The organism is Paraprevotella xylaniphila YIT 11841 (genome assembly GCF_900683745.1).
In the GTDB taxonomy this organism is placed as follows: domain Bacteria; phylum Bacteroidota; class Bacteroidia; order Bacteroidales; family Bacteroidaceae; genus Paraprevotella; species Paraprevotella xylaniphila.
Genome location: NZ_LR215980.1, coordinates 3,298,770 through 3,414,112, shown reverse-complemented (window position 1 = coordinate 3,414,112; position 115,343 = coordinate 3,298,770). Strand labels below are relative to the sequence as shown.

101 protein-coding genes and 2 tRNA genes (2 of these 103 cut by a window edge) are annotated in these 115,343 nt (G+C 46.9%); 30 read left to right on the top strand and 73 right to left on the bottom strand.

The features are described 5' to 3' along the window. The 53 genes from E0E47_RS14275 to E0E47_RS13995 form a co-directional block, all read right to left on the bottom strand. Positions 1-1,036, bottom strand: partial view of an ATP-binding protein gene (locus E0E47_RS14275; RefSeq protein ID WP_004328517.1) — the 5' portion only. Its footprint begins 44 nt before the window's first position; 1,036 of the gene's 1,080 nt are visible here — the first part of the coding sequence; its start codon is at positions 1,034-1,036; its stop codon lies beyond the left edge, outside the window. Between the two features lie 14 nt (positions 1,037-1,050). Then, positions 1,051-2,526, bottom strand: coding sequence for a DUF5691 domain-containing protein (locus tag E0E47_RS14270; protein ID WP_118435298.1), 1,476 nt, complete (start codon positions 2,524-2,526; stop codon positions 1,051-1,053). Beyond that, the gene (locus E0E47_RS14265; RefSeq protein WP_130894021.1) at positions 2,513-3,844 is read right to left on the bottom strand and encodes an SWIM zinc finger family protein; all 1,332 of its coding nucleotides are present in this window, start codon (positions 3,842-3,844) and stop codon (positions 2,513-2,515) included. Before E0E47_RS14265 ends, E0E47_RS14270 begins: the two co-directional genes overlap by 14 nt. Positions 3,845-3,873: 29 nt before the next feature. Continuing rightward, positions 3,874-4,749: a DUF4261 domain-containing protein gene (locus E0E47_RS14260; protein ID WP_117722009.1), complete on the bottom strand. Its 876-nt coding sequence runs from the start codon at positions 4,747-4,749 to the stop codon at positions 3,874-3,876. A 32-nt stretch (positions 4,750-4,781) separates the two neighbouring features. Continuing rightward, positions 4,782-7,154, bottom strand: a complete 2,373-nt coding sequence (locus E0E47_RS14255) for a DUF4253 domain-containing protein (protein ID WP_232038459.1) — start codon at positions 7,152-7,154, stop codon at positions 4,782-4,784. 25 nt (positions 7,155-7,179) lie between these two features. After that, entirely contained in the window at positions 7,180-12,501 is a 5,322-nt protein-coding gene (locus E0E47_RS17450; RefSeq protein ID WP_197730279.1) for an immunity protein Imm33 domain-containing protein, read from the bottom strand. A gap of 270 nt (positions 12,502-12,771) precedes the next feature. After that, positions 12,772-13,452 (bottom strand): DUF2625 family protein, encoded by a 681-nt coding sequence (locus E0E47_RS14230; RefSeq protein WP_229065968.1) that lies wholly within the window; start codon positions 13,450-13,452, stop codon positions 12,772-12,774. Between the two features lie 47 nt (positions 13,453-13,499). Next, entirely contained in the window at positions 13,500-14,327 is an 828-nt protein-coding gene (locus E0E47_RS14225; RefSeq protein WP_117722010.1) for a hypothetical protein, read from the bottom strand. After that, positions 14,324-14,767, bottom strand: a complete 444-nt coding sequence (locus E0E47_RS14220; RefSeq protein WP_229034977.1) for a hypothetical protein — start codon at positions 14,765-14,767, stop codon at positions 14,324-14,326. The genes E0E47_RS14225 and E0E47_RS14220 overlap by 4 nt, the downstream gene beginning before the upstream one ends. A gap of 239 nt (positions 14,768-15,006) precedes the next feature. Further along, the gene (locus E0E47_RS14215; RefSeq protein WP_117722012.1) at positions 15,007-15,318 is read right to left on the bottom strand and encodes a hypothetical protein; all 312 of its coding nucleotides are present in this window, start codon (positions 15,316-15,318) and stop codon (positions 15,007-15,009) included. Between the two features lie 23 nt (positions 15,319-15,341). Beyond that, entirely contained in the window at positions 15,342-15,932 is a 591-nt protein-coding gene (locus E0E47_RS14210) for a DUF4948 family protein (protein ID WP_117515209.1), read from the bottom strand. A gap of 37 nt (positions 15,933-15,969) precedes the next feature. Further along, complete coding sequence (locus tag E0E47_RS14205; protein ID WP_117515211.1) at positions 15,970-16,608, bottom strand: hypothetical protein; 639 nt, start codon at positions 16,606-16,608, stop codon at positions 15,970-15,972. A gap of 61 nt (positions 16,609-16,669) precedes the next feature. Next, positions 16,670-16,876, bottom strand: a complete 207-nt coding sequence (locus E0E47_RS14200; protein ID WP_004328531.1) for a hypothetical protein — start codon at positions 16,874-16,876, stop codon at positions 16,670-16,672. Between the two features lie 102 nt (positions 16,877-16,978). Then, positions 16,979-17,437, bottom strand: coding sequence for a hypothetical protein (locus tag E0E47_RS14195; RefSeq protein ID WP_004328532.1), 459 nt, complete (start codon positions 17,435-17,437; stop codon positions 16,979-16,981). A gap of 77 nt (positions 17,438-17,514) precedes the next feature. Then, positions 17,515-17,889 (bottom strand): hypothetical protein, encoded by a 375-nt coding sequence (locus E0E47_RS14190; RefSeq protein WP_130894020.1) that lies wholly within the window; start codon positions 17,887-17,889, stop codon positions 17,515-17,517. Between the two features lie 44 nt (positions 17,890-17,933). Then, positions 17,934-18,284: a hypothetical protein gene (locus E0E47_RS14185; protein ID WP_048317449.1), complete on the bottom strand. Its 351-nt coding sequence runs from the start codon at positions 18,282-18,284 to the stop codon at positions 17,934-17,936. An 80-nt stretch (positions 18,285-18,364) separates the two neighbouring features. Continuing rightward, complete coding sequence (locus E0E47_RS14180) at positions 18,365-18,946, bottom strand: SMI1/KNR4 family protein (protein WP_007662660.1); 582 nt, start codon at positions 18,944-18,946, stop codon at positions 18,365-18,367. A gap of 85 nt (positions 18,947-19,031) precedes the next feature. After that, on the bottom strand, positions 19,032-20,027 hold the full coding sequence (locus E0E47_RS14175) for an SMI1/KNR4 family protein (protein ID WP_007558975.1): 996 nt from the start codon (positions 20,025-20,027) through the stop codon (positions 19,032-19,034). 73 nt (positions 20,028-20,100) lie between these two features. Further along, the gene (locus E0E47_RS14170) at positions 20,101-20,682 is read right to left on the bottom strand and encodes an SMI1/KNR4 family protein (RefSeq protein ID WP_007662660.1); all 582 of its coding nucleotides are present in this window, start codon (positions 20,680-20,682) and stop codon (positions 20,101-20,103) included. A 78-nt stretch (positions 20,683-20,760) separates the two neighbouring features. Continuing rightward, positions 20,761-21,435, bottom strand: coding sequence for a hypothetical protein (locus E0E47_RS14165; RefSeq protein ID WP_007662658.1), 675 nt, complete (start codon positions 21,433-21,435; stop codon positions 20,761-20,763). A gap of 285 nt (positions 21,436-21,720) precedes the next feature. After that, positions 21,721-22,941, bottom strand: coding sequence for an IS91 family transposase (locus E0E47_RS14160; RefSeq protein ID WP_008620106.1), 1,221 nt, complete (start codon positions 22,939-22,941; stop codon positions 21,721-21,723). Between the two features lie 126 nt (positions 22,942-23,067). Continuing rightward, entirely contained in the window at positions 23,068-23,637 is a 570-nt protein-coding gene (locus tag E0E47_RS14155) for an SMI1/KNR4 family protein (protein ID WP_129734458.1), read from the bottom strand. A 45-nt stretch (positions 23,638-23,682) separates the two neighbouring features. Next, a complete protein-coding gene (imm9, locus tag E0E47_RS14150) occupies positions 23,683-24,174 on the bottom strand; it encodes an Imm9 family immunity protein (protein ID WP_007558984.1) in 492 nt (163 codons plus the stop codon). 290 nt (positions 24,175-24,464) lie between these two features. Continuing rightward, a complete protein-coding gene (locus tag E0E47_RS14145) occupies positions 24,465-25,685 on the bottom strand; it encodes an IS91 family transposase (protein ID WP_008620106.1) in 1,221 nt (406 codons plus the stop codon). Positions 25,686-25,811: 126 nt separating this feature from the next. After that, complete coding sequence (locus E0E47_RS14140) at positions 25,812-26,381, bottom strand: SMI1/KNR4 family protein (protein ID WP_129734458.1); 570 nt, start codon at positions 26,379-26,381, stop codon at positions 25,812-25,814. A 45-nt stretch (positions 26,382-26,426) separates the two neighbouring features. After that, positions 26,427-26,918 (bottom strand): Imm9 family immunity protein, encoded by a 492-nt coding sequence (imm9, locus tag E0E47_RS14135; protein WP_007558984.1) that lies wholly within the window; start codon positions 26,916-26,918, stop codon positions 26,427-26,429. A gap of 290 nt (positions 26,919-27,208) precedes the next feature. Then, a complete protein-coding gene (locus tag E0E47_RS14130; RefSeq protein WP_008620106.1) occupies positions 27,209-28,429 on the bottom strand; it encodes an IS91 family transposase in 1,221 nt (406 codons plus the stop codon). Positions 28,430-28,555: 126 nt separating this feature from the next. Continuing rightward, positions 28,556-29,125 (bottom strand): SMI1/KNR4 family protein, encoded by a 570-nt coding sequence (locus E0E47_RS14125; protein WP_129734458.1) that lies wholly within the window; start codon positions 29,123-29,125, stop codon positions 28,556-28,558. A gap of 45 nt (positions 29,126-29,170) precedes the next feature. Continuing rightward, complete coding sequence (gene imm9, locus E0E47_RS14120; RefSeq protein WP_007558984.1) at positions 29,171-29,662, bottom strand: Imm9 family immunity protein; 492 nt, start codon at positions 29,660-29,662, stop codon at positions 29,171-29,173. Positions 29,663-29,952: 290 nt separating this feature from the next. Beyond that, positions 29,953-31,173, bottom strand: a complete 1,221-nt coding sequence (locus tag E0E47_RS14115) for an IS91 family transposase (protein ID WP_008620106.1) — start codon at positions 31,171-31,173, stop codon at positions 29,953-29,955. A 126-nt stretch (positions 31,174-31,299) separates the two neighbouring features. Further along, positions 31,300-31,869: an SMI1/KNR4 family protein gene (locus tag E0E47_RS14110; RefSeq protein WP_129734458.1), complete on the bottom strand. Its 570-nt coding sequence runs from the start codon at positions 31,867-31,869 to the stop codon at positions 31,300-31,302. Between the two features lie 45 nt (positions 31,870-31,914). Then, the gene (gene imm9 / locus E0E47_RS14105) at positions 31,915-32,406 is read right to left on the bottom strand and encodes an Imm9 family immunity protein (protein ID WP_007558984.1); all 492 of its coding nucleotides are present in this window, start codon (positions 32,404-32,406) and stop codon (positions 31,915-31,917) included. A gap of 290 nt (positions 32,407-32,696) precedes the next feature. Next, positions 32,697-33,917, bottom strand: coding sequence for an IS91 family transposase (locus E0E47_RS14100; protein ID WP_008620106.1), 1,221 nt, complete (start codon positions 33,915-33,917; stop codon positions 32,697-32,699). Between the two features lie 126 nt (positions 33,918-34,043). Beyond that, on the bottom strand, positions 34,044-34,613 hold the full coding sequence (locus E0E47_RS14095) for an SMI1/KNR4 family protein (protein ID WP_129734458.1): 570 nt from the start codon (positions 34,611-34,613) through the stop codon (positions 34,044-34,046). Between the two features lie 45 nt (positions 34,614-34,658). Beyond that, complete coding sequence (gene imm9 / locus E0E47_RS14090) at positions 34,659-35,150, bottom strand: Imm9 family immunity protein (protein WP_007558984.1); 492 nt, start codon at positions 35,148-35,150, stop codon at positions 34,659-34,661. Between the two features lie 290 nt (positions 35,151-35,440). Continuing rightward, positions 35,441-36,661 (bottom strand): IS91 family transposase, encoded by a 1,221-nt coding sequence (locus E0E47_RS14085; protein WP_008620106.1) that lies wholly within the window; start codon positions 36,659-36,661, stop codon positions 35,441-35,443. A gap of 116 nt (positions 36,662-36,777) precedes the next feature. Beyond that, positions 36,778-37,896: a tyrosine-type recombinase/integrase gene (locus E0E47_RS14080; protein ID WP_117722014.1), complete on the bottom strand. Its 1,119-nt coding sequence runs from the start codon at positions 37,894-37,896 to the stop codon at positions 36,778-36,780. Positions 37,897-37,908: 12 nt separating this feature from the next. Then, positions 37,909-38,733, bottom strand: a complete 825-nt coding sequence (locus tag E0E47_RS14075) for a toxin-antitoxin system YwqK family antitoxin (protein WP_009316591.1) — start codon at positions 38,731-38,733, stop codon at positions 37,909-37,911. Continuing rightward, entirely contained in the window at positions 38,730-39,485 is a 756-nt protein-coding gene (locus E0E47_RS14070) for a DUF4261 domain-containing protein (protein ID WP_118494620.1), read from the bottom strand. Before E0E47_RS14070 ends, E0E47_RS14075 begins: the two co-directional genes overlap by 4 nt. A gap of 145 nt (positions 39,486-39,630) precedes the next feature. After that, on the bottom strand, positions 39,631-40,551 hold the full coding sequence (locus E0E47_RS14065) for a hypothetical protein (protein WP_004328541.1): 921 nt from the start codon (positions 40,549-40,551) through the stop codon (positions 39,631-39,633). A 50-nt stretch (positions 40,552-40,601) separates the two neighbouring features. Beyond that, positions 40,602-40,868 (bottom strand): immunity 17 family protein, encoded by a 267-nt coding sequence (locus E0E47_RS14060; protein ID WP_004328542.1) that lies wholly within the window; start codon positions 40,866-40,868, stop codon positions 40,602-40,604. An 11-nt stretch (positions 40,869-40,879) separates the two neighbouring features. Further along, positions 40,880-41,338: a hypothetical protein gene (locus E0E47_RS14055; protein WP_009316593.1), complete on the bottom strand. Its 459-nt coding sequence runs from the start codon at positions 41,336-41,338 to the stop codon at positions 40,880-40,882. 35 nt (positions 41,339-41,373) lie between these two features. After that, positions 41,374-42,027 carry a hypothetical protein gene (locus E0E47_RS14050; protein WP_122139595.1) on the bottom strand — a complete coding sequence of 218 codons (654 nt, stop codon included), beginning with the start codon at positions 42,025-42,027 and terminating at the stop codon, positions 41,374-41,376. Positions 42,028-42,064: 37 nt separating this feature from the next. Beyond that, a complete protein-coding gene (locus E0E47_RS14045) occupies positions 42,065-43,093 on the bottom strand; it encodes a DUF3137 domain-containing protein (RefSeq protein ID WP_004328545.1) in 1,029 nt (342 codons plus the stop codon). A gap of 3 nt (positions 43,094-43,096) precedes the next feature. Then, positions 43,097-43,657, bottom strand: a complete 561-nt coding sequence (locus E0E47_RS14040) for a LemA family protein (RefSeq protein ID WP_004328546.1) — start codon at positions 43,655-43,657, stop codon at positions 43,097-43,099. A 14-nt stretch (positions 43,658-43,671) separates the two neighbouring features. Beyond that, the gene (locus E0E47_RS14035; protein ID WP_004328547.1) at positions 43,672-44,379 is read right to left on the bottom strand and encodes a hypothetical protein; all 708 of its coding nucleotides are present in this window, start codon (positions 44,377-44,379) and stop codon (positions 43,672-43,674) included. A 46-nt stretch (positions 44,380-44,425) separates the two neighbouring features. Continuing rightward, positions 44,426-45,454: a DUF1266 domain-containing protein gene (locus E0E47_RS14030; protein WP_087381354.1), complete on the bottom strand. Its 1,029-nt coding sequence runs from the start codon at positions 45,452-45,454 to the stop codon at positions 44,426-44,428. A 41-nt stretch (positions 45,455-45,495) separates the two neighbouring features. Continuing rightward, positions 45,496-46,467: an ankyrin repeat domain-containing protein gene (locus E0E47_RS14025; RefSeq protein ID WP_087381353.1), complete on the bottom strand. Its 972-nt coding sequence runs from the start codon at positions 46,465-46,467 to the stop codon at positions 45,496-45,498. Between the two features lie 10 nt (positions 46,468-46,477). Then, positions 46,478-48,037, bottom strand: a complete 1,560-nt coding sequence (locus E0E47_RS14020; RefSeq protein WP_087381352.1) for an ankyrin repeat domain-containing protein — start codon at positions 48,035-48,037, stop codon at positions 46,478-46,480. After that, a complete protein-coding gene (locus tag E0E47_RS14015) occupies positions 48,034-48,483 on the bottom strand; it encodes a hypothetical protein (RefSeq protein ID WP_040293443.1) in 450 nt (149 codons plus the stop codon). Before E0E47_RS14015 ends, E0E47_RS14020 begins: the two co-directional genes overlap by 4 nt. Positions 48,484-49,505: 1,022 nt before the next feature. After that, positions 49,506-50,525 carry a hypothetical protein gene (locus E0E47_RS14005; protein ID WP_004328553.1) on the bottom strand — a complete coding sequence of 340 codons (1,020 nt, stop codon included), beginning with the start codon at positions 50,523-50,525 and terminating at the stop codon, positions 49,506-49,508. A gap of 15 nt (positions 50,526-50,540) precedes the next feature. Next, entirely contained in the window at positions 50,541-52,130 is a 1,590-nt protein-coding gene (locus E0E47_RS14000; protein ID WP_004303996.1) for a phage terminase large subunit, read from the bottom strand. Between the two features lie 5 nt (positions 52,131-52,135). Then, complete coding sequence (locus E0E47_RS13995; protein WP_004293512.1) at positions 52,136-52,570, bottom strand: DUF5675 family protein; 435 nt, start codon at positions 52,568-52,570, stop codon at positions 52,136-52,138. A gap of 136 nt (positions 52,571-52,706) precedes the next feature. On the opposite strand from E0E47_RS13995, the gene E0E47_RS13990 reads away from it, so the two are divergent. After that, positions 52,707-52,988, top strand: coding sequence for an HU family DNA-binding protein (locus E0E47_RS13990; RefSeq protein ID WP_004293511.1), 282 nt, complete (start codon positions 52,707-52,709; stop codon positions 52,986-52,988). A gap of 23 nt (positions 52,989-53,011) precedes the next feature. On the opposite strand, the gene E0E47_RS13985 is transcribed toward E0E47_RS13990, so the two are convergent. From E0E47_RS13985 to E0E47_RS13975, 3 genes are all read right to left on the bottom strand, one after another. Then, a complete protein-coding gene (locus tag E0E47_RS13985; RefSeq protein ID WP_004293510.1) occupies positions 53,012-53,248 on the bottom strand; it encodes a hypothetical protein in 237 nt (78 codons plus the stop codon). A gap of 296 nt (positions 53,249-53,544) precedes the next feature. Beyond that, positions 53,545-53,721 (bottom strand): histone H1, encoded by a 177-nt coding sequence (locus E0E47_RS13980; RefSeq protein ID WP_004293509.1) that lies wholly within the window; start codon positions 53,719-53,721, stop codon positions 53,545-53,547. A 178-nt stretch (positions 53,722-53,899) separates the two neighbouring features. Continuing rightward, complete coding sequence (locus tag E0E47_RS13975) at positions 53,900-55,177, bottom strand: phage integrase SAM-like domain-containing protein (protein WP_004293508.1); 1,278 nt, start codon at positions 55,175-55,177, stop codon at positions 53,900-53,902. A 312-nt stretch (positions 55,178-55,489) separates the two neighbouring features. On the opposite strand from E0E47_RS13975, the gene E0E47_RS13970 reads away from it, so the two are divergent. From E0E47_RS13970 to E0E47_RS13925, 9 genes are all read left to right on the top strand, one after another. Next, the gene (locus E0E47_RS13970) at positions 55,490-56,845 is read left to right on the top strand and encodes an O-antigen ligase family protein (protein ID WP_477623109.1); all 1,356 of its coding nucleotides are present in this window, start codon (positions 55,490-55,492) and stop codon (positions 56,843-56,845) included. Between the two features lie 14 nt (positions 56,846-56,859). Continuing rightward, complete coding sequence (locus E0E47_RS13965; RefSeq protein WP_130894019.1) at positions 56,860-57,240, top strand: hypothetical protein; 381 nt, start codon at positions 56,860-56,862, stop codon at positions 57,238-57,240. Positions 57,241-57,258: 18 nt separating this feature from the next. Next, on the top strand, positions 57,259-58,305 hold the full coding sequence (locus E0E47_RS13960; protein ID WP_130894018.1) for a hypothetical protein: 1,047 nt from the start codon (positions 57,259-57,261) through the stop codon (positions 58,303-58,305). Then, on the top strand, positions 58,302-59,615 hold the full coding sequence (locus E0E47_RS13955) for a hypothetical protein (protein WP_130894017.1): 1,314 nt from the start codon (positions 58,302-58,304) through the stop codon (positions 59,613-59,615). The genes E0E47_RS13960 and E0E47_RS13955 overlap by 4 nt, the downstream gene beginning before the upstream one ends. A gap of 308 nt (positions 59,616-59,923) precedes the next feature. Next, the gene (locus E0E47_RS13950; RefSeq protein ID WP_008629730.1) at positions 59,924-60,622 is read left to right on the top strand and encodes a hypothetical protein; all 699 of its coding nucleotides are present in this window, start codon (positions 59,924-59,926) and stop codon (positions 60,620-60,622) included. After that, positions 60,591-63,377, top strand: a complete 2,787-nt coding sequence (locus tag E0E47_RS13945) for a hypothetical protein (RefSeq protein ID WP_008629728.1) — start codon at positions 60,591-60,593, stop codon at positions 63,375-63,377. The genes E0E47_RS13950 and E0E47_RS13945 overlap by 32 nt, the downstream gene beginning before the upstream one ends. A gap of 53 nt (positions 63,378-63,430) precedes the next feature. Beyond that, positions 63,431-66,370 (top strand): hypothetical protein, encoded by a 2,940-nt coding sequence (locus E0E47_RS13940; protein ID WP_232038457.1) that lies wholly within the window; start codon positions 63,431-63,433, stop codon positions 66,368-66,370. Between the two features lie 345 nt (positions 66,371-66,715). Then, a complete protein-coding gene (locus tag E0E47_RS13930; RefSeq protein WP_130894015.1) occupies positions 66,716-67,369 on the top strand; it encodes a hypothetical protein in 654 nt (217 codons plus the stop codon). A gap of 17 nt (positions 67,370-67,386) precedes the next feature. After that, on the top strand, positions 67,387-69,324 hold the full coding sequence (locus E0E47_RS13925; RefSeq protein WP_130894014.1) for a transglutaminase domain-containing protein: 1,938 nt from the start codon (positions 67,387-67,389) through the stop codon (positions 69,322-69,324). A gap of 445 nt (positions 69,325-69,769) precedes the next feature. Here E0E47_RS13925 and E0E47_RS13910 read toward each other — a convergent pair. Further along, positions 69,770-69,844 (bottom strand) — tRNA-Pro (locus E0E47_RS13910). 88 nt (positions 69,845-69,932) lie between these two features. Between E0E47_RS13910 and E0E47_RS13905 the strand changes: the two genes are divergently transcribed. Genes E0E47_RS13905 through tsaE form a run of 6 tightly spaced genes read left to right on the top strand, consistent with a single transcriptional unit; the run spans position 69,933 to position 77,367 of the window. Then, entirely contained in the window at positions 69,933-71,180 is a 1,248-nt protein-coding gene (locus tag E0E47_RS13905; protein WP_130894013.1) for a 3-phosphoshikimate 1-carboxyvinyltransferase, read from the top strand. Beyond that, positions 71,177-71,608: a phospholipase gene (locus tag E0E47_RS13900; protein WP_130894012.1), complete on the top strand. Its 432-nt coding sequence runs from the start codon at positions 71,177-71,179 to the stop codon at positions 71,606-71,608. The genes E0E47_RS13905 and E0E47_RS13900 overlap by 4 nt, the downstream gene beginning before the upstream one ends. Beyond that, a complete protein-coding gene (locus E0E47_RS13895; protein WP_130894011.1) occupies positions 71,605-72,420 on the top strand; it encodes a metal ABC transporter permease in 816 nt (271 codons plus the stop codon). Before E0E47_RS13900 ends, E0E47_RS13895 begins: the two co-directional genes overlap by 4 nt. Before the next feature lie 40 nt (positions 72,421-72,460). Then, positions 72,461-75,370 (top strand): type IX secretion system periplasmic lipoprotein PorW/SprE, encoded by a 2,910-nt coding sequence (gene porW / locus E0E47_RS13890; RefSeq protein ID WP_232038456.1) that lies wholly within the window; start codon positions 72,461-72,463, stop codon positions 75,368-75,370. A 20-nt stretch (positions 75,371-75,390) separates the two neighbouring features. After that, a complete protein-coding gene (gene porX / locus E0E47_RS13885) occupies positions 75,391-76,944 on the top strand; it encodes a T9SS response regulator signal transducer PorX (protein ID WP_172604778.1) in 1,554 nt (517 codons plus the stop codon). 12 nt (positions 76,945-76,956) lie between these two features. Next, positions 76,957-77,367, top strand: coding sequence for a tRNA (adenosine(37)-N6)-threonylcarbamoyltransferase complex ATPase subunit type 1 TsaE (tsaE, locus tag E0E47_RS13880; RefSeq protein WP_008629712.1), 411 nt, complete (start codon positions 76,957-76,959; stop codon positions 77,365-77,367). 433 nt (positions 77,368-77,800) lie between these two features. Here the strand turns inward: tsaE and E0E47_RS13875 are convergent, their stop codons facing one another. Genes E0E47_RS13875 through dnaE form a run of 3 tightly spaced genes read right to left on the bottom strand, consistent with a single transcriptional unit; the run spans position 77,801 to position 82,458 of the window. Further along, the gene (locus E0E47_RS13875) at positions 77,801-78,139 is read right to left on the bottom strand and encodes a hypothetical protein (RefSeq protein WP_008629709.1); all 339 of its coding nucleotides are present in this window, start codon (positions 78,137-78,139) and stop codon (positions 77,801-77,803) included. Positions 78,140-78,150: 11 nt separating this feature from the next. Further along, positions 78,151-78,465, bottom strand: coding sequence for a thioredoxin (gene trxA, locus E0E47_RS13870; RefSeq protein WP_008621241.1), 315 nt, complete (start codon positions 78,463-78,465; stop codon positions 78,151-78,153). A gap of 42 nt (positions 78,466-78,507) precedes the next feature. Then, positions 78,508-82,458: a DNA polymerase III subunit alpha gene (gene dnaE / locus E0E47_RS13865; protein ID WP_130894010.1), complete on the bottom strand. Its 3,951-nt coding sequence runs from the start codon at positions 82,456-82,458 to the stop codon at positions 78,508-78,510. Positions 82,459-82,649: 191 nt separating this feature from the next. On the opposite strand from dnaE, the gene E0E47_RS13860 reads away from it, so the two are divergent. The 3 genes from E0E47_RS13860 to E0E47_RS13850 are packed head-to-tail and all read left to right on the top strand — an operon-like array spanning position 82,650 to position 84,377. Next, on the top strand, positions 82,650-83,336 hold the full coding sequence (locus E0E47_RS13860) for a phosphatidylserine decarboxylase family protein (protein ID WP_130894009.1): 687 nt from the start codon (positions 82,650-82,652) through the stop codon (positions 83,334-83,336). Positions 83,337-83,347: 11 nt separating this feature from the next. Continuing rightward, positions 83,348-84,061, top strand: a complete 714-nt coding sequence (gene pssA / locus E0E47_RS13855; RefSeq protein WP_087944127.1) for a CDP-diacylglycerol--serine O-phosphatidyltransferase — start codon at positions 83,348-83,350, stop codon at positions 84,059-84,061. A 55-nt stretch (positions 84,062-84,116) separates the two neighbouring features. Further along, entirely contained in the window at positions 84,117-84,377 is a 261-nt protein-coding gene (locus E0E47_RS13850; protein ID WP_130894008.1) for a DUF4834 family protein, read from the top strand. Between the two features lie 7 nt (positions 84,378-84,384). Here the strand turns inward: E0E47_RS13850 and E0E47_RS13845 are convergent, their stop codons facing one another. Next, positions 84,385-84,819: a nucleoside deaminase gene (locus tag E0E47_RS13845; protein ID WP_008629703.1), complete on the bottom strand. Its 435-nt coding sequence runs from the start codon at positions 84,817-84,819 to the stop codon at positions 84,385-84,387. A gap of 94 nt (positions 84,820-84,913) precedes the next feature. On the opposite strand from E0E47_RS13845, the gene E0E47_RS13840 reads away from it, so the two are divergent. From E0E47_RS13840 to pyrH, 3 genes are read left to right on the top strand one after another with little or no spacing between them, the layout of a single operon-like run. Further along, positions 84,914-85,282: a YraN family protein gene (locus E0E47_RS13840; protein WP_130894007.1), complete on the top strand. Its 369-nt coding sequence runs from the start codon at positions 84,914-84,916 to the stop codon at positions 85,280-85,282. A 28-nt stretch (positions 85,283-85,310) separates the two neighbouring features. Further along, positions 85,311-86,111, top strand: a complete 801-nt coding sequence (locus E0E47_RS13835) for a biotin--[acetyl-CoA-carboxylase] ligase (protein WP_130894006.1) — start codon at positions 85,311-85,313, stop codon at positions 86,109-86,111. A 19-nt stretch (positions 86,112-86,130) separates the two neighbouring features. Further along, entirely contained in the window at positions 86,131-86,841 is a 711-nt protein-coding gene (gene pyrH / locus E0E47_RS13830; protein WP_008629699.1) for a UMP kinase, read from the top strand. A gap of 92 nt (positions 86,842-86,933) precedes the next feature. Here pyrH and E0E47_RS13825 read toward each other — a convergent pair whose 3' ends face one another. Beyond that, on the bottom strand, positions 86,934-87,266 hold the full coding sequence (locus E0E47_RS13825; RefSeq protein WP_172604777.1) for a DMT family transporter: 333 nt from the start codon (positions 87,264-87,266) through the stop codon (positions 86,934-86,936). A gap of 200 nt (positions 87,267-87,466) precedes the next feature. On the opposite strand from E0E47_RS13825, the gene frr reads away from it, so the two are divergent. Genes frr through floA form a run of 4 tightly spaced genes read left to right on the top strand, consistent with a single transcriptional unit; the run spans position 87,467 to position 90,474 of the window. Continuing rightward, a complete protein-coding gene (gene frr, locus E0E47_RS13820; protein ID WP_008629691.1) occupies positions 87,467-88,027 on the top strand; it encodes a ribosome recycling factor in 561 nt (186 codons plus the stop codon). After that, positions 88,027-88,959 (top strand): ribosome small subunit-dependent GTPase A, encoded by a 933-nt coding sequence (gene rsgA / locus E0E47_RS13815; protein WP_008629690.1) that lies wholly within the window; start codon positions 88,027-88,029, stop codon positions 88,957-88,959. The genes frr and rsgA overlap by 1 nt, the downstream gene beginning before the upstream one ends. 19 nt (positions 88,960-88,978) lie before the next feature. Further along, positions 88,979-89,443 carry an NfeD family protein gene (locus E0E47_RS13810; RefSeq protein ID WP_008629689.1) on the top strand — a complete coding sequence of 155 codons (465 nt, stop codon included), beginning with the start codon at positions 88,979-88,981 and terminating at the stop codon, positions 89,441-89,443. 32 nt (positions 89,444-89,475) lie between these two features. Then, positions 89,476-90,474, top strand: a complete 999-nt coding sequence (gene floA, locus E0E47_RS13805; RefSeq protein WP_008629688.1) for a flotillin-like protein FloA — start codon at positions 89,476-89,478, stop codon at positions 90,472-90,474. 330 nt (positions 90,475-90,804) lie between these two features. On the opposite strand, the gene E0E47_RS13800 is transcribed toward floA, so the two are convergent. The 5 genes from E0E47_RS13800 to E0E47_RS17690 all read right to left on the bottom strand — a co-directional run bounded on the left by E0E47_RS13800 (position 90,805) and on the right by E0E47_RS17690 (position 101,637). Next, complete coding sequence (locus tag E0E47_RS13800) at positions 90,805-92,397, bottom strand: alpha-L-arabinofuranosidase C-terminal domain-containing protein (RefSeq protein WP_197730278.1); 1,593 nt, start codon at positions 92,395-92,397, stop codon at positions 90,805-90,807. 14 nt (positions 92,398-92,411) lie between these two features. Then, positions 92,412-94,967, bottom strand: a complete 2,556-nt coding sequence (locus E0E47_RS13795; RefSeq protein ID WP_420873309.1) for a glycoside hydrolase family 2 TIM barrel-domain containing protein — start codon at positions 94,965-94,967, stop codon at positions 92,412-92,414. 170 nt (positions 94,968-95,137) lie between these two features. Beyond that, a complete protein-coding gene (locus E0E47_RS13790) occupies positions 95,138-98,803 on the bottom strand; it encodes a hypothetical protein (RefSeq protein WP_232038455.1) in 3,666 nt (1,221 codons plus the stop codon). A gap of 49 nt (positions 98,804-98,852) precedes the next feature. Further along, entirely contained in the window at positions 98,853-100,379 is a 1,527-nt protein-coding gene (locus E0E47_RS17695) for a hypothetical protein (RefSeq protein ID WP_232038454.1), read from the bottom strand. Further along, positions 100,288-101,637 carry a glycosyl hydrolase gene (locus E0E47_RS17690; protein ID WP_232038453.1) on the bottom strand — a complete coding sequence of 450 codons (1,350 nt, stop codon included), beginning with the start codon at positions 101,635-101,637 and terminating at the stop codon, positions 100,288-100,290. Before E0E47_RS17690 ends, E0E47_RS17695 begins: the two co-directional genes overlap by 92 nt. A gap of 353 nt (positions 101,638-101,990) precedes the next feature. On the opposite strand from E0E47_RS17690, the gene E0E47_RS13780 reads away from it, so the two are divergent. Further along, positions 101,991-106,016, top strand: coding sequence for a hybrid sensor histidine kinase/response regulator transcription factor (locus E0E47_RS13780; RefSeq protein WP_172604717.1), 4,026 nt, complete (start codon positions 101,991-101,993; stop codon positions 106,014-106,016). Positions 106,017-106,061: 45 nt separating this feature from the next. On the opposite strand, the gene E0E47_RS13775 is transcribed toward E0E47_RS13780, so the two are convergent. From E0E47_RS13775 to rsmI, 5 genes are all read right to left on the bottom strand, one after another. Next, entirely contained in the window at positions 106,062-107,147 is a 1,086-nt protein-coding gene (locus E0E47_RS13775; RefSeq protein ID WP_130894001.1) for a glycoside hydrolase family 43 protein, read from the bottom strand. A gap of 135 nt (positions 107,148-107,282) precedes the next feature. Then, positions 107,283-108,926, bottom strand: coding sequence for a fumarate hydratase (locus tag E0E47_RS13770; RefSeq protein WP_130894000.1), 1,644 nt, complete (start codon positions 108,924-108,926; stop codon positions 107,283-107,285). Between the two features lie 141 nt (positions 108,927-109,067). After that, positions 109,068-110,327, bottom strand: coding sequence for a GTPase HflX (gene hflX, locus E0E47_RS13765; protein WP_130893999.1), 1,260 nt, complete (start codon positions 110,325-110,327; stop codon positions 109,068-109,070). Positions 110,328-110,503: 176 nt separating this feature from the next. Next, positions 110,504-111,358 carry a Cbp1 family collagen-binding glycoprotein adhesin gene (locus E0E47_RS13760; protein WP_008629672.1) on the bottom strand — a complete coding sequence of 285 codons (855 nt, stop codon included), beginning with the start codon at positions 111,356-111,358 and terminating at the stop codon, positions 110,504-110,506. 13 nt (positions 111,359-111,371) lie between these two features. Further along, positions 111,372-112,076, bottom strand: coding sequence for a 16S rRNA (cytidine(1402)-2'-O)-methyltransferase (rsmI, locus tag E0E47_RS13755; RefSeq protein ID WP_008629667.1), 705 nt, complete (start codon positions 112,074-112,076; stop codon positions 111,372-111,374). 163 nt (positions 112,077-112,239) lie between these two features. Here rsmI and E0E47_RS13750 point away from each other — a divergent pair, with 163 nt between their 5' ends. The 3 genes from E0E47_RS13750 (at position 112,240) to E0E47_RS13740 (ending at position 114,311) form a co-directional block, all read left to right on the top strand. Then, positions 112,240-112,842, top strand: a complete 603-nt coding sequence (locus E0E47_RS13750; RefSeq protein WP_130893998.1) for a thymidine kinase — start codon at positions 112,240-112,242, stop codon at positions 112,840-112,842. Between the two features lie 13 nt (positions 112,843-112,855). Further along, positions 112,856-114,118: an AI-2E family transporter gene (locus E0E47_RS13745; protein WP_008629664.1), complete on the top strand. Its 1,263-nt coding sequence runs from the start codon at positions 112,856-112,858 to the stop codon at positions 114,116-114,118. A 120-nt stretch (positions 114,119-114,238) separates the two neighbouring features. After that, positions 114,239-114,311 (top strand) — tRNA-Lys (locus tag E0E47_RS13740). Positions 114,312-114,436: 125 nt separating this feature from the next. Here the strand turns inward: E0E47_RS13740 and E0E47_RS13735 are convergent. Further along, positions 114,437-115,343: the 3' portion of a DUF362 domain-containing protein gene (locus tag E0E47_RS13735; RefSeq protein WP_130893997.1), read on the bottom strand. Its footprint extends 113 nt past the window's final position; only the last 907 of its 1,020 coding nucleotides appear in the window; its start codon lies beyond the right edge, outside the window — the gene reads right to left on this strand; its stop codon occupies positions 114,437-114,439.

Here is a 115,343-nt window from a genome sequence, read left to right as displayed (position 1 = left end):
CACGGTTCTTGACCACTGTCTCCATGTATTCCTGCCATACCACTTTGTCCTGTACAGGGTCTTTCACCACGGCACCGAGGATGCCTGAAACGAGGTCCTCCGCATGGATCTGGCCGTCACCGAAATAGCCGGCCATGGCAAGGCCGTTGTTCACCACGGATATGGCTTCTGCCGTACTCAGTGTGCCGCTCGGGCTCTTGAGCTTCGTCTTGCCGTCGCCGGTGGCTCCCTGACGCAGCTCACGGAAAATGGTGACGACACGACGGATTTCATCAAGGGCAGGTTTCTCTGCCGGCAGCTGCATCACTTTCTCGAAGCTCTCCACGCGGCGGCGGACAATGTCAACTTCTTCCTCAAGCGTGTCGGGCAACGGGAGGATGACCGTGTTGAAACGGCGTTTCAGTGCGCTTGAAAGGTCATTCACACCTTTATCCCTATTGTTGGCCGTGGCTATGATGTTGAATCCGCGGATGGCCTGCACCTCCTTGTTCAGCTCGGGGATGGGCAGGGTCTTCTCCGAAAGGATGGTGATGAGCGTATCCTGCACGTCAGAACCGATACGGGTAAGCTCCTCAATGCGGCCGATCTTGCCTTCCTGCATCGCCTTCATCACCGGGGTCTGTACCAGGGCACCCTCACTCGGCCCCTCGGCGAGAAGACGGGCATAGTTCCAGCCATAGCGGATGGCCTCTTCTCCCGTTCCGGCGGTACCCTGTACTATCAGCGTCGAATCGCCTGATATGGCTGCCGCCATGTGCTCGCTGACCCAGCTCTTGGCCGTACCGGGAAGACCGTACAGAAGCAGCGCCCGGTCGGTGACAAGGGTGGCCACGGCAATCTCCATCAGGCGGCGGTTGCCTATGTATTTCGGTGAAACCTCGAAACCGTTCTTCAGTATCCCTCCCATGAGGTAGGTGACCACGGATTGGGGTGACATCTCCCAGTTTTCGGGAATCGGGTTGGTCTCGTTCTTTTTCAGTTCATGAAGTTCCTCTGCAAACTGTTGCTCGGCATGTTGTCTCAGTAAAGTGCTCATATGAATATCAATATTTATTTTTCATTTAACAAAGTGTCTATTTCAGATTTAAGATCCATGAATTCCAGCATCTTCGAGCAGAACTCGTTCATGGACGGCGAAGCCTCCGCCGAAGAGGCGGCCTTGGCCTCGATCAGGTTCCTTAGATGTGACGGGATATGCATGGCAAGCCGTTCCGCCATGTCTGCGGCATAGTACAGGTAATCCTTTTTCAGAATCCAAGACATGACGCTGGAAGAGAATTTCGGGCCCCATGCCTCGTAGTCGTTGCCGTACCATGAGTCGGGTATGAATCCGAAATCCCGGACCGTTTCCGGCCAGCTGATTTCCTCCCGCTGGGAGGGAGTGAGCATCGCCACGAGTTCCGGCTTGCGCAGATAGGAAGGGTCTTCCTTCAGGGTGTGGAAAGCCCACAGCCCGTCCGAGAAGTTGAGTATCGGGTCCTCCAGCTCCAGGAACTTCCTGAAAGGGGGATGCTTGGCGAATTTTCTCGCGGCCTCTTCCTTACCGCAGCCATATACCTCGCACCAGAAACTCAAAGGCACCCGTTCGGCGAGCTGCCTCAGGATGAATTCGGAATCGCCCTCTTTCTTGTTGGAGCTTACCTCGGACAGCCCCATGGCCTTCATCTCCGGGGTGTATCCGATCTCGTCGTATGACCATCCGGTAAGCATGTTGTGTCTGATATGTCCACGCAGGAGTTCGCAGCAGCGCATCACCATGGCTGAATCGGGAATCATGCACAGAAGTTTCCGTGCCGTTTCCTTGACAATGGAGCTGCGGTCCGACTCCAGCACTTCCTGTATGAAGAGCTCGTCGGCCTTGCTGATGTTTATCCGGAGACATTCAAGCAGCTCGTTGCGCTGGTTGGCCGGTTCGCTCTTCCAGTCTTTCCGCAGCAGTTCAAGGGCTGCGGCAGAATCCTGCTGCCTGAATCTGGCAAGCATCTCCTTACGCTCGCCGTGGGTGGCCGTATCCCAAGAATCGGTGATCCCGCATTCCTCTCCGACAAGGCCCATCTGCCTGATCAGCCATAAGCCTCTGTTCCCGACGAGATTTTTCAGCAGCCTGCGTTCTTCAAACCGCAACGGATTGTTGCGGTCATAGGCACGCCGGATAAGCGGCTGGAGGTATTCGGGCGAAATGATTTTTCCCGACCCCTGCGCCAGACGGTAGGCGTAGGCTAGCATATAGCGTGTACCGTGGAGTCTGGAAAAGAGTTGACTCCGGTCCTTGTCGAAATACGGCAGTTCCTCTTCCGGGGCTGTTTTCACGGGGACAATGCCTTCCGCTCCGGCCGGTTCCCATCCGGCACGCCTGTAGGCGAAGGCGGATGCGGCTGTCATGTACAGGAACGATTCCGTGTCTTCGGCTTTCCCGTGGATCCCGTCAACCAGAGTCTGAAGGGACTCGGGAAAGGCTCCGGGAACGAATTCACGGTTGGCTGTTCCAAGCAGTGCAGCCTGTATGATAGGTTCAGTTACGTTCATCTCTCCAAGTATGATATTCTTTGTTGTACCAAATGGATTTCAGCTCCCATATATCCCCGTTTACAATGACCAGCGAGGCGAACGGATTGCCGCCGGTAATGGCGAGGATGTCGATGAAGGTTTCCTCGGGCATCGCCACACGGACGGCATTGCCCGCGTTGTCCAGCAGCGTGTAGTCTTTCCCGTTACGGGCAACCCTCACGTCATCCACAAGCAGGGGGACGTCCTCGAAAAACGGATTCGTCAGCATGGCCGTGCGGTACACCGCGGCAGCCTGCTTCAGGTCAGGGCTGCACGCCGGCACAAAGTTTTCTTCCGCGAGTACGGACTCCCGGAACAATGCACGCCGGCATGTACCCGTGCCGTTGTAAAAGCATAGCGCCCCTTTATAGGCACTGCCCGGAATCCAGTTCTCGGTGGAAAAGGTACCGACAACGGCAAAACTCAGGTATCTGGCGAAAAGTCTGCTTTCCTTTCCGTAAAACCAGTAGATGTCGGTATTGATATCGTTGACTTTACGGGACTGCTTGTGAAGCACGAGCCAGCTGTCCGCCACCGGCTCTCCGGCAAGGACGTTGTCCTTGGACTGGGGATATCCGATCTGCGTGCGTATCTCGTCCTTCCATTCTTCGGGAAGGCCGTCCATGTTTCTGTAGCTCTGCATGAGCAGGTACAGCCTGCCCATGCTTTCCGTCAGGTCGGATTTCCAGCTTTCCGAGTCGAAGTCTATAGCCTCCATGGCTCTCAGTCTCCCCGCAAGTCCCGGTGCCTGGGCATCCACCATCCTCCGGGCCATGTTGTCAAACAGGGTATAGGCACGTTCCGGAACATTCAGGAATCCGTTGCGCACCAGGTCCTTCATCCATACCTCAAGGTCGGATATGCCTCCCAGTACCTTCTGGTGCCGTTTCTCCTGCCTCTTGGCCTGAGCCGCTTCATCCACAGGGGTTTCGCTTTTGGCTTTCTGCTCCTTCTTTTCGGCCTTCTCCGTTCTTTTGGCAAGCCACGCCGTCACCCATTCCGGCTCTTCCGCCTGCGTGAACTGGTCTGGCTGGCGGGCGTACAGCAACAGCAGGCCAAGCCCATGCTTGCACGGGAATTTGCGGCTCGGGCAGGAACACTTGAACGCAATGTCATTCAAGTCTATCACCGTCTGGTAGGGATTCTTTCCGCTTCCCTGGCAATGACCCCAGACGGCACGTCCGCTGCATTCCCTCAGTACCCATTTGCTTAAGGTCGCAAGTCCTTTGCCGGCCTTTACAGACGAGTCGTCGGGAGCGAGCTGCAATATCTGTTCTTCTGTCAAGTTCAATGGCATACGCAACAAGTTAATTGGTCATTGGTAAATCATTCCCTGTTCCCGGCTGCATATTCTCCCGTGTTGATGTCAAGTACGGGACGCTTGGGCTGTATCAGCGCGTCTTCGTATTGGCATTTCCACTGGATGCTGCGGTCCATATAACCGTCTTTGATTCCATCGACGGTTTCTCCCGAGTCTATTTCATTGCCGCTTGTAAGCAGATAGGAGGCCACGTTGTAGGCATGGTTCACTACCCAGTTCGGATCAAGTCCGCGGAAGTGGTACTGCAGGTCAGGCAGGAACAGCGTGTTCATCCCGAGTGTATCTACCAGCATGTCGTCGGAACCCTGAATCGTGAAGAAACGGACGTTTACGGCATAGCGGATGAACCGGTCAGGACCTTCTATCTGATTGCTGCGGATTTCCTCCGCCTCGAACAGTTTCCCGCTGCCGCTGAAGAAGAACGCTTCGCAGGACGGGAACAGTTCGGCGAGCGCTTCAAGGTAGTCCATTTCCAGATTGGCACGTTCCAGAGAAGACAGGCCACGGGCAAGGAAGTCTGTAGCGAGCATACTGTACCGGCATTCCTCAAGGATACGGTCACGGCTTTCCTGGCAGTCCCACATCTGGCTCCGGGTGAAGTCGTCCACGGTCTTTCCGTCAAAGTCCATGCACGAAGTCATCAGGAACTGCACGGGTGCTTTCCCGTCCTCAAACTCCACCATGTGGTCCAGGGCGGTGATGAAGACAGACTTGTCATCACCTTCGCGGCATTCTACATTGCCGAAATGCTTCCGGCATACATCAGCCACCCTCTGCGTGTCCGGCAATTCAACCGGTTCCTTGAACAGAAGGTTTATAAGTAAAGGTCCTCCAGGCTGCAGTTCCTTTGTATTTAGGTCTTGTTGAAATACTTGGTTCATATTGAAATGCTTTTGAATGTGAAACGAATCGGTTAATCCCACCAGAAATACCATATTCTGGATTGACGCAACGTGTCGGCAAGACTGCCTATGCCGTTACAGTTCTGGTCCATATCCGGACAGAAAGCATATTGCTGTATTGCGGCTTCCATTGCTCTGTCTTCCGGAACGGGCGCTGGAAGTTCATACTCCAGCTGGTCGCTGGTAAAGGTTCCCGGAACAGCACCGTATTCTTCGTACCAATACTTTGAGATAGCCATCAGTTCGGGGTTTGCAGGACAGTCGTTCCAGTTGCCGAATGGCAGGTACGCGAATATTTTCCACGGCTCCGTGACCGGAATACGGGCAAGGATCAGCGGATGCGTCATGTTCGTGTCGGTATTCCAGTAGCTCGAGTAACGGTTGTTGTCGAATCCGCCTTCAGGCTCTTCTTCAATATCATCGTTGTCCTGCCCGGTCAGCTTGTCAAGGATGGATTTACCGTCCATGACAGGAGCCTCAAGCAGCCTTCTGCGGAATTCATTGACTTTTTCCTGGTTGAATGTGTAATCATCCGAGCTTTCGCTCTCAGGATCCGAGTTCCCGATTATGTTTTCCCACAAACCTTCATCGACATTGACTAGAACGGGGATGAAGCCTTCCCGCACGCCGAGCCGTTGGGCATAGGTATAGGCTGACATGATAGGGTCATCGTCACTCATGGATGGGAAATAGGTACATTCACAATCAAGATAATCCATGAAGGCACGGGCCAGTTCGTCTGGCTCAACGGTATCTTTGTCTATATGCAGCCCCTGCCAGTTGGCGAAGCGTCTGTCTATGCGTTGTGACATTGCCTGGTAATAATCCTCGTCATACGGGACAAACAGGTATGCTTCCTCTTTGAACTCATCGGAATGATACCTTTCCGGACCGAAATAATCCAGGGCGTGGTTGTCAATGTCTCCGGGGTAAAATGGAGTTTCATTGGCGCCATAATAACTGCCATAATAGTAGTCGGCAAATGCACGGCCCTGTTTATTGAACAGGAATCTTGTAAGCTGCCCGTTCAGGTTGTCCTTTATGAACACCCTCAGGTCATCATCGGCTGAGCCGCTTTTGATCCGGGACACAAGGTCTCCGAACTGTTCAAGAAAATCATCCCTCATAAGGTCATTTACCATGCACCAGCGTAGATATATTGCCAGATGATTGTAGGCCGTAATTGTATCTAACGGCAGATCCTTCTCTTTGAACTTCTCCAGATGGCCTTCCGCATCGTCCATCACTTCATCCGTGTCATCCGGGAAATCGGGACCGCCATCGGCATCGTCTTCGCTGCCGTATGAGATTTTCAGAGTCACTTTGTCCGGAAGGGCAACACCCTGTCCACGTGTTATCCTATGTTTGTCGACAGCCGAGAAGCCTATGGTTTCTCCGTCGTTGAGAACTGCATCGTATTCCAGAACATATCCTGCCATGCTGGCCAGGAAGTCTCTCACCTTTGACGGGTCGGCATCCACGTCAAGGACCTCCATTTCGTCCTTGCCGAAACACTCCATTCCATAGGTGTAGCCGCTGATTCCCTTTTCGGTACGGTAAAGCCCGAACCATATCCAGTTGTATATAGGCAGCGAATCCTCCTTCATCATTCCGGAAAAGCCTTCATAGAAACGAGGCTGGAAAACGCCACCGCTGGTATAGATACCGGTTATATTCTTCTGGTGGCAGCAGACAGACAACAGCTTCACGTACAGTTTGCCTCTTTCGATCAGGGACTCCTCTTTGCCGATAACGGCAACCATGATGTGTGCCTTATGCTCTTTGGCTGTTTTTTCGGCCTCCGGCCACATGTAATTGTTCTTCGCGCATTCTTCGGCTTCACCATTAGGTACGGGGGCAGGCATCAGGCTTACCGCCGCCATCATGTCACCTACGTCAAAGACCAGAGACTCGGGATTCCGTTCCTCGTCAGATTTCTCTTCAGCGGTGATGTCCCACTGTTCTTTCAGATCTCTGATGTATTTTTCCTTGTCCCAGCTGTTGTCGGAGAGCAGGGCGAATCCCACGAATGTGCCGGCCTTCTTCTCACGTTCCTCGGCCTGCTTTGCCTGTTCCATCCAGTAGGAACGCACCATCTCGACAAGGGCCGTAGCATCCTTGACAGCCGTCTTTTCGTTATAAGGTTCCATCTCACTGAAGGTATGGCCGCAGTCCGACAAGCTGTCTCCTTCGTATCCACCATTCACACCCAGCAGCCATTCACTGTCCTTGGTATCCTTGTATTTGAAGATGTAGTAGGTCATATCGTGCAGTACGAATGTTTCCGTACACTCTATCTCTGCCGGCTCGTGTCCCAGTTCCTGCGGGTGCGAGAGCCAGGCCGTCATTGCAGCCAGAGCCGCTTCATATTGTGTTGGTCTCATATCTTGAATGTTTTTAATTTATACTTCAGTCTTCATCCACATATAACTTGCCGTCTTCCTTGCGAACCAGTCTGGTGTCATATGGAAAATCCAAATATTGCATAACGTCCGGAGAATAGTTGCAGATGGTATTCAAATCACAATATTCATATCGACATTCGTCATTATCTTCATCCCCATCAGCAAGGAAAAGCCAACCGCTGTCCCAACCCATGTCCTCAGCAAAGGGCTTTTGACGAATGCAAGTTGCTATTTCACATCCATCTACTAAAACACGGCTGCTTACAGTACATTCAATGGCTTTACTCCAATCTTTCAGCAGTAATTTGATGTTGTCCTGCGGTATATGTAAGAATTGTGGATCCGTCTGTGGTTCATCCTCCCACTCTTTGAAACGGCTGTCAATGAGAGCTGCCATATCATGATAATATTTTTCTGTCCAAGGCAGCAACAGATAAGCAGCATCTGTCTCATCCTCACTATTCCATATCCTGCCTTTGAAATAGTCCATGGCATATGCCTGTATATCTTTAATATAGGCATAAGGTGTACTACGATTTTCCCAATTATACCATTTGGTAAACATCGTTCCCACTCTGTTTAGCAAGATAGTAGAAAGTCCGCCATGCAGATCCTCATTATCTCTAATAAATTCTCTTAAATCAATACTGTCTTCTACTTTGACCCTATCAACCAGGTCTCCATGTCTAAACAGGAAAGGTTGGCTCATAAGATTGTGTTCTATACACCATCGTAAATAAATCGCCATGTGGTTGTAAGGAGCCAATTCATCTGCTGACAAATGCAACTCTTCTATCTTTTCTTCATGTTTCTTCGCATCGTCAATATAAGATATGTCATAACCTATTTTCTCTGCATCTGTAACAACATTTAGTCTCAACGGATTAATTGTTTCCAGCGCATCATCAGGACATATTTCAAAGAATTCATCTATATCCTTATCTTGGATAAATTGTAACTCTTCCCTATATAAAGGGATAACCTGATAAAACTCAACACTTCCTGCTTCTTGTGTTTTACATGTACTTGACTTATCTCCAAATATACTTGGAGACAGGAGAACAATAGCACAGAGCTTGGTGTCTTCTGAGAATGTATTTTCACCTCCAAGTTCCATTGTCTTTCCCCAGCTGATACAGGTCCTATGACGTATGCATTGTCTTGCCAACGACGTAATAAGTCGTATAGGCCAACACCATTTCTCTTCTGTCCAATCAGACAATCCGAGTTTCCAGTCAGGTGGTAAATTGATAAGCAATTCTTGATGACAGGTATTGCCGTCTATATCGTCCGATTCAAGGACTTCATGATTACTCATGTTGACTGTTATCAATGTATAATAGTTATGCTCTTTCCTCGGGGCAATAACAGCTATGTCCAATGGATATTCTGAACACGAGTCATCATGCAAGAAATTGTTAATCTTACCAAAATACTTTTCAATATGTGCTATCACTTCCTGTCGTGCAACAGAGCTTATTGAAATTTCACTGGATTGTATTGGGTTAGTTTCAATATCTATTTGATTCAGTACATTAAGACGGTGCGGATTTACAAGGAGAATATTGTCATTCATCTTGTCAAGAAGTTTCTGCGTTCCATTTTTGAGCTTATACTCCAGTTCATCTCTATATAAAGGTATTACCTGATAAAAATTGACTTCCTCTCCATCAGGTAGTGTACAAGTATTTCCACCTACATTTCCACATGGGGGATTTATCAGAATGGAAGCACAAAGCTCTGTCGTATATGAAAGAGGTCCATCATAACTGACTGTATGACCCCAACCAAGCCAAGTATTGTTTTCTCCTGGGAAGCGAGCAAGTTCTTTCAACAACCGTATAGGCCAATACCATTTTTCGTCTTTCAAATGTTCTTTATCCAATTTCCAATACTCTGGCAGACAGATGACAAGTTCTGCCCGTTCCAGCTGTTCTTCTTTCAATTGGTTAGGTACATTCATCAAGTGTGCCCCCATTCCCATTGTCACAAGTGTGTACCAGTTACACTCTTCAGATGGAGGAATCAAACAAATATCCACATGAATGTCCGGTGATACTTTTTCGTGAAAAACGAATTCAAAATTACCATAATAGTGCTCGATATGCTTTTCTATAATATCTATTTCATCTTCTGAGTACATTTCTGGAGCAATAGACTTATTGTCGCCATTATCATCATCACAACAACTTTCACACTTTATTTTTCGCTTTTCCAGTTCTTCATTACACTCATTTATTACAGCAACTGCACTGCTGTCCTCCGGATCAAGTTCCGCCCAGCGTTTGGCATATTCTATCGCCTTTTCTTCCTGTTCTACAAGATATTGATATGCGTATGCCATGCGCTTGTTCCATCCTGCCTGACTTTCTCCGGCTTCACGGATCGATTCCAGCAGTTCAAGTGCTTTATTCAACGCCCTTTCCTTTTCGTCATCTTCCGGTTCTTCGCCATTATCTCCCAGAATCGCATAATTCTCATATGCCCGCACCTGCAACATGACCATGTCGTAGTCCTGTTCAGCTTCGGGAATGTCCTCAAGTGCTTTGATACACTTGGAAAACTTTTCCATGTCATTCCATTTCTCTATCTGGGCAAGAAACTCTTCTTTATTTTCCTTTGTGTATGGTATAGCCTCGCTGGCCGCTTCTGTCAGTTGGTGTATCCGTCCATTACGGATGAAGTCTGAAATGTAGAAAGAGTATTCGGGGTATTCATCGAGCAGAGGTATAACCTTCTTGACAAAAGCCCTGAGGTCATAGACAAACAGGTCGATATAGCTGTATTCCGTTCCGGTTGCACCCCCTGTTATCACACCGAGATTGCCCGGTTCAAGAATCTCTTCCGTTATCCTGTCTTCAAGATCATGACGGAAGTTCAGTATATTATCTTCGCCAACACCATTCTGGAAAACCATATAAAGAGCCTGAACGCCGAAACCGTCGGCATGGTCAAATATCTCGGTTGAACCGTGATAATAGTCAGCTACAATGGAATCCAGACAGGTGGATCCTACTATCACATCGAAGCGCAGTTCGTCACTTTCCTTCGGAGTCAGTTGATATCCCGTATAAACGTCCTTAGGATTCTCGAAAAATTCATGGCCGTGGGATTTCACGGTTTCCTCTATGTGCTGTCTCAACCCGGACAAGGCAATCATACCTTCCTCAATTCCTGACGCCCTTTCTATACCATTGACATATTTGAACGAGACGCCTTCTCCCAGTACAAGTTCTAGAATGACATGAAAGTTTCCGTCACTATTTTCTTCCGGTAAGGCACAAAGATTTTTGTCGTAATACCTGATGTTGAAGTTTTCTCTCTTTTCGTCATAGGATGCTTTTACCATGATCTTGCCCATATCGACATCGGTATTGTGTACACGGTATGCGAAAGACCCGACTTTGCCCGGGTTGAAGGGGAAGAACTTCCATTTGCCTTTCAGGCACTCCGGCATACAGGATATGATATAAGGATAGATGATGAAGAGATCCGGCCATCCTTCGACCGAGAACGTGAACTCATGGTCACCTCCGATATTGAAGTGCATGTCTTCCGATATCAGATTGGTTCCTTTACTGATAAACTCCATGAAGGCATCAGCTTCCTCCATGGATTTCGGATTCATCATGCCAGACAGCTTTTCTTCGTTTTCTACAAACCAGTTCCAGAATTCTTTCACTCGTCTGGTTAACGGCAAGGCCATATTGCACTGACGGATGAAACTCAGGGTGTCTTCATCCTCCGGATTAAGTTCCCTTGCCTTGCTGAAATAATCCAGGGCCTCCCGATAATTGTTCAGAAAATACTGGGCATATCCCATTCTGAAATTCCACCGTTCATCTTCAGCGCCTTCCTCCCTGACGGATTCAAGCAGTTCAGCGGCTTTGGCATATTCCTCAATATTGTTGTACGCCCTTGCAAGAAGGCTGGTCGTTTCAAAATCCCGTTCTGCTTCCGGAATCTGTTCCAGAGCATCGATGATTTCCTGATGCTTTTCGGCCTTGTGCCATTCGTCTATCTGCTTCATCAGTTCGTCATTCATGTTCTCTCCGGTATATATGATTTGCTTATTTTCCGGTTCTATAGGCTGGTCTGCAACCAAAGTCGGGAGGAATTCACCTGAAAGTTTTTTCAGGTCTTCCAGCCTGGAGGCACACAACGTGAAGAGGGTGTACTGGTTGGAACACAGTGCGTGACAACTGTAAACGGGATAAGGTTCTTCATCCTCTGAATCTTGGCCGATACCCATGTCATAGAGACGGTATTTTCCGCCGTCAAATTCCCTTTCTTCAATCATTTCCTCTTCCACATCAAGAAAATCCGGCTCACCATTGGTGGAGTATCCTGTACATCTGACCGTGTGCCAGTTGTCTGCAGCCGCGTCATAATAGACGAGGGTACCATCATCCGTATCTTCGAGATAGCTGCCCGGCAGACTGAACCTGATCCTTCCGACCTTATGGTTGATTATTCCTCGCCGGTAGCCGATGGCAAATTCCGTTTCGTATGTCGGTATCCCGTCAGTCGGGACAGGGGTACAGCCATGCAGTCTGCAAAGTTCCTCGTATTCCTTTTTTGGGAAAGGAAGAGACGGGTCAAGTGATGCTGCCGTTTCCAGCTCGCTTATGATGTACCCGTTGATGCGGGCATCTTCTTCACTTCTTTCCGACGGCATGAAATAACAGTCCTCCCACATGGCGTTCAGGGCCAGTCCTCTATGGAAACGTGCATCACGTTCCGGATTGTTCCAGATGAAGAAATCATCGGCAAAAGATTCGATCCCTTCTTCCCGGATACGTCTGATGACTTCTGAAAGGCGGAAAGAACCCAAAGGTGAGATGACAATGCCGCTGTCCGATTGAGGGTAATATTTATTGAGATCCCAGCAGATTGACAGGGACGTACTGCCTTTGTCTTCCTGCTCCTGGATGATTTCAAACAGTTTGGCCAGCCACTTGTGGAAATGTTTCTTCTTCATGGCCTCAAAGTCCCTTTCCGTGTAATAGTCCGTCTCGTCTTCAACCTCAAACCGGGTTCCGGTCGCCTGTTGAAGTCTGTCGATGAACTCTATTGCTGCCTTGTGGAAGCCGGGGCCAAGCATGTTGGTCTGGCAGTCTCCGTTTACGGAAATGACGTTGTCCGTATTTCCTTCTCCCTCATGTTGATAGTTTAGAAACAAGTCGCCCAGCCTGCAAAAACTAACCGTCGAAGATGATTCATCGTGCTCTGCATTATAACCGGACTCAACAGCCTGACTTTCTACAGCCTGTTGAAACTTTTCAATGTCCTTGATTTTAGTGTGAATGGTGAATCCAAGTCCCATAATTTCATTATTTTGTTTATAAATGCAAGATACCGATTTTATTCCAACTGGTCGCATTTAATTTGTTAATAATAACAGAAATTTGGCACTATTGTAATACGATACGCCTTCCACATGGAAATCCATGCTTTTAATCATAGTTTAGCAACATTTTGTCAGTTCACTACATTGGGGTACAAGTTCTTCCGTAACACAAAAAATCCCCCTCCCATGAAAATCATGAGGAATTTAAGCGCATTTGCAGCTTTGTGTCAGAGGATAGCAATGAATTCACTCATTCTTGTCATCCTGGCCCAGAAAGGCAAACTGAAGTCTCAGGATTTCATCCATCGGAACGACTTTTCGGACTCTGCTCTCCAGACTTTCCGCCTCGGCCCAAAGGAAAGGATAAAAAGCTACGCCCTCGCTGCTCTTCAGTTTCGAAGCATCGTTCTGCCAGCCGTCCCATCTGTAATCGGTATAGAACTTATCCGTATCGCCATGCAGACACCAATAGACGAATTGTCCAAATTTTATCTCCATATCTTCCATCTCCAGACAGTCGGGGGCAAAATAGCCGATATTGCCGTCGTCAAGACAGATGAACAATCCTCCCAGTATGTCTTCGCCGATCACTATCTCGTTGAACGGGAACAGACTGTTTCTAGTGACAAAGTTTAGTTCTCCCGAACCGTACAGCCTTATCCAGTTGTCAATGACTATACCACCTGTGTTTTCAAGGATTGCAGCCATCAGGCTACCGCTCTTGATCCGGTACTTCTCTTTCATTGCCTGCCTTGCTGCTTCATCCAGAGGCAGCACATTTATCGTTTTTGACGAACTTTTTATTTCATCAAGTATTCTCTGAAACATTTCATCGTTCATAGTCTTTATTTTTTTCTGCTTAAAATTCAACTTTTCATCATACTCATTCAAAATAAATTGCACATTTATCTTGAACGTTATACCCATAGCATTTGCCGGAGGCCGTTATTACTTTTTTCATGTTTCTGTAAATCTTAAAACTCCATATCCTCCGTCCATTCCAAAGAGTCCACCGGACAAAGCTCTACTTTCTTCATTTCGTACCAAACGGTCAGCAATATCCTAATGCTGTCAGGCGTATATCCCTTAACCCATGTACATTCTACAAATTTTCGTCTGCCGTCTCTGATTTCCTCGAATGTGGCATGGCTCAGCAACCCTACACGGAACTCTCCAGCCATGTCCTCCTTTCTTACTTGCATGGCATAGACTGGTTTCCCGTAGCGTGTCGTGCGCCCGTCTTGGTCGATTAGACGCTGCAAGACTTCATTGGGCGTTTCCTGACGGGCTACTATGGCAAAACGTAGTGAAAGGTAATCCCTCCACCTTTGCGGTACTTCAGTCCGCTCATTCTCCGGCGGCATTGTCTTGTCCGAAAAAGTGGGAAACACAATATTCGCCGCCGCCACCATAGCCACGATAACTGCCCAATAGACTGCTATTGCTCGTTTCCAGTAACGGGGACGTTCACGGAGTTCCTGCCGGACTTCCTTGCATATCTTCTTGTCGTCAAAAAATCCCAGAGGGATGGCTGACAGCAGCACCGCCAGACCCGCCAGACCGTAGAAAACAACCTTTTGTGGCACGTTTACCAGATGTACATACCCGTCTTGTCCCCTTGCCGCCAGAAATGTGCCGGCCAACAGGACGAATTCCGGGAGGATGCTCAGGAAGTATATTCCGGCAGCAAATGCCTTTCGCTTCCTTTTATTGTTCCATTCCGTGAAATGCGCGTAGGAAATTTTATGCAGCATCACCAACAGGCGGAAAAAACGGCTGAATATGTTTCTTCTATTTGTCATTTGAGTATTTCAGTTATCCATTTCAGAGCAGTTCCTAATAAAACCATTGCGGGAATAAGAAGCAAATAGAGAGGGAAAAAGAACAGGTTGCGCCGGAAGGGACTGAACTTGCGTCCCGCATAATGCTGCATGACCGCTTTCCGCCGGGAAGGCGGGTATATTTTGCCGAACAGACGGTCTGTCATGAAGACAGAAACGGAGAACACGATTAGAAGAACGCCTCCAAACACCTCGAATGCCAAGTCATCCAGAAAATGACCGCCTATGGTCAGAACCGGCATGAATATAAAAAGCGTGATACAGGCCCACAGCATATCACTCCCACGGGGTTGTTTGAAACTGACCTTGTGATAATGCTCCCATGTTATTTCTCCCAACCAAAACAAATAGTCGAAGAAATAATAATGTCGTTCTTGCTCTTTATATTCCTGTTTCTTCATTCTAAACATAATGTTCGGCAGCCAATCGCTGTTTATGGCAATCTTTTCATTTCGCTCAATTACAAATATATATCATAAGGAAGAGACTTCAGAACATTCGGTCTTCCTTTTTTCTATGGTATGCTCAAAAGCATTTTTTGGGGATGCTTGTTTGGACGTTCTCCCTAAGGTCGATGGAGCTGTCTCGCCCGAAAGTTTCCCGGCGTTTAACCGTTAGTTAGGGACAATAAAGCAAACCCCTATCCATAAATGACTATACAATTCCAACAACATCGAAGTAGTGTCAGTACAAAATGTACCAACAGTATTTTTCCGCTATACTTGAAACGATAGCAGGCAGATGCGACAAAGCCGATGGCACTCCAACCAATCACCACCCGGCTTGTAAAGATATAGTTTTCGGAAGATTCATAGCTCCAACCTAATCCTTCACAACCTATCGGGTAAAGTTCCGGATGCTTTGAGAATTGTATAGAATCACTGACAACCATCCACAGCAATAGCAGACAGCATAGTCCCCACAATATCCTTAATACCAATCTTGATTTCATATTGTTTTGTTCATCATTTCAGGTTATCGTGAATGGTCTAGCTCGATGTACCAACCTTCCTTGATGGGCTTGTAAAGCGTGGTGTCGTTGTACGTCCTGCGGTAGATCTCGTTTAGGTCGCCATGTTCGGTGATACGGATATTCCGACGGCTTCTCAATCCGGGATCGTAAACGAAACTCTTGGACGTTCCTGCATCTACGATACCGTGGGAGTAGTACGGCATAAAAAGGCTCACATATACCGAATCTGCCGTTTCCCATTCCCTGCGATCAACAAGGATAAAACCGCATCCAATCTCTGATAACAGGGAGTCGAGTAGGATTCGGTCTGGCTTTAACAGCCCATATACCGGGAGGTCTTGTTCGTCATTTGATTCATAGGATGTATCACTTTGCTCCATTGAATCAAGTATAATGATCCCGTCAGGAGAAAACGGCGGGTAGTGAAAACTACCTTCTGAACTCTCTGACATGATTTCGTACACCTTGCGGAACGCCGCCTCGTGCGTGGCGAAGTGGCGTATCATTTCCTCGTCCGATGGCGGCATGGGTGGATCTCCGCAACTTGCAGCAAACAGGCTTGCTAAAAGCAGGATTATGATAGGTATTCTCATTTTCTTATTTATCTTATGTCTGACGGATAAATAGTCTTCAATGGTTCTGCCCTCTACTGGCGACCTTAGTTTCAATAATTATAGCCCCGTTGATTCCGGCTATACCATATTGGCAGTACGCCTGTTTGCCGTACAGTATCTTAATCTGTACATTTTCCACATTGTCCTTGATTATTTTATTCAACTTCCCAAACACTGCGGAATCTCTTACCATCGTACCGTCATAGATCCACAACAAATCCATTCCGTTTAATATGCCTTTCACTGTTTGTGCGCTGAAATATGGGCGATTATCCCCGGATATACGTATCTCACTGTCTGAAATACGCTTCAGGTATTTCCCATCCAGCGAAGCGGATATTGGCAAATCTATGTCTATGCCTTTGGTAGCTGTCTGTTCGGCGTTTGGCATGCCGATACGTCGCAAACAACCGTCTTGTGCAATCACATAAAACAGCGTGTAAGGCGGAAATAACCCCATCCCCTTGACCTTTACGCGCAGCGTGTCTTCTTGCAGAAACAGACGGTGTGCCGGTTCTCCTTCCAATCTGTAAGAAATGAAGCCGCTATCAGGCATTTCCACACACCGGTTACACACTTGCGCATGGGTGCAAAGCACACTGCAAAACAGCAGAAGCAGAACCGTTATTTTCGTTTGTTTGACAGACCAACACATTCTTATTTTTTTTTACTTGATTCGGTATAATATCCGACGGATAGCTGACCGTTATCCGCATTTACATTTCATCAAAAATTGAATCTAAAAGACTATTCAATTCATCGTCTGTAAGATTGAAATTTTCTTGTTCAATTTTCATACTCTCGTATATTTCAGCCATTGCCTCGCCTTCGGTAGAGAAAAACTGGTCAGCTGATTTTATACCGTACTCGTCAACAAGCATTTTCCTAAATACTTGTTTAGCTTTTTCGATTTTACTTTCCATATCTATTTCCTTTGTTTATTGCGGATAATAAAACTATTATTAAGCCTTTATATCCCCTCAATTTTGCCGTCATTTTTATATTTCTTGTTTAATGTTCATATCTTATTTTCGACTCCAATATCCCAAAAACCTACTGAACAGTATCATCATAACCAGATACAATACTATTATACCATTTATCTCAACAAAAAGCACTAAGTCACCTGCCGTAGGAACACTTTCATACGTATTTTCGGTTAAATACTTGCCTTCATATCCTAAATAGATGAAATAATACTCGTATGTTTTATATACACCATTGAATAGCAATAGTATAATGGCAGACAATCTGAATTTATTATGACGCAGAAACAAGTGGAAGAAAAGGTCAAGAAATATGAATAATACGCAGATTACTACAAAACCAATCAACGCCATCAATCCGTCCACCGCGGCTCCCGGACCATCATTAACTTCAGTTATGCTCATTAATTGGTTGGGCTCCATCAAGACAAGAGCAAACATAAGTAAGTATATTACCCATGCAATCAGTTGTCCAACTTTTATTTTAGCTATCTTCATTATGGTTTATCGTATATGCGGATAATGTCCGGCGGATAATCGACCTTTCGGGGAGATTAATCCGCTTGTTAGCCACCTTATTCTTTTTCCCAACTTTGTATTGCAAATAATTCATCAAATAGGTTGTCAGCACTTTGTCGAATCCCAATTCGATATTTTTTAGGAATTTTATGTTCATTCCTTTCCCACCATGAATCAAATGTTTCTTTCAGGCTTTTACGTTTCAGTTTTCCGACAGTTTCCGAAGCCATATTAGGATATTTCTTGGCAAACATTAGATATATGTCAAGGTATACCAATAATGGCTGACGCCCAACATCATACTTGCCTTCATCTAAAAGAGACTGTATTCTTTTAATATCAGCAATAGCCTGATAGAAATATTCCAATGGGACTAAATCGGAACAAGTATTTTCTTCTGGCTTGATTCCATATATTTTGTCTAAACCCATATTTTTTGTTTTTATGGTGGCTAATGTATTTCAGCTAACTGCATTTAGCTGTTAAGTTGATTGTTACCAACATTTATTTTTTCAATTCTCCCAATAAGCATATATTGGCTATGTGATATTAAATATTCTTCATTTTTTTCTTCGTATTTATTTTCTAAACACAAAGCACCACCGACAATAACATCAACATTCGTTTCTAAATCAAAATATTCTTTTTCATATCTGGGTTTCAAAATTAGAATACAACTTTTTTGTCCATTAAAATCTAAAAAACTATCAGATTTGAAAAGAAGAAATGTAGGAGAAAGTTGCTTTATTACTATACCATGAAGAATATTACTACCATTATGATTGAAACCCCACGGTTCATCTACTGTTAGTTTGTACTTGACCATATTTATTAATTTTCTTTAGTTGGTAATGGTTTGACAGCGTTCCGCTTCAAGTGGTAGTGCTGTTTGTTAGTCGCTTCATTCTATATCGGTAGTGTTTTTTCGCTTGGCGCAAGCATTCTACCTCTATCATCATAAAGAGTAAATATTCTTTTGGATTCAGATAAAAGCATATCCTCGAATGAATCCCAAGCTAAAAGAGATGAAGCATCTCTACGTTTACAGAAATGAACTTTTCCATCTTCAGAGTCTATATAGAGCTTCGAACCATCATATCTATATCCGCCTATGAAAAAATAAGTGTCTTTTGCATTTTTAGGTTTTTCGTAAATGTTCGGCTCAAGTAAGCCAAAAGGCTCTGGAGTTGCATTTAAATCTCGGTTGTAAGATTTTCTTATTCCATATAAACTGAAATGGTGGAAAAGATGTAATCCATTTGTATCTGTCATTAAAAACGAGCGAAATTGAGACGGAATTTCTCTTTTCAAATCTCGTTCTAACTCAACAATATCATCTTCATTTAGCGTAGCAAAGACGCAAAAATTATATGCTTCAGGAGCAATGAAAGGTGCATGACCGTATTCTTTTGTCCCGTTTTCATATTCTTTACATCCATACTTTTCAAAAGTCCGAATGTATTCCATTATTTCTGTAAATGCACTCATATTTTTTCTTTTTATTTTTCAAGCGACTAATGTTCGGTGGATAATCATCATTAAAGGAGATTGATCCGCTTGTTATCTGCCCGCTTTATTCCTCTTCTTCGATGAAATGATTTATAAAGTAATTGAATGACTGGGCGATGTAACGAGTATTTGTTTCAAAGTTGTATTCTCTTGAAGCGTTTTCGTCCCACTCGTCAGTCAAGTAATAGTAAATCTTTTTATTCTTCAAGTTCAACGCATAATAGTTTCCACCCGAATCCATAGCAAAAGGCAACAGATTGCATGGCATTAAATTCCTACTCCATATATCTTTGGCTATGACTTCAATTGTTTCAAAAGCATTGGTGCGTTCCTTTATCGGAAAGAACGCATTTATCTCCACCCGATCCAAATCCTCGTCCTGCGGTTGATAACAATATGGTGATGGCATACCACCGTTGAACTTGAGGTAAAAGTTCTTCATGCCTGCCGGAATCTTTACATTCAACTCAACCTCAAAATTCTTTATATCTTCTTTTGTTAGCGAAGCCGAACAGTCCGAAAGTTCAGGCATTACACCTGCTGTCTCCGTTTGTCCCTCTTCGATTTCTTCTATTGCTGGAATTGCTTTGTGCCCGTCCAAAACAACGAGATTGTCAAAGAAATCATCTATTGAATTTGCAACAAGTCGTGGCTCTCCAAAATTGAAGATTACATCTTGCATCCCCACAATAGGGTAAAGATAGATCTTTCCATTAACCAAGTCTATGGTAATCCGACCTTCATCGGTAGATTCCATAGCAAAAATAAGAATGCTATCAGATATAGCTCCAGCTTTTCTTAACTCTAATGTTTCGCCTTCTGCCGTATATCTGGGGTCATTCTTAAAATCCTTGTTATATTTGAATGGGAAGAAATCTTCAATTTCCACCTCTTGATATTTATTTATGCTTGCGGTCTGTTTCGTAGAACCTCCATTATATTGTAAATAGAACTCTTTCAGTCTTTCCGGCAAGGCATAACCCAATTTACTCTCTATTTCTTCAAAATCTTTGAGAGTAAGACTTTTTTGGCAATTTTCTAATTCTATTTTCATATTCATTCTTTTTATGGGCAGATAATGGTTTGACAGCGTTCCGCTTCAAGTGGTAGTGCTGTTTGTTAGTCGCTTCATTCTATATCGGTAGTGTTTTTTCGCTTGGCGCAAGCATTCTACCTCTATCATCATAAAGAGTAAATATTCTTTTGGATTCAGATAAAAGCATATCCTCGAATGAATCCCAAGCTAAAAGAGATGAAGCATCTCTACGTTTACAGAAATGAACTTTTCCATCTTCAGAGTCTATATAGAGCTTCGAACCATCATATCTATATCCGCCTATGAAAAAATAAGTGTCTTTTGCATTTTTAGGTTTTTCGTAAATGTTCGGCTCAAGTAAGCCAAAAGGCTCTGGAGTTGCATTTAAATCTCGGTTGTAAGATTTTCTTATTCCATATAAACTGAAATGGTGGAAAAGATGTAATCCATTTGTATCTGTCATTAAAAACGAGCGAAATTGAGACGGAATTTCTCTTTTCAAATCTCGTTCTAACTCAACAATATCATCTTCATTTAGCGTAGCAAAGACGCAAAAATTATATGCTTCAGGAGCAATGAAAGGTGCATGACCGTATTCTTTTGTCCCGTTTTCATATTCTTTACATCCATACTTTTCAAAAGTCCGAATGTATTCCATTATTTCTGTAAATGCACTCATATTTTTTCTTTTTATTTTTCAAGCGACTAATGTTCGGCGGATAAACCACCTTAAAAGTTTCATCTGTTTGTTATCGACCTATTTTATTTTTAGTTTTTGACTATATGCAAGTATTACAAAACGATTATCTAATCCACAATCAATTACATCATTCTTTTCTAATTGAGAATAGGCTTTTACAAATCTATTTCGACATTTACTTGAATGTATGTAATGATTGAAGTAGTTCTCGGCTTGTTCCTTTTCACCATATCTCAACATATATGGCAGGGCAAGGAGAGAGTCTTTCGTGTATTGATTGAAACAACAGCCATGTTGCGTAATGAAGTCAATAGCCATTTGTCTATTCTCAAATAAATCAAATATCGGACAAGCATATTTTTCAAGTAAATCAATTATTGTTTTTATTGATGGAGCATAGCTTAGTCCGGCAAGATCCCAAGATTGATATTGATTTATTGGCGATAGGTATCCAATATGATTATGATATACTAAGCCATCATCATTGACATTGAGATTCTCTTCTTGCACCCACTTTTTCAAGTTTTTACAGGTAATCGTAATCAGTGGATATATAGCCACACTACAAGATGAATTATATACACTTGAACGAAACCATATTTCAAAAGTCAAATTTTTGTCTTTTGAAATCTTTTTCAAACATTGTCCATTTTTAGACGGCTTAAATCCCATTGCGATAAAAGGAATAGCTATCTCATTGCAGGCTTTAATAAATATATCTCTTGGTTTCATTTCTTGTTCTTTTCAGGTCGATAATGTTTAGAGGATAGCCGACCGTTTAGGGCGGTTCATCCTCATGTTCGAGACAATTTTTATTTCCTTTATTACATACTATATAGAACTTCAATTTTTGACTGCTGTTTCCGGCAGAAAGAGGTGTGAAGTTCATGCCCGCACCCCGTTCGTTTCATTACTGCTCTTATCCGTATTTCATTCATTTTTCAGTTCTCCTTTCTTTCTTTTCATGGGATTTCACTGTTCTTGTTCACGGCAGGACATAGCTATCCCATGTTGCTGTCATGCCGCTTTTTTCCGGTGTATGTCGCAATGCTCCAGTATTACCGTGTATGTCATGCCGCCACCCGTTACCGTAGTGTGGCTGTAAACTCTCGTCCGTCCGCAACGCTCGCAGAAATACGGGTTTTCATATCCGCTTTCTGCCTGTTGCAACTCGGCTTCCTCTATCTCGCTTTCATCCTGCCCGAAGTATTCTTCCGGCAGGCTGCCTTTATTGGAATAGAAGCCGTAGTACCTCACGATGCGGAAATAGCGCAGTGGAACGTGTTGCAGCAGCCGGGGGAAGAACTCCCGGTAATGCAGCGTCAGTTCCTTTTCAACCGGGTTCCTCCTGTCGGGTGAGTTTTTGTAATCACGGTAACGGAATGAAATGTTTTCGCCGTCCATTGCCGTAATCTTGTATTCACTCAGGCACGCCCGTTTGGAATATCTGCCCACATATTGTATCACCTGTTCCGGCATCTGTATGGGTGGTTCCAAATGCACTATCCAGTCCTTTTTGTTTGCCACTTTTTTGATGAAGCCCATAAACTCCATGCGGTCACGGAAGTCATGCTCCAGCCTGCCCGCATCGAACAACTCTATCAGGGCGTGTTCAAACTTGTAGCGGAATACCTTACAGATAGAGGGGATATGCACGTAGTCATGTTCGGGGATGACTATCTTACCGTCGTTATCTATGCCGCCCCATGACATAATCATGTGCGTATGTACATGGAGCTGTTTCGTTTCCCCGTAGGTATGTAGTACGGCAATTACCCCGGTTTTCAAGCCGAACTTGTGCATCATCCAGTCTTTCAGCGTTTCAGCCGAAGTACGCATCAGTATATTCAGCATTTCTTTCCTGTTGCGCTTCACCAAGTCCAGCAGGATATGCGGCAAGGTCATCACCACATGGCGGTGTGGCACCCGCAGCATCTTTTCTTTCATGCGTGCCGCCCATTTCAGCGTGTCACGCCAGCCGCATGACGGGCAAAAACGGTGTTTGCAACTATGGCTGATTTCCCGTACTTCCCCACAATCGGGACAAACGTATGTATCTATCCCCAAAGTGGTTGTGCGACATACACGGATAGCGTTCACCGCCTTGTACTGTTCGGGGGTGATGTACTCCGCCGGGTGCTGTGCGTATTCGTCCCACCACCGATTGAAGAAATCGGACAAGCGGTACTTCTTTTCTTTGCAACCGTCTGTATATATGTCGTTTAGCACTTCTTTCATAGCTCGCACACAAATCCTTTTTTACTCCATTTTAATATCTAATCATTTGATTATTAGTTGTTTATTGTCTTGAATGTTTTGCAGCTAATCGCCTTTATGGGCGATTAAGGTGCGTGTTAACAATCATTATTCTAATTTCTCATGTCTAAATTCAAAATCTATATTCTCACCCGGAAGCAGTTTAGTCATATAACTCTTTTTTTCTCCTTCATCAAACTCAAGTTCACCTAAAAGCTCCTGAGTACTAATAATTTCATTTTTCAGATAATCATTAAAGTTGTTATATACTTTGCCACATTTAATTGGATCGTGTGAAAAAAGGACTACTTCATAATTATCTTTATCAATACATAATGGATCTGTAGCTGGACTTTCAGCAAAAACAATATATTTATCTATTACTTCTCTTGGAAATTCGGATAAAACAAATTCCCATGAACTTTCTGACAATGGAATCAAATTATCTAATGGATATAAATTTGACATAAAATCCGTATTGTCAGTTCCTCCAAAATACAAATAGAAATCTTTCATTTCTTTAGGAAGTTTCCAACCTAATTTTTTTTCGATTTCAATAAGTATATCTTTATCATCAATTGGAAAAACTTCTATATCATAATTCTCCAAGAACTTTATAAGACTACTTTTCCAACCACGTTCACCAATTCTTTGTATTGGCATTTCTACATTTTTCATATATTCTTTTTTTGATTGTTAATGGTTTGCAGCGTTCCGCCTTATTCAGTCGGTAGTGCTGTTTGTTATAAACTCTTTTTTCTTTATTCTTTTGCCGTTACATGTAAAGCCATAAGCAAAAGCTGCATCTATGGCTTGTTTTGCACTCTCAAGAATATAATGATACAAATTATCATATTTACTAAAGCATGGAGAAAGAATGTAGAAGTTTTTAATATTTAAAGGAATATAAATCCCCGTCATATCGGATATTCCATAGCGTGCTTCCTCCAAATTTGGTACTGGTATGGAAATAGATATTTCAAACTCTTTATTAGATGGGAAACGTTTTGCCCGTTTGAAAATCCCAATCCCCCCATTAGTATTTCGAAGATTTATCTGTATGAGAAGTTTCCAATCTCCCAAATCATCTAAGTTGATTTGGTTATTGTAATCTTCCATATAACCATTCAACTCTCGGTAAATTGAGCGCAGTAAGTCCAATTCTCCAAGTTCGGGGATTTCACTACTTATTAAAACTGCATATTGATTATTCATACATTCATCCTTATATCCAGAGTTTATAATGTTTAGAGGATAGCCGACCGTTTAGGGCGGTTCATCCTCATGTTCGAGACAATTTTTATTTCCTTTATTACATACTATATAGAACTTCAATTTTTGACTGCTGTTTCCGGCAGAAAGAGGTGTGAAGTTCATGCCCGCACCCCGTTCGTTTCATTACTGCTCTTATCCGTATTTCATTCATTTTTCAGTTCTCCTTTCTTTCTTTTCATGGGATTTCACTGTTCTTGTTCACGGCAGGACATAGCTATCCCATGTTGCTGTCATGCCGCTTTTTTCCGGTGTATGTCGCAATGCTCCAGTATTACCGTGTATGTCATGCCGCCACCCGTTACCGTAGTGTGGCTGTAAACTCTCGTCCGTCCGCAACGCTCGCAGAAATACGGGTTTTCATATCCGCTTTCTGCCTGTTGCAACTCGGCTTCCTCTATCTCGCTTTCATCCTGCCCGAAGTATTCTTCCGGCAGGCTGCCTTTATTGGAATAGAAGCCGTAGTACCTCACGATGCGGAAATAGCGCAGTGGAACGTGTTGCAGCAGCCGGGGGAAGAACTCCCGGTAATGCAGCGTCAGTTCCTTTTCAACCGGGTTCCTCCTGTCGGGTGAGTTTTTGTAATCACGGTAACGGAATGAAATGTTTTCGCCGTCCATTGCCGTAATCTTGTATTCACTCAGGCACGCCCGTTTGGAATATCTGCCCACATATTGTATCACCTGTTCCGGCATCTGTATGGGTGGTTCCAAATGCACTATCCAGTCCTTTTTGTTTGCCACTTTTTTGATGAAGCCCATAAACTCCATGCGGTCACGGAAGTCATGCTCCAGCCTGCCCGCATCGAACAACTCTATCAGGGCGTGTTCAAACTTGTAGCGGAATACCTTACAGATAGAGGGGATATGCACGTAGTCATGTTCGGGGATGACTATCTTACCGTCGTTATCTATGCCGCCCCATGACATAATCATGTGCGTATGTACATGGAGCTGTTTCGTTTCCCCGTAGGTATGTAGTACGGCAATTACCCCGGTTTTCAAGCCGAACTTGTGCATCATCCAGTCTTTCAGCGTTTCAGCCGAAGTACGCATCAGTATATTCAGCATTTCTTTCCTGTTGCGCTTCACCAAGTCCAGCAGGATATGCGGCAAGGTCATCACCACATGGCGGTGTGGCACCCGCAGCATCTTTTCTTTCATGCGTGCCGCCCATTTCAGCGTGTCACGCCAGCCGCATGACGGGCAAAAACGGTGTTTGCAACTATGGCTGATTTCCCGTACTTCCCCACAATCGGGACAAACGTATGTATCTATCCCCAAAGTGGTTGTGCGACATACACGGATAGCGTTCACCGCCTTGTACTGTTCGGGGGTGATGTACTCCGCCGGGTGCTGTGCGTATTCGTCCCACCACCGATTGAAGAAATCGGACAAGCGGTACTTCTTTTCTTTGCAACCGTCTGTATATATGTCGTTTAGCACTTCTTTCATAGCTCGCACACAAATCCTTTTTTACTCCATTTTAATATCTAATCATTTGATTATTAGTTGTTTATTGTCTTGAATGTTTTGCAGCTAATCGCCTTTATGGGCGATTAAGGTGCGTGTTAACAATCATTATTCTAATTTCTCATGTCTAAATTCAAAATCTATATTCTCACCCGGAAGCAGTTTAGTCATATAACTCTTTTTTTCTCCTTCATCAAACTCAAGTTCACCTAAAAGCTCCTGAGTACTAATAATTTCATTTTTCAGATAATCATTAAAGTTGTTATATACTTTGCCACATTTAATTGGATCGTGTGAAAAAAGGACTACTTCATAATTATCTTTATCAATACATAATGGATCTGTAGCTGGACTTTCAGCAAAAACAATATATTTATCTATTACTTCTCTTGGAAATTCGGATAAAACAAATTCCCATGAACTTTCTGACAATGGAATCAAATTATCTAATGGATATAAATTTGACATAAAATCCGTATTGTCAGTTCCTCCAAAATACAAATAGAAATCTTTCATTTCTTTAGGAAGTTTCCAACCTAATTTTTTTTCGATTTCAATAAGTATATCTTTATCATCAATTGGAAAAACTTCTATATCATAATTCTCCAAGAACTTTATAAGACTACTTTTCCAACCACGTTCACCAATTCTTTGTATTGGCATTTCTACATTTTTCATATATTCTTTTTTTGATTGTTAATGGTTTGCAGCGTTCCGCCTTATTCAGTCGGTAGTGCTGTTTGTTATAAACTCTTTTTTCTTTATTCTTTTGCCGTTACATGTAAAGCCATAAGCAAAAGCTGCATCTATGGCTTGTTTTGCACTCTCAAGAATATAATGATACAAATTATCATATTTACTAAAGCATGGAGAAAGAATGTAGAAGTTTTTAATATTTAAAGGAATATAAATCCCCGTCATATCGGATATTCCATAGCGTGCTTCCTCCAAATTTGGTACTGGTATGGAAATAGATATTTCAAACTCTTTATTAGATGGGAAACGTTTTGCCCGTTTGAAAATCCCAATCCCCCCATTAGTATTTCGAAGATTTATCTGTATGAGAAGTTTCCAATCTCCCAAATCATCTAAGTTGATTTGGTTATTGTAATCTTCCATATAACCATTCAACTCTCGGTAAATTGAGCGCAGTAAGTCCAATTCTCCAAGTTCGGGGATTTCACTACTTATTAAAACTGCATATTGATTATTCATACATTCATCCTTATATCCAGAGTTTATAATGTTTAGAGGATAGCCGACCGTTTAGGGCGGTTCATCCTCATGTTCGAGACAATTTTTATTTCCTTTATTACATACTATATAGAACTTCAATTTTTGACTGCTGTTTCCGGCAGAAAGAGGTGTGAAGTTCATGCCCGCACCCCGTTCGTTTCATTACTGCTCTTATCCGTATTTCATTCATTTTTCAGTTCTCCTTTCTTTCTTTTCATGGGATTTCACTGTTCTTGTTCACGGCAGGACATAGCTATCCCATGTTGCTGTCATGCCGCTTTTTTCCGGTGTATGTCGCAATGCTCCAGTATTACCGTGTATGTCATGCCGCCACCCGTTACCGTAGTGTGGCTGTAAACTCTCGTCCGTCCGCAACGCTCGCAGAAATACGGGTTTTCATATCCGCTTTCTGCCTGTTGCAACTCGGCTTCCTCTATCTCGCTTTCATCCTGCCCGAAGTATTCTTCCGGCAGGCTGCCTTTATTGGAATAGAAGCCGTAGTACCTCACGATGCGGAAATAGCGCAGTGGAACGTGTTGCAGCAGCCGGGGGAAGAACTCCCGGTAATGCAGCGTCAGTTCCTTTTCAACCGGGTTCCTCCTGTCGGGTGAGTTTTTGTAATCACGGTAACGGAATGAAATGTTTTCGCCGTCCATTGCCGTAATCTTGTATTCACTCAGGCACGCCCGTTTGGAATATCTGCCCACATATTGTATCACCTGTTCCGGCATCTGTATGGGTGGTTCCAAATGCACTATCCAGTCCTTTTTGTTTGCCACTTTTTTGATGAAGCCCATAAACTCCATGCGGTCACGGAAGTCATGCTCCAGCCTGCCCGCATCGAACAACTCTATCAGGGCGTGTTCAAACTTGTAGCGGAATACCTTACAGATAGAGGGGATATGCACGTAGTCATGTTCGGGGATGACTATCTTACCGTCGTTATCTATGCCGCCCCATGACATAATCATGTGCGTATGTACATGGAGCTGTTTCGTTTCCCCGTAGGTATGTAGTACGGCAATTACCCCGGTTTTCAAGCCGAACTTGTGCATCATCCAGTCTTTCAGCGTTTCAGCCGAAGTACGCATCAGTATATTCAGCATTTCTTTCCTGTTGCGCTTCACCAAGTCCAGCAGGATATGCGGCAAGGTCATCACCACATGGCGGTGTGGCACCCGCAGCATCTTTTCTTTCATGCGTGCCGCCCATTTCAGCGTGTCACGCCAGCCGCATGACGGGCAAAAACGGTGTTTGCAACTATGGCTGATTTCCCGTACTTCCCCACAATCGGGACAAACGTATGTATCTATCCCCAAAGTGGTTGTGCGACATACACGGATAGCGTTCACCGCCTTGTACTGTTCGGGGGTGATGTACTCCGCCGGGTGCTGTGCGTATTCGTCCCACCACCGATTGAAGAAATCGGACAAGCGGTACTTCTTTTCTTTGCAACCGTCTGTATATATGTCGTTTAGCACTTCTTTCATAGCTCGCACACAAATCCTTTTTTACTCCATTTTAATATCTAATCATTTGATTATTAGTTGTTTATTGTCTTGAATGTTTTGCAGCTAATCGCCTTTATGGGCGATTAAGGTGCGTGTTAACAATCATTATTCTAATTTCTCATGTCTAAATTCAAAATCTATATTCTCACCCGGAAGCAGTTTAGTCATATAACTCTTTTTTTCTCCTTCATCAAACTCAAGTTCACCTAAAAGCTCCTGAGTACTAATAATTTCATTTTTCAGATAATCATTAAAGTTGTTATATACTTTGCCACATTTAATTGGATCGTGTGAAAAAAGGACTACTTCATAATTATCTTTATCAATACATAATGGATCTGTAGCTGGACTTTCAGCAAAAACAATATATTTATCTATTACTTCTCTTGGAAATTCGGATAAAACAAATTCCCATGAACTTTCTGACAATGGAATCAAATTATCTAATGGATATAAATTTGACATAAAATCCGTATTGTCAGTTCCTCCAAAATACAAATAGAAATCTTTCATTTCTTTAGGAAGTTTCCAACCTAATTTTTTTTCGATTTCAATAAGTATATCTTTATCATCAATTGGAAAAACTTCTATATCATAATTCTCCAAGAACTTTATAAGACTACTTTTCCAACCACGTTCACCAATTCTTTGTATTGGCATTTCTACATTTTTCATATATTCTTTTTTTGATTGTTAATGGTTTGCAGCGTTCCGCCTTATTCAGTCGGTAGTGCTGTTTGTTATAAACTCTTTTTTCTTTATTCTTTTGCCGTTACATGTAAAGCCATAAGCAAAAGCTGCATCTATGGCTTGTTTTGCACTCTCAAGAATATAATGATACAAATTATCATATTTACTAAAGCATGGAGAAAGAATGTAGAAGTTTTTAATATTTAAAGGAATATAAATCCCCGTCATATCGGATATTCCATAGCGTGCTTCCTCCAAATTTGGTACTGGTATGGAAATAGATATTTCAAACTCTTTATTAGATGGGAAACGTTTTGCCCGTTTGAAAATCCCAATCCCCCCATTAGTATTTCGAAGATTTATCTGTATGAGAAGTTTCCAATCTCCCAAATCATCTAAGTTGATTTGGTTATTGTAATCTTCCATATAACCATTCAACTCTCGGTAAATTGAGCGCAGTAAGTCCAATTCTCCAAGTTCGGGGATTTCACTACTTATTAAAACTGCATATTGATTATTCATACATTCATCCTTATATCCAGAGTTTATAATGTTTAGAGGATAGCCGACCGTTTAGGGCGGTTCATCCTCATGTTCGAGACAATTTTTATTTCCTTTATTACATACTATATAGAACTTCAATTTTTGACTGCTGTTTCCGGCAGAAAGAGGTGTGAAGTTCATGCCCGCACCCCGTTCGTTTCATTACTGCTCTTATCCGTATTTCATTCATTTTTCAGTTCTCCTTTCTTTCTTTTCATGGGATTTCACTGTTCTTGTTCACGGCAGGACATAGCTATCCCATGTTGCTGTCATGCCGCTTTTTTCCGGTGTATGTCGCAATGCTCCAGTATTACCGTGTATGTCATGCCGCCACCCGTTACCGTAGTGTGGCTGTAAACTCTCGTCCGTCCGCAACGCTCGCAGAAATACGGGTTTTCATATCCGCTTTCTGCCTGTTGCAACTCGGCTTCCTCTATCTCGCTTTCATCCTGCCCGAAGTATTCTTCCGGCAGGCTGCCTTTATTGGAATAGAAGCCGTAGTACCTCACGATGCGGAAATAGCGCAGTGGAACGTGTTGCAGCAGCCGGGGGAAGAACTCCCGGTAATGCAGCGTCAGTTCCTTTTCAACCGGGTTCCTCCTGTCGGGTGAGTTTTTGTAATCACGGTAACGGAATGAAATGTTTTCGCCGTCCATTGCCGTAATCTTGTATTCACTCAGGCACGCCCGTTTGGAATATCTGCCCACATATTGTATCACCTGTTCCGGCATCTGTATGGGTGGTTCCAAATGCACTATCCAGTCCTTTTTGTTTGCCACTTTTTTGATGAAGCCCATAAACTCCATGCGGTCACGGAAGTCATGCTCCAGCCTGCCCGCATCGAACAACTCTATCAGGGCGTGTTCAAACTTGTAGCGGAATACCTTACAGATAGAGGGGATATGCACGTAGTCATGTTCGGGGATGACTATCTTACCGTCGTTATCTATGCCGCCCCATGACATAATCATGTGCGTATGTACATGGAGCTGTTTCGTTTCCCCGTAGGTATGTAGTACGGCAATTACCCCGGTTTTCAAGCCGAACTTGTGCATCATCCAGTCTTTCAGCGTTTCAGCCGAAGTACGCATCAGTATATTCAGCATTTCTTTCCTGTTGCGCTTCACCAAGTCCAGCAGGATATGCGGCAAGGTCATCACCACATGGCGGTGTGGCACCCGCAGCATCTTTTCTTTCATGCGTGCCGCCCATTTCAGCGTGTCACGCCAGCCGCATGACGGGCAAAAACGGTGTTTGCAACTATGGCTGATTTCCCGTACTTCCCCACAATCGGGACAAACGTATGTATCTATCCCCAAAGTGGTTGTGCGACATACACGGATAGCGTTCACCGCCTTGTACTGTTCGGGGGTGATGTACTCCGCCGGGTGCTGTGCGTATTCGTCCCACCACCGATTGAAGAAATCGGACAAGCGGTACTTCTTTTCTTTGCAACCGTCTGTATATATGTCGTTTAGCACTTCTTTCATAGCTCGCACACAAATCCTTTTTTACTCCATTTTAATATCTAATCATTTGATTATTAGTTGTTTATTGTCTTGAATGTTTTGCAGCTAATCGCCTTTATGGGCGATTAAGGTGCGTGTTAACAATCATTATTCTAATTTCTCATGTCTAAATTCAAAATCTATATTCTCACCCGGAAGCAGTTTAGTCATATAACTCTTTTTTTCTCCTTCATCAAACTCAAGTTCACCTAAAAGCTCCTGAGTACTAATAATTTCATTTTTCAGATAATCATTAAAGTTGTTATATACTTTGCCACATTTAATTGGATCGTGTGAAAAAAGGACTACTTCATAATTATCTTTATCAATACATAATGGATCTGTAGCTGGACTTTCAGCAAAAACAATATATTTATCTATTACTTCTCTTGGAAATTCGGATAAAACAAATTCCCATGAACTTTCTGACAATGGAATCAAATTATCTAATGGATATAAATTTGACATAAAATCCGTATTGTCAGTTCCTCCAAAATACAAATAGAAATCTTTCATTTCTTTAGGAAGTTTCCAACCTAATTTTTTTTCGATTTCAATAAGTATATCTTTATCATCAATTGGAAAAACTTCTATATCATAATTCTCCAAGAACTTTATAAGACTACTTTTCCAACCACGTTCACCAATTCTTTGTATTGGCATTTCTACATTTTTCATATATTCTTTTTTTGATTGTTAATGGTTTGCAGCGTTCCGCCTTATTCAGTCGGTAGTGCTGTTTGTTATAAACTCTTTTTTCTTTATTCTTTTGCCGTTACATGTAAAGCCATAAGCAAAAGCTGCATCTATGGCTTGTTTTGCACTCTCAAGAATATAATGATACAAATTATCATATTTACTAAAGCATGGAGAAAGAATGTAGAAGTTTTTAATATTTAAAGGAATATAAATCCCCGTCATATCGGATATTCCATAGCGTGCTTCCTCCAAATTTGGTACTGGTATGGAAATAGATATTTCAAACTCTTTATTAGATGGGAAACGTTTTGCCCGTTTGAAAATCCCAATCCCCCCATTAGTATTTCGAAGATTTATCTGTATGAGAAGTTTCCAATCTCCCAAATCATCTAAGTTGATTTGGTTATTGTAATCTTCCATATAACCATTCAACTCTCGGTAAATTGAGCGCAGTAAGTCCAATTCTCCAAGTTCGGGGATTTCACTACTTATTAAAACTGCATATTGATTATTCATACATTCATCCTTATATCCAGAGTTTATAATGTTTAGAGGATAGCCGACCGTTTAGGGCGGTTCATCCTCATGTTCGAGACAATTTTTATTTCCTTTATTACATACTATATAGAACTTCAATTTTTGACTGCTGTTTCCGGCAGAAAGAGGTGTGAAGTTCATGCCCGCACCCCGTTCGTTTCATTACTGCTCTTATCCGTATTTCATTCATTTTTCAGTTCTCCTTTCTTTCTTTTCATGGGATTTCACTGTTCTTGTTCACGGCAGGACATAGCTATCCCATGTTGCTGTCATGCCGCTTTTTTCCGGTGTATGTCGCAATGCTCCAGTATTACCGTGTATGTCATGCCGCCACCCGTTACCGTAGTGTGGCTGTAAACTCTCGTCCGTCCGCAACGCTCGCAGAAATACGGGTTTTCATATCCGCTTTCTGCCTGTTGCAACTCGGCTTCCTCTATCTCGCTTTCATCCTGCCCGAAGTATTCTTCCGGCAGGCTGCCTTTATTGGAATAGAAGCCGTAGTACCTCACGATGCGGAAATAGCGCAGTGGAACGTGTTGCAGCAGCCGGGGGAAGAACTCCCGGTAATGCAGCGTCAGTTCCTTTTCAACCGGGTTCCTCCTGTCGGGTGAGTTTTTGTAATCACGGTAACGGAATGAAATGTTTTCGCCGTCCATTGCCGTAATCTTGTATTCACTCAGGCACGCCCGTTTGGAATATCTGCCCACATATTGTATCACCTGTTCCGGCATCTGTATGGGTGGTTCCAAATGCACTATCCAGTCCTTTTTGTTTGCCACTTTTTTGATGAAGCCCATAAACTCCATGCGGTCACGGAAGTCATGCTCCAGCCTGCCCGCATCGAACAACTCTATCAGGGCGTGTTCAAACTTGTAGCGGAATACCTTACAGATAGAGGGGATATGCACGTAGTCATGTTCGGGGATGACTATCTTACCGTCGTTATCTATGCCGCCCCATGACATAATCATGTGCGTATGTACATGGAGCTGTTTCGTTTCCCCGTAGGTATGTAGTACGGCAATTACCCCGGTTTTCAAGCCGAACTTGTGCATCATCCAGTCTTTCAGCGTTTCAGCCGAAGTACGCATCAGTATATTCAGCATTTCTTTCCTGTTGCGCTTCACCAAGTCCAGCAGGATATGCGGCAAGGTCATCACCACATGGCGGTGTGGCACCCGCAGCATCTTTTCTTTCATGCGTGCCGCCCATTTCAGCGTGTCACGCCAGCCGCATGACGGGCAAAAACGGTGTTTGCAACTATGGCTGATTTCCCGTACTTCCCCACAATCGGGACAAACGTATGTATCTATCCCCAAAGTGGTTGTGCGACATACACGGATAGCGTTCACCGCCTTGTACTGTTCGGGGGTGATGTACTCCGCCGGGTGCTGTGCGTATTCGTCCCACCACCGATTGAAGAAATCGGACAAGCGGTACTTCTTTTCTTTGCAACCGTCTGTATATATGTCGTTTAGCACTTCTTTCATAGCTCGCACACAAATCCTTTTTTACTCCATTTTAATATCTAATCATTTGATTATTAGTTGTTTATTGTCTTGAATGTTTTGCAGCTAATCGCCTTTATGGGCGATTAAGGTGCGTGTTAACAATCATTATTCTAATTTCTCATGTCTAAATTCAAAATCTATATTCTCACCCGGAAGCAGTTTAGTCATATAACTCTTTTTTTCTCCTTCATCAAACTCAAGTTCACCTAAAAGCTCCTGAGTACTAATAATTTCATTTTTCAGATAATCATTAAAGTTGTTATATACTTTGCCACATTTAATTGGATCGTGTGAAAAAAGGACTACTTCATAATTATCTTTATCAATACATAATGGATCTGTAGCTGGACTTTCAGCAAAAACAATATATTTATCTATTACTTCTCTTGGAAATTCGGATAAAACAAATTCCCATGAACTTTCTGACAATGGAATCAAATTATCTAATGGATATAAATTTGACATAAAATCCGTATTGTCAGTTCCTCCAAAATACAAATAGAAATCTTTCATTTCTTTAGGAAGTTTCCAACCTAATTTTTTTTCGATTTCAATAAGTATATCTTTATCATCAATTGGAAAAACTTCTATATCATAATTCTCCAAGAACTTTATAAGACTACTTTTCCAACCACGTTCACCAATTCTTTGTATTGGCATTTCTACATTTTTCATATATTCTTTTTTTGATTGTTAATGGTTTGCAGCGTTCCGCCTTATTCAGTCGGTAGTGCTGTTTGTTATAAACTCTTTTTTCTTTATTCTTTTGCCGTTACATGTAAAGCCATAAGCAAAAGCTGCATCTATGGCTTGTTTTGCACTCTCAAGAATATAATGATACAAATTATCATATTTACTAAAGCATGGAGAAAGAATGTAGAAGTTTTTAATATTTAAAGGAATATAAATCCCCGTCATATCGGATATTCCATAGCGTGCTTCCTCCAAATTTGGTACTGGTATGGAAATAGATATTTCAAACTCTTTATTAGATGGGAAACGTTTTGCCCGTTTGAAAATCCCAATCCCCCCATTAGTATTTCGAAGATTTATCTGTATGAGAAGTTTCCAATCTCCCAAATCATCTAAGTTGATTTGGTTATTGTAATCTTCCATATAACCATTCAACTCTCGGTAAATTGAGCGCAGTAAGTCCAATTCTCCAAGTTCGGGGATTTCACTACTTATTAAAACTGCATATTGATTATTCATACATTCATCCTTATATCCAGAGTTTATAATGTTTAGAGGATAGCCGACCGTTTAGGGCGGTTCATCCTCATGTTCGAGACAATTTTTATTTCCTTTATTACATACTATATAGAACTTCAATTTTTGACTGCTGTTTCCGGCAGAAAGAGGTGTGAAGTTCATGCCCGCACCCCGTTCGTTTCATTACTGCTCTTATCCGTATTTCATTCATTTTTCAGTTCTCCTTTCTTTCTTTTCATGGGATTTCACTGTTCTTGTTCACGGCAGGACATAGCTATCCCATGTTGCTGTCATGCCGCTTTTTTCCGGTGTATGTCGCAATGCTCCAGTATTACCGTGTATGTCATGCCGCCACCCGTTACCGTAGTGTGGCTGTAAACTCTCGTCCGTCCGCAACGCTCGCAGAAATACGGGTTTTCATATCCGCTTTCTGCCTGTTGCAACTCGGCTTCCTCTATCTCGCTTTCATCCTGCCCGAAGTATTCTTCCGGCAGGCTGCCTTTATTGGAATAGAAGCCGTAGTACCTCACGATGCGGAAATAGCGCAGTGGAACGTGTTGCAGCAGCCGGGGGAAGAACTCCCGGTAATGCAGCGTCAGTTCCTTTTCAACCGGGTTCCTCCTGTCGGGTGAGTTTTTGTAATCACGGTAACGGAATGAAATGTTTTCGCCGTCCATTGCCGTAATCTTGTATTCACTCAGGCACGCCCGTTTGGAATATCTGCCCACATATTGTATCACCTGTTCCGGCATCTGTATGGGTGGTTCCAAATGCACTATCCAGTCCTTTTTGTTTGCCACTTTTTTGATGAAGCCCATAAACTCCATGCGGTCACGGAAGTCATGCTCCAGCCTGCCCGCATCGAACAACTCTATCAGGGCGTGTTCAAACTTGTAGCGGAATACCTTACAGATAGAGGGGATATGCACGTAGTCATGTTCGGGGATGACTATCTTACCGTCGTTATCTATGCCGCCCCATGACATAATCATGTGCGTATGTACATGGAGCTGTTTCGTTTCCCCGTAGGTATGTAGTACGGCAATTACCCCGGTTTTCAAGCCGAACTTGTGCATCATCCAGTCTTTCAGCGTTTCAGCCGAAGTACGCATCAGTATATTCAGCATTTCTTTCCTGTTGCGCTTCACCAAGTCCAGCAGGATATGCGGCAAGGTCATCACCACATGGCGGTGTGGCACCCGCAGCATCTTTTCTTTCATGCGTGCCGCCCATTTCAGCGTGTCACGCCAGCCGCATGACGGGCAAAAACGGTGTTTGCAACTATGGCTGATTTCCCGTACTTCCCCACAATCGGGACAAACGTATGTATCTATCCCCAAAGTGGTTGTGCGACATACACGGATAGCGTTCACCGCCTTGTACTGTTCGGGGGTGATGTACTCCGCCGGGTGCTGTGCGTATTCGTCCCACCACCGATTGAAGAAATCGGACAAGCGGTACTTCTTTTCTTTGCAACCGTCTGTATATATGTCGTTTAGCACTTCTTTCATAGCTCGCACACAAATCCTTTTTTACTCCATTTTAATATCTAATCATTTGATTATTAGTTGTTTATTGTCTTGAACGTTATACTATCAGCCGATTTGGCTGTTATTTTCTTTAAGTATCAGACCTCGTCTTCCTCCATCAACAGATCGTCCAACGGGCTTTTGATATTGCTTTTGAAAGTGTCGGCTATGTGGACATACCTTTCCGTTGTCTTGATGTTGTTATGTCCCATAAGCTCTTTCACAATTTTGATGTCGGTTCCTTGCTCCAGCAAGTGGGTGGCGAACGAATGGCGCAGCAGGTGCGGATAAATCCGTTTCGTGATTCCCGCTTCCCGAGCCGCAGCCTTCAACCGTTTCGACACGATACTCTCGGTGAAAGGTTCGCCCGGTCTGTGTTCAAAGAGCCACACTTTCGGTTTGTATAGTCTGTTATATTCCGTCAGCTTTTTCATCAACGGTTTTGACAGCAGGGTGTAGCGGTCCTTCTTGCCCTTTCCCTGACGCACCCGTATCAGGGAGCGGGGGTCGTTGATGTCGCCGGGTTTCAGTTCCAGCAGTTCGCTGATGCGCAACCCTGCGGAGTAGAGTATGGAGAACATACAGAAGAAACGCAGGTCTGTCACTGTCACGTCGAGTATTTTCTTTATTTCCTCCTTGCTCAACACGTCGGGCAGCGTCTTCTCCCGTTTGGCACGGTTCACCTTGTAACACCGCCGTTCCTGACCGAGAACTTTCTCGTAATAGAACTTGATGGCGTTGATACGCTGGTTTTGCTGGCAGGAGGATATGTTTTTCTCATGGATGAGATACAGCAGGTAGTCGTTTATCTCGCCGGGAGTAACCGTTTCAATCTTACGCCCCTCGAAATATTGTTGGAAATCGCGGAAATAGGAGGTATATACCCTTACGGTATGGTCACTGTAACGCACTTGCTGGAGTTTTTCCAGATAACCTTCCGGCAGTGGCGGCCGTTTGTCTTCCTCTTTACGGGGTGCGGTTTCCTTGATGGCGGAATAGTCTATAAACGCCATTTTCACATAGCGGTCGAAGAACTCGGCAAGCACGAAATTCTCTGCCGGCAGATAAGCCCTGCCACCGACAAGCAGTACGTTTTCTTCCTTCGACAGCGACAAGCGGATGTCATTGTCATTACCGAAAGTCACTTCGACAAATTCTCTCCCGTTTCTTACCACAGGAGAAAGTTTGATTTTGGGTTTTGGAGTATATATTTCCATGTTTTTTAAATTTTACCGGTCCCACTCGTTCAGGATTTCTCCGCTTATGATATCATATCGTATCCAGTGTCCCGTCTCGCGTCCCTCGGTGTATTCGCCTTGGACTGCGATATCGTCCCGGTCGATTTCTTTCCACGAACCGTGCTTGTAGCCGTTCTTGTACGAGCCGGATTTGTAGGCGTACAGCTTGCCATGTAGGTGGGCCGTGTATTCGTAGGGGCCGTCCAGTTCGCCGTTCTTATAGTGGCTGACGGTTTTGCTGACCCATCTCTCGGTGGTATCCTCGCTGATTTTCCATTGTTTTCCCTCTTTCCGGTCGTCGGTATAGTTTGCCTCGTAGATCTGCTTGCCGCTTTTCGGGTCAAAGCGTTGTTCCTTGCCGTTCCGCTTGCCCTGCCTATATTCCTGAACCATGTCCGGCTTCCCGTCGCTGAACCATGTCCTTACCGTACCGTCTATCTTCCCGTACTGCATGGGTGCTTCCCGTTGCGGTGTCTTTCCGTCCTGATGATAGGAAACGAACAGACCATGCCGTCTGCCGTCGGTATACTTGCCCTTTTCCCGCAGGCTGCCGTTGCGGAAACGCCTGTACTCGCCCTGCATAACCCCTTTGGAAAAATGCACTATTTCCTCATCCTGCCCCCGCAAGATACGGAATTTGCCCGATAGCGGACGTTTTCCGCCCTTCAGATAATGGACGACTGTTCCATGCTGTTCGTCCGTGGTGGTTCGCAAGTCACCGGATTCCACGATCCGCTGTGCGAAGGCAGAACAACACAGCAGCGTGAGAACGATGGCCGCAAGCATTTTTCTTATGTTTCCCTTTACCTTTCTCATTCGTCCGGATATTCAAGTTTCAATGTCATGCCGTCCAAAGCGATGCCTTCGCTAAGCGTGATGGCAAGTTTCTGTTCTTCGGAGAATCCTATGGTTTCCCCGTCCTGCAAGGTGACATCATCCGACAGGATATAATGCACGATGTCCATTAGGAAATCACGGATGTCACTCAGATCGGCAGGGGCATACACTTCGATTTCCTCTTTCCCGAATTTTCTCAGTCCGTAGGTATAGATGCCGGGGATTCCTTTCTGTGTGCGGTAGATGCCGAACCATATCCAGTCCATGACGGGCAGTTCATCTTCTTGCAGGAGTGCGGCCATATCCCTGTAAAATTCGGGTTGGAACACCATACCGTCGGTATATACCGCTGTAGCGTAGGACTGTTTCAGGCAGGAAGACGTGGCTCTGGTGAACAGTTTGGCTCTCTCCAGCAGGTTGGATTGGTCTCCGGTCACGGATACGAGGATATGTGCCTCGTGTTGTCGTGCCACTTCTGTTGCATCTTTCCACAGGTAGTTGCCCTGTGCATAGTGTTCCGCTTCTCCGTTGGGTACGGGACCGGGCATGATGGCTATTGCCAATGTCATGCCGCTGAACATTCCGACAAGTACGTCCCCGTTGTCGTCGTCATCGGTAAGGACGATTCCCCAGTCTTCCTCGAAGTCATGGATGAACTGTTTCTTGTCCCATTGATTTTGTGAAAGCAACACGGACGAGACAAAGCATCCTTTGATATTATCCTTTTCCATATAGTTCTTTCTTTTTGAGTCGTCAATTATTGAAGATTCTTGCGCAAGATAGGTATTTTACCCTGATTCCTTGGTACTTTCATCTGTTAATATACGATAAATGCAGGCCCTGCCTGTGACTTTACAGATAAAGGTTGCGCTCCGTTCAATAGATGCGCACATACTGTACTTCCCCGTCAAGCAGTTCAACATAGCGGTTGTCGGAAAAGCGCAATGTCTCCAGAGTCCTGCCTTCCTTCTTGACTTCCGATTTGTGGTATGGTTCGCCCCACGCGGCGATGACCATTTCCCTCGTCATGCCGGTATCGACCTTGCGGAAGGCAATCAGCTTCCCGTATTTCTCGCCGTACCGTTTTTCCAGCTGGCCGATACGTGCCGTGCTTACAAACTCGTACACCTCGTCACCGCCTATAGGAAATGCTTCCACACGGACACCGTCAGCACCTTCCATCAGCAGAAACGCCCCGTCACTGTTCATCTTCAGGCCGATGTCCACACAACGGTACTCCGCACCTTCAGCCGGGGTGATTACCTGACCGTCCTCGGTCTCGACGGCCTTGGCAAGTGACAGGAATGTCTGTCCGACAAAGCGTTTCAGTTTCTCATAATACCCTATACAGGTCATGCTCAGCGGATACCTGAATGGGTTGTAATACATCTCATCACCGCTTTCTTTTTCACGGAGCAGCAGGCAGCATCCAGCCGACAGGTAGTCTGTCTTTGTCCAGACCTTCACTACCTCGTAATATTTCCCCACTACCTCTTTAGAAGGGGTGGTACTGATGTTGACCGCCTTGTACACCGTTCGGTCATCCCCGGTAAGGAAATTGACCGTGTAGAAAGCATCCCAGTAGCCGTTCCTGTCATTTTTTACCCCATGCATGTACAGGGTCTGTCCCGGAAGGGAAGTGAAACTCCGCTTCTCCACGTTCGTCAGGCTGTCATAGGGGTGGGCATTTGTCACCGTGTACTCTTTCAGTCCATCGTTCTTGGGAACGATGTTAAGCTGTGCATGGGCATACATCACCGTGCACAGGAAGAAGGTTATAATTGGAATTGTTTTCATACTCAATCACTTTTTAAGTTTACAGGTGGCATCCGGGAAAGAGCACTCAGCTATTTGCCGGAAATAGAGAACAGGTACAGAGACAGTCCTATCCCGACGGCAAGAATCACTCCCAGCCAGAACCGGAAAGTTTTCGGACCGAGCAGATTCATCCAGAAGTTACCTCCTGTACTACCCGGACGGGAATACGTCCACTTCCAGCCACAGATGACACCGACAAGCCATATCAGAAGCAGGCCCGCCACGACCAGATAGCCGTAGCGGGGTTCCTGCTGTATCAGATTCGGAAAATCCTTTATTTTATCCAACCATTCCATATCTCACCGGTTTATTTTTTCAAGAGCGCCGCAAATTCTTTAAGCTGTGGCAGTCCGTCAAAGAAATCAACGTCAAATTTGGCCGTTGAGCCGTTGGCGAGGGTGATTGTCAGAATACCATTGTCGTAATTGTAGTTTGAACTGGATATTTCCGACAATGTAAAAGAACGCATCTCAACATTTCCTTTCACGATGACCGGGTATGTCACCTTATCGCCGTCAACCGTGATGATACAGCTTTTGGCAGCCAACTTGCGGGCCTTATGTATCTTCCGCCAGGCTCTGAACAGCATGTACAGTCCGACAAGGGCAAGGATGATGGCTGTTGGTAACGGTCCGAGGATGCGAAGTGTACCGACTTTTATACCGAAAGGATAAACTACCGGTACTATTATCAGTCCGGCACCGACAAGGATTTCAGTCAGATTGTCCTTGATGGACGATTTGGAAGAATAATTGAATGTAGCCATATTCGGATATTAGTGAAGTTATTCGTTCGGTGATATTATTTTATGAAAAAGTACCAGATAAGCAGAGCCGCGGTGATGATTATGGACAGGACCGTCATGGCCGACCTGTATTTTTCGACAGCAGGCGATTCCTGCGGAGCTTCAAATTCCAGTATCGTAGGTGCTTGGCCTATCGCGCTATTAGGAATAGCCTCTATCTTGAACTCGTTGGGCTGTTTTTCAATGCCGATCAAGGCATAGGCACAATCAAGCTGATTGGCCTTTCTTGGCGAGAATACCGATTTGCTGAACAGGATGACGCCGTCATAATGATCGCTTATTTCCATTACCGAATCCATATCCCGTTGTCCTGTCAGTATATGACGGCCTGTATCAGGATCTACTATGTAATAGTCATAGCCACAGGACTGTACGGAATCATAACGGATTTCACCGATTTCCAGCGTATCCACTTCAGCCTTGATGCTCTGAAGGGTGGCCTCGTCAATTTCAGTCCCTTTCAACGGGCAGGCATACAGGCAATAGCGGCTGTCTTCGTGCATCACGGTTCTGATGGGATAGAGGTTTACTACTTTGCGGTTTTCCAGTTTGAGGTATGTCTTAGACAATTTGCCGATTGCTTTCCCGTTATAACTGGCTGGAACAGCACCTCCTTCAAGAATGGCTGACAGATTTTTAAGTTCGCTCATGTTGTAATTCTTTTTATTCGTTTTCGATTATTGTTGATTATTTGATTCCATTTTCTACAGTGAGACAGAAGTTCACCTCCCTGTACAGTTGTTCCAGCAGATGTTCGTCATCCAGCGACTTCCTGCCGGGACGTAAGAAACCGTCCGGAGTGTCGGATGCGTAGTAGAACATGTTCCCGTTGAAGGAGAGCATCAGGTCACGGCTGAAGGATTTCCGCAGGGCGGTCAGCTTCCGCATCATCGCCGGGGTGAGCACCATGCGGGCTTCCACCTCGTCATCCGCGTACACGGCAAAATGCCTCTCGAACTCCGGGTCTTCCAAATGTACGAATTTTGCCCCGTACTTTTCCTTCATTCCCTGGATTGTTTGCGCCAGGTAGCCGATTTTGTTTTCCAGATGGTCGGGCAGCAGCATCACGTAGCCCCTGAAGGTGCGGTTCAGCTTGCAGCACCCGAACATGCCCCTGAAACTGTGCATCGTGCTCTCTATCCTGACTCCGAATATCGGACGGATAAAATACTGGTACGGCACTTCAAGGAAGTTGAAGGCCGAGAAATCTTTCGAATTGGCTGAAGTCACACCGGCATCCACGACAGTCATCATGTCATTTCCGACGGGAATGTCAAGACGGCCGTAACAGGTCGAACTTACCGAATTGCCCGATGACAATGCCGTTCCGAACAGGCGGCTGTCCGCAAAGACTTTCGGCTGTATGGAACCGGAAGGATTGTACCTTGCTCCCGGGAACAGCAGGTAGATGATGTGGGCCATCGTGTAGGTTTCCCTCTTGTTCAGCGCGGCAAAACATTTCATGAATGCGAAATGAAGTACAAAAAATACGGCAAAGCCTATCATGAGGTATTTTCCCGTGGTGACGGAAGTCTCATAGTCAGTACGGTCCACGAGGAATCCGCCGAAGATACAGAAACCGAACCACACGACGGTACACAGATAGACAATGGAGGTCAGGATGCGGAACACAATCCGGAGCATCCTGATACGGGACATCTCTTTCTTCATGTGAAGGGAAATGCCCTTGAAATCTATATTCTGACTTTCTTCCATGCTTTACTTGAATAATTCTCCCACTTTCACTTCCTTGATCTCACTTTCCGGGAACTCTATCAACTCCTGCTGCTCATGCTTGCGCCAGGATGCGATTATCGACGACGGAAACATTTCAATGTAATTGTTGTAATCGGTAGCAGCGGCATTGTAGGTGCGCCGGATTGCCTGCAGCTCATTCTCCATGTCCTCGATCTGGACCTGAAGATGAAGGAACTGCTGGTTCGCCTTCAGCTCCGGGTAGTCTTCCACCGCCACATTCAGTCTTGACAGAAGCGAGGACATTTCCGTACCGCTTTTTATCTGCTCGGACTCTGTAGCGTTCGAAGCCCTTGACCGCAAATCGGCAATGCGGATGAGAATCTCATTCTCGTGCCCCATGTATGCCTTTACGGATGCGACAAGATTGGGGATCAGGTCATTCCTCTGTTTGAGGACCACGCAGATACCACTTCTGCATTGCTTGACCCGGTTCTTCTTTGCAATAAGGCTGTTGTTAGTGAATACTGCCCATAAAATAATTATGAGCAGTACCACGATAATACATATAACGGCTATAATCATATTTTCAGATGGATTTAGACATACAATTCAGCCGGTATGACTCTGATTGTCCCTTCCCAGTAGAAGTGGGGGACGATGCCGTCTGAAGGAAGATAGCCTTGGGGAAGTTCCTTGTAATAAAGGACAAGTTTCCTTACTTCCACATCGGCGCCTTCCACGATTTCACCACTCAGTTTCACGGTTGACCAGCAGTCCTCCTCCTTGGCAAGACTGACTACGCCCTCACATCCGGGAGCTACCGGCTGCCTGCCTTCACACATGTTGCGCAGCTTTTCCATCACTCTCTTCAGCCATTCCATATCGTTCATGTGTCCCTTGTCCAGTGCGTATATGCCAATACCATGGAAAGAGTCGTCCTTGTGCTTCACGCCTTTCCACGCCTCTGCCGGGGCACTGACAATCCCCGCGTAAACGATATATCCTTCCGTGAATTTTCTCAACCACTTGCTTTTGCCCAGCCATGGTGCCTTTCCTGCAAGTTTCTTGAAGAACTCGGTCTCAGAACTGCGTGGCGTCTGCATGTACGGTTTCATCTTGTCAAGCTGTGTCGGGTTCTTGTACAGTTCCCTGTCTCGCTTGGCTTCTTCGGCCTCCTTTGCACGCCGTGCGGCCAGTTTCTCCCTGTATTTACTTACGTCAAGACCTTGTGCTTCCATTTGGTCAAGATCATTCTCTGTCATGGTTTTCTCCCATTCTGTTGCTGCATTTTTGAAAAGTGCCATAATCGTAAAACTTTTAAGATATTGTTGATTCTATTTTTTTTGGATTCTACCATTCGATTGCCTTCCAAGGGGAATCTTCTTTATTGAGAAGCGCTCCCACGACTTCATCCGCAGTCTCGTAGTCATCTGTTTCGCCTCTCCATATTCCGCGTCCCACGGCAAAGCTGTTGCCGTATTCTTCCCATGAACTGAAGGATTCCTTGGCTATGCCGGCAGTGGTTCTGATGGCTTCCCACATTTCGTCTTCATTGATGTAGCCGCAGATGAAAGCCCAACGGGCCATGTTCACGGCACGTACAAGGTCCCATGCCAGCACGGTTTCGGGCAGGTCCGCTTCCGTCGTTTCATTTACTCCCATTACAAATTCAGCTATCGTGAACGCATCGCCGATCTTGCTGTCCTCGTCCGCCTTTTCTTCCTCGGTGATGGCCTCGATTCCACGCTGGCGGATTTCAGCCAAGGCCGGATCCGCACCGGCATGTTGGCCTTCGTTCAGCAGCCATGAGATGGTCTCCAGGGCACTCTTCCTGTCAGTAACTTCCCACCATTCCTCAAGCATTTCCTTAAGGGTGTCCGTGCCTGCTGTACTTTCAAGGGAGTCCACGTTGTCATCGTTGTATAGGAACAGAGGTGCCCCATAAGCCAGAAGTTTGTTCTGTTCAGGTGTCAGGCTGTTGTCGCCCTTGCGGGTGATTTCCCAACCTGCATATACGTCAAAACCGTCCGAGAAATCCGGTAAACCTTCCGGCATGAATCCGGCATTCATTGCCTGCTGCATCATGTTCCCTGCGAACTCGATGTTTTTGCTGTAGGTCTCCATTATCGCCTCGGGATCCTGGGCGGATTCTGCCATCATCTTTGCCTGGTATGCCTGTGCCTCCGCAACTCCCGGGAACATCTCGGCCGAGTCCTGCATCAGCTTTTCATGCATCTTCATCAGGTCGGTGCCTTCAAATCCGGGTATGTTGCCATACAAGGCTTGCGCCTGTTCCAGTGCTGCTTTCATGGCCTGAGCCTGTGCTTCTCTTGCGATTTCCTCGGGTGTCTGAGGTGTCTTCTTGGTTTCTTCTGCCATATCTTTCTAATATTAAATTTGTTAATGAATATCTTACCTGTTTATTCCGCTCCGTTTTCAAGAAGTTTTTCCACGATTTCGTTGAAGCCGCGCTCTCCTGCATAGTACAGGGCGGTGTGCTGGAGGTTGTCTGAGATGCTAACATTCGCGTGAAATTCAAGCAGGACGGACACAAAATCGTTGTGGCCCTCCTTGGCTGCAAGAATAAGCGGGGTTTCCCCGTTGTCATTCTGTGCGTCAACCGCAGCTTTGGCCTTCAGCAGAGCCTCGCCTATAAAGCGGTTACCTGAAATGGCCGCGTAATGTATCGGGGCATTGCCGCTCAGCATAGCTTTGCCGGGATCGGCTCCGGCCCCGAGAAGAAGGTTGACCATGACAAGATTCCCCTGCATACAGGCGAGTATCAGCGGAGTCTCTCCGCCGTCATTCGTCGAGTCAAGCATGGACTTGTCTGACAGGAGCAGCGTGCGGACAATTTCACCCTGTCCGTTATACACGGCCTGATGAAGCGGGGTGTTGCCACGTGCATCCCGGTCATTCCCGCACGAGAGTCGGGCGACCACTTCCCGCAGCCCGTGGGCTGTGGCATAGTCGATGGCCTTGTGGCCGGAGGCATCGGCGACCTCCGTATCGGCTCCCTGATCCATCAGGAAAAGGGCGGCATCTGTACGCTTGTTGTCAAGCAGGCATATTAGCGGGGTTTGTCCTTCATTGTCCGTCACGTTGATGTCGGCCCCCTTCTGGAGCAGCTTCCCGAGGATTTCCTTGTTGCCGCTCCGTGCCGCCGCGTGGAGCGGGCTTTCGGAACGGTTGTTGATACATGACGCGTCGGCATCGTTGTCAAGAAGCAGAGCCACTATGTCCCTGTAACCTTTCTGACAGGCATAATAAAGAGCAGTGTTTCCTTCCTGATCCCTTTTGTTGATGTCAATTCCTCCCTTTTTCAGGAATATCTGGACAATGCTTTTCTGCCCGTTTCGGCAAGCATTGAGAAATGTCTGGTTGTTGTCCATATATCTTTGTTTAAGAATATTTCAATAATAGTCTTACGAGATTGTCATTGTTGTAGTCTGCCGCCACGTCCATGGCCGTTTTGCCTTCATTGTTTACGGCATTTACGTCAGGCAGCTTGAAGTCCAGCAGGAGTTCAATCGCTTTCTGTGCCATGCTGTCACGACAACATGCCGCCACATAATGCAGGAGGGTGTTTCCCCGGTTGTCCGTCTTGTTCACGTCAGCTCCGGCTTCGAGAAGCTTTTCGAGGATTTCCGTGGGGTCGTCAGAACCGGCTGACCAGCCGTAAGGCACATATTTTTCGTTCGCCTTATGACCACCGAAGAGCATCATCATGGGAGTTTGGCCGGAAAGATTGGCGGCGTTGGGGTCGGCCTTTCCCTTGAGCAGCCAACCGAATGCCGTTTTACCCAACCTGTAGCCGGTATGGCGGCAGGAAAGGGCAAGTGCCGTGTTGCCTTCTGCATCAACAGGAAGCTCGGGATTCCAGCCTTTTTTCTTCATCAGGTCAAGCAGCCCCTTGTAAACCTCGGTATCCTTGCAGAAATAGTCCTTGCTCACCCATACCGAAAAAGCCGTTTCTTCATTCGGGAAACGGTAATTCGGATTCGCTCCGCCGTTCAGAATCATGGCCGGAGCATCCTGTATGCTGTCAAACCAGCTGAACGCACAAGCGAGGGGCGACTTGCCTTCAAAGTCATACATATCCTTGTGCTCGCACACCGTCTGCAGGTCTGCACCCGAACGCAGAATGGCATCCAGCGCCTCCATATCCTTCATGTACATAGCCTGGAATATGTCCATGTTGCCGTGCAAGGCCGAAAGTTCGTCAACATCGGGGTCGCTTCCGGAAAGGAAGGCCGCGATCTTCATCGCCTTGTTCTCTATGGCGGCATCCCAGGCTGTCTTTCCACTGTTTGACTTGTCTTCCGGATCGACCTTGTCTTCTTCAACAAGCCTTCTGGCAAGTCGGTAGGCGGCTTCGCCATCATCCTCCAGCCTTGCAATCCTGCTCCTGATTTCCTCTATCTTGTTTTCGGGGTAACTGTATTGTACGGATTCGTCCAGTTCCTTTTTCGCGAACCGGATATCCCTTCTGATGTCGCCTGAAGCGGCACAAAAACCGAAAAGCACGTTCTCGCCGTTAAGGTCGGTTGAGTTGACGCGTGTTCCGGAATTTATGATCGCTTCCGCCATCTTGAAATGACGGTTCCTTACGCACTCGATAAGGGCCGTCGTATTCTTAGCCGAACGCGGTATATTCGCTCCATGTTCCATGAGCACGACGGCTATTTCTTTCAGTTTGTCTTCATCTGCACAGCCGGCACTGGTTCTGCCGAGGATATGAATCGGGGTGGAACCGTTTGCATCCTTCGTGTTGGGTTCGGCATCACGTTCAAGAAGTATCTTGACCCCCTCCGTGTCTCCATACTGGCAGGCAAGATGCAACGGAGAACGGTCTTCGTACTGTTCGTCGCTGTCATCGACGGACACTTCCCGGAGCGCCTGATGAATTGCATCCTTCGGCTGACTTGTCGAGTAAAGCCTGTATATGTCACTGTATTTCATGGTTGTATGTTTTTTATCAGTTCTTCAATGTGTTGATATTTATTGCCCAAACGGGCGTGGATAGTCCGCACCTCCGTGTGCAGGTGCAGTCTGGCCGACACTTTCGCTTTCAGCCTCAACAGTTGTACGGCGGCGAGGTTATCGGGAGCATCCTCCGGCATGGGACAACCGGCAGGGCTTTTTTCGTATTCCCAGCGGAGGACGGCTTCCGGCAGGTTTTCCGGCAGACGTTCCGTTAACGGTGGCAGCAGCCTCTCCGCTTCCAACAGCAGGGAACGGCAGTCATTATACAGAGAAAGGTAGTAGCAGCATAACGCCTTGTTGTAAAGTGTCGGCAGGTCAGACTTTCCTGCCTGCGTGAAACAGGAGAAGGCAAAGGCATATTCGCCACTTACCATATAGGTAATACCTGCGGAGAAAAGTTCTTTTTTCTGGGATTCAGGCATGGTTTGTTTATTTCCATATATTCCAATCATAGATACTTAAACACTAAAAGAGATTTCAGACTGTTATGGGTGGAAACAAAAAACCGACGATATTCGGGCGCAGAGAACGCTCCCCAGTACCGTCGGACCATAAAAATATCCTGCCTTTTTTGAGACAATATGGCAGAGGATGAGTATTTATAGGAACTTTTGTCGTAAGACAAGGATAACCCCGGATAATTGATTCCGGTAATCCATTGTAAATTAAATGTTTTATTATATATTGACGCGCGATAATTGTGTGTGTGTGTGTTTACACGAATTTTCCACACTGCCAAATTATCAATACACTTTTTAAGGGAATATGTAAGGTAACTAATGCACACAAGAAAAACGTCCGCTTTATGCGAAGCTTCGCTCAAACAAATATCATTTGTTAAAATCGAGCGACATTTTACAATGTATCCATTGTCATACATATCAGTTTATTAGAGTGAATACTTCTTCAAATACAAAATTAGAAAAATGTTTTGTTCTGCAATGAAATAACCGACACTTTTTTCAGGGAAAAATAAAAATGGCTTTATTATAATTGCCTTGTACCATAGAAAACGGGCAGAGAGCATGCAGTTGCTCATCTGCCCGTCCTGTAGGGAGAACCGTTTCATGCCGCTATCGGATTCACTTTCAATGTAGTCTGAAAGATGAACGCCTCTACTTTCATGTTGATTATGAAACATTGTTGGTGTGCGTGATAAGACTTCATGCCTTATTCAAACCTAAATCCAACGGGCACAAAAACAAGTAAGTAATTATTCAATGTCTTGAGATCATTAAATACCGCAAAGGCAGTAAGGAATATAGCAGATTGGATTATTCTAAAAGGCCAAATTTATATCTTCTTTTGGCGGCATATTACAAGGAACTTGCCACCCGATCAGGGGGGCTCTTGTGGAAACGGAACTAACAAACAAGCAGTAATTTCGTTTCTTGTTCATGGTAAAGACTACGACAACAAATCCGGTAGCGGTATTTACTGTTATTTAGGTCAGCCACGGGTTTCGATACGGGTCATAATCTGTTTGGAAAGTAGCCAGTTGCCAATCGGTAACCGGCTTTTTCGTGTCATCGACTTTACGGGGGATTTGTGGATTAAGTCGCAATTTGGCGGCATCATTAAGCCATTTCATGCTATCCTCGTAATCGCGCATACGGACAACACTGACATTATTCGGGGCAATGAGTTTCGTGAGCTCGTAGATAGCCAATCGAACCATATGCTTCTTGAGGTTGTAGTTTCGTGGATCGTGTAATGATAGGTTTAGACCGACTTGCGGCGTGTCCGCGTTCACATCCGTTTCCGGGTAAAATACCCGTCCGTCATAAACTACATATTCGTGTTCCGACAATTCGTAGGCATTGTATGATGAATCGTAATCGGCTATGGCTCCCCAACAGTCGGACACCATAGGGTCAAGATTGCAATCGAAACAGTCAAGCGTCATCAAAGTATAGAACGCCCCTTCATATTCAACGACTGACCACAGAGGATACTCGACAGGCTGCCATAACGTGACTTCCGTCTCGATCCAACCGCCGACCATCGGGATACGGATATCATCGAACTTGTACCCGTTTTCGGCAAGGCAAATATAGACAACACCGTTGTAGTTTACTTTATCACCCGGATAATAGGTGTTGAACTGGGAATAATTTACAACTTGTCCCGCATCGACGTGGATATCGGAACACTCTTCCCAATAGATTGCCGTTGCCGGCTTGCGATAGCCGCTGACGGAGCGTGTCACCTCATGGATTTGTCCCTCGAAATAGACATGCACACCCACGGGATAGGTAATTCGACGGTCGTATTCGGCGATATATTTTCCTTTTGCAAGTTCCTTTTCAATCTCGTAGTTCTCCGACAAATATTCCACAATGCTCATCTCCGCCGATTCTTCCGCCTGGATGAATCGTGCATCATTGCCCCGCGTGAGTTGTGCTAGTGCTTCCGGAGTAATTATCCCAAGATAGTCGTCATTATTGAGAAACCGTCTGTACATATCCTTGTTCCGTTATTAGTATGAAAATCCTTCCTGAATTACCGATGTGGAGACCACATACCCGTTCCCGTCGCCTCCGCTCTTGAACTTGTACCAGCTGTCGCGCAGGTAGTAACAGAGCAGGTAGTCAAGGCAGTCGGACAAGTGCCCGTACCGTTCATATTTGACACCGGTTTTCGGGTCGGTGGTCTTCTGTTTGCTCTTGGTACCGTCCTCGTTACGAAGCTGGTAAATCAGATCCTGGGTAAGTTTGCGACATTTGATATCGATTTGTATCTCCCAGCCTTCATAGCCCCCGAATACCTCGTTGACGAACTCGCACCGTGTAGCCTGCGGAGGCTGCTTGCGTAACAGCTTTACCTTCGGTCGCAGGATTCCTCTGCCGAAAGTGTCCGTGATGATGGTATAGTTGTTGATGCCGTCCTCGTTGGTGGTGGAGCGTTGTAACCCGGAAGGGTCACCGGTCACATCCACTCCGCCGATATGCTTGTCCCGGTAAAGTTTTAAGCGTACTTTCCGTGCCAACGCAGGTGTGTTGTTCTCCTTTTCCTCCGGCTTGCCGAGTATCTCTTCCAGTATATAGACCTTCCTGTTTTCATAGTCTATTTGTGCGGAGAGCACCGACATTTGGGGGGCAACATTGAAGTCCCACACCGTGATGAGCGGCTTGGTCGGATCGTATGCTTTTTCTTTCAGTCCGGTAACGAGATGCCGGGAGCCGTCGAAACTGTTATAAATCGCCATATCGTTGGCTTCCACGAAATCCCAGTTGCCATAGAGCAGGCGTTCCTTTGTCGCCTGATCCCGGATCTTGTTCAGGGCCGCCTCGTACACCTGACGGAAAGCGATATTCGGGTTGTCAAACACGGAAAAAGGTATATACGCTTCACCCTCGCGGCAGATGACCTTGTCTCCGTTTTCGTCCTGCACGAAGCGGGAACGCACCCAGTTAATCGTCGGATTGGTGGTGAGCAGCATTCTCGGAGTCTTGAATGTCTCATGGGTTCTCCAGCGGAGACGGGAGAACAGCACTTCGACGGCCCGTTCCGAGATTTCCGACACCTCGTCCACCATGGCGATGGTGTATTCCGAAGAGCCGAAACGCTCGAAGTTGGGGTCGCTGGGGATATCCGCCATCTCCTTCATGATGATGACCGAGTCATTCCAGAATGTGAGCGTGCCTTCGAGGTTGTTTATCTTGTAGTTTGTATCCTCTTTCAGTCCCCAATCCTTCAGAATCGACTTGATGGTATTCCATGTCGATTCCTTCAACGACTTGAGTGTCTTACGGGCCACCACCGCACGGATATTCTCGAACCGGATACATGAAGACACCAGCCAAACGCTGCCGATATACGATTTTCCGCCGCCGGCCGCTCCGCCTCCCAGTATCAGCTGCGGCAGGTTCTGCGACTTGCAATGCCTGCATTGGGGCCTGTACTGAGGGTTGCCTTGCTGGTCATAGCCGATAAGGATTTGCTCGATCTCCCCGCCACAATGGGGACAATAGTTCGGTTGCAACAGTTTCCAGAGTTCATACTGCCGTGGGGACGGTTTGAACTCGATGCGCAGGTTTCTGGGTGGTTTGAGCCTGTTGACCGCCATTAGATTTATACAATCTGAATGGTTATGTCCCTTTCGGACTCGAGTATAGCATACAGTTTTTGGAATGTAGTACGGGATTCCAAAACTTTTCCCTTGACCGTATTCTTTCCCACGATGATACAACCGGCGGAATCGACTTCGGTATTGCCGGAATGGATCAGGATGCCGAGGAAATGCGGCACATCATGCAGATATGGCATTTTCTTCTTGTACCTGGGACTGTACTGAAGAGTGACTTTATAAGTCCCGGCAGGAATGGCAGTCTTGGCATAGACCTTTTCCTTGCAGGTACAGGAACGGCCGCGAGGAGTATCCGGACAGGTTGCCGGAAGTTCCCTCACGGCATCTTCGATGGTATTACAGAAAAATTTGCCGTCGATGGACAGGTCACCTATGGTATAGGTCTGACCTTTGAATTTGCGGTTGAGTGTCAGCTTCATACTTCGATACTATTTGTATCGAAAGAGTAGAGACGGACGCCGGCTAATGTTTATTATATGTGTTTGTAAAAGGAGGATATTTCAGGAAATGATGTATCTTTGTGAACGGATTGACAGTATTTAATCAAGAGTTAATATGACAAAAGCGGATATCGTCAGGGAAATAGCAACGCAGACCGGTCTGGAGAAGCAGGTCGTGTTACAAGTTGTCGAAGGATTCATGGATAGCGTAAAGTCTTCCATGATAAACGGCGAGGAGGTTTATCTTCGCGGCTTCGGCAGTTTCATCATCAAGCACCGTGCGGAAAAGACAGCACGCAACATAAGCAGGAATACCACGGTGATAGTGCCTGCCCACAATATCCCGGCATTCAAGCCGTCAAAAGCCTTTGCAGGAAGGATGAAATCAGACAAATAAGGTGATTATATGCAACAGGAGCGTTATTCAGATGATCCTGTTACTTTATACAGGGCAACGAGGTTGGCATTGTCCGATTGGAACAGGAAACGGCCGTTGCTTAAAAGGCATTCGTGGATGGTGTTGTCATTAGGATCCGACTCCAATAAAGCCCCCGCCTTGTTTTCATCGATAAGAAGCATTTCTATGCCTTGTACGGTGGCGGCAGTTGCATCAGCAGGAATTTTCAAAAGTTCATCCATCAGATTCATGTCGTTCATAATATCTCCGTATTTGGCTTGAGTCCCGTCAAGCATTCAATGTACCAAGACCAAAAAGCGTGGGACATAACCCGTAGCACCGAGGTTCTGGTAAACCTATCCGCAAACAAGTTAAGCCCACGCAAAAGCATAGGCGAAAACTGTTTGTCCTGCGGATAAGTGAAATTTACCAGATTTCGGTGCATGACAAAAGCTAACGCTTTCCGTATTTTATTATGTCGTTCTGCCAATATGGTTTTTATGCCGCATCTGCAGAAGAACCGGCCATTATGTGATAACGACCGGACGTGTAAAGGTTATTTCTTAGACTCTTCCAAGGAAACCTTACGAAACTCTTTCATCAGTTTTTCCAGTTCCAACGAAGTCTTACGGGCACGGGTCCCTGCGGCCTTGTTGCCTTTTTCAATCTGAAGTGCCGCATCCGTGGAGAATGTAGCATATACTTCCTGTATTTTTGAAACCAATTCTTTCATATAAATTCTATTTAAGTTATTGACTACAAAGGTAGTGAAAATAATCGAAAATAAGAGCGATTCTGTAAATATAGTAAATATCACATTGGTAATCAATGACTTTTAACAGTCATTACACCGTATGATTTATCCATCAGAGAAATTATCAAGGTGTTTACAACTTTATGGATATGTCTGGTCAGAACATTTCTTCCATCTGCCGCTTGATTTCTTCCCGCTTTGTATTCTTGTAGTAATGCTTATAGATGGTCAATGGGCTGTTACCAGCCATCTCTGCAACCACATACGGATTATTACCGGCATCTACCATCTTCGATATGAAAGAGCCACGGGCGGAATACCATGTGATGTTTTCTTTAATGCGCAACATCTTGCATGCTTTCGTCAAGGTTTGTGAAAGGCGTGTGGAAATTTGCTTGACACGTGTAGTCTTCTTGGAAGTGGTCGTGTGTTTATGAGTAAAAACAGGAAATACATAATTTCCATAACTTTGCCCACGGTATTTATTCATGATGGCTTTTGCTTTACTGAGTAATTCCGGTTTGGCTGTTTTGGGAAACTTGATACGTTCATAGACGATGCGGTCTTCCTGGACCAAATCCCATGTCAGGTTACATACATCGACATTCGCCATACCTCCGGTATAGTAGCTGAACAGGAACAAATCAAGATGCAACTGCTCTTTTTTCGTAAACAAGGTACGGTCAACATTTGCGATTTTAGCTATGACTGTTTCCGGAACTGCTCTTGAAGTGGTTTCCGGCCAATTAATATCATCACCGAGACAGAGGAAGTTATCCATATTCACCCCGTACATCTCTTTCTTTTCTGCCTGCCTGCATACGGCACGGAGCAACCTTAGTTTGTGTGTAAGTCCGGCCTTGTTGCCATTTCTGATACCTCTTTCTTTAAGCCAAAACGCAAAGTCAAGAAGAAACTCTTCTGTAATATCCGTAAAGAAATAAGAGGAAAAGGCTTTTTCATATTTTTCCTTTGTAAACGCCTGCAGTTCACGCTTGAGATAGACATACCGTTTAGCATTGGTCGTGCTGTCGACAATCTGACCGTTCTTGATGCGTTTCTTGTTTTTGAATGTCTCTTCAAGATAATCGATCATCTGCTGGACACTCTTTACTTTGACCTCGGGTTTGGCCGCCTTGATTTCATCGAAGCAATGTGATAGCTGGACGGGCGACCAGTTCCTGCCTTCCATCTCCCAGGTATCGGCGACATGCAGATATTTGGTTCGCAAATCGAAAAGCAGTTTGTTCTTGGTAGTGGCCTCCGCACTCCCTACACGGAAACTCTGAGACTTGACATCCCAGTCTTTTAATAGCCCTGTGATGTTTATAACCTTCGGCACACGGGCGTAACCGGTCTTGAAGAAAATTATCTCCAGCTTGACCATCTTGGTGTCTTTCGGGTTCTGCTTACCCCTGATGTTAATCGTGTACATAGACTGATAACGAGTTAGTTAATGACTTATTATTAATTCGCATTAGTAGGAATCAATTGGTATTAATTAACCTACATAGAAACCTACATGAAAAGAGTAGTTTCCTTAGCGAAATAATGTTTATACGGATAAATCCGTACTTGTGTCATTTACTAACTCGTTATCAATCAACTATTTTCCCTAATCACAAAAGTTGTGTCCGAAAAAAGGGTGTGCCTGTGAAGGACCACCCTTTTCTTTTTCATAAGTACAGGTAGGGCATTCCACCAATCCCATCCCACGCTACCTTTCATCACCGTGTCGTGGGCAGTCATGCTGTGCGCTTCATCTCAAGCCCTATATGGACTGTTGCAAAAGTTCGGAATTTACCTTCCCGCCACAACCTTACCGGTATGTGGGAGTTTTGACAACCCGGCAGGGTTATCTTCCGCGCTTGCCTTTTCCCTGCCTTTCAGCCTCATTCTTACCCGTTCAGGCAACCAATGGCAGCGTATTGCCGCTTGGACAAGTGCCGTTCTTTTCACGGGTACCATCATGGTTTCCGAATCCCGAGCAGGAATGCTTAGTGCCTGCACCGTCTTCCTTGTCTTTTTCCCGATAAAACGGACAGGTATGCGTAAAGCCCTCTTTTGGGGCATGGTGGCGGGCTTCGTCGCAGCCATCGTTTTCCTTTACCATTACAAGAAAGATTCTGCCGACGGACGGCTCCTGATATGGCAGTGCACTTGGGAACTCATCAAGGAGAGCCCCCTGACCGGACACGGCAATGGAGGTTTCGAGGCCAACTACATGCACCAACAAGCCGATTTCTTCCGCCTACACCCGGAAAGTCCGTACAGCCGGTTGGCCGATGACGTGAAATCCCCGTTCAATGAATACCTCGGGTTGTGTGTATCTTATGGCCTCGTCGGAGCGTTCTTTCTCTGTGCCGTGATATGGACAATATGCCTTGCATGGAGGAGACACCCGCACGGAAGTTCGTCAGATGCCATACTTTGCCTTTTGTCCATCGCGGTATTCTCCCTGTTTTCCTATCCATTCCGTTATCCCCATACATGGTTCTTCTGTGCCGTTTCTATTTTCCTCTTGTTGCACAATGCCTACCCTGTAGTGTGGCACAAGTCACGACAAGCCGTACTGTCCGCATGTGTCCTAACTGCCACCCTCATTTCTTTACGGGATATTTTCCGAATACGTTCAGAAATACGTTGGTGCGACACAGCCAACCGCTCGCTTTGCGGCCTGACGGACAAAATGCTTCCCACCTACCGAGAACTTTACGAAGAATTAAACAAAAACCCGCTATTCCTTTACAATTATGCCGCTGAACTGAACGTAGCCGGACACCATGCTGAAAGCTACCGCATCGGACAGGAATGCGAATCCTTGATGGCCGACTACTATACCCAACTCTTACAGGCAGACAACTGCAAGCGGCTGAAACGCTATGAAGAGGCCAAGCGCTATCTAAGGCAAGCCGCTCTCATGTGCCCCAACCGTTTCACCCCACCTTATGAACTTTTCAAAATCCATCAGGAGGAAAGCGACACGGCAAGCATGGCGCAAACCGCCGAATGCATACTCCGGAAGCCCATAAAAATAGACTCTCCCGAAGTGCGCCGCATATTATCCGAAATCAAGAAGTTCAAGACAGACATACGACATTAAAAACGAAAAGCCTTATGAAACGAATGACTACTGCACTTATCCTTGCCACCTGTTGCACCGCCCTCATGGGATGCATGCCGGAAACAGCCACCGGCATGCAACATCAGGCACTCCCATCTACCGCGCCTTACCTTTCGCTCATCGTCCCGAAGTGCGCCAAAGATAAGACGAAGAATCTCGAAATCTTGAAAGAAGCCGAGAAACGAATCGAGCCGTACATCAAAGCCGCGGGACAACATTTGACGCTGTCCATAGAATCCGGCAAAGAAATCAACATATCGGAAGACCTATACCTCTATTTTGCCCGTAAAATCAAGACCCACAACCGTCGTTCGTCCCCCAACAAATTCCCACGTGTGAGGCAAAACATATCCGAAACCGCCTCGGACTATTAACCTAAACCCATCACCGGAATGAAAAAGCCAACCCGACAAACCGTCCGATACCTTTCGGCCTACACCGCTTGTACGGTCGCCGCATACCTACTCCTGAACCTTCCGTTCCTACACGAACCGGAACTGGGCGGCAACGTATGGCTTTTCCTGCCCATGTTCATTATCGGGATTGCCGCATCAAAAGGGGGAACCCGGACAAGAAACTTGGCTTTCTTGTTCCAGATACCCACACTCCTGCATGCCATCTTCATGGCCGCCTTTTTCTTCTGCCCGCATTTGGAATATGCCCATTTTGTCATCATTAGTGCTGCGCTCTATTGTGTGTTCTTCATCCTTTGGCATGCCTTTTCTCCTCCAGACATCACCGTGTGGCATATTCTCGGGGTAACTTATCCAGGCATGCTCATCTTGCTCTTTGTCCCGGACGTGTGTTCCGGTACCGGTTGGGATGATTTCCTTCTCAACAGTGGCGGTACTCTCTCCACCTATGCCGTTTACGCCCTATGCCTGTTGCCCGCAGCCGTATTCTGCCAAGTTCAAGACAATTTCCTAAAAGGGGGAGTTGCATTCTGCATTTTATGCTCCACCCTGTTTTTCGGGGGATTCTACTTGGACCCGCTCCTTTACCATAAATTCCAATATGGGACCTTCACCGGAACATTGGAAAAAACGCTCCCAACCGTCATGCTCGGCACAAAGGAAAAACAAGGCAATATGTCGCCCCGCATCCAAGTCTGTTTAGTCTCACGCCACCCCGACGTTTGGACAAGCAAGAAATTTGAAGGCTTAGCCGCACAGTTCCGTAGCTATCCTGTGGATTTTTCCATCCTCGGCATCACTGGTGCACCGTCCGGCAAGGCCGTTTTCATCCGAAACTACGAAACCCTCCACTTGAAAATGCCGCTGCATTTCATTGACGAGAACCAACTACAAGCGTCCTCCCTGGATGCCCGTACATACGACGATTACATCTGCATCCTCTGGGGAGGCAAACTTATCTACAAAGGGACTGCCGTACCGACACGGCATGCTGCCCGCTTCCTTTTAAAGACATTACAGCCATGAATATTTCCATCAAGACACTCCTCGCCCTTGCGGTATTCCTCTTACCGGCCTGCAAGCGGAATCCATCCACCCCTTACGTGCAAAAAGTATACGAAGAGGCTGTCCGCCTCCAACAAGCAGGCAACCTGAACGATGCCATTTTCCATTACCAACTGGCCGCCACGTCATGCCATACCATAGAAGACAGCCTGTCTTATTGGTGGAAAGCCATGTATGGGCAAGGGGAAATATGGAAACGCAAGAACTTTTTGGAAGATGCACGCCGTGACCTTGAAGCCGTCCTGCGCTTTGCACGAAAGCACCGGCTCGACACGGCCGCCTACATGGCCTATCGTCCGCTTACCCTCATATACCTTGAAAACGGGATGTACGGGAAAGCATATACCCACGCCCTTCGGGCACAGGACATCGCATCCGGAAAAAATTTCCCGGATACTTTGACGCGAGGACAAAGCGAAGAAGCTGCAATAGTTTTTTCCGCTTATGCATGGCATACCCGACAAGAGATTCCCGACACGATTTACAGGCGATTGGCCGGAACAGCAGCATCTCCCGACATGGAGCGCCGCATTCTCGCGCTCGGCCTCCTGGCCTTATATAAAGAAAGGGACACGGTCACGAATCCCTACCTCACAACCTACATAGAAAACTGCAACCGTTATTGGAAAACACGCTTCAGGCATTTCACGGACGAAGCCGAACGCGAAAAAAAACAACTGATTGCCGAACGGGACGCATTCGCTGAAAGGGAAAGGAATATCTTGTTCATATCCCTGACCCTATTTTCCTTACTGGTCTGCGGTGCAGTCTTCGTTGCGTCCACTTACCGTAACAAACATGCAATCGACCGTATCCGGCTCATTTTAAAACAAAAAGAAGAAACCATCCGGTACTTGGAGGCACAAAAAGGAAACGATGAATCATTACGCCTGCAAATAGAAGAAAAGGAAAAAGAATGGCACCAACAGGAACTACAGATCAGAAGCCTTCATCTGTACGACATGGAAGTCGGTCGGAAAATCCCTTCGGCAGACAACCCGCATGCCCCGCAACCCAAAGACTACACGAACCTGATGTCCGATGCGGGACAGCAAGTGAAATTCCTGAAAGAGATGGATTACTGTTTCAATAATTTTGCCACCGGGTTGCAACAACTCATTCCGGACCTTACCATTGAAGAAACGGCCTATTGCTGCCTCTTCCACCTGAACATACGCACGTCGGACATTGCCGAAATGTTCAGCCGGAGCAAAAGTACCATTTCAAGCAGGCGGAAACGCCTTGAAGCCAAAATCAATGCTAAAAATTAGCCTTTAAACAGAAGCATCGAACAGGAGTCGAACAAATTTTCATGTAGTGATTTTACAAGTCATAGAATATCAAAGATATAGCACTTAAAAAAAGTGATGAAAATCGAACCATTTGCGAACTAAATTATTTGGATTTCACTCAAAAACATGCTTAACTTTGCGATGTGAGAATTAAAATCGTTCGAATATTTAAAAACAAACGCCAATGGTTTAAACAGCAACAAGGAGGCTACGACAATGGGAGGTTGTCGGCTTCAAATAAAGAGTAGTAACAAAACTTTCGTGTTAATCTATTAAATCAAATCATCATGAATAAAGTAAAAGTTTTCATGGCCATGATTGCCGTGGCATTGGGTGGACTTATCATTTGGAGTTGCACCCAAGACGAAATGGAAAACGGGAAAGCCACCTTCCGCTATTCGGCAGAAGAAATCGCCACGCTGCGTGCCATGGCAGAAAAGTACGGAGTGCCGAATATAAAATTCATCACGAGTTCCCAGTTCCCTTTACCTTCCATGAAAGAAATGGAACAAAATTTTATTGAATTTGCCGTAATCAAACAAGTTGTTGCTCAACCATTGGAGGTGGTAGATTCTACTGCTACTTCCAAGATTTATAAGACAAAGCAAATGCCAAGAACAAGAGTTCTCAAACGTGTTCCAGAAATGTCCACTGACGGCATTGACCTTAGTCAATTTGTGGCTGCTGTAGGTACCAGTTTTTGGCTCACACTAAAAGTAACGGTTACAAAAGACAAAAATGACCCAAATAAAGATCCAACCGTAAGTGTTTATGGTAGCTTAAAATTACCATACGATACCTACGATACCAGTTATGGAAAAAGTGGTGAAACCACAAGTACAAGGTGGATTAGCAAAGATAGAATCGGAGTTTCATATTCATGTAATGTTACTAAATATGAAATAAAAAGGACTCAATTTGGAGAAGAAATCAAAATAGAATTAGCGTCAGATAATGTCACAGTGGATACAAGTACAGCAATATAAGTATCATAGTCAGAATGAGACTATTTGTTCTTTTCTTAATCGAGAGAAGGGAACAAAGAGTCTTATTCTTAACTTTAGAGAAAATATAATGAACAATATTCTATACAAAATTTTATTTGTCTTTCTTTGCATATTTATATCAAGCAAAATAACAAAGGCCAACACCGATTCCCTTTACCGTAAAGTACAAGGGTTCGGCATCGGGTTGCCACAGGAAAAGGTGTACCTTCACCTCGATAATACCTGCTATTTCTTAGGAGACACAATTTGGTATAAAGGATATGTCACACGAAGCGATAAAGGAACACTCACGGATTTAAGCAAAATACTATATGTGGAATTGCTTACTCCTGATGGGTACTCCGTAGAACGACAACAACTCGAAATGACAAGCGGCACAGCATCCGGAATGTTCATTCTCAAAGATTCACTTTATGCAGGCTACTATGAACTACGTGCCTATACCCGATGGATGCTCAACTTCGGGCAATGTGAATACCCTCACATTTCACGTAAAAGCCATGGCTTTTATAGCCGTAAAATGAAAGATGACTATATAAGGGATTATGAAAAGCTGTATTCCCGGGTGTTCCCCGTTTATAACAAACCTAAAGAAGAAGGACGTTACACCAAAGAAATGACCCTAAGACCCATGAGAAGATATTACAAGGCACGGAAACTGAAACCGACCGCTGTCCTACGCTTTTATCCGGAGGGAGGACACCTTGTGCAAAATACAACCGGGCGGGTTGCCTTGGAACTGAATGACGAAGAAGGCAAACATTTGGAACACATTGACATCACCATCACAGACCAAGACGGGGAGAAAGTCAGCGAATGCCAAACCGACAAGAGAGGAAGGGCCTCATTCATCCTGAAAGACATATCTCCCGAAGGAAAATACAAGGCCACATTCACATTAAAGGGGGTGAAATTCTCCGAAAAGTTACCGGAAGTAGAAAAAAACGGCTGCGCCCTGTCTGTCACACAAACCGACTCCACAGTCGAAGCCTCCATACAAGCCGTAGGAATAGAACGGAATATTGCACTGCATGTCATGCATCAAGGAGTCTCCAAGTTCTACCTCCCATTAAAGAAAAACATAAAAGGAAAATACGATACCGTAAAAATCCCGCTCCGGACACTTTCCACCGGAGTAAACCAACTTATAATATTCAACAGCGAGGGAAGAATCTATGCGGACCGGCTATTCTTCGTAAACCTCCACGACTATGACAAGCCACAAATAACCATTTCCGGAACGGGAAAACAGTATGAGCCATTCGACTCCATCACCTTACGCCTGAAACTTACGGACACGAACAAACAAGGACGAAGCGTGTCGCTCTCCATACGTGACCGGGCTACGGAAGAACCCACATACGACAATGGCACCATGCTCACGGAAATGCTGCTCGCCAGTGAAATCAGGGGATTCGTGGAAAACCCTGGATTTTATTTCGAAAGCGACGACAGCATTCATCTCCAGGCACTCGACCTACTCATGATGGTACAGGGCTGGAGAAGATACGAATGGAGAAAGATGGCCGACATCGAACCATTCACCCCTAACTGGTTACCGGAAAAGTTCCAGACCGTCGCCGGATGTGTCAACCATGCCGAAAAATGGAATGTGGATTTCAAAAAAGCCAGCAACCTCAAAAGGGAAGTGAATGTATGGGCCATGTTTGTACAAAACGGAAAAACGATTGAACTCAAACAGCCTACAAGAAACGGAACTTTTTACATGCAAACGCCAAAAATCTACGGGGAATACATGCTCTTCCTCAGTGCCGCAAGACAGGACAAAGGAACTGACTACATCACCAGAAGTCGGCAAAAGGACTTTACCGACGAGGAAGCTTGGCCGGACTATTACGTGAAAATGGACCTTTTCTACCCGCACTTTGCCAAGCCATACAATTATTATCAGGATGCCACCAGAAAAGACATGCCACATTTTGAAGGAGAAGACAGCATCGTACGCGCATCCTTCACCAACAGATATATGCCTGCCGTCACCGTACAGGCCAAAAGGGGCGGGCTACGCCATTACGACCCCACCAAACCGGCTGTCGTAATCGATGCATACGAGGCTTATAACCTGATGGCTGACTATGGAATGAGCGACCGGCCATTTTACTACATGGGGGATTCTGTGTACCATCTATTAGCAGCATTATACGTGGGAGACATGAATATGCACAGGCAATACTACCGTGAGAAAAGGTATGACGGGAATACTCAAAAAACAAAAAACTGGTACCGTTTAGTAAAAGCGCCTCTCGAACATGCCATCTCTCCCGTCAAAGTGGAACTTCCAAAGCCCAACATCGGAGGCTATCAGACGCTCAGGAAATACAGTTATCTGAGTTGGTTGGACAAATTCTATATCTATACCGATTACGTACCCCGAGAACAAGGCAGTTGGAAATACAAACAGGACAACCAACCGGAAGTCATCATCGACTACCGCCTCTACCCCGACGGCCAATACTTCCCGGCATGTCGCGACCGCCGATACCGCTTGCAAGGCTATGCTGTCTGTGAGGATTTCTACAGCCCCGATTACAGCCGGAAACCTCTGCCTGACACCAAGGACTACCGACGTACACTACTCTGGATACCGGAAGTCAAGTTCGACGAGAAAGGGGAAGCCACCGTACGGCTCTTCAACAACAGCAAACAGACCGTCATTTCCGTGGAGGCGGAAGGCATCACCGGGAAAGGAATACCTATCGTTTATAAAAAATAACAGAATAATTGTGGCTTAAAGGTAACTTAAACGTAATACTAAAAAACAAAGGTATGAAAAAGGGCATTTTTATCTTACTCGCCATAAGCTTGACCGTAAGCTTCTACGCATCGGCAAGCCCAGAAACCGATTCCCTTTACCGTAAGGTACAGGGTTTCGGCATCGGGTTGCCACAGGAAAAGGTATATCTCCACCTCGACAATACCTGCTACTTCGTGAGCGATACGATTTGGTACAAAGGATATGTCACACGCAGCGACAAAGGAACACTGACCGACTTGAGCAAAATCCTCTACGTGGAACTGCTCACACCGGATGGATTCCTCGTCGAAAGGCAGCAACTCGAAATGCCGAATGGAACAGCCAACGGAGCTTTCACGCTGACGGATTCACTCTATGCCGGATATTACGAACTACGGGCATACACACGGTGGATGCTCAACTTCGGACAATACGAACATCCGCATGCCCAATGGAGCGAGGACGCTTTCTATAACAAGGAAATGGCCAAGGATTTCTTCCGGGACTATGAAAAACTCTATTCAAGGGTGTTTCCCGTCTACGACAAGCCGAAAGAACCGGGGCTTTACACCAAAGACATGACCCTACGTCCTTTAAGGAGGTATTTCAAGGCACGGAAAGGGAAACCGGAACTCGAACTGAAATTCTATCCAGAAGGAGGTAACCTCATCGCCGGGACGGACTGCAACGTTGCCCTGGAACTCAATACGGAAGAGGGGGAACATCTGGAAAACGTAGAAATTGACATACTCGACCCACAAGGAAGGAAGATAACCAGAACCCGAACCGGAAACAGGGGAAGGTGTACATTCATCCTGCACGATGTTGCGTCCGAAGAAGGGTACAAGGCCGTTTTCCAATACAAAGGATATGACTATGAAGTGAAACTCCCTGAAGTGGAGGAAGAAGGCATCGCCTTGCAGGTTAGACAGGACACCCTGCTAAGAATAGAACTGCAAAGAAGTGAAGGGCGGACGAACTTCCCGGAAGGACTGGCCCTGCAGGTCATGGCACAAGGAGTACCCCAAACCTTACAGCACATCGACTTCGGAGACAAACGAAAGACAAACGTAACCATCCCGTTGAACGAACTGCGCACGGGGGTGAACCAAATCACAGTATTCGACGGGAAAGGGCAAATCTATGCCGACAGGCTGTGTTTCGTCAACCGCCACGACTACGATTCTGCAAGGATCGACATCCATGGAATAGAACCACAATACGAGCCGTTCGCACCCGTCACACTAAACCTGAAACTACAAGACATACAAGACACGGCCACATCCGTATCCCTTGCAGTCAGGGACAGGGCCACGGAAGAACAAACCTATGACAACGGAACCATGCTCACGGAAATGATGCTCGCCAGCGAAATCAAAGGGTTCGTCGAAAATCCCGGATATTATTTCGAAGCTGACGACAGCATGCACCGCAGGGACTTGGACCTGCTGTTGATGGTGCAGGGATGGAGAAGATACGAATGGAAAGAGATGGCGGGAATTGAAGCCTTTTCATTACGGTTCCTGCCCGAAAAGTCACAGACTATAGAAGGACAGGTGAATCATACCTATTCATTATATAAAGACAATGATTTCGGAGAAAAAGCATGGATAACCTCATTAATGAGAAAAGATGCACATGACAACCAAAAAGAAGAAGTTAAACCCATTGATTTCTATACCACAGAAATATGCGCCTCTAAATTCAAAGGTAAAACACTACAGGACTTGTACGCTCCATCCATCTCAAAAATGAAGAAGGAAGTACATGTCATAGCTTCTTTCCTCCAAGGAGAAAGCACGCTTGAACTAATGCAGAAAACCCAACAAAGTACATTCTACATGGTTACCCCAAAATTTTATGAAGATTGCGTATTAAACCTCATGGCTTCTGATGCCAAAGACCCAGTAAGGGATGCCATAAAAAAACAGAGAAAGGGATTCATGGATGAAACAGAATATCCCGAATTTTACGTAAAGCTCAACCATTTCTATCCCAATTTCCCTAAACCGTGCACATTTTACCAAGACAAAGAATATGAAACGAACTATCCTGACAGTCTATACACCGTTTCTGGCGTATTCAACGGGCGTAAACTTCCCACTGTAACCATTCGCAACAAACGAAATGGATTACGACGATTCAACAACAGCAAACCCACCATCATCATAGATGCTTATAAAGCTTTCAACCTCATAACCGACCATGGATTGAACGGAGGAAAACATGATTGGAGAACTTTCTCACAACAAATCGCTTTTAGTTTTGCGAATGACATGGGACAAGACAGACGGTACTCTATCAAAGAATGGTTTGACGGAATCCCATTAAAAATGAATCCAAATGAAAATACCAGGAATGACCAAGACTTCAACAGCCAAGAAGACTACGCCATTGCCAGTTCCAATAAATCGGGAATTCTCCTTTCTGATAAATATGAAGAACCGGAGCATGACGAAAAAAGTCCAACCCCAATAGGATCCAATTTCAGTATTTCCAAACAAAAGCTCAAGAAATACCGCCTGCTCCGTTACCTTGACAAAATCTATATCTACACCGATTATGCCCCTCGCGAACAAGGCAGTTGGAAGTATGCACAAGACAACCAGCCCGAAGTCATCATAGACTACCGCCTCTTCCCCAACGACGGATACCAAAGGACTTACCGGGACCGGCATTACGTCCTGCGAGGCTATGCCGTCTGCGAGGATTTCTACAGCCCCGATTACAGCCGGAAACCTCTGCCTGACACCAAAGACTACCGGCGTACACTACTCTGGATTCCGGAAGTCAAGTTCGACGAAAAAGGGGAAGCTACCGTACGGCTCTTCAACAACAGCAAACAGACCGTCATTTCTGTGGAAGCGGAAGGGATTACTGGAAAAGGAATACCTGTCGTATGGAAGTCTGACGTTTGTACAATGAGTAAAAGGAACAAAGATTACCTTTATAAAACTATAACGATTAAATAAAGACCATATGAAAAAAGATTTCAACCGTATTATATACTACTTTATGGGGATAATCATCCTTACCGCATATTCTTTAGAGGGAGCCAACCTACACTCGGATTTCACTACCACATTAGTATCCTATATCATACTTATCTCCGTGTTATCCCAATTTTATGAATGGAGGCAGGGCAAGAAGAAGTACAAAAAGGAAGAGACTCCTAATAGCATAAGTATATTGAACGTTCCGAACGCGTTACAGGTGTACTATTTTTGATATTATTCATATATAATGCGTTTTTCACTCAACGATACGAATAGAATATCTAAATAACAAACGGAACACTCCTTTAATTTTTTAAACACATGACCACTCAAATCAAACTTATCCTCCGCGCCCTGCTGCCATTACTGTTCATTGGAGCCAACAGAATGAGCCAACATATAGCCCGTCCCCATTTCGTCCCGGACGGCGCCGCAATGAGGGCTGAAGCATTGTTCCCCGCATTTTTGCTCTTCTTCTTCCCTGTCATCCTGCTCATACACGGATGTATCTGCTATATAAACCAACGTCATAAGTTTAACCTGAAACGTCTGGCTTACGCTTTGGCCATCCTGTTCATTCTAATGTCCATTCCAACCTTTTTCCTTTCGGACAACCCATTATCTGCTAAAATATGGGAAGCATCGGAAAACCTTTTTGGCGCGGTAATACTTTGGCTGTACCTTTATGGGATGAACACCACGAGACAGGTTAACGTCCCGGAATGGAATAGCAAATCCGGCGTGGCATGGTTCTGCATCAGCTTATGCCTCATCGTAGGAATTCTCATTCCGTCTTGCCTGTTTCATTATGGAGTCATAGGAAGCATGCCATTCAGACTGTACAGCCCGCTCATCCTGTCATACGGATGGTTCGGGCTTATATGGCTTTTGCAAAACAAATGGATAAAAGCCGGGCTTTTAATTCTGGCCGTTTTCTCTTTCGTCTACATGTTCAACATGTCCACTATTCCATAACATTAAAATCAACTGCAATGAAAAACCTTCTTCTTTGCTGCCTTGCTGCAACCTTAGCCGTCTCCTCCTGCCAGAAAACGGGCATCAGGCAGACGCTGGAAAAAGCCGGTGAAAATCGCCGGGAATTAGAAACCGTATTGGAGCATTACAAAGACGAACCGCTCAAAGAGAAAGCCGCACGCTTCCTTCTGGAAAACATGGACGGGCATTTCGCCCACACCGGTGAAGCCGTCGACGTGTACGACAATTACATGGACAGTGTGTTCCGCCATTGCAACGGAGACCGTGTGTTCTGGATTATGAAATACGATACTATCTTGCAACGAACAGGTCTGGATTTGGAATTAAGCCAGGACGAACGCCTGTACGATGCCCAATCCGTCACGGCTGACTTCCTGACCGAACATATCGACAGTGCATTCACCGTATGGCAACAGAACTGGAACAAACAATACAGTTTCGAAATGTTCTGCCGCTATGTGCTGCCTTACCGTATCGGGAATGAAAAGACAAGTCTTTGGAGGAAGACATTCACCGTGCCTTCATGGGTGCGCGAAGCATACGACCCCAACCAAGACAACTCCACCTATGCCTATGGCATGGCCAACGACATTCTGGGAGGCATGCGTTCCGTCATTTATTATCCTCCGCAATTCCTTCCCGACCTCCCCCTCACGGCACTCGAACATGTCAAGTCGGCTTCCTGCAAGGAATATGCACACCTGTGCGTGGCCGTACTAAGGGCGCACGGACTGCCTGCCACCATCGACTTCACACCACAGTGGGGCAACCGGAGCTTGGGGCATGAATGGTGCGTGTTCTTTCCCGACAACCATTCTTTCATCCCTTTCAATCCGGGGGAACGGCTCGGCGACCACTTCATGAAACGGAAGGAAGACCGGCTGACCAAAGTGTTCCGCCAAACCTACGAGAAACAGCAGGAATCGCTCTATATGCAGAACAAGGGAAAAGAGGAGATTCCCGACATCTTCGACACACCTTACATTATGGATGTGACAAGGGAATACACGGCCACTTCCGATGTGGAGGCGGAGTTGTACGACGACGCTGAAAGCGGCAGGTTCGTCTACCTGTCCGTCTTCGACAACCAAGACTGGAGCATCGTGCATTGGGGCACGCGCCACGGACGGAAAGCCACCTTCCGGGACATGGCACGAAACGTAGTGTACATGCCCGTACATTATTCCGAAGAAAACGGCACGGTTCCGGCCGGAGACGCTTTCCTTTTGGACTCGCAAGGAAATATCCACAAAATGACAGCAGACACCACGCAACGCACGACGGTGGAAGTGAAACGCAAATTCCGAGACGTACGTTCCAACCAATTCCTTCAGGGTGTAATCGGCGGGAAGTTCCAAGTGGCCAACCAGGAAGACTTCAGCGATTCGCTGACCATACATGTCATCCCGCACCTGAAGGACAACAAATTCCATGTCGTCCATCCCCGTTACACCGGCAAATACAGATATTTCCGTTACCTGTCACCGGACTGGTCGAGGGGCAACATGGCCGAACTTTATACGTTCAATGCCGCCGGCGACACGCTGAAGCATAAACGGCTGATAGGCAACTTCCACGTACGTCCCTGGTGTGGGCCGGAAAACCTGTTCGATGGCAATGTCCTTTCCTTCTACGACTCCCACGACGTGTACGGCGTATGGTACGGATGGGAACTGGAACAGCCGGAAAACGTGGCACGTATCGTATTCCTGCCGCGTAACGATGACAACTTCATCCGCGAAGGCGAAGAATACGAATTGTTCTATTGGAACCACGGGACATGGATGTCATTAGGGCGCAAGACGGGGAATTTCGAGGCGGTATTGAAATACGACAACGTCCCGGCCCAGGCCTTGTTCCGCCTGCACAACCGTACCAAAGGCTCGGAAGAAAGAATCTTCACTTACGAAGACGGAAAGCAAATCTGGTGGTAACCCTTGGGTATCTACACAGGGATTTTACAAAAAGACCCTTCATCTTTCAGGCTTCATGGTAATCCGTTCATAATATTGATATTACAGGCTGAAGGATGTTTCAGGCATCCTTCAGCCAAGCTTCATCTTGTTCGGCGCAGAACGAAAAATCGTTTGCCTGAGATTGAAAAATCATTCGGCTGAGAACGAAAAACGAATCTCAGCCGAATGATTTTTCATTTGCCTCATGATGAAAATCCGCTTTCTGCAATGAAAGGAAACTGAAAGATGGCCGCCCTATTCTTCATCCCATAACAAACTATACAACAAGAAGTTGACATATCTCCTGAAAGATGAAGGATCTTTTCTGAAAAACCTTGGGAGGGAAAACACGCGGGACGTGGAAACTATAAACACATAAAAAAAGCATCCATAATCCTTGAATTACCGATGCCTTTATGTTTTGTCGGGATGACTGGATTCGAACCAGCGACCACTCGCCCCCCAGACGAGTACTCTAACCGGACTGAGCTACATCCCGTTTGCGGGTGCAAAAGTAGAAATTGTTTTTGAATTCTCCAAATAAATTTCTACTTTTGTGTCGGTATAACCCACATTTTAAGCAAAACATGCAAATCAGACTTACCGCGCCGCCACACCTGCGGCATAAAACCATACTGCCGGCTAGCAAAAGCATCAGCAACCGGGCCCTCATCATCCATGCACTGGCCGGAGGAAAAGACTTGCCGGAAAATGTGTCGGACTGCGACGACACATTCGTCATGGTAAGGGCATTGACGCAAACCGACGACCCCATCAACATCATGGCGGCCGGTACGGCCATGCGTTTCCTTTCGGCTTACTGGTCTGTGAACGAGGGGACACATACCCTGACCGGTACAGCCCGGATGAAACAACGCCCCATCGGCATCTTGGTAAATGCCCTGCGGACACTGGGCGCACAAATAGAATATGTGGAAACGGAAGGTTATCCCCCCCTGCGTATTTCCGGCGGACTGCATGAGGGAGGCCGACTCAGCCTGCCGGGAGACGTGAGTTCCCAATACATTTCTGCTTTGCTGATGATCGGTCCGGTCCTAAGAAAGGGCTTGGAACTGGAACTGGCCGGACAGGTCATTTCACGCCCCTACATCGACCTGACCCTGAAATTGATGAAAGACTTCGGTGCACAAGCGGAATGGACAGACGAACGACACATTAAGGTGGAACCGCAACCTTACCGCCCGACACCCTATTATATAGAAAACGACTGGAGCGCGGCATCTTACTGGTATGAAATGATGGCACTGACACCCGACAAAGACGCAGAAATCATACTGACCGGCCTGTTCGCAGACAGTGCCCAAGGAGATTCTGCCGTACACGGCCTGTTCGAACCTATAGGCGTGCACACGGAATTCTTCTGTGACGACGACGGGATGCCATGTGTCAAACTGACCAAACAACCCATCGCCACGGAACGCCTGGAGTATGATTTCGTCAACCAACCGGACTTGGCACAGACATTCGTAGTCACGTGTGCCATGTTGGGGCTCCCGTTCCGTTTCATGGGTCTTCAAAGCCTGAAAATCAAGGAAACCGACCGCATCTCCGCGCTTATCCGCGAACTGGAAAAACTGGGGTATCCCTTGCATGAAGCCTGCGGATCAGAATTATTTTGGGACGGGCAACGCACTGAAGTCCGGCCACATCCGGCCATCGACACCTACGAAGACCATCGCATGGCCATGGCGTTCGCACCTTGCTGTTTCGCCGTTCCCGAAATATATATTAATCATCCGCAAGTGGTCAGCAAATCTTATCCCCATTATTGGGACCACTTGAAAGAAGCGGGATTTGAAATTACGGCCTTATGATTATCATTTGCATTCTTATAGCCCTTGCCGCTGCGGCCGTCATTGCTTTCGTGGCCGGCAGTTTGCGCAACCGCTCGCTGAAAAAGAAACTGGCACAAGGCGAAATCAGCGAAATGCCGACCGTGGTACAACCGCCACAGGAATGTTGCGGACAGCACGAAGTATGCGAAAAAGAAAGCCTGCTAGCTGCCGTAAGCAAACAAATAGAGTATTACAACGATGAAGAACTCGACCGTTTCCGGGGAAAGGACGCTTCCGCGTATAGCGAGAAGGAAATAGACGAGTTCAGGGATGTCCTCTACACGATGCGCGACGACGAAGTGGCCGGATGGGTGCGCAGCCTACAACTGCGCGGCGTTCCTCTGCCCGACGCATTGAAAGACGAAGTATTCCTTATTATCGGGGAAAGGAGATTCGACCACGCATGAGCATCCTGTCTTACACATTCTTCCAGAATGCCCTGTTGGGCAGTCTGTTGGCCAGTATCCTTTGCGGACTGATAGGCACTTATATCGTTGCACGGCGGTTGGTTTTCATCAGCGGCGGCATCACCCATGCCTCGTTCGGCGGTATCGGCATCGGAGTTTACCTCGGATTTTCCCCCATACTCTCTGCAGCCGTGTTTTCTGTCTTGTCAGCCTGCGGCATACAATGGTTCAGCCACCGCCGCGACATGCGCGAAGATTCGGCCATCGCCATTTTCTGGACTTTAGGCATGAGCATCGGCATCATTTGCAGTTTTTTGGCACCGGGCTTCACTCCGGAGCTGTCCTCCTATCTGTTCGGCAATATATTGACTGTCACCCCCTCGGACCTTTATTTGTTAGGCACATTGGCACTCATCGCCACGGCTGCTTTCACATGCTTCCTCCGTCCGCTCGTTTCCATTGCTTTCGACACTGAATTCGCCCGTTCGCAACGTCTTCCTGTCACCATGGTGGAATATCTGATGATGGCCTTCATCGCACTGACCATTGTGGCCTGCCTGCGCATGGTGGGCATCGTGTTGGTCATCTCCTTGCTGACCATCCCTCAAGTGACGGCCAATATTTTCACGCACAGCTTCAAACGCATGGCACTACTCTCCATCGTGACAGGCTACAGCGGCTGTCTGGGCGGCCTTTACTTGTCGTACCATTACAATATACCATCGGGTGCCTCCATCATTTTCGTCTCTATACTCATCTATTTGGTGTGCAAAGGAATTTCATGGTCGATTCCTCGGTGGAAAAGGCAATAAAAAACATGTTTTTCAGTTATCTAACTATGTAAAGAGCGCATTGGAAAAAAGGTTTCTACATATCATTGCTTCCGGATTCGTCTTCCTATCCCTTCTGACGGCGTGTTCCACGAAAAAGAATACGTCGGGTACCCGTTTTTACCATGCCATGACGGCACGGTTCAATACGTACTTTAACGGGGCAGAGGCTTTCAAAGAAGGAGTCCTGGAACAACAGAAAGGACATAAGGACAATTACACCGATTTATTGCCCATGTATGCCGTGCGAAATAAATCGACGGCAGCCATGGGAAAGTCCAACTTCGAGACCACCATCGAAAAATGCGAGAAAGCCATCAAGCTGCACTCTATAAAGGCCCGGCCGAAATCGAACGTCAACAAGCGGAAAACAGCCAAGGAAAAAGCCTACATGGCCCGCAAGGAGTTCAACCCATTCTTGCGGCATGCCTGGCTGCTCATGGGGAAAGCGCAATTCCAACAGGGCAATTTCATCGAAGCGGCCTCCACGTTCAATTATATCAGCGGACTGTATGCCGGACAGCCTGAAATCGTGTCCGTGGCCCGGGCCTATCTGGCCCGTTGCTACGTAGAACTGGAATGGCCTTACGATGCAGAGGATGTCTTTCATAAGATTCAGCGCGACAGTACCGGCAGTGAAGGGAAACGGGAATTCAACGCCTCATACGCCGATTACCTCATCTTCGTGAAACAATACAAAGAGGCTATTCCTTATTTACAAAAAACCGTCAAGAAAGAAAAAAGCAAACAGCAACGCGCACGCCTGAACTTCCTGTTGGGACAGTTGTACCACGAAACGGGAAACAAAGCAGAAGCCTACAAGGCCTTGCGGCGTGTCATACGTGCCAATCCTCCATACGAATTGTCTTTCAACGCCCGTATCCTGCAAACCGAAGCCATGGCTAGCGGAAACCACAATAAAATGGTGAAAAGACTGCGGCGCATGGCCAAGAACAAGAAAAACAAGGACTACCAGGACCAGATTTATTATGCCATCGGCAATATCTATCTGGCCAACCAGGATACCGCACGGTGTATCGGGGCATACGAAACCGGAGCCAAAGAAAGCACACAGAACGGCATTGCCAAAGCCATGGTATTGTTGCGTCTGGGTGAGATTTACTGGGACAAAGAGGACTATATCAACGCACAACGCTGTTACGCCGAACTGGTCGGCATATTGGACAAAGAAAACGAAGCTTACAAAGAGGCGGAACGCCGCTCAGGCATCCTGACCGAACTGGAGCCCCATTTGTCGGCCATCAAACTGCAAGACAGCCTGCAATGGTTGGCCAAGTTGCCCGAAAACGAACGTAACGAGGCCATCGACAAAGTCATCGAAGCCTTGAAAAAGCAAGAAAAAGAAGAGGCACGCAAGGCCATGCAGGCCGAAATGGCTGCCAATATGCCCAAAACTCCGACAGCCACCCCCACCCCGCCTACGGGAAACCGCAGGGCGCAGGCGGGAGCTTCCGGACAAACCGGCACGTGGTATTTCTATAACCCGTCGGTCGTAGCCCAAGGCAAACGTCAGTTCCAACGCACATGGGGCAAACGCCCGTTGGAAGACAACTGGCGGAGAAGCCATAAGAACGAGGACCGCACGGAAGATTTCGGAGAATATGACTACAGCGAAGAGAGCGACAGCCTGATGGCGGCACAAGCCGACAGCATCGCCTTGGCCGACAGCATTGCCGAAGCCCAGGAGCGTATGGCCGACTCATTGGCCAGCGACCCACACAACCGGGAATATTACCTGCAACAAATCCCGTTCACGGAAGAGCAGTTGCAAGCCTCCAACGACATCCTGCGTGATGCGCTTTATCAAGCCGGCATCCTGGAAATGGAGAGACTGGAAAATTTCGGCTTGGCACGGCGTACCCTGTTGCGTCTTATCGAAACGTTCCCGGACGTAGCCGACAAAGACAACGTGTACTACCATCTATTCCTTATCAACGGCCGACTGAATGACATGGCCGAAGCCGAACAGTATAAACAGCGGCTCATCGAGGAGTTCCCGGACAGCCGGTATGCCATCATGTTGGCCAACCCCAAATACGAGCTTTACGCCAGGCAGGGCAAGCACATAGAGGATTCCCTGTATGCCGCCACATACGAAGCCTACGGCAAGAACGAATATGAGGAAGTGTTCCGCAATTATTCCATTTCGACTTCGGATTTCCCGGAGGGGGCACACCGCGCTAAATTCATGTTCATACAAGCCATGAGCCAATTGTACGGCGGAGAACGGGACAGCTTCTTGGTCACGTTGAAACAAGTCATTGAGAAATATCCGAAAGACGAAGTAACGGAAATTGCACAAAGTATCGTGAAAGGCATTCAGGAAGGCCGGTCGCTGACCGACGGGAAATACGCGGCAAGCGACATCTGGAGCCGACGTTCGCTGACGGCCCTGCAAGACTCCACTGCCGAAGCGCAGCAATTAAGCGACGAGCGTCTCAGCAACTTCGTGTTCCTGTTGGCCTATCCAGAAAACAGCCTGGACGAAGACCAACTGCTATATGAGATGGCCCTGTATAATTTCACCAGTTTTATGGTACGCAATTTCGACATCGACATCGTGAAATCCGACGGGCTGGCACAAATGCGCGTCAGCGGTTTCCTCAACTATGACGAGGCGCACGCTTACGCCCAAAAGCTATATGCCGATCCGCACATGAGTGTCGTGCTTAAAAACATACGTTCCGTCATCATCTCCGAAAGCAACCTGAAACTGTTGGGCACGGTCTTCAGTTTCGAAGATTACAAGAAGTTCTACGATGAGAAGTTCGCACCGCTGCAAGTGCCGGAGGACCTGAGACTGGACGAACCTACTTCCATCGAAATCCGTACGCCGGACGACGAACCGCCTGCCGGAGACGAAGAATACGAAGAAGAGGAGGAAGACACGGACAGCGGTATTATTTTCTAACATACGAAACCATTACAATGATGAACAACGGTTTATTACTTTGGGTAGACGATGAAATAGAATTGCTGAAAGCGCATATTCTTTTTCTCGAAAAGAAAGGATACGAGGTAGAAACCGTATCCAACGGGCAAGATGCACTGGACAAGTGCAGCGAAACGGCCTACGACCTGATTCTGCTAGACGAGAACATGCCCGGCTTGAGCGGGTTGGAGACCTTGTCGCGCATCAAGGAAATCACACCGGTCACGCCGGTGGTCATGGTGACGAAGAGCGAAGAGGAGAATATCATGGACCAAGCCATCGGTTCCAAAATTGCCGACTACCTCATCAAGCCCGTCAACCCCACGCAAATCCTCCTGACCCTGAAAAAGAACATCCATAAGAAGGAAATCGTCACAGAGGTGGCTCAAAACGCCTACCAACAGAACTTCGGAAAGATTGGCATGCAAATCAATGATTCTTTGACATTCGACGACTGGAAAGAGGTGTACAAGCGATTGGTATACTGGGAACTGGAGCTATCTGAAACCGACAGCAACATGGACGAAATGCTAAGCATGCAGAAAACGGAAGCCAATCTGGCTTTTGCCAAATTCATAAGCAAACACTACGAAGAGTGGATTACCCACCCCGAAAACCGTCCGCTGATGAGCCCGGATATCTTCAAAACCCAAATATTCCCCCTGCTGAACCAAGGGGAAAAGGTATTCCTCATCGTCCTGGACAACTTCCGGTATGACCAATGGCGCACGCTCAGTACGGAACTGGCTGACGCTTTCCTCATCGACGAAGACATTTATTGTAGCATTCTGCCCACTGCCACACAATATGCGCGCAACGCCATCTTCTCCGGCCTGATGCCGGACAAGATTGCCCAAATGTATCCGGATCTTTGGGTGGACGAAGACGAAGAAGAGGGTAAGAACCTGAACGAAGGACCGCTCATCCAGACGCAGTTGGAACGTTACCGCCGTAAGAACACATTCAGTTACCATAAAATCAATGACTCCACTGCGGCCGATAAACTTATCGGCCAGTTCAAACAGTTGGAAAAATATGACCTGAACGTCGTCGTATTCAATTTCATCGACATGCTTTCGCATGCCCGTACAGAATCCAAAACCGTACGGGAACTGGCCTCTAACGAAGCGGCCTACCGCAGCATCACCCAAAGTTGGTTCCGCCACTCCGCCGTAAAAGACCTGTTCAAAGCTTTGGCCGCAAGCAACTATAAAATCATCGTCACGACCGACCACGGCAGTATACGGGTTAAATCCCCGGTTAAGGTTGTCGGTGACAAGAACACCAACACTAACTTACGTTATAAACTAGGCAAGAACCTGAAATACAACCCTAAGGAAGTTTTTGAAATCAAAGAACCGCGCAAGGTGTTGCTCCCCTCTCCCAACCTGAGTACGGCCTATATCTTCACGTCGGGCGACAGTTTCTTTGCCTACCCGAACAATTACAACTACTACGTGTCCTACTACCGGGATACATTCCAACATGGTGGCATCTCCATGGAGGAGATGCTCATTCCCCTCATCACTTTGCAAAGTAAGAAAAGAATTTAAAAACATATAGATATGGAAATCAAAATTGATTCTTTAGATCACATCCACGAGGCCGCCCGGGAATTCATCGCGGCCATGGGTGACAACACCGTCTTTGCCATGTACGGCAAGATGGGAGCCGGCAAAACCACCTTCACCAAAGCCGTATGCGAATGCCTCGGCGTGGAGGATGTCATCAACTCGCCCACTTTCGCCATCGTCAATGAATACCGTTCTGACAGCGGCGAACTGATTTACCATTTCGACTTCTACCGTATCAAGAAACTGGAAGAAGTGTACGACATGGGCTACGAAGACTATTTTTACAGTGGTGCGCTTTGTTTCATCGAGTGGCCGGAACTGGTGGAAGAACTGCTTCCGGGCAATACGGTGAAAGTAACCATCGAAGAAAACGAAGACGGTTCGCGCACAGTGAGATTCTGACAGTTCGCAATAGATTAAAAAATAATAGATATTTTCTTTGAGTTACCAAAAAGAATACCTATATTTGCAATATAACGGAAAAGAACAAAGAAGGACAGTTTTAATATGCTGCAAATGTTCTTTCATAAACCTTAATTATGCAAAAATATACTTTCTCATATCAATATGGGAAATGCCCCTGATGCAATAGGGCGTGGAAGTGATTCCGCGCCCTATTTTCATGTATGCCCTACATCACAACTTCCATAAAACATCTTACTTTTCCGTATCCAAAAGCAATCCGCTAATTCACAACCGGACACGAAACAAAAATCAATCTCCGCAGAACGGGAAATCGTTCTGCGGAGATTGATTTTCTAAATGGTGCGACAGCAACCTTGTCTTATATTTTCATTAATCCAAATCGCCGCCTTTATAATCTTAGAAGTCAGGTTTAATCTTCCTCTCCGAAAGACTCCCCGTATTCCAACTCGCCCTGGACTACCCACAGGATATCCTCAGCCGCAAAGTCGCCCATCTTATCTTTACGGGCCTGACTGACGACGTAATCCACTATTTTGTCCTGGTCGATTTCTATATAGCCATCCTTGTCGGGTGCCGCATCCAGAATACCGCTATTGGCATAATACTCTACGATGACATCCAGAAAGTAATAAAGTTCTTCGTCCGTAAACTTGTCCTTTACTTCTTGCGGCAAGTAATTTTTGATGAACTCCACCGTACGGGCATCGTCCTCGGCATCTTGCAGGAGTTCCTGTTCCAAACTGTCCATAACCTATATCTTTAAAGGATGGCCTTCAACTTTTCCTCGAAAGTACTCTTCGGGGCCGCACCGACTTGCTTGTCCACCACCTCGCCGTTTTTAATGAAGATCACGGTAGGCACGTTGCGCACTCCGAAACGCATGGCCAAGCCGTCGTTTTCCTCCACATCGCACTTGCCGATGACGGCTTGTTCCTTATATTCTTCAGCCAATGCCTCGATATCCGGTCCGATTTTCTTGCACGGGCCACACCATGTCGCCCAGAAATCCACTACCACAGGCTTACCTGAAGCCAACAACTCTTCAAAATTTGAATCTGTAATTGCTAATGCCATTGTACTATTCCTTTTAATCGTTTGTTATTACCGACAAATATACTAATTTATTTTATATGACAGGGCGGGTTTACTTTGAATATAAGAAATTAAATCCTTTTTAACTGACACTTTCGCCAACTTGGATTGCATGGTCAGGTTCATCTGTCCCAAGGGGTCAAGGATGTGAAAATAAAGGTCGGTATTGCCGGGGCACTCCTTCACGACATCGGAAAGCGAAAGCACGATATCCTCATCCAACGCATCCAAGGCCACGGTTATCGTAATCTTCTCTACCAAAGTATCTTTCACATCTGCCAGAAAATCAATGCGCCCAATACGGAAATCCAGTTTGGAAGGATCCCATTGCCGGGGTTGGCATTTGGCTGTGATATAGAGCGTATTCCCCACATCCATATATGAGCCCCATGTAGGCCAATCCTGTCCGAACAGAGCTAGCTCGTAGGCTCCCGTGAAATCCTCCATCGTCACGATGCCATACGGCTTGCCCGTCTTGGAGATGCCCTTCCGTACGGCCGTGACCATGCCGCCCAACGTGAGGTCCATATTGACAAACTGTTCCAAATCTTTCAAATCCGCCATGTGCACGTTGCACACATTTTGAAGTATGACGGCATAATCGTCCAACGGATGGGCGGACAGATAAATGCCGACCAAGTCGCGCTCCTTGTTCAAACGCTCCAACGAGCTCCACGGTTCGGCCTGCGGCACTTCCGGCGTAGCGATTTCCACCATGTCCATATCCCCGAAAAGTGAATTCTGCACGGCATCTTTGTCGGTCTGGTAGCGCGAACCGTAACGTGCCAACTGGTCGATAAAGCTCTCCCCTTTGGCATTCACGCCGAAATACTGTTCACGGGTAATCCCCTCAAAACAGTCGAAGGCACCCGAAAGTACCAAACTTTCCAGATTGTTCCGTTTCACAGCCCCGCTCGGCACACGTTGAATGAAGTCAAAAATGTTCTTATAAGGTCCGTGAGCTTCCCGTTCTTTCACGATGGCATCCACTGCCGAGTCGCCCAATCCCTTGACGGCTCCCAGTCCAAAACGGATATTTCCGTCCACGTCCACACTGAACTTCCGGCGGCTGATGTTGACATCCGGCCCCAAAGTATTGATACCGATACTTTTACACTCGCTCATCAGCTTCGTAATGTCGGTAATGTTCGCCAAGCTTCGGCTCATTACGGCTGCCATGTACTGGGCCGGGAAATTAGCTTTCAGGTAAGCCGTCTGGTAAGCCACCCAAGAATAGCACGTGGCATGGCTCTTGTTGAACGCATACGAGGCAAACTTCTTCCAGTCCGCCCAAATCTTTTCCAACACTTTCGGGTCGTGGCCATTCTTCTTTCCGCCCTCGATGAACTTGGGATACATGTGGTTCAGCTTTTCTATCAGCTTCTTACCCATAGCCTTACGCAATGTATCGCTCTCGCCTCGCGTAAAATCGGCCAACTGGCGGGACAGCAACATCACCTGCTCCTGATACACCGTGATACCGTATGTGTCTTTCAGATACTTCTCCATACACGGTATGTCGTATTCCACCGGTTTACGCCCCTGTTTACGGTCGATAAAGTCGGGTATATAATCCATCGGCCCCGGACGGTAAAGCGCATTCATGGCGATAAGGTCCTCGAATGTGGAAGGCTGCAATTCGCGCAAATACTTCTGCATGCCGGGAGATTCGAACTGGAACGTCCCTATGGTACGCCCGTCACAATACAGGCGATAGGTGGCCGGATCCGTAATGTCCAATGCATCCACGTCGATGTCGAAGCCTAGACTGTCGTAAATGTTAGCCTGGCATTCCTTGATAATGGAAAGGGTCTTCAGACCCAAAAAGTCCATCTTGATCAATCCTGTGTCTTCAATCACGGAACCTTCGTACTGCGTACAGCGGAGCTTCTCTCCCGTTTCCTTGTCCTCGGCTGTGCTGACCGGCACCCAATCGGACACGTCGTCACGACAGATGATTACACCGCAGGCATGCACGCCCGTGTTCCGCACATTACCCTCCAACATCCGGGCATAACGGATGGTGTCGCGCAACAATGGATTCGGCGATGCCTCGGCCTGTTGCAACTCCGGAATGCACGAGATGGCATTCGGGAGATTCATTTTACGCGACTTGCCGTTTTCGTCGTCCGGCAACTTGTCCGGTATGAGCTTGCACAATCCGTTGGAAATGTCCAACGGCAGCTTTTCCACCCGGGCCACATCCTTTATGGCCAGTTTCGTGGCCATAGTACCGTAGGTGATGATATGCGCCACTTTCTCTTCACCGTATTTCTGCGTCACCCAACTCAAGACCTTTCCGCGTCCGTCATCATCGAAATCCACGTCGATATCGGGCAATGAAATACGGTCGGGGTTCAGGAAACGCTCAAACAGCAAATCGTATTCAATGGGGTCTATTTTCGTAATGCCCAAGCAATAGGCCACTGCAGAACCGGCCGCCGACCCACGTCCCGGTCCCACGGACACGTTCAACTCGTGACGTGCGGCATTGATATAATCTTGCACGATGAGGAAGTAACCGGGAAAACCCATCGTCTTCATCACGTGCAACTCGAAGTTGATGCGTTCCCGTACATGCTCCGGCAACGGGTCACCGTAAAGCTTGGCCGCCCCGATATAAGTCAGCTCAGCCAGATAATCGGCTTCCAACTTCAAACGGTAAAGCTTGTCACAGCCGCCCAGTTTCTTCACTTTCTGTTCGGCATCCTCGCGGCTGAGCACCACGTTGCCATTCTCGTCGCGGGTAAACTCCTCAAACAAGTCCTCATCGGTATATTTCTTCCGATAACCCTCTTCGGTTCCAAATTCTTCCGGAATGGCAAAGTTCGGCATAATCGGCGCATGGTCGATGCTGTAAAACTCCACTTGGTCGCAAATGTCGCAAGTGTTGGCCAATGCCTCCGGCACGTCTGCAAACACTTCATTCATTTCTGCCCGCGTCTTGAACCATTCCTGTTTGGAATAAAGCATACGTTTCGGGTCATCCAAATCTCGGTTGGTGCTCAGGCAGATCAAACGGTCGTGCGCCTCGGCATCCTCCTGCTCCACAAAATGGCAGTCGTTCGTACAGATCAACTTCACGTCATATTTACGGGCCAGTTCTATCAATCTCGCATTGGCTCGTTGCTGCAATGGAAAAGTCTCACGGTTGGCCCGTTGGTCCGGATCTTTCACCTCATGGCGCTGAAGTTCCAGATAATAGTTGTCTCCAAACACGCGTTTGTACCACTGCACCGCTTCTTCAGCCCCTTCAAGGTCGCCCGACAGTATTTTCCGGGGAACTTCACCGGCTATACAAGCAGAACAGATGATTAGTCCTTCCCGATGCGCCTCCAATTCAAAGCGGTCTGTACGCGGACGCACATAAAAACCGTCTGTCCACGATTTGGAGACCAACTTGACCAAGTTATGATACCCCGTTTCATTTTTGGCCAACACGATTAAGTGATACCTCCGCCCGTCCTTCTCTTTTTCCATCTGATCCAGACGACGAGGTGCCACATACATTTCACAACCGAATATCGGTTTGAACAAACGTTTCCGAGCCGCCGCCAACTCCACGCGAGCCGTGGCCAACTGGTCGGCAACCGAAGGAAACTCCGGTTGCTCCTCCGGCACGAAATTCGCCTCAGCCGGTATCGGCTCATCATTCGCTTCCGCCCGCCGTCTCAGTTCATCGGCCTCTTTCTGCTTCTTTTTCTGCCCGTCCACCCATTCTTTCAGAGCCGCATCCTCACCTTTCTCCAACAAGGCGATACGCTTCTTCCACATTTTGATGTCCGCATTCGTACCACTGTTTTTTTTGGTCGTATAATTAAAAAACTCCTTGATGGCCATCATGTTGCCATGGTCGGTAATGGCCATTCCGCGCATACCGTCTTTCATCGCCTTGTCAACCAAACGCGACACGCTGGCCTGACCATCGAGAATGGAATACTGGGTATGCACATGAAGATGTACGAAGTCCTGCATAATAAATATGAATTTGGTAAAAACAGAAATCGTGGGTAAAGTTACGCCACATTAAGGAAACCAACAAAAGAAACCTTTGTTTTTTAACATAAAAGACTTTTTAGGGGCCGCCCCTTGAAAAAGAAAGTACGGAATTTTGCATTTTAACGGAATATAGCTACCTTTGTCCGTTAATATAAGGGGAAAACTCCATGGGACGAAAATTGAATAAATTAAAAAAAATCAGAATACATCGGGAAGGCACGCACACGCTCATTGCGGGTGCAGGGGGACTACTTCTGTTTAACGCCTGCCTTTACTATGCATTTGAATGCAAGCTCCCGTTCTATGTTTCTGCAACCGTATGCACGGTCATCTACCTCATCGTAGTCAATTTCTTCCGATGTCCGATCAGACGTTTCGAGGGAGACACGGAAAACGTTGTCGTAGCTCCGGCCGACGGTAAAATCGTCGTGATAGAGGAGGTGGACGAAAACGAATATTTCCATGACCGCCGGCTAATGGTTTCCATTTTCATGAGCTTGACCAACGTGCACGCCAACTGGATTCCGGTGGACGGCACCGTAAGGTTGGTGGAACATCACGACGGAAACTTTCATAAGGCTTGGTTGCCCAAAGCCAGCATTGAGAATGAACGTTCCACCATCGTCATCGAAACACCGGACGGTGTCTTCATCATGGCACGGCAGATTGCCGGTGCCATGGCTCGGCGCATCGTGACATACGCCCGCGAAGACGAAGATTGTTATATCGACGAACACATGGGATTCATCAAGTTCGGTTCCAGAGTCGACCTTTTCCTTCCGGTCGGGACCAAAGTCAACGTCAAATTGGGGCAAAAGACGGTGGGTAATGAAACCATCATCGCCAAATTATAATAAAATGTCATATGGCAAATATCATCATACGACAGATTCCCAACAGCATTACTTGCTGCAACCTGATTTCCGGCTGTATGGCTACGGGTGCAGCTTTCTACGGTAATTACAGTTGGGCGTTTCTGCTCATTGTCATAGGAGCCGTATTCGATTTCTTCGATGGGATGTCGGCTCGCGTGCTGAAAGTATCCTCCCCCATAGGAAAGGAATTGGATTCGTTGGCAGATGTAGTGACCTTTGGAGTAGCCCCTTCGGCCATGATATTCCATCTGTTCCATCGGGTGGTTTATCCTGATTTCATGGAGCCGCTGCGCGACGTGATGCCCTATACGGCATTCCTTATGGCGGCATTTTCGGCTTTGCGATTAGCCAAATTCAACATCGACACGCGGCAAACATCGTCTTTCATTGGCGTACCGACCCCGGCCAACACTTTGTTTTGGGCTTCGCTGATTGTGGGCAACTATGGATTTTTGGTTTCAGAAAAGTTCAATGCTTTCTTCCTTTTCATGTTCATGTTGCTATCCTGTTTCCTTTTGGTAGCGGAGATCCCCATGTTTGCCCTCAAATTCAAGAACCTTTCCTGGCAAGACAATAAAATTAAGTTTATTTTCATCCTGACTTGCATCCCCATGATTATCTTTTTGGGATTCAGTTGTTTTGCAGCCATCATCGCATGGTACGTCATCCTCTCTGTCCTGACTGCACGACAGAAAACTCACTGACTTTGGCACGGTTCTTGTTCATCAGTCTGGCAACAAAGCATAAAAAATCATATTTATGACAGGTCCTTTCGGATGTATATTCGGTTTACTTTTTGCCTTTTTGGCCTTCCTGCTCATTATGGTCCTTAATATAGCCAGAAGAGTACGGAACATCATGTCTTCATTTTCTCCCAAGAACCATAAACAACAGTCTTCATCCCGTAATCCCCACGGGCAAACCACGTCGCAAAACCACTCTCAATCCTCGTCCCAAAGTTCGCACAAAATATTCGATGACAACGAAGGGGAGTATGTGGATTACGAGGAAATCAAATAAAAGAAACCTAACGTTTCCCCTTAAAGAAGTCTTTCAGCAAAGCCACGGCCTCGTCCGCCATCACACCACTCACCACTTCCGTTCGCGGATGTATGGCTTGGGGTGCAAACATCTTGTATCCTCTTTTTTCATCCGTTGCCCCGTAAACCAGACGTTTCACCTGTGCCCATCCGATGGCCCCCGCACACATCACACACGGTTCCAAGGTCACATAAAGCGTACATTCGTTCAAATATTTTCCGCCTAAAGCATTGGCAGCCGCCGTAATCACCTGCATCTCGGCATGGGCGGTCGCATCCGTCAACGTTTCCGTCAGGTTATGTGCACGCGCCAGAATACGGTCGCCGCAAACCACAACAGCCCCTACCGGTATTTCATCCTCATCGTAAGCACGCCGCGCCTCTTCCAGCGCTTTTTTCATGTAAAAAGCATCATCTGCCATATCTTCACAATTTAGTACATGCAAAAGTAAGATTTCTGCAAGGATTCACCAATATTTTTAATAAATTTGCAGCACGGGAATCCAATAAATCGAAATGGCCGCACACAATGAACTGGGAAAAGAAGGAGAACGACTGGCTGCAAACCACCTGCAATCAGAAGGTTATGTCATCCGACACCGGAACTGGAGGTGCGGGCACAAGGAATTGGACATCGTGGCCGAAAAAGACGGCACACTGGTCTTCGTGGAAGTAAAAACCAGAAAAGACGTTTTATTCGGACTCCCCGAAGACGCCGTCACAAACGGGAAAATACGACGCATTGTCAGTTCGGCCGACGCCTACTTGCGCAAATATGCCATCGACCTCCCGGTACGCTTCGACCTCATCACCATCGTAACGGGAGAAAACGGGCTCCCCCGGCTAAGGCATATAGAAGATGCCTTTTACCCGCCGCTATACTGACCTGCAACACGATTAGAATATTTTGAATATGACGCATTCACTTTACATATTGGACGATTCGCCATGGTTCGAATGGATACGGCTCCACTCGACAGGCTCCACCATCGATTTCCTGAAACATTATCGTCCAGTTTCTCCGAAAGACATGATTCTGGCCACGGCTGACTTCCAGACTGCCGGACGAGGACAAGCCGGTAATTCTTGGGAATCGGAAGCCGGTAAGAACCTTTTGTTCGGCCTGCTCTTCCATCCCCGCGAAGTGGAAGCCAACCGGCAGTTCATCCTGTCCCAAGCCATGGCACTGTCTGTCTGCGAAACATTGTCCGGCTATGCCAAAGACATCTGCGTCAAATGGCCGAACGACATCTACTGGAAGGACCGGAAAATCTGCGGCATGCTCATCGAGAACACCCTGATAGGAAGATGCATCGAGAATTGCATCATAGGAGCCGGCATCAATATAAACCAACAAACGTTCTGCAGCGATGCCCCCAATCCGGTCTCGCTCCGACAAATCACAGGAAAAGAAGAGGAACCGGTATTCATCTTAGCCGACATCATCAAACGTTTCAAGGACTATTACCGGAACATCCAACAAGGCCGAACGGAGGACATCGCCCGTAGCTACCGGGAACAGCTTTACCGATGCAACGGTTTTCACCTTTATCAAGACGCGGACGGTGTTTTCGAAGCCGAAATCCACGACGTGGAACCTACCGGGCACCTGGTCCTGACCGACAGGAACGGCATTACACGAAGATACGCCTTCAAGGAAGTAAGCCACCTGATACCGTCGGGCACAAACCCGTCCGCCCCATTCGTACTTTAACCAACCAAAATACTTTATTATGGCTAAATTCAAAAGGATACTCCTCAAACTGAGCGGCGAGAGCCTCATGGGAGAACAACGTTACGGCATCGACGAAAAACGTCTGGCCGAATATGCGGAACAAATCAAGGAAGTGCACGACATGGGCGTGCAAATCGGCATCGTCATCGGCGGCGGCAACATTTTCCGTGGCCTGAGCGGTGCAGGCAAAGGATTCGACCGCGTCAAAGGCGACCAGATGGGCATGTGCGCCACGGTCATCAATTCGCTCGGACTGAGCAGCGCGTTGGGGGCCATCGGCGTGAAAAGCCGTGTGCTGACCGCCATCCGCATGGAGCCGATCGGCGAGTTTTACAGCAAATGGAAAGCCATCGGATACATGGAAGCCGGAGAAGTGGTCATCATGAGCGCCGGCACGGGCAACCCTTATTTCACGACCGACACGGGTTCATCGTTGCGCGGCATTGAAATCGAAGCCGACGTGATGCTTAAAGGGACGCGTGTGGACGGTGTGTACACGGCCGACCCGGAAAAAGACCCCACGGCCACAAAGTTCAGTGAAATCACATACGATGAAATCTACCACAAGGGCCTGAAAGTAATGGACCTCACCGCAACCACGATGTGCAAGGAGAACAACCTGCCCATCTATGTCTTCAACATGGACGTGTACGGAAACCTAAAAAAAGTAATGGAAGGAGAAAACATCGGGACTTTGGTACACAACTGATTCAGCATCTGCTCCAAAACGACCGATATATAAAACGCAATGCCCGCCATGCCGAACACATGACGGGCACTTTTATACCCCCATAACGGAAATCAGTGAGATACAGAATCCGAGAACACGTTAATCACCACCACACCGGCAATAATCAAAGCCAACCCCAACACGGCCGGCCTGTCAAGATGTTGCTTAAACACCGTGGAACCGATGACGGCTATCAGCACGATTCCCACGCCCGACCAAATGGCGTATGCAATGCCCACCGGGATGTGTTTCAGCACCAAGCTAAGGCAATAAAAAGCCGCCGCATACCCGACTACCGTCACCACCGAAGGCCAAAACTTCGTAAACTGCCCGCTTTGTTTCAGAAAAGAAGTTGCCACCGTTTCAAAAACAATGGCCATCAACAATACCAAATAACTCTTCAGCATATCCCTCTCTTTTTAGAATGAAACTACAAAGATAGGTTTTTAAGTGAAAAAGAACAAATAAGATGAAAACGAGTACCATGCCAGAAGACTTTCCGATAATTCCTCCCCCGTTTTATTGCAGATGAATAAAAAATCCGCTACTTTTGTTTTTTAAAGTATCATAGTATCAATATATCATCTTAACAAAAGAACAGATTATGGCAGATTCAAAGACTATCCTTGACGAAGCGCAGGAGAAAATGGACATGGCGGTAATGTACCTGGACGAAGCCTTGGCGCACATCCGTGCAGGAAAGGCCGACATCCGTTTGCTCGACGGCATCCGTGTGGATTCCTACGGTTCCATGGTACCCATCAATAATGTGGCAGCCGTCAACACACCCGATGCCCGCAGCATCGCCATCAAGCCGTGGGACAAAAACATGTTCCGCGCCATCGAAAAAGCGATTATAGATTCCGAATTGGGCATCATGCCGGAAAACAACGGTGAAATTATCCGTATCGGCATCCCGCCCTTGACCGAGGAACGCCGCAAACAGTTGGCCAAACAATGTAAGGCCGAATGCGAAACGGCAAAGGTCAGCGTACGCAACGCACGCCGCGACGCCATCGATGCCCTGAAAAAAGCAGTGAAAGACGGCATGGCTGAAGACGAACAAAAGAACTCGGAGGCCAAATTGCAAAAGGTGCATGACAAGTACATCAAACAAATCGATGACTTGTATGCGGCCAAAGACAAAGAAATCATGACCGTCTGATGCGAGGGCTTGTCATCCGTAATACAGGGAGTTGGTACGTCGTCCGCACGGACGACGGCCAACTTGTTGATTCTAAAATCAAAGGCAACTTCCGCCTGAAAGGCATACGCAGCACCAACCCGGTGGCGGTAGGCGATTTTGTGCAAATCACCGTCAATGCGGAGGGGACGGCTTTCATCACAGAAATAGAAGACCGTAAGAACTACATCATCCGGAAAGCTTCCAACCTGTCCAAACAAAGCCATATTATCGCAGCCAACGTAGACCAGGCTTTTTTAATCGTAACCGTCAGCCATCCGGAAACTTCCACCACCTTCATCGACCGTTTCCTGGCTTCGGCCGAAGCGTACCGCGTTCCGGTATCGCTCGTTTTCAACAAGACCGATTGCTATGATGCCGACGACCTCCGTTACATGGAAGGCATGATGCACCTGTACACCACCATCGGCTATCCCTGCCATGCCTGTTCGGCCTTGCAGTCTACCGGCATCGGCGCGCTGCGCGAAAGCTTGGAAAAACGCACCACCCTGTTCTCCGGCCATTCCGGCGTAGGGAAATCTACCCTACTGAACAAACTGATACCCGACCTGAACCTGCGGACTGCAGAAATTTCAGCCGCACACGACACGGGCATGCACACCACGACATTCAGCGAGATGTTCAGCTTGCCGGGCGGCGGTTACGTCATCGACACCCCAGGCATCAAAGGATTCGGCACATTCGACTTCGAGAAAGAAGAAGTGGCACACTACTTCCGCGAAATTTTCCAGATTTCGGCAGACTGCAAATACAACAATTGCACGCACACCCATGAGCCGGGCTGCGCCGTACGCCGCGCCGTAGAGGAACACCTCATCAGCGAAAGCCGCTATGCCTCTTATCTCAACATGTTGGAAGACCAACATGAAACCAAATACAGGCAAGGTTACTGACCCCTAAAACCCCAAGACCATGGAAATATTTACGCTTATCATCTTATTCGCCCTATGCGCCATCCTGCTCGCCATAGAGTTGTTCGTCTTCCCGGGCATCAGCATAGCGGGCATAGCGGCAGCTTGCTGCCTCGTAGGTGCCAACTACGTAGCCTTCAGTTGGTTTGGACTGGCCACCGGGCTGTGGGCCTGCGCAGCATCCATCGTAGCCTGCGGACTGTTAGGCTACTGGCTGATGCACTCCAAGACATTGGAGAAATATTCGCTCCACAAAAGTATCGATTCCACGGCAGCCTCGGCGGAACAACTTTCCGTACGCCCCGGAGACGAGGGAGTGGCCATTACCCGGCTCGCCCTCATCGGTAACGCGGACATCGGCGGCCGGACCGTGGAAGTCAAATCGGCCGACGGTTTCCTGGACGAAGGCACTCCCGTAGTAGTAGTTCGCGTAGAGGATGCCCAAATCACCGTCAAAAAGAAATAAACATATTATTCACCCTTTAATTTTCTGATATCATGTTATTAGATCCAATTGTTTTTCCGGTGGTCATCGCCATCGTCGCCATCATTTTTCTGGCGATATTCTTTCATTTCGTACCGTTCTTCCTTTGGCTCTCCGCCAAAGTATCGGGCGTGCGCATCTCGTTGATACAGCTCTTCCTGATGCGCATCCGCAACGTGCCGCCCGGTGTCATCGTGCCGAGCCTCATCGAGGCCCATAAGGCCGGCCTGAAGAACATCACCCGCGACAATCTGGAAGCCCACTACATGACGGGCGGACATGTGCAACGCGTGGTACATGCCTTGGTTTCGGCATCGAAAGCCAACATCGACCTGCCTTTTGAAAAGGCCACGGCCATAGACCTGGCGGGCCGCGACGTGTTCGAGGCCGTGCAGACTTCCGTCAACCCGAAGGTAATCGACACGCCACCCGTAGCCGCCGTAGCCAAAAACGGTATCCAGTTGATAGCAAAGGCCCGCGTCACCGTACGCGCCAACATCCACCAACTTGTGGGAGGTGCAGGCGAGGACACCATCCTGGCCCGTGTAGGCGAAGGCATCGTATCTTCCATCGGTTCGGCCGAAAACCACGAACAGGTTCTGGAAAACCCGGACTCCATCTCCAAACTGGTGCTCAAAAAGGGGCTAGATGCCGGTACGGCTTTTGAAATCCTGTCCATCGACATCGCCGATATCGACGTGGGTAAGAACATCGGTGCCACCCTGCAAATAGATCAGGCCAACGCCGACAAAAACATCGCGCAGGCCAAGGCCGAGGAACGCCGTGCCATGGCCATTGCCGCCGAACAGGAAATGAAAGCCAAGGCGCAGGAAGCCCGCGCCGAAGTCATCCAGGCTGAAGCCGAAGTGCCCAAAGCTTTGGCACAAGCCCTGCGCGACGGTCACATGGGTTTCATGGACTACTACAAACTGGAAAACCTGAAAGGCGACACAGCCATGCGTGAGAACATCGGCAACCTGACGAAAGACGGGATGAAAGACATCCTGAAGTAAACCAGACATCATGTCCCTTATCAAGCCATAAACCTCTTTCTTCTCCCCTAAAAAGGAGGAAAGAGGTTTTTTCTTTACCCACGTTCAAACGGCAGGATCGCCCGGGCAGGCCAAAAGTAAAGAAATTACATAACAACTTTCCAAAACACACCGTTCACATTTTCAAGACGTTATGATGGCTAAAAAAATCTCCTGAGATTGGAAAATCAATCTCAGGAGAACTTTTTTTCATTTGGCTGAGAATGAAATTTCGTTTGGCGCAGAACGAAATTCCAAATCAAGGTGTAAAACAAATTTTCACTCACCCTAATTTACCGGCCAACCATCGTCTCATTTTTCCAACCTCAACAACGTCAGGGAATGGGGAGGTAAAACCACTGCGGCATCCCGTACCTCAAAACTACGTTCCTCGGGCACCACCCGTTCCTTCCCTATGTCATTATAATCGTCTGCGGAAGTCCCGCTCAATACGGTCCCCTTGAGTTTACGCGGTTCTTTCACTCCCAGACTTTTGAAATCCAACGTCAGGGCATGGCTTTTCTCCGGATCCTTATTCACCACCGCGTAAACATAACGCGTTCCGTCCGCATTCCCCGTCAGCACGACATCGAACACTGCCGTGGACTGGCTGCCTTGCGTCAACCGCCCGGCTTCCAAAGCAACCGGAAGCATATAATCTTCCAGTCCATTGGTGTACATCTTAAAGACATAAAACGTAGTACGTCTCACGATACCGTCGGGATGCACGAAGATAGGCCCACGCGTGTTGACCACCGGAGCGAAACAAGCTATGTCCACCACGTCGGAATGACGCAGGCAGGCATTCAGGAAACAGGCGGAAAACAAAGCGTCTGCCATCGTGTAAGTGGAAGCCATATCGTTCTTACGGCGCGCCTCCAAATCGAAACCGCGACGCAAGTCGCCATGCCAAGGATGGTGCCAGTTGCGCAAATTCCACTCATCGTAAGCGATTTTTATCTTTCCTCCGCCGAACCCGGCCTCATCCAATATGCCGATAGTCCTTTGGATGTCTTGCTCCGGAGCATCCGTTTTCATCATACACTTCAGAAAAGGCGCAGGATTGTTGACATGGAAGAGCGGGTCCCAATAACCATGGATAGCTATATAATCCAAATAAGGACCGGCTTCGCGCAATAAAGGCATTGTCCAATTCTTGTCCGACGTGGCGGCGGCAAACAGCTTGGCATCCTTCGTCACGCTGCGCATCAACTTGGCCGACTCACGTACCATGGGTCCCCACTCCTGTACCGTACGCGCCCCCAATTCGTGTGCGCCCCAGTTTTCATTCCCCACGCTCCAATACTTCACGTTGTAAGGTTCCGGATGGCCGTTCGCGGCACGCATCCGTCCGTATTTCCCGACAGTGAGGTTACAATATTCCACCCAATCGCTCATCTCCTCCGGAGTCCCTGTTCCTGCATTGGTACAAATATAAGGTTCACACCCCACCTTCCGGCACCATTTTATATATTCATCCGTCCCGAAAGTGTTCGGATCTTCTACCTGCCAGGTCTTGTCGTACACCGGGGTACGTTCTTTCCCCACTCCGTCTAGCCAATGATAGGTCGATACGAAACAGCCACCCGGCCAACGCACGATAGGGGTCTTGATTTCCCTCAAAGCCTCAATTACATCCTTACGGAAGCCGTCTTCATCGGCAAACTTAGACTCCGGGTCGTACAATCCACCGTACACCTGATTATCGAAGTGCTCGATAAACTGCCCGAAAATCATCTTGCTGTATTTCACCTTCGGTGCACCGAGCATTACGGACACGGAATTGTGCCGGATTACCTCGTCTTTCCCCGTACCCGACCATGCCGGCTGTCCGGCTAAAAGCAAGGCACAAAGCCCTGCCGTCTTCACACTCACCATCTTGTCTTTCAAATTCATATTCTTCATCTTCTAATATGTTGTTATCTACTCCGCTCCATCTTAATTTTGAGCTCTGCTCCGTCCAATCCTTCGGACACCGCCTTCAACGTGGCATGCCCGGCCTTCCCGTTGCTTTGCAATACGACCAAACATTTACCGAAGAAAGCCTTACGTTTCGTGTCCTTGAAACGTTCCATCGAGAAAGGGCTGCCATTGTCCACACCGGCTATCAAAACCTGTCCCCCGACCTCGAAATGCACCAAGTTTTCAGCTTCGGGACAAAGGTTTCCGTCCCTGTCCAAAACTTCCACCGTGACGAATGCCAAATCCCTCCCGTCCGCACAAAGCGTGTCGCGGTCGGCTGTCAACCGGATTCGTGCCGGTACACCCGCCGTATGGATTTCGCGCACCAAGACTTCCTTTCCGTCCTTTCTCGACACGGCCTTCACCGTGCCCGGCTCATACCTTACACGCCAAGCCACATGAAAATCATCCCGTCCCTTACGTTTTGTCCCTTGGCTCTTGCCATTCACGAAAAGCTCCACCTCATCGGCCTGGTTGTAATACACCCATAAGTCCACCTTCTGTCCTTCTTTCCAATTCCAATGCGGAAAAAGGTGGAGCACCGGTTTTTCAGCCCATTCCGACTGGTACATGTAATACACGTCCTTGGGAAACCCGGCTAAATCTATGATTCCGAAATAGGAACTGCGTGATGGGAACGGGAAGGGCGTAGGTTCCCCGATATAGTCGAAACCCGTCCAGACATATTGCCCGGAGATGAAATCGTTGTTTTTCACCATACGCATCCCTGCCTCATGACTACATCCCCATGGCACATGGCAATTATCGTAAGCCGAAGTCAGATGATTGCTCCCCTCCGGCACACGTACCTCACCGCGCATAGGCCACACGTACATGGAATCGGAGGGCATACGGTAGAATCCCCGCGTCATCAAGCCTGAAATAGACTCTGTAAGCAAAAATGGCCTTCCGGGAAACACCTTGGGCACTTTCGGAATGTCCCACACACAATAATTGTAACCGATAATATCCATTCCGGCCTCCGGCTTGTGCAACAGGTTGTCCTTTCCTCCACTGTTGTTTCCCGTCAACACGGGACGCGTAGGGTCATAACGGCGTACAAGACCGGCAAGCTTGGCCGCTAAGAGCGTATTGACATGCGTCCCCTCCAACCGGGGCAAATCCGACTCGTCTCGACCGAAATTCAATAGGATATTGGCATCTTCGACCGACAAGGTGTCGCGCCCTGCATTACGCCATTGCTCCCCCACTTCATTCCCCACGCTCCACATGAAGATGCAAGGATGGTTGCGGTCCCGCAATACAAGGTCTGCCAAATCACGCTCATGCCAACGGTCGAAATAGCAGGCGTAATCGTATGCGGTTTTATGGATACGCCACATGTCGAAAGCCTCATCCATCACCACGAAGCCCATACGGTCGCAAAGGTCGAGCAATTCGGGCGCAGGCGGGTTATGCGTGCAACGGATACCGTTGCAGCCCATCTCCTTCAATATCTCCAGTTGCCTCTTGATGGCACGGACATTGACCGCCGCCCCAAGGCATCCCAAATCATGGTGCATGCACACTCCGTTTATCTTCATGTGTTTCCCGTTGAGCCAAAATCCCGTCCGGGCATCAAACTTGAAATGACGCACGCCAGTGGTAGTATAGTAAGTATCTACGCTACGTCCGTCTACTTTAAGTTCCGTCCTTACCTTATATAAATAAGGGTGCTCAGTGCTCCAAAGCTCGGGAGCCGTCATAATCAAAGTGTGACTCGCCTCGGAGCACCCACCGGCCGGCACATCTACAAAACCGGACTGCCCAGCCACCATCCGTCCCCGTGCATCAAGGAGGGTGGAAACGACTCCTACCCTACGGCCTGCCTGCCCGTCATTCTTCACCATAGTACGCACCTCCATTACCGCCTTCTCACCGGTCACTTCCGGAGTGGTCACGAACGTGCCCCAATGCCCCACATGGACAGGCTCCACCACCGTAAGCCATACGTTACGGTAGATTCCGCTACCTGAATACCAACGGGAATTGGGTTGGGTACTATTGTCAACTTTCACGGCCAATACATTGCGCTCTCCCCACTTCAAATAAGGGGTCAGGTCGTACCGGAACGAACTGTAACCATAAGGACGCACGCCCAAAGAGTTTCCGTTTACGAACACTTCCGAATTCATGTACACCCCGTCAAAATCCACGAAGACTTTCTTTCCCTGCCATTCACGCGGAGCCTCAAAAACCTTACGATACCAACCCAATCCACCGGGCAACGCCCCTCCTTCCTTACGTGCCGGATGGTCGGCACTGAAATCGCCCTCTATGCTCCAGTCGTGAGGCAAGTCCAACAACCGCCATGCACCGTCGTCGAAATCTTGGCGAGAGGCATCCCCCTCCGGATTGCCCAAATGGAAACGCCATCCGGATACAAACAACTCCGCACGTTCCTTTCCGGAAAAAGCATACGACGACATCGTGAACACATACCCCCCTACGGCCAAAAGGGCAAACCTGCCATATAATATGAAAAGCCCAACGAACCGCCTTATAAATTCCATCTTCATCCTTTTCTTTTTTATCATTAGCACCTCGCAAAATTAATGCACTTATTCTAAAATCACGTGGAAAAACGTGTTTTTGAGGTGGACAATGATACCCAAACACTAAAAAGGCGGCCTTTTCACAAAGACCGCCCTCCCATTGATTACTTGCCGTGCATCATGAAATCCTATCTGACCATAATTTTCACAGTCCTCTTCGTGCCATCTTCCATCCGGTCTTCGCGGATGTAAATGCCGCGCCGTCCCGGGGCAGACACGCGTACACCGTCAATCGTGTACCATAACGTATCTACGACCTTCTGCGTCCCTTCTGCCATCACATCATCCACGGAATCCACAAAATCGTCCGGTTTGTTCGCATCACCATCACCCAAATAATACAAGCGGAAATTATCGAAACAAAGCCAGTCGTTCTTGACGTATTCATTTTTGCGTACCCCTAAGACCACATCCTGGCCTTCTTCCGAAACTTGGAAACTGAAAATCCCTTCATACTCGCCCGCCTCGAAAGCCGTACGTGCCCCGACACGGGAATCCACCGTGCAATGGTAGAGGAGTTGCGGAGAATCGGGGAACAAGGAATCTGCCAACACGCGGTCTGACGTATCATATTTATATTCGCTCACTCCGTCGAAAATGGATTGGAACTTCTCGCTCCACTTGCCTTGCCCCACTTCCACATAAGCCTCCGCATGCCATGAATCGGCACTGTCACGGCGGGCCAACGCTGCCGATATGAGCTCACCGGCACGGTAAAGCCCGTTGTACACCACACGGTAATACCCTTTCGGGAGATGGTACAGCGTTTGATGCAAGTCGCACGACTTCGTGTCGTAAAACTCATAGACCAAGTCCTGATTCTCGGCCTTTCCGCCCACCATGGACGAGACCCATCCGTCTGAAGCATTCACATCCCCACCTTCTTCATCCTTATCCGAAAAACTCGGTGTCATGAGCACTGAAGTCATGTCCAACGGGGTGTCGATTGAAGCGGAAGCCAAATCCATGTGGCCGACCACCATATTGGCATAGGCTTTAGTTATTCTTACATTATAATCCTCTATCTCGGCAACCGACTCGAAAACAGCATTCTCGTTGCTTTCTATCTTTCCTAAAAGTTCTATTATCAAAGCTTCGAACTCATCAAACTCCGGTGTGCCCACATAATCGGAATAACCTCCGTCCTCGCTCTGCATCTTGGCATCATGCCCGTATACTGTAGCCTCCAAGGCAGACGCAGCCTCAAGTGCTTCTTTGCCCATGGCGATAGCGGCATCCAACGATGCCATTTGCTCTTTATAGGTTTCCAACGTCAACTGGTCGAGTACTGCCGAAGCCGACTCTACCGCTGCCGACAATGTTTTCCGAGCCTCACGCGTAGTAAGTTGCAGTTCCTCGTCGCGCATGGCTGCGGCTTCCCCTATCAGGGCACTGATTACCGATTTGGCACCACTCATATCCTCCGCTCCAAGATATTCCACCTCGAAATGGTCGAAAAGCGCCCAAGCAGCCTTTAACTCGGCTCCGGCCATCTTCACTCCTATGCGCAAGCGGCCATCGTCCGTCACATAGCAGTTCACCGTATTCCGATAATTGTCGGGAGACAGGCCGAAAATCTCATGCGCAGAAGAAGTCCCGTGACAGAACCACATGCCGTCAACGGCAGGATCGCCTGTTTCAAAGACTTGTTCGCAATTGCCCGCAATGTCTTCCGTTTGCGGATATGCCAGCACATGATGGAGCTTCACGGACACATCGTTTCCGAAAAGGGAAGCTTTCACCTCGTTAAGCCCATCCCCTTCTGTCCCCCAAGAAGCCTGCCAGCTTTTGTCCGTGGAACTCGGAGAGTAGAACCCTTGCATGGTTATCTTATATGTTCCCTCCGGAAGACCTGTCACTTCCTGATACATTTCAAAATCTGTACCGTTCCAAACCTCGGCCACCTCGTTGGAATTTTTAAACTCCCCGTTCCCGGTCTTTGTCCATCCGGTATTGTCGGAAGTGAAATCCGGATTGACAAACAATCCCGTCACATCGGTCGTCCCACCATTTCTCAATAATTCCAATACGGAATACTTAAATATCCGGTCCGCACGCGACTGGATGCTGTCCACTTCATTGGGATTGAAAGTGCAACGCTCATAAGCCTCCAGCAAGCCGTCCAAAAAAGCTTCATAACCCTCCAAGCCGTTTTCGGAATAGGGATTCTCTTCGTAAGCCTTTTCCAATTCCAACCGTTGGGCATTCAAACTCTCATAAGCGGAAATATCCAATGCCAAAGAATCCATACGTGCCTGCACCACATCGATTACCTGCCTCAAATCCTCATCTTTTATCTCCTGGTTTTCCGCCGCAGCCTTGGCCGCCTGAATCGTTTCTTCATATTTCTCCTTTCCTACATTACTGAAAGTGACATGAGCCTCCGTATATTCCGCATATTTTTTCTCTGCATCCGCTATGGATTCAAGCAAGGCATCACGGAAAGTAGCCGCACCGGATTTCCCATAATACTGCAATGAAAAATTACTCACAGAAGACCAATTAGAGTTGCAATTTTCCACTATCATGCCTATCGTGGCCGTACCACCAATAACAGAAAAATCCACAGTATAAGGAACAGCATAGGCACTTCCGTCCGGCGACGGCACATTAGCCTCCGTACGCTTCTCGCCGGCCAAAGTCTTGGCGACCAGAAACCGCCCTTCGGGTTGCATTCCCGTTACATTCGTCAGGATATATGCCTTCAACCGGTATTTACCATCCGGAAGTCCCGTCAAATCCTGCGTGACGGACCAATCCGGTTGGCGAGGTACTTGAGTTTTAGAATTCCAACGTTGAAAACAAGTCGTAAACGGCACGCCATCGGATGTCGTAATTGTTCCGGAAGTATAACCGAAATTATCCTGTGCCCCTCCCGGTACGGCATCCCTTTGAGAAACCCAACCATTTGCATTCCCGTCAAACATAGGATTGGAAATCAACTCTGTCACATCCATCGGATTCGCCTCCGTGGCAGCATTATATTTGAAATCAATGATGGCCTGGGACAATTTTCCAACAGCTTTTTCCGTCTCTTCCGCCGTTGCATCGGGGTTTTCATATATGCCGGCATACTCCGCATAATCCGTAAACCCTGCCTCGTCGGCTTTCTCCAACGCATCCTGCAATTCAAGCTTGGCCTTATAAGCTTCATAAGCTTCCGGTGTGACAAATTTCCAATCCAAACCAGCATTCATGTAACCGGCTGTCTCAGGATTAAGCACAGGATTCACCCCGGTTTCCCCTTCGTTGACGGCCACATAAGAATTTTTATATATGCCATCCGAAGCTTCCACCCCATACAATTTATCCCCATCTATAATTTTGATACGATAGGTTCCATTCTCTTGCGGCATAATCTGCCACAACATGTGCCCCTGTTTGTTATGGTCCACGCATATCACCATGGAAGCAGCCCTGATGAACAATTCGTGAAAACCGCCATTAGAGGGTGCATTTTTCATGCTTAAACGCCAACCTTTTTCAACGGAATATTCGGGATCTGTTTCAGGCCGACGACTCAATTCGTAATCGTCTCCATAACTCAGGGTTACCTCCCGTCCTTCATCGGCCACCACAAGCTCCGTGTTCCAGTTGTCCTTGTAATTCCCGTTACACATAAACTTTTGGGTAGCCACATGGTAAACGTAATATACCCCACCGCCCGTGCCATCGGTCTTCAAGTCGGGTGCGGCAAATTCCAACACTGGGTCGGCCCATTCTGCCGCCCACAAAGGCATGGTGGATGATGTGGCTCCACAAAGGGCCACCAACGCTAACATTTTGTTTTTCATAATCTTCATTTTTTAATTTGTATTGGATGAATTAAAAACACTAAACCTTTCACTTTACAGAAGACACCATGATTTTCACAGTTTTTCCCTCGGTCTTTACGATATAAATGCCATCCGGCAACCGCTGCCCTCGCGGCATTTGCCTTCCGTCAAGACCGTATATACGGTAATCCTCCGTGCCGGACACTACAATACGGCCATCTTCTGCCCAAACCTTCACTTCAGGATTCCGGACATCGTCGACCTTCGTCCCGCCATAGTTCTCACTAATGGCTATCCATCCCATCAAATCCCCATTAGCCGCCGCATTGTCCACAACATGGACTTCAGCGGTCTCATCCTTCTGGCGGATAACTTTCAGACCGGTAGTCAGCAACAAGCTTGCATCGGTTTCCGACGGAGACTTAATCTGCTCTGCTATCCGATACACTGAGGCAGAAGGATAATTATCGGTTTGAGGACCACAAAGGAAATAAGGATTCAGAAGAGAAACTGCCGCCCCACTTCCATCCAACAGGTTCACAAGACGGGACCTGCGCCCGTCCACTTTATCCACCGTATTCCGTCCGACGGTCAATTTCTTATTTCCGTCCTCAATCCAAGCTTCACCGGGCGTGGCGGCCACATAGCACAAAGGTTGTCCGGCAAAAGTTTCCAACGTCCCGTCCAAAGCGGCTTGCCGGGACAATTTGACGGCAAAGCCTTCATGGGTCACATTCCATACTTTCACCATATAAGGATGCACCTTGTAACGGGACACGACGTTGGCTATCACCACCGGAGTCACTCCTTCAGGAAAAGGTGTTTCAAAGCTGACCCAGACACTGTCTTCCGTAACTTTCTTCGGAGTTTCACCTACTTCCATCATGACATCGCCATACTGGTGACGTCCTTTGGAGAATACCATGAAGTCCACCGTCTCAGGCTCTGTGACAGTCTGCACATAATCGCCTTCATTCCACGGGAAAGCCCAAAACGAGAATTTATCATAAGCCACAGACACCACGGTTCCGACCGGAACCGTCTTAGGATTATTATACGACACCAACCCCATGAAAACAGCCGACTCTTCCGTTGTTCCGGCATCGAACGTCGTATTGGTTTCTTCAGTATCCGTAATCCGCAACGTGCCATACTGCAATCCGGGTGATCCTGCCGCACCGACTAATGAAACGGACTTCCCTTCCGTCAGACGTTCGTTCCCGTCCATATCGTAATTATGTATACGGTAAGTATACGTCCCCTTTTGGAAATCATCAGAAAAGACTTCGTTATACACATAAGTTTCCTTTTCCGACGATTCATACTTCCGCACTGTCTGCCATTCCCCACCATCGATACTGAGTTCCAATAAGGTAGAGTCTGTCAGTTCCATATTCTTATTCGTCCATTGAACCGTCAGCTTTTGAGTTCGTTCTGTATAAACCACATCAAAACCTTCCGGAGCGTTATAAACGACCTTCGGAACATATTCATAAGCCTTCTTATAACCTATACCGGGGTTCATTTCCGCATAATACTTCCCTGCAATGGAGAGATTTCCTCCCGAGAATAATTTTGGAACAGTTCCTTTCATGGTTCCAATAAGAATAACGTTCCACATAAGGCCATTTGTTCAACTTGTCCAATATGGGTTTCAAGCCGTCATAGTTCTTTTGCTGATTCTCCTCGGAAAAGGAATCCCGATTGTCGGCTACGGCAAAGATTCCCGCCTTACCCCACGATGATCCCCAAAGGAATTCGGAAATCCAAATGGGACGGTGGAAATCATTGTACCACTTCTGCAAATCATTAAAATGGCTTTCAGTCCAATAACAATGCAAATCCACGATATCGCAGCGCCATCCTCTTTTGTCTATCTCATTCAAGAAATTACGCAACCATGAAGTCCCCCCGTCATGATAAGACGGCGAACAAAGGCGCATGCCCGTTGCCATGAGTTCCTCCCAATTGGCCAACACTTGCTCCACTGTAGCCGGTTGGTCGTCATTCGGATTCGCGGGTTCATTGTTTGTCTTCATGTGAGGGGAATATGTAGCTTTCCCCAAAGCCGTAGGAGATGGATAAGTCTCATGGATATGATGAGGCACACATTCATAATCCGCTCCCATGTCATAGCCCACACCCCAAGTATAGCACCAAGAAGAATTAAGCATGCTGTTATTCCCCTTACCGGTATCACTGGCTAACCCCTTTTTCTGGGTATCATTCCACTTGAAAATGCGATAAGACGAAATATGCCGGTCAAGTACCTCAGGCAAAACCGCAATTTCCAAATCCGCATCATCCGCAATGAAGCATCGGCTATACCCGCGTCCACCCGGATTGTTGGCAAATGTCACCATATAGCCACGCTTTAACTTGAAACTCCGGATACGGTTGTTCAGCTTTTCCTCCGTCAGAGTATTCATGAATCCTCCTGAATTTTCCAAACCGAAATCATTCACCGATTCCCCACCGAAATTCTGTTCGGAATATACAGTCAAAGGTTTCAGGTCTTTGGCATAAGGCATGATGATTGCCCCCTGCGCATACATTTTCACCTGGCAATTTTCCCCATCCACGGCCGGAGCCCCGTCTATATCAATAAATCCCAAGAATGACAGTGCTGCACTCGGACGTATATTCTCCAAGATAACCACGGCATGTTCCTTGTTCTTGATATTGACACTTCCGGTCACCGTAAAAGGCTCACTTCCGGTAATGACATAGTCTATATCCTCTGTCAATACCACAGATGCCGTCACTTGGCCGATTTTCGTGACCGTATTCTTCGCCGGAACGGAAGAAGACAAGGCCACCAACATCGCAAAAGAAAGTAACTTGTTCTTCATAACTTCAATGTGTTTTAAATGGAACATATCCCTCCACAAATGGAAAAGACTTGTGCAAATGTACCCCTCGGTGATATTTACGAAGTGGACTTTCATCTTTTTCGGGTGGATTATCAAACAAGAACTACGAAAAAGGCTTCATTTCATCTCCCGACACCTTAAAAAAAGCGTATCTTTGCTTCATTAAAACCATTGACCCAATGAAAAGCAAGAATTTCTTTTATCTGATCCTACTCATTCTTTCTTGTGTAAGAGTACAAGCCAAAACAAATGATCTCCTTTGGCGTGAAAGCCAAAAGTTTTCTACCATTGGGATAAACGAAGGTTTACCACATAACTTCGTAGAAGACATCTTGAAAGACAGCAAAGGTTTCCTTTGGTTCGCACTCTACGGAGGCGGCGTATGCCGATATGACAGCTATCAGTTCATTTCGTTCAATTCCACTGAAAGCGTCCGACACATTCAAAACGATTTTGCAAAAGCCATTTGCGAAGACCTGCACGACAGGCTATGGATTGCAGGGGACAATGGATTGGAATGCCTTGATACTGAAAAACTAATATCCCTAACCTTATCAGCATCCCCTGCACTTGCTTGGGATTCGTTACGCAGCCAACCATGCCACTCCATCTATTGCGACAGAAAAGGAAACTTGTGGGTTGGAGGCAGACAAGCAACTTACAGAATCAACTTTACCTCTGACGGGAACATTGCAACCATTCAAAACTTTCCTTTCATCCATAACAAAGACATCATAACATTTTATGAAAACGAAAAAGATATTTTATGGATCGGATGTTCCGAAAACATATACAGAATAGACCTACGGCATCCGACCTCTTCCGTCTCCCTCTTTGCCAACCTGCCAAGAAACTGCCGTACGCAAGCATTGTACCAAACTGGAAACCATTTTTGGGTGGGCACATCAAACGGTCTTTTCCTATATGATTCCAAAGGCAACCATCATAAGGAATATCACTCTTCAGCTCCTTTCCATTCTTTAAGTCAAGACTACATCACTGATATTGCAGAAACACCAAACCAGACCTTGATTGTATCTACCCTCAAAGGACTGAACATATACAATGAACAAACGGATAAATTTGAGCAAGTAGGTTATGAATCTTTCCAAGACGAGAAGTCGGACTTCATTTTCTGCAACTTCATTAATTGTTTGTTGGTTGACGGAGAAACCGTATGGATAGGTACAGAAGCCGACGGACTGATGAAAGCTGTCCCCAAAAGACTAACTGTGACAAACTATATCCACTCTGGTGACTTACCGCAAAGTATTTCTCCACAGACCGTCAACGCCATCTATACGGCAGATGACGGCGAGGTATGGGTGGGTACGGTAGAAAGCGGACTCAACCGTATGACCTCACCGGGACAATTCACACATTACACCATGAAGGATGGCTTACCCAGTCACACAGTAAGCTGCATTACAGGATACGGTTCACAGCTATGGGTTGGAATGTGGGGCGGTGGAGTATGCAGTGTGGAACAAACTCTTTCAGGAAAGGTGAAATTCCACCCATTGTACGACAATACACACCCTGAACTTGCTTGGGCCAGCACTTGTGCCATCCAATATGACAGTCTCAATCAGACGCTATGGATTGCCACCAGCAAATCCGTTTATACATACCATGTCCCCAGCGAGAAAATAGATGAACCGTTTAGGAACCAAAAACTTGGAGGTATGCAAACGGGTAACGCGGGAGCATGTATAGACCGTCAGCACAATTTGTGGTTAGGATTGACAGCCGGCCTTTGCCGCATCGACTTAAAACGCTTCCACCAAGGAAAAAACGTCTTTCAGCTATGGCCGTACCAATTGAATAATCCCCAATCACATGATAAAGAAAGAATCACATTCGTAACAATAAGCTCCGACAACCGTATTTTAGTGGGCACAAACGGTAACGGCTTTTATATCGGAACCCAAACGATAGACGGTACATACACCTTTCAAAACTATTCTACTCGTGACGGGTTGGTAAACAACCACGTGAGGGGAATATTGGAAGACAATACAAAAAATATCTGGATTTCCACATTGCATGGACTTTCATGCTTCTTTCCACAAAAACAGTGTTTCCAAAACTATACCTTGGACGACGGATTAGCTTGTAACCAATTTTACTGGAACGCGGCATACAAAGGAAGAAATGGAGAACTGTATTTTGGTAACATGACCGGACTCTCTGTAGTCTCACCGGCTTCACAACCTTCAATCCTACAAAAAAAATTTCCCGTCGTATTCACCCATTGCCAAACCTTACAAGGTGAGGTACAAGTAAAAGACGGAGTCGTTGAAATACACGAGCGTGAAAAATTCATCTCCATTGAATTTGCCACACTGGACTACAACGTCACCCCACAAGCCGCCTATGCCTACCGACTCAAAGGCTTTAACGACCAATGGACCATCACGGGAAAAGACAACCGTACCATATCATACGCCAACCTTCCACCGGGTCAATACGTCTTGGAAGTACGGTACGCCACAGACGGTATACACTTCGAATCCGGTTCGGAAGGAAAGATGGCATTGCACATCACTCCTTACTTTTTCAGAACCGCATGGTTCAGAATCATAAGTTGCCTGTGCCTTATCCTAATCCTATACCTTATATATATGTGGCGCGTACGAACGCTAAAGCTACAAAAGAAAGAATTACACCAGAAAGTCGTATCACGCACACAGAAACTGAAAACACAAACTGATTTGTTGGCACAACGTACACAAACGTTGGAAAAACAAAACGAACTGCTTAGCCGACAGAAAGCTGAAATACTCGACATGTCAAAAAGAATACAAAACCTGACAGCCGAAAAATTGGCCTTTTTCACCAACATCACACATGAATTCCGTACTCCTTTAACACTCATTATCGGCCCCGTAAGGCATCTTTTAGAGACCAATACCGATATAGAAACCAACAAACAATTACAGATAGTAGACCGTAACAGCCACTATCTGCTCTCTTTAGTCAACCAGTTATTGGACTTCCGTAAAGTGGAAAGTGGTAATATGAACATCACGCTCCACGAAGGATACCTATTACCGCTATTCCAAAACTTGAAACTCCTATTTAGCGCTTATGCCGCTGAAAAAGGCCTAAGAATACAATATTATTTCCATTTACCGGAATGTACCGTCTCTTTTGACGAGGACGCGCTTCATAAAATCCTGTTCAATTTAGTGTCTAACGCGATTAAATTCACTCCCAAAGGAGGATGTATAAAATTGTTCACCAAGACCCTTACCTCCACTTCAGGTTCTTTACTCTTTGTAAGCGTATGCGACACAGGTCCGGGTGTTGCTGAAAAAGATAAAGAAATGATATTCCAAAGATTCTACCAATCAGATAAGCGACCTTGTACATCAATAAATGGCCAAAGCGGCACAGGCATAGGTTTATATTTATGCAGACAACTCGTACAACTGCAAGGAGGACAAATATGGGTCGTAAACAATCGGACCGCCGGTTGTTCTTTCCGGTTCTTACTTCCCCTGCACCTTATTGAAGCATCTCCATCTACAAGGGTACAAATATCCCTGCCCAAAAGCCCGGAAACCCATAAGAAAATGATGGAAACGGAGAAAAGCTCCATAAACCTGCTCATCGTGGAAGACAACAAGGACATGCGGGAGTATTTACATGCCATCCTATCGCCCTATTATCACTGCCTGGAGGCATCGCAAGGTAAAGAAGCACTCGACATCCTGCACACGCAGCACGTTGATTTCATCTTAAGCGACTTAATGATGCCTATCATGGACGGAATGGAACTATCCCATCATGTAAAATCGGACTTTTCCATATCACACATCCCCTTCCTGATCCTGACAGCCAAAACTTCCGAAACGGCACACATCCAAAGTTTCGAGTTTGGAGTGGATGCATACCTGACCAAACCTTTTGACGAACACCTGTTATTGACCCGGATAGAAAACTTACTCAGAAACCGCAAAAGGCTTCAGGAGAAATTCGCATATCACATGATAAGCGAAGAATTACACATCAAACCAGGTACTCAAGACCAAGCATTCATGGACAAGCTCCTCGATCTCCTTAAAAAGAATTATTCCAATGCTGAATATGGCGTGGATGAGTTCTCCGCAGATATGGGAATCAGCCGAAGTTTATTCTACAAAAAAACACAAGAACTGACCGGTACGGCCATAGGGGAACTCTTACGTAACTATCGCCTGAACATAGCTAAAGAAATTCTCATAAGCAAAACCGGACATACCTTAAACATTTCCGAGATAGCCTACCAAGTCGGCTTCAACGACCCGAAATACTTTACCCGTTGTTTCACCAAACACTTTAACGTACCTCCTAGCAAGTTCACCGGAAAATAAAAACGGGGAATGCCCTTTTATGTGCATATTCCCCGTTTTTATCCATCAGTTTATTTCTGCCCCCTTATCATCTCTCGCCCGCCGCTTCATCTCGCGAGCCGACCATCTCTTCAGGCGTTTGTATTCCTTTTTGGTCAACCTCATGAAAGAACCGTGCTGCGGTGCCTCCACTCCTTCTATGGTGACAGGGGAATGGAAATTCTGCATACGTTCATCTGCCTGACAGATACGGTATTGCCGGGGTTTCGTGGAATACTGGATATACGCCACCCGCCAAGTACTGTCGCCTATCAGTTGGAAAGCCGAACATCCTTCGCATTTCCGGTTGCCCTCAAAACGCACATAGTCCGTTTCGCTCTTAATCCGGTAAGGCCCTGTCAGCTTGTCAGCCGTGGCTGCAAAAATACCCGGCGTACCGCCTTCCTTTTTAATCAACATGTGATACTTGCCATCGGTCGGGACATAATTAATGTCCGCGTCAATCGTAGCATATCCCCAGTCGAACATCAAGCGAGGTTTGGTCAGCGTCGTAAAAGAATGGTCGGCATAAGAATAATACATCCGGTCATACTTTTCTTCCTCCGGATTCCACAAAGAATAGTAAATCATATATCCGCCTTTCTTCCCGTCCGGCCACACGTATGCAGGATCCCAAAAAATCTGCGGAGCCCAAACCCGCTTTATCCCGGCATAGTCACGATACACATCAGGAGAATCCGGATCGGAAAAGACGGAAGGTCCCTTACGGAAATCGAAAGCCACGGATTCCCAGTGTATCAAATCGTCACTGCGAAGCAAGTCTATCCCATGGTTGAACCAGGAACGGCTCTTGCGGTTGCTCATGTCCGTCGTCACCATCACGTACCCCTTACCGTCGTACGTCCTGCAAATATAAGCATCGCGCGCCCCTCCCTCTATCGGGGAAAGCTTCTCTACGTCGTACACGGGTCCTCCTCCCAACAGGTCTTCGTAATGCAAGCCGTCCCGGCTCAAGGCGTATGCCGTCCATTCTCCACGTCCGCTCATGTGACAGTATAAATAACCGTAATCTCCCTTTTGAAGATTCTGTGCCGCAAGCGGGGCGCATGCCATCCACGCTGCACAAGCCCCTATCCACCATTTATTTCTCATGTTTCTTTCTGTTTTTGACCATAAAAAAAGCCGCTGCACAGAATCACTTCTCCACAGCGGCACATAACGGTGTAAAAACTACCATGATAAAATTTGAATATTAACCCACCGTTATTCTTTTATCTGTATGAAAGACTATTTCTTACATACGTTCCAAGGTTTGATTTGCTTGAAGAAATCGTTGCCTTTGTTGTCCACCAGGATAAATGCCGGGAAGTCTTCTACTTCTATTTTCCAGATGGCTTCCATCCCCAACTCGGGGTATTCCACGCACTCGATGCTCTTGATGTTGTTCTGCGCAAGGATGGCTGCCGGACCGCCTATAGAACCGAGGTAGAAGCCGCCGTGCTTCTTGCACGCATCGGTCACTACCTGACTGCGGTTTCCCTTAGCCAACATAATCATGGAACCGCCGTGGCTCTGGAACAGGTCTACATACGGATCCATACGGTTGGCCGTAGTCGGCCCCATGGAACCACAAGCCATGCCCGCCGGAGTCTTGGCAGGACCGGCATAATATATAGGATGATCCTTGATGTATTGCGGCAAGTCTTCGCCACGGTCGAGGCGTTCTTTCAGTTTGGCATGGGCAATATCACGGCCTACGATAATCGTACCGTTCAAAGACAAACGGGTAGCCACCGGATATTGGTCCAACTGTGCCAGAATCTCTTTCATCGGACGGTTCAAATCCACGCGTACCACATCACCCTCGCCGGCCTGACGCAACTCTTCCGGAATCAGTTCGCCCGGATTGCTGTCGAGTTTTTCAATCCAGATACCGCCCTTGTTAATTTTACATTTGATATTGCGGTCGGCCGAGCAAGACACGCCCAGACCTACCGGACAAGACGCACCGTGGCGTGGCAAACGGATGATGCGCACATCGTGTGCGAGGTACTTGCCGCCGAACTGTGCACCGAGACCAATCTTATGCGCCTCTTCCAAAACTTGCTTTTCGAGTTCCACGTCGCGGAATGCTCGTCCCGTAGCATCACCCGTGGTCGGCAGGTTGTCATAATAATGAGTAGAAGCCAACTTCACGGTCAGCAGGTTCTTTTCAGCCGACGTGCCGCCGATAACGAATGCGATATGATAGGGAGGACACGCAGCCGTACCGAGGCTCTTCATCTTCTCAATCATGAACGGCACCAAGGTGGCCGGGTTGAGGATGGCTTTCGTCTCCTGATACAAATAAGTCTTATTGGCAGACCCTCCGCCTTTGGTCACACACAAGAAACGGTACTCCATACCTTCGGTGGCTTCGATGTCGATTTGTGCCGGAAGGTTGCACTTGGTGTTCACCTCTTCGTACATGCTCAACGGAGCATTCTGGCTGTAACGCAGGTTTTCTTCGGTATAAGTCTTATAGACACCTTTCGACAAAGCCTCTTCGTCGCAATAACCGGTCCACACTTGTTGGCCTTTTTCGCCGTGGATGATGGCTGTGCCCGTATCCTGACAGAACGGAAGAACGCCCTTGCATGCCACTTCCGCATTGCGAAGGAACGTCAAAGCCACGTATTTGTCATTGTCACTGGCTTCAGGGTCGTGCAATATCTTCGCCACTTGTTCATTATGGGAACGGCGCAACATGAACGACACATCGCGGAACGCCGCGTTTGCCATCGCCGTCAATCCCTCGGGAGCCACCTTCAACACGGGGTACCCTTCAAACTCGCCGACCGACACATAGTCTTTGGTCAGCAAATAATATTCAGTATCGTCCTTGCCCATCTGGAACATCGGAGCGTACTTGAACTCAGGTGCATTTGCCATAATCGTTTTTGTTTTAAATTGAGACATTTTCTGTTTCGTGGAACAAAGATAGTGCAAATCGGGAGCAAAATGCCAAAATCAACTGGAATATTTTGCCGAGATGCTACCTATTTTGCCCGAAAGGCTGTTGTTTCCCCGACCCTATTCCCCTTCTTCGTCATATTTCTCAAAGAGAAAATCATTATAAGGGTACTTCTGCACGTGAAGCTCGCGCACCTTGTCGTACAACACCCTCTTCAAATCCTCCAAGTTGGTCTTCTCACGGGCTGAAATGAAAATACAGTTGTCGTTACGGCGAGCCATCCATGTCTTCATCAGGTCGTCCAACGACACGTTTTCCTTTGTGGCCGGTGTCAAATCGTCTTCATCCTTCTCCACCCAACTGTAAGCGTCTATCTTATTGAACACAATCATACACGGTTTGTCACTGCAGCCCAAGTCGCCCAACGTCTTCTCCACCACCTGAATCTGGTCCTCGAAGTCGGGATGGGCGATGTCTACCACATGCAACAGCAAGTCGGCCTCGCGCACCTCGTCCAACGTGCTTTTGAAAGAATCCACCAAGTCGGTCGGCAATTTACGGATAAAACCGACCGTATCAGACAGCAGGAAGGGCAGATTGTCAATAATGACCTTACGCACCGTCGTGTCCAGCGTAGCAAACAGCTTGTTTTCGGCAAACACGTCACTCTTCGAAAGCTGGTTCATCAGCGTGCTTTTCCCCACGTTAGTGTAGCCCACCAAAGCCACCCGGATCATACGTCCGCGATTGCTCCGCTGTGTCGTCTTTTGGCGGTCGATTTCGGCCAGACGTTGCTTCAGAAGCGACATCCGGTTCAAGATGATACGGCGGTCCATTTCCAACTGCGTCTCGCCCGGGCCGCGCAATCCCACGGAACCCTTTCCGCCTCCGGAGCCGGAACCGCCTCCCTGACGCTCCAAGTGCGTCCACAAACGTTGCAGACGGGGCAACATGTAACGGTACTGGGCTAGCTCCACTTGCGTCTTGGCATTCGCCGTTTGGGCGCGCATGGCGAAAATATCGAGAATCAACGACGTACGGTCGAGAATCTTGACTTTCAGTTCCTTTTCGATATTTCGTAATTGTTTGGCTGAGAGCTCGTCGTCGAAAATCACCATACCGATTTCACGCTCAGCCTCTTCTTCCGCCTCTATGTATGTACGGATTTCTTCCAACTTCCCCTTGCCCACATACGTCACGGAGTTAGGGCCGTTCACCTTCTGCGTGAACCGCTTCACCGTCACGGCACCGGCCGTATGGGCCAGAAACTCCAGTTCATCCAAATATTCGTTCGTCTTGCGTTCGTTCTGCGTTTGCGTAATCAAACCGACCAGGACCGCCGTTTCGGCCTGTGCGTCGGAAATCACAAATTCTTTCATTCAAAAAACTTTCTTTATTCGGCAACAAAAATACATAAAACCCCGTTGGAAAACAAATAGAAAGGGAAGGAATTTAAAAAAGCAAAAGAGGCTGCGCAAACGCAACCTCTTTTCCATTCATTTAAACCTAAAATGTGTCCTGCACAGGCCATTCCTTCCTAGCAGAAAAAACGGCCTTATTTTACTTGGATGACCAGATACTTACTTACGCTCCAGAACGTTTCGGGCGCGGTAATATGCAACACATATTGCCCCTTGTTGTCTTTCTCCAACTTATAAGAACCGGCCGGATGGTTGGTCAGCAACTTGGCACTCTTGGAATACAACTTGATTTCCTTGTCGTAACGGATATCCACTTTCGTGAAATAATCCTTATTGAAGTCATCACCTTTCAAGACATCGCCTTTCTGCAAGATTTTCTGTTCTTTCAATTCCGACTTCGTACCAAACACGTACCACGCCGTGTGAATCTGCTTGTCCTGATCGGCAACAGTCTGGCTCTTAGCCTTGTTTTCTTCCGTCAACGTATTCACGTTCTCGTTCAAATTCGTGATAGCTTCACCCTGTTGGGCAATCACGATATCCTTTTCAGCCAATTGTGCCTCTAACTCCTGCACCCTTTGCTTCTGGGCTTCAAGTTGGGCTGACAAGTCATCCACCATCTTTTTCAGTTTATCTCCCCCGATGCTACTCGTACGGAGCTTCTCTTTCAACTGGCTGATTTTATCCCGGTTTTGAGCCATGGCATCCTGAATGTACTGCATGTTCTCACGAATGGCTTGTTTGGAAGTTTCCGATTCCATATTTCCATCGTTCACGGTGATGCGTCCCTCCGCCTCATTAATGCGCCGGAAGCCCTCTTGAATCTCGTTCACCGTCCCCATGATTTCATTCAACTCGGTATCTTTGTCGTTGATGACTTGCATCAGCGAATCCCGTTCCTCGGCAAAAGCCTGGTCTTTCTTATTCGCCCCGTTGTTACATGCGGTCAAAGCCGCTGCACACATCACACATAAAAAAATCTTTTTCATACGTTTCTATTTTTTATTCGTTCGTATTCTTTTTCTTACTCTCTTTCTCTTCGCATCCGGCCAACACGATGACGAACTCTCCGCGCGGTTCCGTTTCTGTGAAATGGGCCAACACCTCTTCCAACGTTCCCCGCACGCTTTCCTCATGCACCTTGGAAATCTCACGGCACACGGCAACTTGGCGTTCCGGCCCGAAAGTCTCAACGAACTGTGTCAACGTCTTGACCAAACGATGAGGAGATTCATAAAAAACAAGAGTCCTGGATTCTGAAGACAAGGCCGCCAAACGGGTTGCCCGGCCTTTCTTGACCGGAAGAAAACCTTCAAAGCAAAAACGGTCGCAAGGAAGCCCCGAAGCGACCAAGGCCGGTACAAAAGCCGTGGCGCCCGGCAGGCAAACCACCTCCACACCGGCCTTTACGGCTTCACGCGCCACCAAAAAACCGGGATCGGAAATACCCGGAGTGCCGGCATCGGACACGACCGCTACCGTCTCTCCGGCATTTAAACGACTGACCACACTGCAAACCGCCTGATGCTCATTAAACTTATGATAAGACAACATTGCATTCTTTATCTCAAAATGCTTCAGCAGAATACCCGTCGTACGCGTGTCCTCCGCCAGTATCAAATCGGCTTCCTTCAATATGCGCAAAGCACGATATGTAATATCTTCCAAGTTCCCCACCGGAGTAGGTACCAAATATAAGATTCCCATCAGCCTACTGTCAATATGGACAAAAGTAAGAATAAAACATTATCCACTACGCTACACACGCCAATATTTAACAGATGTTTGCGAATTTGCCTCTTTTTTTATCCTATTATCCACCCTTAATTCTTATTTTTGCAGAGAATTATATCACAAACAATATCCGCACATGAGTCCGATAACCGAACGAAACGGGGAAATGATGCGCAGAGGACGGATTGAAGTCATCTGCGGTTCCATGTTCTCCGGCAAGACCGAAGAACTGATCCGAAGATTGAAACGGGCCGAGTTCGCCCGCCAAAGCGTAGAAATATTCAAACCGTCCATCGACACGCGCTATGCCGAACAAGACGTGGTGTCGCACGAAGGGAACTCCATCCCCTCCACGCCCGTAGATTCTTCTGCCAGCATCCTGCTGCTCGGTTCGGACACGGACGTAGTGGGCATAGACGAAGCACAATTCTTTGACGAGAACCTGATTGACGTATGCAACGAATTGGCCAATCGCGGCACACGCGTAATCGTGGCCGGACTGGACTTGGATTTCAAAGGAGTACCTTTCGGCCCCATGCCGGGATTGTGCGCCGTGGCGGACGAAGTGACCAAGGTGCATGCCATTTGCGTACGTTGCGGAGCGTTGGCCTACGTGTCCCATCGTACCGTCGACAACGAGAAACGAGTGCTTTTAGGGGAACAGACAGCATACGAGCCCCTCTGCCGTGCCTGTTACCAAAAAGCGATAGAAAAAGATAACCTAAAACATCAAGCCTAATTCCTGCCTCATCATGTTTGAAAAAGAAATAACGTTCGACCGGTTTATCCGGGGATTGATGGTCGTAGCCGGACTGGGACTATCCATATATGTCCTCAATCTGCTTAGCACAGTATTACTTCCTTTTTTTATAGCCTGGTTCCTGGCATATATGATTTATCCTACGGTGAAGTTCTTCCAATACAAACTTCATCTCCACAACCGAATCTTGTGTATCGCCATTACCTTATTACTAATATTGGCAGCCATAGCCGGCTTTTTTTGGCTCATCATCCCACCGGCCATTGCAGAATTCGTGAGATTCCGCGATTTAATAGCCGACTTCATCAAAGAAACAGGAAATTCCACCATAACCCGCAGTATCGAAATATTCTTCCAACAGAATATCGATCAAAATGCTTTCATACGGTTACTGCATGAGAATAACGTAATGGAAGCGTTGAAAGTAGCTATCAACCAGCTATGGAGTCTGGTTTCGCAAACATTCGATTTCATCATTGCAATACTCGGTTTTTGCATGGTGCTCCTCTATCTTTTTTTCATCTTGTTAGACTACGAGAAATTATCTGAAGGTTGGATTAAGTTAGTCCCCAAACGCAGCAGGCGTTTTGCAGCGGAATTGGTAGATGATGTACAACACGGGATGAATTCATACTTTCGTGGTCAAGCCCTTGTCGCTTTTTTAGTAGGAATCTTGTTCAGCATCGGGTTTCTCATCATCGACTTTCCTTTAGCCATAGGCTTGGGAATGTTCATCGGCTTTCTGAATCTCGTCCCCTACATGCAGGCCATAGGCTTTATCCCGACTCTCCTGCTCGCTTTATTAAAAGCCAACGACACCGGGGAAAGTTTCTGGCTGATTTTACTTTCGGCTTGTATCGTCTTTATCGTCGTACAAAGCATACAGGATGCGTTTCTCGTCCCTAAAATCATGGGCAAGCTCATGGGATTGAATCCGGCCGTCATCCTGTTGTCGCTATCCGTGTGGGGATATTTATTAGGTTTAATCGGCCTCATCATCGCACTTCCCCTGACGACCCTCCTGCTTTCCTATTACCGTCGCTTCATAGAGCGGGACGAACGCAAAGTCATACTGGCCGAAGAAAGGCGATGCAAACGGCCTTCATCTTCCCAGGCCTTTTCAAGCGAATCCTCCGATACTTTCCCCCACAACACCACAACACCTAATCACAACGGTGAGTCCACGCCAAAAGAAGAACACATTCATGCTTCTGAAAGCGGTAAAGGCTCTTCCGTGGAGGGTGAAAAGGATTAAAAGACATCATCTCCACGAAAAAAAGCCCCCATTACGAAAAAAAACGGGCAAATCTTTTGCTATTCTCAGAAAAAGCCGTACCTTTGCACTCGCAATCAGGAATGATGCGCTATAGAGGTTGATTCGTTAGCTCAGCAGGTAGAGCACAACACTTTTAATGTTGGGGTCTTGGGTTCGAGCCCCAAACGAATCACTGAAAATAAAGCGGTTATCTAATTCGGATAATCGCTTTTTTCATGTTTAGACAATAAAGACAAATTCATATTAATAAATGCTCCGGAATCGCGTTCTCCTGCGATTCCGGAATCCCTCCTAAAACTATTTCAACTCCACCAACTCATATTGCTGACTGCCCAACCCGATTTGCTCGGCATAGTCCAACGTATGCATGCCGTGCCGGGAGTCGATGCGTTCAATCAGGTGTATCTTTCCATGGTCTTCCGAAGCACGTACCTGGTCCACACAAGCCCGGTCGAGCGCCACGGGGTCGAGCGAAGCCAGGATTCCGATGTCCCCCATCTTCGGATCTTCGGGCGTGGCCACGCAATCGCAATCCACCGAAAGTTTATTGGCTACGCTGATATACAAGATACGGTCGCCGCAATGGTCGGCCACAGCTTTGGCCGCTTCGGCCATCGACTCTAAGAAATCGTCCTGCGGAGGCAATTTGCCCCACACTTCTTTCACGCTCTTCGTTTTTCCGGCGGAATGAATGTAAGCCTTCCCCGAAGAAGAAGCGATACCGATGGAGATATTCTTGACAGCCCCACCGAAACCGCCCATCGGGTGACCTTTGAAATGGGACAACACTACGGTAAAGTCATATTCCGGATACGCCTTTCCCACAAAATCTTCTTTCAAATGCTTTCCCCCTTTCACGGGCAACGAAACTTCTCCGTCCGCATCCATGATGACAACCGGGGCTATGGCCGTAAAGCCGTGGTCTTTGGCCGCTTTCAGATGCTTTTCCGTATCGGAACGTCCGCCGCCGTAGGCCGTATTGCACTCCACGATAGTGCCGTCCACCTCCTGCACCAACCCTTTTATCAATGCCGGATCGAGGTAATTGTTATTTCCGGGTTCGCCGGTGGAAAGCTTCACCGCCACTTTTCCGGTAGCCTTCCGCCCGAGCGCTTCATACACTTTCATCAGGTTCTCCGGACTGATTTCTTTTATCATATACACTTTGGCCGGTACTTTTTCCGACCGTGTCTCACAAGCAGTC

Bases quoted from the DNA above. Each gene is read 5' to 3' on its own strand.
- E0E47_RS14270 (WP_118435298.1), bottom strand. From the start codon at position 2,526: ATGAACGTAACTGAACCTATCATACAGGCTGCACTGCTTGGAACAGCC.
- E0E47_RS14265 (WP_130894021.1), bottom strand. From the start codon at position 3,844: ATGCCATTGAACTTGACAGAAGAACAGATATTGCAGCTCGCTCCCGAC.
- E0E47_RS14260 (WP_117722009.1), bottom strand. From the start codon at position 4,749: ATGAACCAAGTATTTCAACAAGACCTAAATACAAAGGAACTGCAGCCT.
- E0E47_RS14255 (WP_232038459.1), bottom strand. From the start codon at position 7,154: ATGAGACCAACACAATATGAAGCGGCTCTGGCTGCAATGACGGCCTGG.
- E0E47_RS17450 (WP_197730279.1), bottom strand. From the start codon at position 12,501: ATGGGACTTGGATTCACCATTCACACTAAAATCAAGGACATTGAAAAG.
- E0E47_RS14230 (WP_229065968.1), bottom strand. From the start codon at position 13,452: ATGGGTATAACGTTCAAGATAAATGTGCAATTTATTTTGAATGAGTAT.
- E0E47_RS14225 (WP_117722010.1), bottom strand. From the start codon at position 14,327: ATGACAAATAGAAGAAACATATTCAGCCGTTTTTTCCGCCTGTTGGTG.
- E0E47_RS14220 (WP_229034977.1), bottom strand. From the start codon at position 14,767: ATGAAGAAACAGGAATATAAAGAGCAAGAACGACATTATTATTTCTTC.
- E0E47_RS14215 (WP_117722012.1), bottom strand. From the start codon at position 15,318: ATGAAATCAAGATTGGTATTAAGGATATTGTGGGGACTATGCTGTCTG.
- E0E47_RS14210 (WP_117515209.1), bottom strand. From the start codon at position 15,932: ATGAGAATACCTATCATAATCCTGCTTTTAGCAAGCCTGTTTGCTGCA.
- E0E47_RS14205 (WP_117515211.1), bottom strand. From the start codon at position 16,608: ATGTGTTGGTCTGTCAAACAAACGAAAATAACGGTTCTGCTTCTGCTG.
- E0E47_RS14200 (WP_004328531.1), bottom strand. From the start codon at position 16,876: ATGGAAAGTAAAATCGAAAAAGCTAAACAAGTATTTAGGAAAATGCTT.
- E0E47_RS14195 (WP_004328532.1), bottom strand. From the start codon at position 17,437: ATGAAGATAGCTAAAATAAAAGTTGGACAACTGATTGCATGGGTAATA.
- E0E47_RS14190 (WP_130894020.1), bottom strand. From the start codon at position 17,889: ATGGGTTTAGACAAAATATATGGAATCAAGCCAGAAGAAAATACTTGT.
- E0E47_RS14185 (WP_048317449.1), bottom strand. From the start codon at position 18,284: ATGGTCAAGTACAAACTAACAGTAGATGAACCGTGGGGTTTCAATCAT.
- E0E47_RS14180 (WP_007662660.1), bottom strand. From the start codon at position 18,946: ATGAGTGCATTTACAGAAATAATGGAATACATTCGGACTTTTGAAAAG.
- E0E47_RS14175 (WP_007558975.1), bottom strand. From the start codon at position 20,027: ATGAATATGAAAATAGAATTAGAAAATTGCCAAAAAAGTCTTACTCTC.
- E0E47_RS14170 (WP_007662660.1), bottom strand. From the start codon at position 20,682: ATGAGTGCATTTACAGAAATAATGGAATACATTCGGACTTTTGAAAAG.
- E0E47_RS14165 (WP_007662658.1), bottom strand. From the start codon at position 21,435: ATGAAACCAAGAGATATATTTATTAAAGCCTGCAATGAGATAGCTATT.
- E0E47_RS14160 (WP_008620106.1), bottom strand. From the start codon at position 22,941: ATGAAAGAAGTGCTAAACGACATATATACAGACGGTTGCAAAGAAAAG.
- E0E47_RS14155 (WP_129734458.1), bottom strand. From the start codon at position 23,637: ATGAAAAATGTAGAAATGCCAATACAAAGAATTGGTGAACGTGGTTGG.
- imm9 (WP_007558984.1), bottom strand. From the start codon at position 24,174: ATGAATAATCAATATGCAGTTTTAATAAGTAGTGAAATCCCCGAACTT.
- E0E47_RS14145 (WP_008620106.1), bottom strand. From the start codon at position 25,685: ATGAAAGAAGTGCTAAACGACATATATACAGACGGTTGCAAAGAAAAG.
- E0E47_RS14140 (WP_129734458.1), bottom strand. From the start codon at position 26,381: ATGAAAAATGTAGAAATGCCAATACAAAGAATTGGTGAACGTGGTTGG.
- imm9 (WP_007558984.1), bottom strand. From the start codon at position 26,918: ATGAATAATCAATATGCAGTTTTAATAAGTAGTGAAATCCCCGAACTT.
- E0E47_RS14130 (WP_008620106.1), bottom strand. From the start codon at position 28,429: ATGAAAGAAGTGCTAAACGACATATATACAGACGGTTGCAAAGAAAAG.
- E0E47_RS14125 (WP_129734458.1), bottom strand. From the start codon at position 29,125: ATGAAAAATGTAGAAATGCCAATACAAAGAATTGGTGAACGTGGTTGG.
- imm9 (WP_007558984.1), bottom strand. From the start codon at position 29,662: ATGAATAATCAATATGCAGTTTTAATAAGTAGTGAAATCCCCGAACTT.
- E0E47_RS14115 (WP_008620106.1), bottom strand. From the start codon at position 31,173: ATGAAAGAAGTGCTAAACGACATATATACAGACGGTTGCAAAGAAAAG.
- E0E47_RS14110 (WP_129734458.1), bottom strand. From the start codon at position 31,869: ATGAAAAATGTAGAAATGCCAATACAAAGAATTGGTGAACGTGGTTGG.
- imm9 (WP_007558984.1), bottom strand. From the start codon at position 32,406: ATGAATAATCAATATGCAGTTTTAATAAGTAGTGAAATCCCCGAACTT.
- E0E47_RS14100 (WP_008620106.1), bottom strand. From the start codon at position 33,917: ATGAAAGAAGTGCTAAACGACATATATACAGACGGTTGCAAAGAAAAG.
- E0E47_RS14095 (WP_129734458.1), bottom strand. From the start codon at position 34,613: ATGAAAAATGTAGAAATGCCAATACAAAGAATTGGTGAACGTGGTTGG.
- imm9 (WP_007558984.1), bottom strand. From the start codon at position 35,150: ATGAATAATCAATATGCAGTTTTAATAAGTAGTGAAATCCCCGAACTT.
- E0E47_RS14085 (WP_008620106.1), bottom strand. From the start codon at position 36,661: ATGAAAGAAGTGCTAAACGACATATATACAGACGGTTGCAAAGAAAAG.
- E0E47_RS14080 (WP_117722014.1), bottom strand. From the start codon at position 37,896: ATGGAAATATATACTCCAAAACCCAAAATCAAACTTTCTCCTGTGGTA.
- E0E47_RS14075 (WP_009316591.1), bottom strand. From the start codon at position 38,733: ATGAGAAAGGTAAAGGGAAACATAAGAAAAATGCTTGCGGCCATCGTT.
- E0E47_RS14070 (WP_118494620.1), bottom strand. From the start codon at position 39,485: ATGGAAAAGGATAATATCAAAGGATGCTTTGTCTCGTCCGTGTTGCTT.
- E0E47_RS14065 (WP_004328541.1), bottom strand. From the start codon at position 40,551: ATGAAAACAATTCCAATTATAACCTTCTTCCTGTGCACGGTGATGTAT.
- E0E47_RS14060 (WP_004328542.1), bottom strand. From the start codon at position 40,868: ATGGAATGGTTGGATAAAATAAAGGATTTTCCGAATCTGATACAGCAG.
- E0E47_RS14055 (WP_009316593.1), bottom strand. From the start codon at position 41,338: ATGGCTACATTCAATTATTCTTCCAAATCGTCCATCAAGGACAATCTG.
- E0E47_RS14050 (WP_122139595.1), bottom strand. From the start codon at position 42,027: ATGAGCGAACTTAAAAATCTGTCAGCCATTCTTGAAGGAGGTGCTGTT.
- E0E47_RS14045 (WP_004328545.1), bottom strand. From the start codon at position 43,093: ATGGAAGAAAGTCAGAATATAGATTTCAAGGGCATTTCCCTTCACATG.
- E0E47_RS14040 (WP_004328546.1), bottom strand. From the start codon at position 43,657: ATGATTATAGCCGTTATATGTATTATCGTGGTACTGCTCATAATTATT.
- E0E47_RS14035 (WP_004328547.1), bottom strand. From the start codon at position 44,379: ATGGCACTTTTCAAAAATGCAGCAACAGAATGGGAGAAAACCATGACA.
- E0E47_RS14030 (WP_087381354.1), bottom strand. From the start codon at position 45,454: ATGGCAGAAGAAACCAAGAAGACACCTCAGACACCCGAGGAAATCGCA.
- E0E47_RS14025 (WP_087381353.1), bottom strand. From the start codon at position 46,467: ATGGACAACAACCAGACATTTCTCAATGCTTGCCGAAACGGGCAGAAA.
- E0E47_RS14020 (WP_087381352.1), bottom strand. From the start codon at position 48,037: ATGAAATACAGTGACATATACAGGCTTTACTCGACAAGTCAGCCGAAG.
- E0E47_RS14015 (WP_040293443.1), bottom strand. From the start codon at position 48,483: ATGCCTGAATCCCAGAAAAAAGAACTTTTCTCCGCAGGTATTACCTAT.
- E0E47_RS14005 (WP_004328553.1), bottom strand. From the start codon at position 50,525: ATGTACAGACGGTTTCTCAATAATGACGACTATCTTGGGATAATTACT.
- E0E47_RS14000 (WP_004303996.1), bottom strand. From the start codon at position 52,130: ATGGCGGTCAACAGGCTCAAACCACCCAGAAACCTGCGCATCGAGTTC.
- E0E47_RS13995 (WP_004293512.1), bottom strand. From the start codon at position 52,570: ATGAAGCTGACACTCAACCGCAAATTCAAAGGTCAGACCTATACCATA.
- E0E47_RS13990 (WP_004293511.1), top strand. From the start codon at position 52,707: ATGACAAAAGCGGATATCGTCAGGGAAATAGCAACGCAGACCGGTCTG.
- E0E47_RS13985 (WP_004293510.1), bottom strand. From the start codon at position 53,248: ATGAACGACATGAATCTGATGGATGAACTTTTGAAAATTCCTGCTGAT.
- E0E47_RS13980 (WP_004293509.1), bottom strand. From the start codon at position 53,721: ATGAAAGAATTGGTTTCAAAAATACAGGAAGTATATGCTACATTCTCC.
- E0E47_RS13975 (WP_004293508.1), bottom strand. From the start codon at position 55,177: ATGTACACGATTAACATCAGGGGTAAGCAGAACCCGAAAGACACCAAG.
- E0E47_RS13970 (WP_477623109.1), top strand. From the start codon at position 55,490: ATGCTGTGCGCTTCATCTCAAGCCCTATATGGACTGTTGCAAAAGTTC.
- E0E47_RS13965 (WP_130894019.1), top strand. From the start codon at position 56,860: ATGAAACGAATGACTACTGCACTTATCCTTGCCACCTGTTGCACCGCC.
- E0E47_RS13960 (WP_130894018.1), top strand. From the start codon at position 57,259: ATGAAAAAGCCAACCCGACAAACCGTCCGATACCTTTCGGCCTACACC.
- E0E47_RS13955 (WP_130894017.1), top strand. From the start codon at position 58,302: ATGAATATTTCCATCAAGACACTCCTCGCCCTTGCGGTATTCCTCTTA.
- E0E47_RS13950 (WP_008629730.1), top strand. From the start codon at position 59,924: ATGAATAAAGTAAAAGTTTTCATGGCCATGATTGCCGTGGCATTGGGT.
- E0E47_RS13945 (WP_008629728.1), top strand. From the start codon at position 60,591: ATGTCACAGTGGATACAAGTACAGCAATATAAGTATCATAGTCAGAAT.
- E0E47_RS13940 (WP_232038457.1), top strand. From the start codon at position 63,431: ATGAAAAAGGGCATTTTTATCTTACTCGCCATAAGCTTGACCGTAAGC.
- E0E47_RS13930 (WP_130894015.1), top strand. From the start codon at position 66,716: ATGACCACTCAAATCAAACTTATCCTCCGCGCCCTGCTGCCATTACTG.
- E0E47_RS13925 (WP_130894014.1), top strand. From the start codon at position 67,387: ATGAAAAACCTTCTTCTTTGCTGCCTTGCTGCAACCTTAGCCGTCTCC.
- E0E47_RS13905 (WP_130894013.1), top strand. From the start codon at position 69,933: ATGCAAATCAGACTTACCGCGCCGCCACACCTGCGGCATAAAACCATA.
- E0E47_RS13900 (WP_130894012.1), top strand. From the start codon at position 71,177: ATGATTATCATTTGCATTCTTATAGCCCTTGCCGCTGCGGCCGTCATT.
- E0E47_RS13895 (WP_130894011.1), top strand. From the start codon at position 71,605: ATGAGCATCCTGTCTTACACATTCTTCCAGAATGCCCTGTTGGGCAGT.
- porX (WP_172604778.1), top strand. From the start codon at position 75,391: ATGAACAACGGTTTATTACTTTGGGTAGACGATGAAATAGAATTGCTG.
- tsaE (WP_008629712.1), top strand. From the start codon at position 76,957: ATGGAAATCAAAATTGATTCTTTAGATCACATCCACGAGGCCGCCCGG.
- E0E47_RS13875 (WP_008629709.1), bottom strand. From the start codon at position 78,139: ATGGACAGTTTGGAACAGGAACTCCTGCAAGATGCCGAGGACGATGCC.
- trxA (WP_008621241.1), bottom strand. From the start codon at position 78,465: ATGGCATTAGCAATTACAGATTCAAATTTTGAAGAGTTGTTGGCTTCA.
- dnaE (WP_130894010.1), bottom strand. From the start codon at position 82,458: ATGCAGGACTTCGTACATCTTCATGTGCATACCCAGTATTCCATTCTC.
- E0E47_RS13860 (WP_130894009.1), top strand. From the start codon at position 82,650: ATGGGACGAAAATTGAATAAATTAAAAAAAATCAGAATACATCGGGAA.
- pssA (WP_087944127.1), top strand. From the start codon at position 83,348: ATGGCAAATATCATCATACGACAGATTCCCAACAGCATTACTTGCTGC.
- E0E47_RS13850 (WP_130894008.1), top strand. From the start codon at position 84,117: ATGACAGGTCCTTTCGGATGTATATTCGGTTTACTTTTTGCCTTTTTG.
- E0E47_RS13845 (WP_008629703.1), bottom strand. From the start codon at position 84,819: ATGGCAGATGATGCTTTTTACATGAAAAAAGCGCTGGAAGAGGCGCGG.
- E0E47_RS13840 (WP_130894007.1), top strand. From the start codon at position 84,914: ATGGCCGCACACAATGAACTGGGAAAAGAAGGAGAACGACTGGCTGCA.
- E0E47_RS13835 (WP_130894006.1), top strand. From the start codon at position 85,311: ATGACGCATTCACTTTACATATTGGACGATTCGCCATGGTTCGAATGG.
- pyrH (WP_008629699.1), top strand. From the start codon at position 86,131: ATGGCTAAATTCAAAAGGATACTCCTCAAACTGAGCGGCGAGAGCCTC.
- frr (WP_008629691.1), top strand. From the start codon at position 87,467: ATGGCAGATTCAAAGACTATCCTTGACGAAGCGCAGGAGAAAATGGAC.
- rsgA (WP_008629690.1), top strand. From the start codon at position 88,027: ATGCGAGGGCTTGTCATCCGTAATACAGGGAGTTGGTACGTCGTCCGC.
- E0E47_RS13810 (WP_008629689.1), top strand. From the start codon at position 88,979: ATGGAAATATTTACGCTTATCATCTTATTCGCCCTATGCGCCATCCTG.
- floA (WP_008629688.1), top strand. From the start codon at position 89,476: ATGTTATTAGATCCAATTGTTTTTCCGGTGGTCATCGCCATCGTCGCC.
- E0E47_RS13800 (WP_197730278.1), bottom strand. From the start codon at position 92,397: ATGAAGAATATGAATTTGAAAGACAAGATGGTGAGTGTGAAGACGGCA.
- E0E47_RS13795 (WP_420873309.1), bottom strand. From the start codon at position 94,967: ATGGAATTTATAAGGCGGTTCGTTGGGCTTTTCATATTATATGGCAGG.
- E0E47_RS13790 (WP_232038455.1), bottom strand. From the start codon at position 98,803: ATGAAAAACAAAATGTTAGCGTTGGTGGCCCTTTGTGGAGCCACATCA.
- E0E47_RS17695 (WP_232038454.1), bottom strand. From the start codon at position 100,379: ATGAAAGGAACTGTTCCAAAATTATTCTCGGGAGGAAATCTCTCCATT.
- E0E47_RS17690 (WP_232038453.1), bottom strand. From the start codon at position 101,637: ATGAAGAACAAGTTACTTTCTTTTGCGATGTTGGTGGCCTTGTCTTCT.
- E0E47_RS13775 (WP_130894001.1), bottom strand. From the start codon at position 107,147: ATGAGAAATAAATGGTGGATAGGGGCTTGTGCAGCGTGGATGGCATGC.
- E0E47_RS13770 (WP_130894000.1), bottom strand. From the start codon at position 108,926: ATGGCAAATGCACCTGAGTTCAAGTACGCTCCGATGTTCCAGATGGGC.
- hflX (WP_130893999.1), bottom strand. From the start codon at position 110,327: ATGAAAGAATTTGTGATTTCCGACGCACAGGCCGAAACGGCGGTCCTG.
- E0E47_RS13760 (WP_008629672.1), bottom strand. From the start codon at position 111,358: ATGAAAAAGATTTTTTTATGTGTGATGTGTGCAGCGGCTTTGACCGCA.
- rsmI (WP_008629667.1), bottom strand. From the start codon at position 112,076: ATGGGAATCTTATATTTGGTACCTACTCCGGTGGGGAACTTGGAAGAT.
- E0E47_RS13750 (WP_130893998.1), top strand. From the start codon at position 112,240: ATGAGTCCGATAACCGAACGAAACGGGGAAATGATGCGCAGAGGACGG.
- E0E47_RS13745 (WP_008629664.1), top strand. From the start codon at position 112,856: ATGTTTGAAAAAGAAATAACGTTCGACCGGTTTATCCGGGGATTGATG.